This is a genomic window from Fulvivirga ulvae (assembly GCF_021389975.1).
GTDB lineage: Bacteria > Bacteroidota > Bacteroidia > Cytophagales > Cyclobacteriaceae > Fulvivirga > Fulvivirga ulvae.
Genome location: NZ_CP089981.1, coordinates 1868186 through 1983528, shown reverse-complemented (window position 1 = coordinate 1983528; position 115343 = coordinate 1868186). Strand labels below are relative to the sequence as shown.

Below are 115343 nucleotides of genomic sequence, written 5' to 3'. Positions count from 1 at the left end.
ACCGCTGAGTAAGGCCATGGAAATAATGAACTGAAACACAATGAGCATCTTTCTGAATCCGGCTCCTTTGGGTTTGAGCCTTCCAACACCTTTCAAGCTTACCACCGGGTTCATGGAAGAAAGAAAGAGTGAAGGGTACAATGCAGCTACAAGACCTGTTATAATCGTACCTCCAACCAAAATGAGTATTAACTCCGGGTTTTGGAGGTAGTTTATCCTTAATGATTTATGGGTAATAACATTAAAGAATGGCAGGCATACTTCTGCTAAAAGGCCGGTAACGAGCATGGCGAAGATAGCAGTGAGCAGCGACTCGCCTAAAAACTGCAGGCTTACCTGGGATTTATAAGCACCTAAAGATTTTCTGATCCCAATCTCCCGTGCCCTTTCGGTAGAACGAGCTGTAGTCAGGTTCATGAAGTTTATGCAGGCAATGACCAGGATCAGCAGGGCTGCCGCCGACATGATATAGACATACTCTTTGTTACCATTTGCTTCCAGTTCCCAGCGGATCCGGGAACCAAGATGGATATCTGTCAGCCTTTGGAGTTTAAAATGCATGCCGTTCTGCATGGCCATTTGCATTTCCTCTTCGGGTACGTCCACATATTTCATGGCCCACTGCATCAATTGGCTTTCCAGCTTATCAGGATCACTTCCCGGTTTCAGCCGGATATAATTGTAGTGCCCAAAATCGGCCCAGGTGTAGTAAGGACTATCCCGCCCCTCTAATGCTTTCATAGTTACATATGATATTAAAGCATCAAAATGAAAATGCGAGTTTTGAGGCACATCTTTAAAAACACCCTCAACCATGAGCAAGGTACGGTCATCGTTAATTGCCAATTCTTTTCCGACCGGGTCTTCATCGCCAAAATACTTCCTGGCACGGGTTTCTGAGAGTAAAATACCGCCTACATTTCGCAGTACTTCCTGTTTATTCCCTTTCAATAATTCAAATGAAAACACCTCAAAAAAGGTACTGTCTACAGATAGAATGCCTTTTTCATCATGGGTGATATCCTTCTCGGGATTGCGGACGGAAAATGTCTGTTTGGTAAGTCCGGCACCCCATAGGGGAGACAATGACGTGGCAGCCTCCACCTCCGGAAAGTCCTTTACAAGCGCCAGGGCCATCGGGTGCGGTGTCCGTGTTTGCGGATTATTGGAAAACCATGCTATCCGGTAAATATCATCGGCATGTTTGTGAAATTTATCGTAACTGAGCTCATCCTTTACATAAACTACGATGAGCAACACACAAGCCATACCGAAGGACAGGCCAAAAATGTTGATCACAGAGTAAACCTTCTGCTTTAATAAATTTCTAAGGGCAATTTTAAAGTAGTTCCTGAGCATTGTGAGTTAAATTAGTGAAAATTCTCACATATTGGCATACCCAAGAATGTGCCATGAGGGCAGAACGCTGATTTTGGACAAATTACATAGAAACCATTCTGTTGTGTGTTCCGATACGAAACATTTTATTGTTCCGTATCGGAACATTTATGTAAACAAGCGCTCCATAATATCGTTTCTGTACAGCTTCCCGATAGGCACATAGGTGCTATTGCTTAACTGAATCTGATTACCGTAGATGGACTTTACCTTAGCCTTATTTACAATATATGATTTATGTATGCGGATGAAATTGCCTGAAGGCAGTATATCTTCCAGTCTTTTTAACGATTCCAGGGTTATAAGCTTCTCACCGTCAAGGTGGAACCGGACATATTCTTTCAGGCCCTCAATGTATTGAATATCAGCTACACTGACCCTATGTATCCTATGGTCAGCCTTTACACTGATCACCTGTTCCATAACTGTTGAAGTACCTTTTTGTTCGAGCTTAAGAAGGTCGCAGGCTTTGTTAACTGCCTGTAAAAAGCGTTCGAATTTAATAGGTTTAAGCAAGTAGTCCACTACATCCAGGTCATAGCCCTGTAAAGCATAGTTCTGATAAGCTGTTGTAAAAATTACTTTCGGGCGTTTCGGCATCGACTTTAGAAATTCTATGCCACTCAACTCCGGCATTTGGATATCCAGCAAGATAATGTCCACCTGCCGGGTGTTCATGAAAGCTATGGCTTCAATAGGATTACTAAAAACACCGGCAAGTTTGAGCTGAGGCATCTTGCTTACATAATCCTCCAGCAGCACCCGGGCGGGGTGTTCATCATCAACAATAATACATGAGGCGTTCATAGGATAACTATTAATTTAACAGTAAAAGAATCCCGGTTTTCTTCAACAGTGAGGTCGTGCTTTTCGGGATATAGCAGCCGAAGCCTCTTTTCAACATTCTCAAGGCCAATCCCTGCGGTATTATCTTTGGTAAATTCTGTTACAGGCTTACTATTGCTAACTTCAAAAAGCACACTGGCCTTCCCAAAAGTGGTGAGGTTAATGCTAACCCAGCCGTCCGGGTGATCAATATTGCTGTGCTTAAAGCTGTTTTCAATAAAAGGGATCAACAACATAGGCTCAATGAGCAGTTCCGGGTTATGGATATCGATATGAATGTTGATGTTGGCCTTATTATCAGTCTTTAGCCTTTGGAAATCAATGTAGTTGTTGATGTAAGCTATTTCTTTATCCAAGGTAACTTTCGACTCATTGGTTTCATAAAGTACGTAACGCAGCATTTCCGATAACTTCATAACCATGTCGGGCGCCATCTTTTGATTTCGGTAGCTAAGGGAGTAAATATTATTTAAAGCATTGAATAGAAAATGGGGGTTTATCTGTGACTTCAGAAGCTTTAGTTCTGTATCAAGGTTTTCACTTTTAAGCGTCATTTCCATCTGTTCACGCTTCTGCGCCTGTTTGGTGACCCAGTAGGTGGTACTTATAAAGAGAATAGCAATGGAAGACAGTATATCCATGAGTAATGGTGGATTAAAGCGAATAGCGGCACGTGTAAATCCAGTATCTCCAAATGACTTAATAAAAAGTCCTGGTACGGGACGTGTTTGACTTCCTATAAACGGAGGCTCTGTCTTACTCATAATGAGACTATCTGTAAAGGGCCATGTTCGTACGGCACTATCTGCAAACATCCCCTTTTCCAATTGATAGGCAGGATAAGGCCTTTCAAAAATATCCCTTATAAAAGCAAAACGGTCTATAGGTTCAAAAAAGGCAAAGAGTTCTCTCACGAAATAAAGAAAGACCAGCACCAGTATGATTGAAAAAGAATAAGCCATGTACTTGTTCTTCTCCATTAGCCTTGGCAACAGAAAGTACACATTGAGGTAAAAAGCCAGGGCATGCAAAGTCAGTATCCGAAGATCGAACCAGAGGCTGTGGTTATAATCTCCGCGAAATGATGATATCAAATTGAAAATTATAAACCCATAAGTCAGCCAGGCAAGCAAATGGATACCAATGGTCTTATAGTTAATTTTATTCATTTCCGAAATCTAACGAAATAGTGCCTCAGCATATTTTATTTTCAACGAACGTCAGGAATAAATCGACGAAGGTCAGTCAAATTAGCCACTAAAGCCCCATGAATTGTCTTTTACTCTAAAACCACTGCGCTCATTTCATTGAAGATTCCCAACGGTTGGTTGAAAAAAATTTACACACCCGATCCATTCTATCAGCTTTGTAAATAAAAACATCAATACCCATGAAAGCACTTGTTGTTAAAATCGCCTGGCTATATGGCAGCCTTTTGTGTTCACCGGGTCAAACAGTGGCTGACCCTCACCCTGATAATAAATTAGCGCATAATTCTATGGTTGTCAGATATTATGAATCAAGAGTAATCCCAGTCATTATTACAGCCCGGCAAGCCTTCGATAACGAATTGTCTGAGGATGAGAAAAAAACGATACGGGATGCCCAGGTGTATTTGAAACAACTAATGGAAAAGGAGCAGGTTGAGCTACAGAGTGACAAACTGATCACAAGATCACTGGTTGACCAGCTAAGAGGTATATTAAATGGTCATAAAAAACGCCTGGACGAGATACAGGGACAACTTGCTCCCGAATGCAAACAGTGGAAGGATGATATCCGGGAGATCGTAGCATCATCAGCACCTGATAAAGGGCCGTCGTATTCCACCGCAATTTCTCCGGTGCACTTCCTCCTTTTAAATTCTAATGACTTGCTCAGATCATATTTTATTGGACAATAATGCCTATGAAAACCGATCCTGTTCTGCAAACCCTGACCCTGATCCTGCTGCTGGTAGTCATCATTGTAGTGGTCGTAAACGTCTAGCCGGACTGTAGGTATAGATTTTAGGAACATTCATTGATCGAAGTGCTCCCTTGGTTGAATATTTTTTTGTCTCAGAAGCGCAATGCACATCTTCGGGGTCATGAAAAAGATTGAGGCCAACCGGATTTTATTGCTTTTACTCCTCGGTTGCAGCATGATAAGCTGCAATGACGAAGACTTTACCACTGGAGCACAGTTTTTCAATGATGTTTCATTTGAACTGGCTACATGGGATTCCCTGACCATGAAGCTTTCAACGGTTAAATTTGACAGTTCAATAACTTCTTCACCCGAAGGCCTGGTTGTCGGACGGACGTCCAACACCTATTTTGGGAAAGTAAATGCCGCGGCCTACCTACAGCTCACCCCCGATTCTTCCGCATACCAGCTCGATGAAAAGGAAGTAAGATATGACTCTATCACCCTCGTGCTAGAGTATAACAATTATTTTCTAAACGATACGACCAAGAGCTTTACGCTGATCGTTGACGAGCTCTATGAAGAAATAGAGCTTAACAGTGAAACCGGCAACCTGTATAATACAAGCCGCTTTTATACCCAAAGGGACATTTATGGTGACACCGCGATGCTGGGACAAAAAACTGTATCTCCCAGACCTCATACCGGGAGCTCAATCGAAATCAGGCTATCAGATACTTTGGGGCTAAAGTTATTTGAAGAAACTTTCGACAGCGACAACCTGTATTCCTATCCGGCAGATTTTCTTGATTTCTTTAAGGGTATAAAAATTAGTGCTACAGAAGATGCAGAAGCAGTTATAGGTTTTGCTGTATCACCAGTAGTTAAGATCTACTACACTGATAATTCCACTATACCCTCAGAGCAAAAATACCTGGCTCTAACCAATCAAAGCTCCGGAGAAGTATACTTCAATAGCTTTGAAGCCGACTATACAGGCACTGCCCTGGAGAATATCACTTCCGACGATGAGGGGTTAGCGTCATCATTAACTGGTGAAACTGCCTATATGCAATCTGGCGCAGGTATCGCCATAAGGATAGAACTTCCATATTTGAAAAAGATCATAGAAGACAATCCCGACCTGCTTTTGAATAATGCCGAAATACGGCTAAGACCCATCAGAGATCAATATGCATCGGAGCAATTGCTGCCTCAAACTCTGACGATGTATTATGTAAATAACAAAAACACCAGTATCAGTTCAACTTCATATACTCTGGAACTAACACTAGACGACGAGTATGACCTTGATACCTATTACAGTGCAGATATCACAGAATTTGTAACCTACCAGCTTTCTCTGACTGAAAATAATGAAAACGCTTTGTTGATCACTTCAACCGAGTCCGGCTTTAGCAGCAGCCTGGATTATATCGTACTCGGTGACCAGCAAAATGAAGACTATAAAGCTCAAATTAATTTAAACTTAATACGATTGAAAAATGATTAAATACATTCGAATTCTGGCTTTTTTAAGCTTGGGACTGGCAGTAGCCGGTTGTGCAGATGATGATGACGATGATGATACCGTGGAAGACGGCAATTGGGTAAAAAGAAGCTCTTTTGAAGGTGTAGCACGGTCCGGAGCCGTAGCTTTTGTAGCCGGAAGCAAAGCCTATGTGGGCCTTGGGTACGATGGTGATGACTACCTTACCGATTTCTGGTCGTACGACCCGGAGCAAAATTTCTGGCAGCGAGTGGCCGATTTTCCCGGGGCAGGACGTACCGGGGCAGTAGCATTCTCCATTGGCAATACGGGATACGTGGGCACAGGCTATGATGGTACTGATGAGCTCAGGGATTTTTGGAAATACGATGCAGAATCTAACGAATGGGTGCAGATCGAAGACTTTGCAGGGTCAGCACGGATCAGGGCTATCGCTTTCACTGCCAATGCAAAAGGCTATGTGGGCACAGGCTTTGACGGTAACTACCTGAAAGACATCTGGGAATACGATCCTGCTACTGCTGCCTGGCAACAGGTAGTGAGTGTGAAGGGGGAAAAACGCGAAAGCGCTGTCAGCCTAATGATAGAAGACCGTGTGTTTGTGGGCACAGGTTTGAATAATGGGATATACCAAACGGACTTTTGGGAGTTTGACGCAGCCAATGTCGACTGGACCTCCAAAGAAATTTTAACTGAAGATGATGATTATACCATTATAAGGGCATCTGCAGTGGCCTTTTCCATAGGAGAATTCGGATACATAACTACCGGAATTGCCAGCTCCAACATTAACACTACCTGGGAGTATGACCCTATACTGGATGTATGGACAGAAAAAACGTCATTTGAAGGGTCTGCAAGGCAAGGTGCTGTGGCTTTCACAGTAAACGGCAGAGGCTATGTGGCTTTGGGACAAAACAGCAGTTCCCGATTTGATGACCTTTGGGAATTTAAACCTTTGGAAGAATACGATGAAGATGACTGATTTCAAATTGAATGTAGTGGTGGCTATACTTATGGGTGTAACCACCTCTTCTCTGGCTCAAAATAAGGCAGGCTCTGCCTACTCCATGTTCGGGCTGGGAGAGCTACAAAACAAAGCCACTATCCAAAACCAGGGAATGGGCTTTACATCTATAGGCCTTAACAGCCCATACTGGGCTAATAGCATAAACCCGGCAGCCAATACGGAGGTTGGCGGATATTATACCCATATGTTTGACTTTGGCATCTATTATAACCAAACCACCTACACCACATCGGAATCAAGTGAAAAACTGTCCGATGGCGGTTTATCGCAAATGAGCTATTGGTTCAGGTTTAACAACAAATGGACAGGCATAGTGGGTATTGCTCCCTTCAGTAAAGTAGGGTATAGTATCCAAAAAAATAATGTAGTCAGCTCGCAGGGAAATCTCTATAATGTAAAATATTCAGGATCGGGAGGCCTTAATGAGATCTATTTCGGTCAAGGTTATGAGGTATTGCCTAATTTCACGTTGGGGGCTAACCTTAGGTTTATTACCGGCAGCATCCTTCACCAGGAAGGGGCAGTTAGCACAGGTTCGCAAGAGTCTTTCCTGGTATCGCAAAGAACTTACCTGCATAAATTAAACCTTGACTTTAGTTTAAATTACAAGATTCGAAGAGAAAAATTCGCCATAAACATTGGTGCCATTTACGATGATAAAACCAGTCTTAATGGCAACGCCACCACCGAACTTTCTGATATTGACGAAGAAACCATTTACGAGGAGATTGATCAGAATAATGATTACACACTGCCTCAGAAAGCAGGCTTGGGTATTTCATTGGTGAGCAACAAGTTTATGCTGGCAGCAGATGTGGAGTTTAATGAATGGAGCAATGTTGAAATGAGCGATGTTGACAAACTTAATGACACCTGGAGGTATGCGTTCGGGTTTGAGTTTACACCAAACCGGCAAGGTTTGTTATATGCTTCTAATATAAGCTACCGCCTGGGTTATTATATCGAAAATTCATATCTCGATATTGATGATACGTCATTCGACAAATGGGGCATCACCGCCGGACTGGGCCTGCCGTTGAAAACCCATGGGGCCATCAATATTTCGTATCATCGAAAATTTAACGGCACCACAAGCAACAGCCTCATCTATGAAACTACCAACGAGATTAACCTGGGCATCTCCATCAGGGACTTGTGGTTTGCCAGGAAGAAAATAAAATAACAACCGGTTTCTGTTCCAGAATGAAACACCTATATTAGATTTTTTTAAACAGGTGTTTTATGAATAAAGTAGCTGCCAATATTCTGGTTATTGATGATGACCCGGATGTACTGCACACGGCCAGAATAGTTTTGAAACCGCACTTTACCAATATTACCGTAGAGAGCAACCCTGAGCAAATTAACTTTCTGATCAACCATAACCGGTATGAAGTAATACTGCTGGACATGAACTATACTGCAGGCGTTACCAGCGGCAAAGAAGGGCTTTTTTGGTTAAAGAATATCATGACTAAAAACCCCACCCAGCAGGTGATTATGATGACTGCGTATGGAGACATCAAACTGGCTGTGGAGTCCATGAAAATAGGCGCTGCCGACTTTGTAGTAAAGCCGTGGGAAAATGAGAAGCTTCAGGCTACGGTTCTTGCTGCTTATAACCATAGCCAGTCCAAATTGGAGGTAGAAGAGTTGAAGAGCAGAAACAGTAGCCTTAACCGGTTGCTAACCTCCTCGGAAGAAGCCATTATAGGACACGCTGAACCTATGAGAAAGATTTTCTCCACGGTAGACAAAGTGGCCGCCACAGATGCCAATGTGCTGATATTGGGAGACAATGGAACAGGCAAAGAGATGATAGCCAGGTCAATTCACAATAAGTCCGACCGCAGTACCAGCGTCTTCATCAAGGTGGATCTGGGAGCTGTTTCCGAAAACCTGTTTGAGTCCGAGCTGTTTGGCCATGTAAAAGGCGCTTTTACTGATGCCCGGGAGGAAAGGACGGGCAGGTTTGAACTGGCGCATGGAGGCACCTTATTCCTTGATGAAATCGGCAACCTGTCGCTTCCTATGCAGGCTAAGTTGTTGACGGCTATCCAGCATAAGGAAATTGTAAAAGTTGGAGGCAATGCGCCCATACCGGTAGACTGTCGTATAGTAGCCGCTACCAACAGCAACCTGCTCCGGATGGTAGCTGAGGGCAAATTTCGGGAAGACCTGCTGTACCGCATCAACACGGTTGAGGTACACGTGCCCAGATTAAGCGACAGAGTTGAAGACATACCTTTATTGGCAGAACATTTTCTAAATGTTTATGCACAGAAATACAGGAAAACCAGTCTTTCTATCAACAAAAGAGCTATGGAGTACCTCTGCTATCACTCGTGGCCCGGCAACATTCGCGAACTGCAGCATGCCATAGAAAGGGCCGTGATCATGGCCGATGACAATGTGCTCAGTCAGGACAGTTTTCTGCTGACCGACCAGAGAGCAAGTACTACTTCCATCGACAGCATCAATATGGATGAGGTGGAAAAGAGTACTATTGAAAAGGCTATTGCAAAAAACAAAGGCAACATCAGCAAAGCCGCCAAAGAACTAGGCCTCGGCCGCACCACCATCTACCGGAAAATGGATAAGTATGGAATCAGATATTAGCCTTGAACGCAATTATTGATTATGCCGAATACGTACACCCAAATATACATTCACATCATTTTTGCCGTAGAAGGAAGGGCACGTCTGATTCCAAAAGCTCATAAAAAAGAACTCCACAAGTTTATCAGTGGCATTATTTCCAAGAGAGGTCAAAAACTATTGGCAATTCATTGTATGCCAGACCATACACATATTCTGGTTGGACTAAAACCAACAATTGCGCTTTCTGATCTTGTAAGGGATATTAAGGCAGGATCATCAAACTTTATAAGTGCCAAAAATTGGGTTAAAGGAAAATTTCAATGGCAAACTGGTTTCGGTGCTTTTTCTTATGCACATTCTCAGTTAGGTGTTGTCATAAACTATATCAATAATCAGGACGAACGCCATAAACGAACATCATTCAAAGAAGAATATGTATCTTTTCTAAATAAATTCAATGTTGACTACAACGAAAAATATTTGTTTGAATGGATCGAATAAGGACAGAACGCACCTATGGTGCTGGTGTTTACAATAATATTTTCTATAGACAGGTCGCCCGTACCGGGCTAAATTCATGTCCTAAATTGAATTGAATAGTCCAAAATATATAGGGTCCGTGCTCACCGCTTAGTGTGTATCAAATTGGACAAAATATAGAATAAGCCCGGTACGGGCGACCTGTTTATAGCCTATCTTTCTCACAGAAAATCAGCTCCGTACGTAGGAGCGACCTGAAATATGAACCTCAAAAACTTTAGACTAAATATCATCATCCGGGTGCTGCTGATCATGGTACTGTCGCTGATGCTGGCTTTTGTGTTGATCAAAACCGAATGGCTTTTCACTCCTATTGTTATCGGTATTTTGCTTATTTCCGTGGCTACCAGCCTCACGTGGTATGTAGAAAAGACAAACAGCGACCTCACCCAATTTCTCCTGTCCATCAAGCAAGGCAGCTTCACCAATATTTTTAAGGGTACAGGCAAAGGATCAAACCAGGCACAGTTAAGTCAGGCTTTTAATGCCGTCATTGAAGAATTTCAGAAGATCAGCATTGAAAAGGAGTCTCAGTATCAATACCTCCGCACTTTAAATGAGAATATTGGAATATCCATCATCAGTTACACCGGTGATGGGGAAATAGAGCTGATAAATCCGGCAGCCAAAAACCTGCTGAAAAAACCGTATCTCAAAAACATCAAGGATATTGAAGCCATAGACCCTGCATTACACAAAGCCATTGTCACCTTACACTCCGGTGAGCGACAGGTGATCAAAGCGTATATAAAAGATGAAATCATACAGCTTTCACTCCATGTCAAAGATTTTATCCTTCAAAACAAGAGTTTCAGACTCGTGCTCCTGCAAAACATCCACATCGAACTGGAGCAAAAAGAGGTGGAAGCATGGCAAAAGCTGATCAGTGTATTGACCCATGAAATTATGAATTCGGTCACCCCGATTGTGTCATTAAGCAGTGCCATCAACCAGATGCTACATAATGAAGACCTTTCGAAGCTCCCTGCCGATGACCAGGAGGATATCATAACAAGCCTTCAAACAATAGAAAACAGAAGCAAAGGTTTGTTAAAATTTGTCAATGCCTATAAGGATTTCTCCAAAACCCCTGAGCTAAAGATCACTGATGTCAATATTGTGAGCATGATAGAGCGGTTAACTTCACTATTGAAACCCGATCTTGAAAAATCGAACATCAGACTAACACTGGATATAAAAGCCAGCGAGTTAAAAGTAAAGGCCGATCATGAGCTGTTGGAGCAGGTTTTGATCAACCTGCTAAAAAATGCTATTGAAGCTCTGGATGGAGCAGAAAACGGAGAAATTTCAATAGCCGTAAGGAGAGCCGGGGCAAGAAAAATAGCCATGACGATTGAAGACAACGGCCCGGGCATGTCGAAAGAAACCATAGACCGGATATTTACACCGTTTTATACCACAAAAAAGAAAGGCACAGGTATAGGGTTAAGCTTTGCACGGCAGATCATGAAGCTCCACAATGGCAGTATCACGGTGCAGTCAGAGCTAAAAAAAGGCACTGTATTCCATCTTGAATTCTGATTTTCCAGACTTGTGTTGCGAAATGTGGATAATCGTGTGATTATCACTGAAAATATGTGTATAACCACCTGCTTTTAGGGGTCAAAACCGGTGGGAAAGTTGTGGGAAACAAACCTTCCGATTTTTTTGCCCGCAAAGATATTGTTACGACCTTAGATAAACCAAGTGAGAGATAATCACGGCAGACACAAAAGAGTGTCAGGTAAGTAGTGGTGATACGAGAAATACGCTATTCAGGAGTTAAGGCCATTCGGCTGATAATTTGAAATGACTAAAGTCACAGCAAAGCGGTTTCATAAAACGGTCTGGTCGGCACCCTCAAACTAGTTTTGAGAACCTGATACCGGATTTGAAAAAGTATACTGAAGGGGTCACAACGACTGGTTGGCGATCTGAAATGGCAAAGCTGCAGAAAGTAACTTTTTTGAGTATGATAAAATCGTATCGTTTGAGTACTATCATGAAAGCCAGATCCTGAACTTTGCTTAGGCAAAGCGCCGGTGAAGCTGGATAACTGTAACTTGGCATACGTTGCAATTAAGGTTGCAATGCTATGAAATGGGGGTTTTTCTTCAAGAAAAGTCCCCATTTTTGTTTTAGTACCACTGGGTGTTTAATAGCAATAGGCGCGTTTATTGTTTATATTATACGAGTTTGTCTACTGCTATTAACAACTGTCTGTCAGCAAAGAGGTGAAAAATAGGGTCTCCCCAGAAATTCCATTTGATCCACCATAACCTTATTAACTTCTGGCCCCGCACCATATGTATACGCCTATTAAACTGGTAATTTTAAAGAAAACCACCCTGAAAGACAGCAGATTTCACCTTACTTAAAAACTGTTTGTCAATTTTAAATGTTACCTGTCAAATCACTAATTTTGCACCATATCAAAAACTGATCGGCTATCAAAAAATTCGACATTCCTGAATATTACAGATCTTCCATTACCGGCAGGATCAAAGAGGCGAGGAGGATTACTGACCCACGTAAAAGAGACTTTACACCGACGGAGCTGAATTTCGGTCCGGTAAAATTTTACATTGCCAGACATTTCGGATTCTGCTATGGCGTTGAAAATGCCATTGAGATCAGCTATAAGGCGCTTGAGGAAAATCCTGATAAAAGGGTCTTCCTTTTAAGCCAGATGATCCACAACCAGGAGGTTAACAATGACCTTCAAGGTAAGGGCATTAAATTCATCATGGATACGGACGGCACCCAGTTCATCGGTTGGGACGAGCTTAAAAAGGAAGACATTGTGATCATTCCTGCCTTTGGTACCACACTCGAAATAGAAAAAAAACTTGATGAAATCGGTATTGAAGTACAGAAATACAATACCACCTGTCCCTTTGTCGAAAAAGTCTGGAAAAGATCTGAAAAACTTGGTGAGGACAATCACACTATTATTATTCATGGGAAACACAACCATGAGGAGACACGTGCTACATTTTCCCATAGTTCGAAAACAGCTCCTTCGGTTATTGTAAAGGACATCGCCCAGACCAGGACGCTTGGTGAGGTGATCAAGGGCAACATTTCCAGGGAGGAATTTTATAAACTGTTCAAGGGAATGTACACCGAAGGCTTCGACCCTGATGTGCACTTTGATAAAGCAGGCGTAGTAAACCAAACCACCATGCTGGCTACCGAAACTCAGGAGATAGCGGATTACATCAAACAGGTGATGATCGAAGTCCATGGTCAGGAAAATTATCGTGAGCACTTTGCCGATACCAGGGACACCCTCTGCTATGCTACCAATGATAACCAGGATGCTACATATGGTCTCCTTGAGCAAACCGCCGATCTGGCTATCGTAGTTGGAGGCTACAACAGTTCGAACACCTCTCACATTGTTGAGCTTTGCGAACGCAAATTTCCAACCTATTTTATCAACTCCGAAAAGGAGATCAAATCAGCAGAAGAGATCCATCACTTCAACTACCCTGAAAAGAAGATGGAAGTTACTGACGACTGGCTGCCAAAAGGCCGTGAAACACGCATAATATTAACCAGTGGTGCTTCATGTCCCGACACTTTGGTTGACAGGGTTATGCTTAAAATCCTAAGCTTCTTTCCTGAAGCTACCAGCGTGGAAGACCTTGTGGAGGAGATAGTTTCGACCCGATAGCCCCAAAACAACTGGCAGTATAACCTGTTAGTATTTTACGCCCGCCGTTATTGCGACAGGGCTTGGTTCAGTAAGAAATGTTTATTTTTACACATGCTCACTGCGTATAGAAGGTTAAAAACAGAACTTGAAAAACACTCCAATGAATACTTGCTTTTTGTATTCTCACTGATCATTCCCGGGATTGTTTGTCTGTTTGCCCTCAATGCGTTTTTAGAGATCACCGAAAGATTGCAGGCTGATGAACTTATAAAATTCGATGACATGATCACGGAATTTGTTCACAGCTTCCGAAGTGACACGTTCACGCAGGTAGTAACTTTTATCACCGATCTGGGCGATGTAACGGCCTATGTTATTATAATTCCTGTAATTGCAACGCTGCTTTATTACCACGGACACCACCGATGGAAGCTTTCTTTACAGGCAACAATAGTACTCGTTTCTGCTTTTTTACTGAATATAGCTATTAAGCAGCTGATCAGCAGACCCAGGCCGCTGGAAGAGTTAAGGCTAGTGGTAGCACACTCCTACAGTTTCCCTAGCGGGCATAGCATGAGTGCCATCGCCTTTTATGGGTTTCTCATTTACCTGACGTATAAGCATACTGGCAATTTGTTACTTAAGGTTTTGCTTATTCTGGTGCAGGCTTTGTTGATTCTAAGCATTGGGTTAAGTCGTGTCTATCTCGGGGTTCACTTCCCTACTGATGTACTGGCAGGATTCATAGCAGGACTGATATGGCTCATTATCTGTATCATTGTTTTCAATTTTGTCAATTTATACAGGAAACGACAGGTTCGCAAAAAAGGCTTAAACTCTCACACCGATCATTAGTATGTCATCAGTTTGTTCATTATTACCTTGCCATCGGTTAATTTCTTCTTCAATAGCCTCGACCTGCATTGCCATAGGGTCAGTGGCTATTTTCCGCAATAGTTCTCTGAACCGGGGATACATATATTTCTTATTTTCCTGACCCCCAAACTGATCCACTATACCATCAGTAAACAAATAAATGCTGTCGGACTCCTGCAAAACAAGTTCATGTTGGTGATATACCCGATGCTCGTCATATAGTATTCCCCCCACGGGATAATGATCTCCCTTGAGTACGTTAAGCTGATGATTGTGGTAATAATAGAGCGGTCGCTTGGCACCTGCAAAAGCCAATTTTCTATTCACCCTGTTAAACAGACATATACCTATGTCCATACCATCATTAGACTTGCTTCGCACGTTGTCGTACTTCAGGTTTTTAAACACCCTGATGTTGAGTTCTCTTAATATTTCAGCCGGCTCAATAATTTTCTCTTCATTAACAATCTGGTTTAGCAGAGAATTGCCCATCACATTTAAAAACGCCGCAGGTATACCATGGCCAGTACAGTCAACTGCCGCAATAACCACGTAGTTGCCTTCTTCTGCAAACCAATAAAAATCACCGTTTACAATGTCGCGAGGCTTGGTGAGAACAAAGGCATCCTTAAAAACAGCCTTAAGCCTGTCGTTTTCGGCAAGTATTGCTTCCTGTATATTCTTGGCATACAGGATACTGTCCATTATATTTTGGTTCTTGACAATGATCTCCTGATTTTTTTGTCTCAGAATTTTATTTGTCCGGGTTCTGTAAACATTTTTTCTATACTGTAGCACGACAATAAAGACAACCAGTACAAGCATCCCTATCAGCCAGTAAAAGGCCATTTGATCATTATAAATTTTAAGATCCTTGATCTCAGCTTCCTTTCGGAGGAGCTCGATTTCACTTTGCTTGGTTTGTAAATGGTAGTTGGTTTCAATCTCAGCTATTTTTGATGATTGATCTGAATTAAAAATTTCACGATTGACCTGGCTATACATCTTATGGAACTGCAGTGCTTTCCTATAGTCACCAAGCTTTGAATAAATATCTGACAGCCCTTCGTAGTTATTTTTCAGCAGCAGTTTAATATCCGCTTTTTTAGCCATCTCTATGCTCAGGTTGTGTTTTTCTATGGCCCTGTCATATTGGCCAAGGGCAGTATTAAGCAGGCCATATTCATATAGAAATTCTGCCTTAACGTATCGGTCATCTGTTTTATCAAAGAGCATTACCGCATCATTGTAATAAAGTTGTGCCGAATCCAGATGACCGAGCTTAAAATGGTTTAAACCAATATTTGCAAGTGAAACAAAAATACCGTAGTCATCTTTGTTCCTTCTGTCAATGACCAATGCTTTGTTGTGACATTCCGCAGCACGTTTATAGTCATTCAAACCTTCCTGATATACCATACCCAAATTATTGTATGAAGATGACAGCGTCAGCGTATCCGATGTTTGGAGTTTTAGCTCAACGGACCTTTCAAGGTAGTCGATACTCTTCCCAAATCGTCCAAGTTCTTTAAACAAAAGACCAAGGTTGTTATAAATACGAGACATGCCCATCAAGTCGTTTCTGGATTCCTGGAAGGCCTGCACTTTTAAAAAACATTCGAGGGTTTGCTCGTAGTCGCCAATACCATAATAGATAATACCGAGAGAGTTCACTGCCTCGGTTTTTAATGATTCATGCCCATTGGCATCTGCAAGATCAATGGCCTTGTTGACATATTCAATGGCCATAGCCACATCATGATCGCTCATCAGTACACCCAGCTGCCTGAGTGACTCAATCTTCACAGTATCAGGTTCAGCCTGAGTTGCTGCATTTTTCAGGCTATCAATAACTCTGGTTTGAGCAAATACCTGACTGATCAGGCAACTTAAAACCAAAACAACCGTAAGAGGTATGTATTGCAAAATAATGTTGTTAAAACGTTGTTTTTATCTCTATTGAACTAATATAAAGCATTTACCGCAAAAGCGGATCAAATTTTCAAGCCTATGAAGTTAATATCGGTTCTCGATCGCTAAGAAAATGAACTTCGGAAGTTCATATTTCTAAGCACTTCTTTAATTTTTTTATTTCCTTTAAAACCGATATTCATGCGTTCAATATTACAATCTATATATAAGATCTTTTCTACTATTGGCTCCGCCGTAAGCGGTTCTGAGAAAAACTTCACCAGTGGTAGTATTAATCGTGCCATATTTATGCTTTCCGTGCCTATGATCATTGAAATGATCATGGAGTCGCTGTTTGCTGTTATTGATATTTATTTCGTGGGCAAGGTAAGTGTAAATGCTATTGCCACGGTGGCACTGACTGAGTCGGTGATCATGATTGTGTATGCAATTTCCATTGGCTTTAGCATGGCCGCAACAGCAATGGTAGCACGTCGTGTTGGCGAAAACAAGCCGGAAGAGGCCAATAATGTAGCTGTACAGGCGGTTTTTATCACTATTTTGACATCGCTGATATTTAGTGCTGCAGGAATGTTTTTCGCCAAAGATATACTAACCCTGATGGGCGGTGAAAAAGACCTGGTGGAAGAAGGGTATGGCTACACCATGATCATGCTGGCAGGAAATGTAACTATCATGCTGCTTTTCCTGATCAACGCTATTTTCAGAGGAGCCGGCGATGCATCCATTGCCATGCGCGTACTTATAGTTTCCAACTGCCTTAACATTGTGCTTGACCCTATATTAATATTTGGTTTGGGCCCGATTCCGGCATTTGGTATAGAAGGTGCTGCTATAGCTACCACTATTGGCCGTGGTATAGGTGTGCTTTATCAATTAGCAGTATTAACCGGAGCAAAGGGCATAGTACAAGTAAAGCTAAAGCACCTGAAAATCCATTGGGCCACAGTCTGGAAAATAGTAAAGGTTTCTTTTGGAGGCATAGGGCAGTATATGATTGGTACTTTAAGCTGGTTATTCCTGGTAAGGATAAGTGCTGTTTTTGGAGCAGAGGTATTGGCAGGTTATGCAGTCGCATTCAGGATAATAATGTTTACAATCCTGCCTTCGTGGGGCCTGAGTAATGCAGCCGCTACGCTGGTAGGCCAAAACCTGGGTGCAGGCCAGCCCGACCGGGCAGAAAGGTCGGTATGGAAATGCGCATTTTACAACATGATCTTTCTGGGCCTGATTTCCATAGTATTTATCTCCTGGGCGGAAGAGTTTGTAAGGATATTCTCCTCCGAGGCAGAGGTTGTAAAATATGGTGCCCTAGCTTTAAGGGTAATCTCCTGCGGGTACATTTTCTTTGCCTATGGTATGGTAATAGGACAGGCCTTTAACGGTGCCGGTGATACTAAAACACCAACTGTTATAAACCTGTTTTGCTTCTGGCTTTTTGAGCTGCCTATGGCATATGCCATGGCCGTTTATTTCGGACTTGGCCCTATTGGTATATTTTTAGCGATTGCCATTGCTTCTACTGCATTGGCAGTAGCCAGCATCGTCATTTTTAAGAAAGGGCGCTGGAAACTGGTAGAAATATAATCTGGCAGAGGCATCATGGCTTTATCTCTCAGGTTATGATGCCTCTATCCACCCTCTGAAATTAGGAGCATTCTCTTTACTTACATGTACTTCTTCACGAGTAGGCGGCAGCAGGTGAAGCGCTATTTTGCCGTTTTCCGATTTAAATTTTTCAATCGCATCGATATGTACAAGATATTTTCTGTTTACCCTGAAAAAATAATCAGTATCCAACTCGTCATTAAGCTCTGTTAAAGTCTTATCTACAATGTACTTGTCACCATCCCGGCTAACGAGAAATACCAGCTTATGCTCGGTAAAAAAGTAGGCTATGTTTTTTGCAGAAACAGACACAAAGTCCACTCCACGCTTTACTAAAAAACGCTTCTTAGCCTTATTGCCGCCGAATCCTTCTTCAAAGAGTTTATTGAACCGGTGTTGCAGGAAGTGTGATTCGAGTCTTTTTACCTTATCCAGGGCTTTTGCCAACCGCTCCTTCTGAAGGGGTTTTAGTAAATAATCAATGGAGTGATGTTCCAGTGCCTCCAAAATGTATTCATCATAAGCCGTAGCAAAAATGACGGGAAACTTCACCTCTACTTTCTTGAATATTTCGAATGAAATGTCATCGGCCAACTGTACATCCACAAATGCCAGATCCGGGGCAGGATTTTCACGGAGCCAGTTAATGGCCTCTTCAACACTTTGGATGACATTGACTACCTCGAGCTGCGCATCTAACTTCATCAGCATGTTTATTAGCTTCTGTGCTGCTGTAGGCTCGTCTTCAATAATTAATACTCTCATAGCTCAATTAGATATTTTTAACATGGGTAGTTGTATCTTAAACCGGCCATCACTTATATGGGTACTAACCCCTTTCCCTACAATTATCCTAAAGCGCTCCTCAAGATTGGCCAGACCTATTTTTGATGAATGATGAAGGACTTTCTTTACTACTATTTTATTCTCAATATGCAAACTTTCTTCTTTCAGGGATACATTAACGTTCATGGGACTTCGCTTCGATATTTCATTGTGCTTCACTACATTCTCTATAACAATAAAAATAGAAATGGGAGGTATAAGGTATTCGTTTTTACTTTTCTCGTCAATTTCAAAGTTTACCTGCAAAGCATCATCAAAACGCAGCGATAGCAAAGACAGGTATTTCTGTAAAAACAGGAGTTCATCCTGTAGAATAACCAGGCGCCTGTCTTTATTGGAAAGTATGTACCTGTAAACCTCTGCAAGGCTCTCAGTAAACTCCTTCGCCTTAGCCGGGTCATACTCTATCAGGTAAGAAAGACTGTTTAAAGAGTTAAACATAAAGTGCGGATCAATTTGGTTCTTAAGTGCTTCCAATTCCGCCTGAACCCGGGCTTTTTCCAGCTTCTCAGTCTTTACTTTATCCGATTCCCGCTCCTTGATAAGGAATACGGTTTCATAGGTATGTGTTATAAATATTACACATACCACACATACACCCGCCGTGATTTTTATAACCTCCCAGTCTGCCACTTGCCCTACCCCCTGGTACCAGATTAGCAGCATTACCACCACAAGCATACTTGTATAAAACATGTTTGCCCCTAAGATCATAATCAATTTCTGGGCCGGGTTAATAAACCAGTTATACCGCTCTTCCAGCCTGAACAGTAGCCACCGGTTGCCTTGCCAGATCAAAAACGAGATCAGGATAAAATATCCGTAGGTCAGCATAAGGTAAGTAACTGACCTGTCATTGCTGCTGACCAATCCTGTGGCATTAGGAATTATAATGCCAAAAAACTGGACACCAATAATCCTAACGAGTTTATCGTTGATGTCAATTTTATTTTCCAAAGGGTTTTAACTCAAAAGTTTTCCTTTCCACTCCCCGGTTTTTCCGCTTCGGTTTTTCCGGCCGGTTTGCCATGTTTAAAAATACTACTTTCAATAATCAGTTCGCACTGAAAGGTCTAATTGGAGTCAATTTCTGATCATTTAACAAAATACTAAAATGGGACGAATAATACATTTTGAAATACCCTCGGCAGATCCGGAGGTTTCAATCAGTTTTTACAAAAACGTGTTTAACTGGGAAGTGAGCAGATGGGGCGATGAAGAATACTGGCTTGTGAAAACAGGTGAAGATGATGAGCCCGGCATTAACGGAGCTATAATGAGGCGACGTGATCCGGAACAGCCGGTGGTAAACACCATAGAAGTGGCCAACCTGGAGAAAGCTATTGAGGCAATTAAGAAAAATAAGGGGCAAATAGTAGTACCCAAGATGGCTGTACCTACAGTGGGTTGGCTGGCTTATTTCAAAGACCCCAGTGGCTACATCAGTGGGGTTATGCAACCTGACGCTAATGCGAAATAATATGGGCACAACACTAAGGATCAATCACGTAGCAGTTTGGGTGGCCGCATTGTTGGCACAGGCAGTAGCACCGTTAATTTACTCCGAAGTATTCTTTGGTATCCGCTGGGTAGAGCTCAATGAGCTCACAGAAGCAGATTTTTCAAAGGTAGATATGGGAATAGGTCTAAGCCTATCCTTCATCTCATCGCTGGCAGAAGCGTACATGCTGGCCTGGTTGTTTAAACGAATGCATGTAACATCGGCGGTTGAAGGCTTAAAAATATCACTGCTTGTATGGCTTGCATTTATCTTTTTGGAGATAACCACCCAAAATTATTTTTCTGTACGATCATTCGAGCTCACCCTTATTGATGAAAGTGTGGTGCTGGTTAAATATGAAATAGCCGGTATCCTGCTTGGCAGTTGGAAAAAATATTCGGAACAATAACTATAAAACAATGGAAGAAGTATCAATTAACTGGCTGGCCGTAGTAGTGGCCACCTTATCAACATTCTTTATCGGTGCCATATGGTACGGCCCCATATTTGGCAAAAGCTGGATGAAAGAAAATGGTTTTACGGAAGAAGACCTGAAAAACGCCAACATGGGGAAAATCTACGGGACCGCTTTTGTCCTGGAGCTCATCATGTCTATCAACCTGGCATTCTTTTTAGGAGGCTTAAGTATAAGCGAAGGGGCACTTTATGGATTTTTGACCGGCTTTGGGTGGGTAGCTATGGCCATGGGTGTAAATTACCTTTTTTCAAGAGCAACCCTTAAGCTTTGGTTTATCGATAGCTTTTATTTTGTTGTAAGCTTCACACTCATGGGCGTGATACTTACTGCCTGGAAATAGCCATTTCAATCCTGATTAAGCATCTCAGACATACCTGATTCAACCGATCAGGCCTGGGATGCTCAAATTTTTGCCCTTCTTTATAAAAACCTGTATTTATAATCATTAATTGGACGTTTGTCTGCGCATTCCTCATATTAAAAAGAAAGGGGAAAAACACCCCTTCTGTTCCTACAGGTTACTAAACAACTAATTTTCATATAAAATAATATTCTCTTTTATTATATTCAAGCCGAATTGCGATGAAAAAAATAATACCGTTGGCTTTAAAACGACTCCTTCTGGGCTTACTGTTCGCTACTACTTTGGCTAATACCGAGTCTATAGGACAAAGAATTTACTGGACTCAGGGAAACAATATCAGAAGTGCAAACCTTGACGGGTCCTTGTTACAGACTCATTTTACGCATCCTGATCAACCTCATAAAATCTCTGTTGACCACTCCAGCAACATAGCATTTTTTCTCACTTTACCCGGTCAGGGCGATTTGTACAGAATCCCGCTTTCAAGTTTTACCACTCCTACACTCATTTATAGCTGGCCCGCCATGACCGCCGGTTTTAATATGGATCATCACCCTGGGGATGCGACGATCTATATTAATGCGTTTGTTGACAGCGACCCCGGGTCAATCGAGTATAGTAACTATACAGATCAGGATTGTTGTCAAAACCCGTCCACACTCAATATAGGGTCATACAGCGGCGACATTTTTCATGATATCAATGTGGACACTGATGGAGAGTACGTCTATGTATCCAATGAATTTGACGGGGTCATTTACCGAACAGGAACTTTCGGCGGGACTTTGGCAACTATTATTCCTTCCGGAGCAGGTGAATCATTTGATTTTGATTTCGGTGCACGAGAAATCATCTACGAGAACCCCACAACTGACAGGATCATGGCTGCGGATATGGACAATGGTAGCGGCACCTATACTAAAATAAGTTCCGGATTAACCGACATTAAGGCTATAGCTGTACACCCGGATGGCCGACTTATTATACTGGATGGTACAACCTTGAAGACAGCCAATAGTGATGGTTCAAACCTTTTTACTATTCTGGCAGGCCTAACAGGCGCTACCGACATTTCGCTAAGCGGCTGCTCAGACCCGACTATCCAGGCATCATCACCTGTAGCTGTTAGTAATAGCTCCTCATCCATAGACCTCTCCTGGACCAATGGAAATGGAAATGAGGTATTGGTAGTCGCCAAGCAGGGCAGTGCAGTAAATAGTGCGCCTAAAGACGGTATTTTACACCCGGCCAGCACTACTTTCGGCTCAGGAGACCCACTGGGACTTGGCAATTTCGTAGTTTATCGAGGTACCGGTAATGCAGTAACTATCACGAATCTTGTTCCATCCACCAGTTACCATTTTGCGATCTATAGCCTCAACACTTTCGGGGCATGCTACCGCACTCCCGGTATTACTGCGTCCACAAACACGCTGGCTCCACCATCCGTACAAGATGTGACCTCAGCATTAACTGACGGAAGTTATCCGTTAGGAACCACAATGACTGTCGAAGTAAGTTTTGATCAGAATGTAAATGTTACAGGTTCCCCCAGGATACTACTGGAAACAGGAGCTACAGATCGGTATGCCACCTATAGTGGAGGTTCGGGTACAACAACACTTCAGTTCCAATATACCGTACAAGCAGGTGACATTAGCAGTGATTTGGAGTACACCAGCGCCACAGCCTTAGAACTAAACGGAGGAACAATCAATGCTGCGGCAGACAATGCTATTGCCATATTGACTCTTCCCTCACCAGGCTCCACCGGCTCTTTGGGTACAAATAAAAATATTGCAGTTGACGGGATACTGCCATTGGTTACGAGTGTAAGCCCTTCTGTAACCCTTATTACTGATGCTGAAACGGGAACATCCGGCTTCACGCTGACAGTAAGGTTTAATGAAGCCATGAATACATCAGTTAACCCTCTCGTAAGTTTCCCAATCGAAGATCCAGCCGCAACGCTGACGTTCAACAATGGCAGCTGGTTAGACAATACCACCTACGATGCGACCTATGACGTACAGGACGTAAATCAAGAATTAGTTGATATAGATGTAGCAGTATCATTAGCAGAAGACCTGGCCGGTAATGTCATTGTTCCTGCCAGCCTAGCCAACATTTTCTCCATAAACATGTGCTCTCCACCAGCTATTGGTCTTCAACCTGTTAGCAAAGTTACCTGCTCCAACGTGCCTGTGGATTTTGTAGTTACTGCAACAGGAACGACAGTCACCTACCAGTGGCAAAAAGATGATGGCGCCGGCGGACCTTTTAACAATGTTACCAATGGCTCTCAGTTTTCAGGCACCACAACTAATCAATTAAATGTAAACAACCCCGGCGGATTGGACGGACACCGCTTTCGGTGTGTTGTCACTGAAAGTGGAAATTGCTCCGTGGTATCCAGCATTGTAAACTTAACGGTCGATCCTTTTCCTTCTTCATCCAATGCAGGCAGCCCGGGTTCCGTATGTGGCACCAGCTACACGCTCAACGCCAACGCCCCTATTATTGGCTCCGGCACCTGGTCAGTAGTGAGTATGCCGTCAGGTTCTGCAGGTATATCTTTTAGCGATGTTAATTCACATGCATCAAACGTAACTCTTAATAGTCCTGAAGTATATGGCACTTATGAGTTGCAATGGGAAATCTCCTCTGGCATTTGTTCATCGAATATCAGTACTGTACAGATCACTTTTGGTGAAGCCGCGACCGCAGATGCAGGGACCAACTTTTCGGTGTGCGCCAATCGCAACTTTGACGTTACCGGCGTGATCGGGGGTGCTGCCACTTCAGGACACTGGAGAGTATCCGGCGGAGCTGGTTCATTTACGAGCAGCAATGGTACTACAGGGTCTTCCTTCCCAGGTCCTTCCATTACCGATACTTACCAACCCGGCCCGGGAGATGCAGGGTCCACTGTCTCCCTTGAGCTGGTAGCTGAAGACCCTGATGGCGCTGGAGCCTGTACTTTAGTTACAAGCACTGTAACTGTTAACATGGTAGCTCCACCAACTGTTGCTTCTACATCTGCCAGCATATGCAGCAATGCTCCAACGGGAATAACCCTTAGCGCAACTCCTGGTCCTGTTAGCACTTACAGCATTAAAGCCATCAGAGTGCCGTCTGGCTTAACTGCCAATGCAGGAAATGCAACAGTTGCCTCGGGTTATAATAATGCTGCTATTTCCAGCGACAGCTATATCAACACCACATCAACGCCTTTAAATGTTGAGTATGACATCACTGCAGTTGGTTCGGGCTTAAACTGTGAAGGGCCAGTTACAACTATTATGGTTCTCGTCAATCCTCTACCTCAGACTTTTACGGTTTCAGGGGGAGGGAATATTTGTTCGGGCGAGAGTGCAGGTATGGGCTTAAGCAGTTCTCAAACTGGTTTTAACTATATATTGCTACGCAATGGATCAACAACCGTGCAGACATTAGCTGGTAATGGTTCCGTTCTCAGCTTTACACCGCAATCAATTGCAGGCACATACACTATTGAAGCGGTGCACCCGGTGACTAACTGTACCGGAACCATGAACGGCTCTGCCGTGATAAGTGTAAATACACCTCCATCTTCTGCAGCCCTGACCGGAGGCTCAACCATTTGCGCAGGAAGTAGTGCTCAGCTTACTTTGAATATATCAGGGGGAACACCTCCCTACGTGGTAGATATTCAGAATGTTGGAACCATAAGCTTTAGCGGCAACCCCATTTTGGTAACCCCTGCAAGCACCACGATGTATACTATCAATTCTGTTGTGGATGCAAATAGCTGCGCCTCACAAAGTATAAATAACACACCTGTCACCATACAGGTTGATCAACAACCAACACAAGCACAGGCTGGTAGCAATGCTGAGATATGCGATAGTCAGTTTACCAACCTGGGAGGAAACGCTCCCGCAGTGGGTACCGGGCAATGGACACTTATCAGTGGTTCGGGTATTATTACGAATCCTGCTAACCCACAATCAAGTGTTACAGGTTTGCAGTTTGGTGAGAACTTTTTCCAATGGACTATTTCCAATGGAGGTTGCCCGGCTTCAAGTGCAACAATTGCTATTACTAGAACTGCCATACCAACGGGAGTGGGCATTATTGAGTCATCATCGGGCCGTAACAGTTTCTGTCAAAATGATCAGAGTGTAACCTTCACAGTATCTCGCATAATTAACGCTAATTCATACATATGGAGCTTACCTGAAGGGTTTGAGCCTGTATCCGGGTCGGTGGAAACCACGGAGCCGTCGATAACAGTAAACCTTGTTAATGCTCAGGACGGGGCTGTTCAGGTGCTTGGCAAGAACATTTGTGGAAGCAGCCCCATCTCAAATGTCCTGAATGTAAGCGTACAACCCGTTCCAGAGGCCAATATTATTACAGAATCTAAAATAGTAAGTAATCGCACCACGCAGTTTAGTCTTCAGAGCACATCGGATATTACCGAGCTTCTATGGAATTTTGGTGATGGTGAAACATCCGCTGAAAATGATCCAAGCCACATTTATACTTCACCCGGTACGGTTACCGTAAGCCTTGAAATGACGAGTAGCAATGGGTGCAAGGGCATAAGTGAAATTGATATAACTGTTACCGGGCTTGAACCAATAAGCGTTGGTGACATTAAAAATGCCATTACACCTAATGGTGATGGTGCAAATGATATTTTATACATCGAGAACATTGAAAACTTCCCCAACAATGTCGTGACATTACTGGACAGGTATGGTGTTGAGGTGATAAAACTCGAAGGTTACAAGAACGACTGGGACCTGAACATTCAGGGAAGCACTATCCCAGCGGGTAACTATCTGTGCATAGTCCAAATACAAGATGGGGATAACGCCGAAAGTAAAGTGGTAACCCGAACAGTAACTGTAGTAAAAGGAAAAACTGAATAATTTGTTGAGACGTCTACTTTATCTCTTTTTATTTATTCAACTGAGCTTTTGTTTCACGGCAAATGCACAGGATCTGCCGTTGTATAGCCAGAAACTGACCAATTCACTCTTATACAATCCTGCGGCTGCGGGTAGCGAATTTGGTTCGCTCACACTATCTCACCGGAAATTCTGGTCGGGTATTGATGATGCACCTACAACTAACATGCTTAGCTTTCACACTCCTTTTGCTTATCATAAATTTGGTGTTGGCGCCACGGTTTTTAGCGAAAAGATCGGCATTTATGATCGACTTGCTGTAACCGGAGCTTTTGCCTACCATCTCAATTTTACTGATGAAACTACACTGTCGATGGGAGTTTCTGCTGAGTATAACAACCTAAAGGTAAGCACTGCAAGGTTAGATGTGATCAATACTTCTGATCAATTACTATTTGGCAATGATTTTAACAAAAGCAGCCTGGATTTTTCTTTTGGGCTTAACTTAAAAACAAAATATTTTGTGTTCGGTGGCGCTGCCAACCGCATAAGTACGGGTCTCGGTCTATCTGATGAATCTAATCAGCTATCCCCATTTTACAGCAGTTATATTAATTTCAAGCTTCCCGTTGCAGGAGCTCGTGACCTGCTGGAACCTATCATCACTTTCCGTCAGCTTTCAACGGAGTCTAATCAGTATGATATAGGTCTTTATTACACCTTTAACAATATGATCACCTTAGGTGGGGGCTACCGCTCAAGCCTGGTTTCGAACACCGCTCCACAGCTCAACGCCACTGCAGCATTAAGAATCAAAAAACGTATAGTTATTGGGTATACATATGAGACATTCAGTAACCAGTACAGGTCCAACCTCGGGAGCAGCAGCGAGATAACCCTGAGAATTGACTTCAGAGACCAAAACTATCACCGCAACCAGAAGAACTCACGGGAAATAATGAATAGCTCCCTTGCCTTTAGACGAAAGACCCTGACCAGAACGTCTTCACTCGCCAGAAATAAGGCCAATACCTCCTCAAAAAAGCTTAAAAAGAGGCTGAGGAAAAACTACCTCAAAGCGCCCAATTACCGCATGAATAGTAGCAAAAAGCTACACACAAAGAAAGTAAAGAAGGTTAAAGCTAACCGTAAGAAAAACAAACACCGCTATAAAAAACGCAGAGGCAACAGATAGGCGTGACCGTGAGCCGCGCGATAAGGCCCTCACAACCACTGAGGTAATAATAATGCTTGTTTGACGCCAGACCTACCCTCTCTCTATCAGGAAAGTTATGTACCAGAAATAAGCAATCAGAAAGAAGAAACCCTCCCACCGGCTGATCACCGGCCTTTTACCCACTACAACTGCCAAAATCAGCGCTGTACTTGATGCTATAATCATAAATACATCCGAATTACTAATAACATCATAAGGAATGGGTTTAATTGCTGCACTTAAACCAAGTATCCAAAGCAGGTTAAATATATTTGAGCCCACCACATTTCCTACTGCAATATCGGTATCTTTTTTAAAGGCTGCCACTGCTGAAGTTACCAATTCTGGTAAAGAGGTTCCTACAGCTATTATGGTCAGTCCGATAAAGGCCTCGCTCATTCCAAAACCCCTTGCAAGCTCTATCGCACCATCAACAACCCAACGACCACCAAAGAACAGACCTGCCATACCTACAACAATCAGCCCCACGGATTTACCCAGTGCCATTTCCTTAAACTCTTCCGTAGAGAACTCTGACTTCTTCTGCTTGGATACGATATAAACATAGCCCATGAACAACACAAAGAAAAATAACAGAATAACGCCGTCGTACTGGCTGATCACATAATCATTAGACTTCCCAAATAGTGAGGCATTAGCAAGAAAGCCCACCAGCAGTGTAGCGGTAAGCGAAAAAGGGACTTCAATAAAATAAGTGTTTTTTGTAATAGGTAGCGGGTTAATTAATGCAGAAATCCCCAAGATAAGCAGAATGTTAGCAATATTACTTCCAAGCACGTTCCCAACACCTATATCGGGAGTATCTCTGTAGCTCGCTATCAGGTTAACCAACAATTCGGGCAGCGAAGTACCAAACGATACGATAGTCAAGCCTATTACTATACTGGAGACATTGAATTTCTTACCTATTGAGGATGCACCCTCTACGAGAAGGTCTGCTCCTTTTATTAAGAAAATAAAGCCAACAACAAATAAGATATAAACCAACATATGGACTCTTTAGAATTGAATTTTCTAAAATAGCACATTTTTCAAAGCTCAAAGGCAATATTTCAACATTTTTAAAAATTTTTGGTCTTAATAAAGTATTGGAAAACAGCATACGTAGAAGATAATGGAATGTGGAGCTTAATAATCCGCTTAAGCCCCACATCACATCCGACTTTCTAACTTGCCTCCGAAGTCGTTCGGGAATTTAGCTCATACCAATTAATATGCCTTGAAAGATACATTAAAGCTGCCAGCGCTCCGAAAAGCCCCAGGCTTCCCACCAGTAAGGCAAAATCCTGCAATTGAAGTATAACAAAGATGAAGAAGTAAATGACTGTTAAAAGTAATGTAACCAGGATAGTAAGCATTCGGGTTTTGAACACTGCAGCTACATATACTGTAATAAGGCCAATCACCAGAATGCTTGATACCAGATAGGCAAGGTTAAAGCCCATGTGCTCTGTAAAGGATATCAGCAAACTATAAAATAACACAATAGCCAACCCAACCATTACATATTGGAAGGGATGGAACCTTTTCTTATTAAGGATTTCGATCAGAAAGAATATAATAAATGAAAGTGCAATTACCAGAATAGCATATTTCGCAGATCGCATGTTTTTCTGATACTCATCCACGGGCAGGAGCAAACCTACACCAAAAGCAGCCTCATGTATATGTTGGGTATTGCCAAGCCATTGTTGAGGATAATTCCGGTTAAGATCCAGCACCTCCCATTCGGCGGTAAAGCCCCCTTCCCCCACCTCGCGATCATCCGGAAGGAATTCACCGTTAAAGCTAGGGTCTGGCCATGGAGATACCAGTTTTACCAATGTTCGCTTACCAGCGGGTACAAAGCTCAGTTGCTTGCTGCCATTAAGGTCTACAGTAAACTCAAAATTGCTGACCTGCTGCTGCCCTAGAACTACTCTGCTGATCAGGCCGGAATTAATGACCTCCTTTTCCGGTAAACCGGATTCTACCACATGGTTTTTACCATTCCATTTCAAGGTCAGGTCTTTCTGGATGCCGGACATGTCAGGAATACCTATAGAAACATACGCTTCGTCCCAATGAATATTTTGTGGATCAATACCCCATATATTAAAATCGGGTTTTTCAAACGTACCTGAAAATTGAAGCTTGGTGTTATAAAGTACTATTTCATAGATACCACGCTTCCGCCGGTCCGCATCGACTTTGCCATCAATAGTCAATGTTTTAGGGAGGAAATGGGCGTAATGTACTGTATACCTTAACTCTCCATCCTTATTTTCATGGTATTCCCGGTAAGGAATGTTTAGTATAGGCCCTGCAAGTACCTGCTCCTTGCCCCATTTATCGCTTACTTCCTGGATAGCCGTGTCACGGTTCAGTTGTCGCTCATATATTAATGACTCTATGCTGGAGGCAGGTATGAGCAAAAGTAGGCCTATTACAGCTACGGCTATCAGTTTGACCATAATGGAATTCTTTATTCCGTCACTGATCTTGCTAATTGTGTTTTTTTCTGGTTCTTCCATAATTTTTAATTAAAAGTACTTTGTATCTCAAAGTATTGAGGTAAAAAATTTTATTTAGACTGATGTTGTTCCTTTATTAATTGTTCAAGTGCATTGATGTGGGTCTCAAATGCACTTCGTCCAGATTTGGTAATATGATATCTGGTGTTTGGCTTTCGCCCTATGAATGTCTTTTCCATACCTACATATTCCTCCTTTTCAAGGGCTTTTAAATGGCTGGCCAGATTACCGTCCGTTACATTTAAAAGCTCTTTCAGGGTATTAAAATCCATATAATCGTTAGCCGTCAAAGCAGACATAATGCCCAGCCTTACACGGTTTTCAAAAGCTTTGTTAAGATGATTGAGATACTGCTTCACTTTTCGTATTTAAAATACATAACCGTACCATAGATAATATGAAGCAGACCAAAGCCAATGGCCCAGAACAGAAGGCCGAACCCAATATAAAAACTACTCAACAAGCCTAGTATAATTTCACAAAAGCCAAGGTACCGGATATCCGTATAGGTGTATTTGCTTGCATTGATCAGGGCAAGGCCGTAAAAAATCAATGTACATGGTGCAATAAGACCAATTAGCCCTTTGCTAAACATAATCAACACGAAGATACCACCTGTAACTAAAGGAATGGCCAAATTAATGATCATTCTCTTGGCAGTTGCATCCCACACTTTATAATTATGTTTTTTTGCCTTGGTGTGAGAAAACCATATTCCCGTGCCTATTGCCAGGATCAAAACACCAAGTGCCAATAGTATAAGGTTCAGTGCTTTACCGGAAATGTCGCCCCTGGAAATGCTTCTGTAGAGTATCTCATCAGAAAAATAAAACAGCCTGTAGGCAAGAAAAGCACCTATTAGTGCGTAAATGCCGGCCATCACCCCGGAAAGCCCACTGAGGGACATAAATCTTGAAGAACGCTCCATAATATTTCTGATCTCAGAAATATCTTTGAGGTAGTCAGGTTCTTTATTCATTACAATCTTATATTAATGGTAAATTGAAAACCCATAATAATTGCTTTCTTTGCAATAGAATACAACAATACTAAAAGTACTTTGCATTACAAAGCAAAATGTGATTTTATGTGTCTCAACAGTTGCATTTTGCTTCTTGTTAAATAACAGATTGATTTTATTTGAGTATGGAAATATTTAATTCATATACTGCTGTGATCATCTTTTCATTAATTGTGATCATATCCTACTTTTTCAATATTATTTCTGAAAAGACCAACATACCTAGTGTTTTACTTCTCATTGTATCGGGTATACTCATTAAGCTGGGCCTCAATTATTTTGGTATCGCCACTGGCGGAGCACTGTTCAATGTGCTAGAGATACTTGGGATTGTAGGTCTGATCATGATTGTACTTGAAGCTTCTCTGGACCTGGAACTATCAAGAGAGAAATGGCCCCTTATATGGAAATCCTTTATGGTTGCTTTTCTGGGGTTAATGGTCTGCTCCTTCGCCATTGCATTTCTACTAAACCTGGTGATGATAGATAATTACATCATTGCACTGATCTACGCCATACCGTTATCAGTTATGAGCAGTGCAATTGTAATACCTTCCGTAGGAGAATTAATGGATGACAAAAAGGAGTTTATGGTATACGAAAGTACCTTTTCGGATATACTTGGTATCATGTACTTCTATTTTCTTATCGGTAATGTGGACAACGATAAGGTACATTCCGTAGTTTGGGACGTGTTTTCAAACATTTTCATTACCATAGTGCTGTCTGTTATCATCAGCTATGCACTCGTGTTTATTTTTCAAAAAGTCAGAACACATGTCAAGTTATTCCTGCTGATAGCCGTGTTGTTGCTTTTATATTCTATCGGCAAAATGTTCCACCTCTCTTCTCTCCTTATCATCTTGATCTTCGGATTGGTACTTAATAATCATAAGGTGTTTTTTCAGGGCAAATTAAAAAAGCTGATTCATGTACCTTCTGTAAATAGTATTTTGAACAACTTCCATCTCGTTACTATAGAGTCAGCTTTCGTCGTGAGGACTTTCTTCTTTGTCATTTTCGGGATCACCCTTGACCTTACGACGCTGCTCGACTGGAATGTTTTGTTTATCAGTATACTTGTTATCATCCTCTTGTTTGGTATCCGGGCTATTTTTCTCCGGCTTTTCCAGGGCAAAAAAATCACTCCTGAGATACTCATAGCTCCTCGTGGTTTGGTAACCATACTCCTTTTCTTTGCTATTCCTCAGGAGTTGCAAGTTGATACTTTTAATGCCGGCATCCTTCTTTACACCGTTCTGATCTCAAGCATAATAATGGCCATGGCCCTGATAGCCAGCGGCAAACACATTGAGCCAGTTGAAGCCGTACAGATGGCCTACTGGAATGAGATTGATAAGGAAATAGAATCGATACCTGAGTCAGAGAAAAACAAGCCGAAAGAAGAAAAAGAGAAAGAAGAAAAGGAAAATCAAACCAAAGCAAATGGACAAGAGAAGGTTAATAATTAGGGTATTGGCAGTAATCCTGCTTATACTTTTTCTGGCGTGGCTTTTTGGGTGGTCAGTGGGGTATTTTTAGCCATGGAGGCAAGTTGCTCTTTAGCGAGATCGACAATTGTACTCTTCTTTTCATCAATCAACCAACCTGTTGATCATTATGCCGTTCAACTTTGCCATCATGTATCTTACCATCGAATAAAACAGAACGTTAAAGTTAAACTTAGTGCGGACTCTTGAACAATTAAAAGACTTCTCCTTTTATTGGATATAAAACGCTCTAAAAAAAGGACTGATATCAACTACCAGTCCCTTTTTGTCCATCAATACAATGAACGTTTAAGCTTCATTCAATTTCTTCGCTTTGTCAATTTTAGCCTGCAGTCCTTCCGTGTCTGCATAAAAGTCTTTTTCTTTAGTCAGCAACATGCTTTTTACATAATTGTTGATGGCCTGATCATATAGTTTGTTAAGCATATAGTAATCGCCGGCAACTTCAAGACCCAACGCACTTTCTTTAATAGACAGTGAGTTATCCAACCACTCTTTAGCCTCTGTAAGATTCACTTTCTTTTTAATACACATATCCGCAGCCTTGGCAAGTGTTTCCCAATCATCAGGCGCAGCATTACTCACGGCTTCCCTCGCTTTCTCAGTGACTTTATCACCAGAAGCAGCCATCACATTTGACATCGTTAATACAAGGCCCAGCATACAGGCCAGCGAAACTTTCATTAAGTTTTTCATGACATTTAAGTTTTTGAGTTTTTGAAAAAGTTTGTTGTTATTTACCTACATGCCATACACGTGCCACTCTTGCAAATGTTGCAAAATGCTGAAATACGGATGTTTTTGGAGGTAAGCGGCAATAATTAATGAGCATAAACCGTACAGCTGGCGTACGAAATCGCGCATTTAAAATAACAAACAGGAAAAGCTGCCCTACGACTACAGGAGTCGCTTGCTCAGGGTCTCTATTATAAGGTCGGCATGCACTCGGGAGTTTTCAATAAACCACTTATTGGTTTTGAGCCCGCCACATACCACCCCCGCTAAAAATATTCCTTCCACATTGGTCTCATTGGTGTCTTCATTATAATGAGGTGTATGCATTTCATCATCCCTGAAGGCTATGCCCAGTGACTCCATAAATCCAAAGTTTGGCTTATAGCCTGTCATAGCCATTACAAAGTCATTTTCCAGTGTAAAGGTTCCCTCAGGCGTGGCAATATCAACCTCATGCTCTCGAATTGCTGTTATTTGTGAGTTAAAATATGATTTGATTGATCCCTCTTTTATACGATTTTCTATATCAGGCTTAACCCAGTATTTGACCGAGTCAAGCAAAGTTGGTTCCCTGATAACCATAGTTACATCGGCACCCTTTCTATAAGTCTCCAAAGCTACATCTACTGCTGAATTTGCCGCTCCCACTACGATAAGCTTTTGATTAAAATATGGATGGGGCTCGTCATAGTAATGCTTTACCTTTGCAAGGTTCTCGCCGGGCACTCCCATCATAAACGGGATATCGTAAAAACCAGTGGCCAGTACAACGGACTTCGTCTGATATTTTGCCCTTGTTGTACTAACATTAAAAATTACATCTTCCTTTTTTACTTCTGTTACAGATTCATATAGCTTAATTTGCAGCTCCCAACTCATTGCTACCCGTCTGTAGTATTCCAGAGCTTCAAAACGGTTGGGTTTATTGCCATGAGAAATAAATGGTACGCCACCGATTTCCAGGCGCTCAGACGTGGAAAAAAAGGTCATGTTGAGGGGGTAGTTATAAATAGAGTTCACCAGGCAGCCTTTGTCTACGATTATATATTTCAAACCCGCTTTTTTTGCCTCAATACCGCAAGCCAATCCTATAGGACCTGCGCCTATGATCAGAACATCATACATAGCTGTAACTATTTACTTTTTACGAAGTATTTCTGTCTGACAATTATAGGTTAAAAGGTTCAGAAATTCAGATTAAATGAGAATGGTTAAGTTTTGAAAGCGACTTTTCGGTCGCTTTTTTCTTTTTTAGATGTTATATTTATATATATATGATAACCGTAAGACCTGCTAAATATAAAGAACGTAAAATTATAGTTGATTTCCAGAAGAGAATGGCTCGCGAAACTGAAGAGCTGGAACTCGATGAAAAACAACTAAAAAAAGGGGTGGAGGCTGTTTTCGAGGACTTCAACAAGGGCATATATTATGTTGCCGAAGACAATGAAGAGGTAGTAGCGTGCCTGCTGACTACTCCTGAATGGAGTGAATGGAGAAACGGGACAGTTGTATGGCTACAATCAGTTTATGTGCGCGAGGATTATAGAGGTAGAGGGATCTTTAAAAGCATGTACAACTTTATCAAAAATATGGTAGAACAGGAGGATGATTTAAAAGGAATCCGTCTGTACGTTGAAAAAACAAATCAAAGCGCACAAAATGTCTATCAGGCAATTGGTATGAACGGTGATCATTATCAATTTTTTGAGTGGATGAAAACTTTCTGATATCAAGACCTACAATTTATCAAAATGCATATTATACTAACCCTGCTACTTTCGTTCTCCTTTCTAACCATACACGGACAACAGTTTGAAAGGGACGTTATTAATACGTCTGACGGTCCTCTTACCATCACATTTATCGGGCATGGTTCATTGATGATGGAATTTAAAGAGAGCATAATTCACATAGATGCTTCATCGAGGGAAGCAGACTATGGCAAGCTACCTGACGCTGACCTGATATTGATCACTCACCATCATGGTGACCACTGTGATCCTGCCGCAGTTGAAAAGATCAAAAAGGAAAGTACCACCACGGTACTTACCGCTCTGGCGGAGGAAAAGTTAGGTTTTGGTAAGGTAATTAACAATAATGAAACCTTCAATTATCAGTCTGTCCAAATCGAAGCTATCCCTGCTTACAACCTGGTTCACAAAAGGGACAATGGCGATTTTTTCCATCCTAAAGGCTGTTGTAACAGCTATATCTTGAATATTGGAGATAAAAGGATTTTTATTGGTGGAGATACTGAAAATACTCCTGAAATGAAGGCCTTGTCAAACATAGATATTGCCTTTTTACCCATGAATCTACCCTACACCATGACACCTGAAATGGTAGCAGACGCAGCAAAGGCTTTCCGGCCAAAAATTCTGTATCCATATCACTATGGCACTACCGATACCTCTATCATACAAAACTTACTGAAAAATGAAAAGGACATAGAAGTTAGAATCAGAAAAATGCCGTGAGCGCCAGCACACTATTTCACTTCTACTATCATCTCTATTTCTACGGCGATGTTGAAAGGCAATGACACCATACCAACTGCCGCTCGGGCATGCTTTCCCTTCTCACCGAAAACCTCCACCAGCAGATCTGAGCAGCCATTGATGACTTTTGACTGATCATAAAAATCCGGGGTGCAATTGACCATCCCTGTAACTTTTACTATTCGTTTTACCCTACTGAGATCTCCAATTTCAGCTTTCAGCGTTGATAAAAGCGAGATGGCAGCAATGCGCGCGGCTTCCTGACCTTCCTCAAGGGTAAGGTCAGATCCGAGCTTACCTTTAATGCTGGTGCCATCTCCTTTAGATGGTCCGTGTCCTGAGAGAAATACTAGGTTGCCACTTTGAACAGCTTTGGTATAATTAGCTACAGGCTTAGTTGGCTTGATAAGTTCTATACCTAACTTTTCCAACATTTGCTCCGGAGTCTGAGCATTCAGCATTTTAATAGCGGACAGCAAAACTATGCCTGTCAGCAGGGTCTTGATTGTTTTCATTAATAAAAGGATTTATTGGTATTCAATTACCTCAAATAATTAATCAATTACAATAGGTTACTGTTATGAACGAACCTTCCGTTTAAATATTTCAGCTTCCCAAACCCTCCGGTTTATTATAACGTAAAGTCTCAAACACCAAAACAAAAAAAAATGAAAACACGCTGCGGATGGGCTGAAGGCCAGTTTGATGAATACGTAAAATACCATGATGAAGAATGGGGGCTGCCAGTTCACGATGATAAAGTCCATTTTGAGTTTCTCATTCTCGAAGGGGCCCAGGCAGGATTGAGTTGGGCCACTATACTTAAAAAAAGAGACGGTTACAGAACTGCGTTTTCTAATTTCGATCCGGCCAGGGTAGCTCAGTACGATGAAAAGAAAATACTTGAACTAATTGACTACCCTGGTATAGTAAGAAATAAACTAAAGATCCGCGGAGCTGTTAATAATGCAAAGCGCTTTTTAGAGATTCAAAAGGAGTTCGGTAGTTTTGATAATTACATATGGAGGTTTGTAGGAGGCTCACCAATCAACGGCCACCGGAAGAACATGTCAGAAGTGCCGGCAACTACCGCAGAATCAGATGCGCTTAGTAAGGATTTAAAGAAAAGAGGGTTCAAGTTTGTGGGAAGTACGGTTATTTATGCCCACATGCAAGCATGCGGATTGGTAAATGACCATGCTGTAGACTGCTTCAGGCATAAGGAGGTTATGTAAATTCAACCCTCTTAATTGTTCATTAAAAAATACTGCTGATGAAAAATTTGATCTTACTACTGCTGGTTGGTTTTGCGCTCGCCTGTGATCATAATGAACAGGCAAGCGACTGTATTGATGAGTCACAGATAGACCCTGAGGGAATCTGCACAAAGCAGTACGACCCCGTGTGCGGCTGTGATGGAAAGACTTATGGCAACCCTTGCGAAGCAGAAAAAGCCGGGGTTACTTCCTGGACAGAGGGTGAGTGTGACGCAAGCGAGCAATCCTGATCCTGCCTGGTCAGAGGGCTAACACCACCTTTTTTATAGGGATGCTGATAAACCAGACTCCCTGTAAATTTGCTGTATCTTTTGCCGGATAAGAGTACAGTATGGTGTCTTCCAGTTTCTGTACATTATCCTGCAAATCTGCCTGCGGTGAATATAAATATGCCTCAAAAAGGTCATTTTGTTCTTGTGAAAGTGAAGGCGACAAAGTATCGGCAAACAAGATAGCAACTCCGTTGACCTTAGACAGAGAGTCCTTATTATCTATAGCAAGATGCTCTGCATAATCTCTTCCCATTTCTAGGGCCTTTTCAAATATCTGATCATCTGAAACACGTTTGATTTCCCTCGTTTTCATTTCCTTTTTTAAAGCCCTTCGTTGTTCATCAGATAATGAACCCCCGCAGCTCATAATAGTTAAAAACAAGCCAAAAAGTAAGATTCCTCTCATTTTGTGGGATTTGATTAATATTCTGCAAAGCTACAATTAAATCCTCCCTATTTGTTAATTTTGTTGAAATAATAGGAAATTCATATGATTCAAAAACTTGAGGAAATAAAGCATAGGTTTGAAGAAGTAGGACAGCTGATCGTGCAGCCCGACGCGATGGCTGATATGAAAAAGTACTCACAACTGAGCAAAGAATATAAGGACCTCCAGAAGATCGTTGAAAAATACGACGAGTATAAAGATGTCCTATCCAATATAGATAATGCTAAGCAGGTAATTAAAACCGAAAAAGATGAAGAGTTCCGCGAAATGGCGAAGATGGAACTTGACGAACTTGACCCAAAAAAGGAAGAGCTTGAAGACGAGCTGAAGCAGATGCTCATACCTAAAGACCCCAATGATGATAAAGATGCAATCCTTGAGATCCGTGCAGGTACAGGTGGAGATGAAGCCGCAATTTTTGCTGGCGATCTTTTCAGAATGTATCAGAGGTTCTGCGAACGTATAGGCCTAAAGCTTACCGTACTTGACCTGACGGAGGGAACCAGCGGTGGCTATAAGGAAATTGTCAGCACCGTTTCCGGTGACAATGCCTATGGCACTTTAAAGTTTGAATCTGGTGTACACCGCGTACAAAGGGTACCTCAAACGGAAACCCAGGGCCGGGTACATACCTCTGCTGCCACTGTAGCCGTATTACCTGAAATGGACGACGTTGAGGTAGATATAGACATGAACGATGTTCGTAAAGACACTTTCTGTTCATCAGGTCCGGGTGGTCAGTCTGTTAACACCACGTATTCTGCCGTCAGGCTTACCCACATACCGAGTGGTATCGTTGTGTCCTGCCAGGATCAGAAATCGCAGTTAAAGAACTTTGATAAGGCATTAAAAGTATTGCGCTCACGTCTTTATGAAATAGAGCTTGCAAAGCATAATGAAGCCGTTGGGGCCCAAAGGAAATCCATGGTAGGCAGTGGCGACCGTTCAGATAAGATCAGGACTTACAATTACCCGCAAAGCCGTGTTACAGATCACAGGATCAATTACAGCCAGCACAACCTGCCAGCCGTAATGGATGGGGAAATAGATGAGTTTATCGAACAACTGCACATGGCGGAAAGTGCAATGAAGATGAAAGAAGGAGAATAAAATTTATTCTCCTTTGTAGCGTTAAAGAAGTTATCGTGAAGAGTATCTTACCTGTAATATTTTTACTGCTGGCATTTATGGCCTGCAAGCCCGAAGAAGAAAAGCTGACCTTCGATAGCAGCGCCAGTCTCAGGTTTTCTACCGATACCATCTTTTTTGATACCGTATTTACCAAAGTCAGTAGTGAGATCAGGAATATCACAAAGCGGCTGAAAGTATATAATGACAGCGACAATGCTGTTGAGATAGCCAGCATATCCCTAAAAAAGTCCACTTCTCCATACACCATTTATGTAAACGGACGGCCATCTTCAAGCTTTGAAAATACAAGGCTGCTGGGCAATGACAGCCTTCTGGTATTGGTTGAGGTCACTATTGATCCTGCTGATGAAAACCTGCCGTTTATTGTATCCGATGAGATCAGCTTCCTGACCAATAGCAACAAACAGAATGTTCAACTAGTAGCATGGGGTCAGGATGCCAATTTTTTGAGGGATTCCGTACTGGCTTGTAATGTTACCTGGACCAATGAGCGGCCTTATGTCATTTACAATTCAGTACTTATTGATTCTTTGTGCTCACTGACTATTGAGCCTGGTACGCAAATATATTCGCATAACGGATCGTACATTTTTGTAAAGGGCACCATCGACGCACAGGGTGAGGCAGAAAAGAGGGTATTATTCAGAAATGACCGGCTTGATTTTAAGGAGGTACCCGGCCAGTGGGGAGGTATAATTTTCCTGCCCGGCAGCAAAAACAATAACATAAACCATACTGACATTCGCAATGCAGAAGTGGGTATATACCTTGGCACACCCGATGATGACACCGAGCCGGATCTGATCATTGGCAACAGTACTATTGAAAATATCGGTGGAAACACCAAACTACCCATAAACGGTGGGCTTGTTTTACCCGGATATGGCATTCTGGCAATTACTTCCGACATGTACGTCTACAATACCGTGATAAACAACTGTGCAATAAATACCCTTGGAAACTATGCGGGTGGCAGCTACCGGTATGAGCATTGCACCTTTGCCAACTACTCTTTCGATTTTTTCAGAGAAGATCCTTCCGTGGTTTTTTCAGACAACCTGGTGATCGGTGAAGATGCGCTGTTAGTTGATGATCTAGAAGTTGAACTGGCTAACTCAATTATCTGGGGCTCTCTCAAAGATGAAATTATTATCAGCAACAGCGGACAAGCCAGTTTCAGTCTAAGTATGTCCAATAACCTGCTCAAAACATCAAATGAAGACTTTAATGTTAACGGCAATATCCTAAATGAAGACCCCAATTTTGTGTATCCGAGGGATCATGATTACAAATTGGATACACTTTCTCCAGCCAAGGACAAAGGCATAGTACTTGGCCTGGGTACAGACCACGATGGTAAACCCCGTGACGACAACCCTGATCTTGGGGCTTTTGAAAGAATAGAAAACTAGCTTTATGAAAGTTTTTCAAAAAGAGATATCCGTTCCATCTCAGCCACGAGGCTTCCACCTCATCACATCGATTGTGGAGAATGCGCTTCCTGAGCTTCGGGAAATACAAGCCGGCCTGCTACAGGTTTTTATCAAGCATACTTCTGCCGGTTTGACTATCAATGAAAATGCTGATCCAACCGTGCGGCAGGATTTTGAAAGTCACTTCAACAAAATGGTTCCTGAAAATGCTCCCTACTACAAGCATACCCTTGAAGGGTCCGATGATATGCCGGCGCACATCAAATCTTCACTACTGGGGAGCTCAGTATCCATTCCAATAACCAAAGGACGTCTTAACCTGGGCACATGGCAAGGCATATACCTTTGTGAACATCGCAACCATGGTGGAAGCCGCAGGTTGGTGATCACTGCCTTTGGCAATTAAAATTTGTTTAAAAAATTAATGCATAAAACTGTTGTGCGGCTATGAAAAATGTCATAGCCTGGTTTACCAATGACCAAGGCAGAGCCAAAAATTCATCATAGAAAACCAAAGCCTTACTTATGACCCCGATGGAAAGTATGTGGACCTATGGCTCAATGATCAGTAAACCCTTGTGAGCCTGTAATAGTCGGAAACAGTAATTCGAAAGGCCTCGCGTTCTCTCGGGTCATCAAGTAAAGGCAGCTCTTCTCCTTCAAGTTTCAGGGTAAAGCGGGCTTTCTTTTGCAGAGCCTCATAAACCTGGGAGACAAACTCAAGCATACCCTCACGATTGTAATTTTCCAAAAGTATGGTTCCGCCGGTTTCAGCTTCTCCACTCCATATTACTTCCAGACGATCCTGATCCCGTAGCGATTCGTCCGGCTCGAGCAGCAAGTAAGCTTCATCCTGCAAATAATTAATGACGATGGCCAGGTTCAGCAGCTGATGATCCGCCTCCTGAACTCTGTCTTTGTACCTGAAAATATTGAATTTTGCCACACTATTCTCCTCAAGGTCATAGTACGACTGCCTCATATTTTTGAAAAACAGCTCGGTGTCGTCCCCTGTCTTAAAACTGAATTTTGCCCGGTCTACTTTTTTGTCGTGGTCGATTTTGCAGGAATAAAGCAGGACAGCGACTGCTACAAAAAGCATATTTTTCATTATTTGGGGAGACATAGGTTGCTTGTATTAAAGGGTAAACTTAACATTCGACATCATGAAAACATTGCATATTGTACTAATTGTTATAGGCGTAATTCTATTAGTCGCATTTATTGAGTATTTGCGGGAAGTGGGGTTTATTATAAGGCCCGTAGTACGTAGTACTACTAGAAGCTGTCGATAAAGAGGGGGCTGATGTATAGGCAACTTACCAGCGAAGGGCTGATTTAATCCCTAACCTTGTAAATACTATAAAAAGTACAACAGAAGTAGAGGAGCGCATATTAACCAAAGTAACACAGACTCGTGCGGGTATTGCCAATGCTAAGATACCGGAAGACCTTGAGCTAGCAGGTCACGAAATCAATACTGCCATTAACCTGGCTTTTAAAGCTTACCCTCAGATAAGATTGTTATTTAATTTTCTGATTTGCAAGTCCAACTTGTAGACATTGAAAACAAGATAAATTTTGCTCGTCAAAGGTACATGAGGCCATATCAGAGGCTTTTTTAGAAGGTTTTGGCTGAATACGTTAGCCTATGAGGGTGAATTTCCTAAAAAAGAGGGCTTCCAATCCAAACAAGGCGCGGACGAAGTTTCGGGAGTAAAGTTTTAATTTAGCAGAACAGACCTCCATGGCTTCAAAAATCTGGAGGTGTTTTTAATGGCTTTTGCAGCACTTCTAAGCATAGAAGTATTTAGTATGAGGTACACTGCCCGAGTAGTCTGCGGATGTGACCACTATAAATGAAGTAAGTAAATACTTTTAGGCTAAGAATGGCGGAATTTATGTATTGAACATTTCTTAAATTAAAAAGTCCCTCCGCAAGAGGGACCCTATTTTAACTCGCTTTTAAAAGTTTATCCTGTTTTAATTTGTACGTCCTGATTTCTTTCTTTTCCATGTCAAACCAGGCACACTCTACTAAGTAAGAGCTTTTGTTTTTGATGTACTTTAAGACCTCCATCACTTTTCCATCTCCGCTGTTTCTTACCCGCTCTCCTTTCTTAAAAAGTCTTTTCATAGGCAATACAATACTAAATTAAGTTAAAGATCTTTTTCTTTTACTACTATAATTATACGTAATTTTTATAACTATAGATGCGTTATTAAAAAAAATAACGCCCAAATAATATGGGCGTTATCTCTGCTTAATCTTATGACAAGCCCAAGCCATAGTAATATGTTCCAGGTATGTCTTCATAAACTCCTTCGATGAGAATACCTCCTTCTTTTTTTTCAAGAAGTTTTACTACTTCATCTTTGGATTTTACCGGTTGGCCGTCAATTTTAGTAATAATAAAGCCAGGTCTCATATCTGTTGACTTTCTGATTTTACCCGGAGTGAGTGATTTTACCTTTACCCCGGAGCTGATATTAAGCCTTTTCAAGGTAGCCTTATCAATATTTTCAAGTTCGGCACCTAAGACCGTAAGAATTTCTTCACGTTCCTTTTTAACTACTTCAGTATTTCCTTCCCTGTTTTTCAGAGTTACATTATAGGTGATTTCCTTTCCGCTACGGTTGACCGTTACGTTTATTTTATCACCTGGTCTTTTGCTTCCGATATAACCGATTAGCTGGGTTGTATTGTTTATGTCCCTGCCATCAATAGATACTATTACATCGCCTTCTTCGATACCCGCTTCTTTAGCTCCGCTTTTTGGATCAATACGGTCAATATATGCTCCTGAAATTACATTTAGGTCTTGTTCTCTGGCAAATTGGCTGTTAATGTTTCTGATCTGTACACCTAACCATCCTCTTTGAACAGTGCCATAAGCCATAAGGTCTTCCACAACTTTGCTCACAATATTGGATGGTACGGCAAATGAATAACCAGAATAAGAGCCTGTAGGGCTGGCAATTGCAGTATTGATACCAATCAAATTACCACCTAAATCAACTAAAGCCCCGCCGCTATTACCAGGATTAACTGCTGCATCGGTTTGAATAAAAGCTTCTATTGCACTGTTTACACTATCCTGGGCATTGTTGTCACCTATTATGCCGATACTTCGGCCTTTGGCGCTAACTATGCCGGCAGTTACTGTAGAATTAAGATTAAAAGGGTTGCCGACTGCCAGTACCCACTCTCCAACATGCACATCGTCCGAGTTCACAAACGACAGGCTACTTAACTTATCTGCCTCAATCTTTATCAGGGCAATATCTGTTGTCGGGTCGGCACCAATTACCTTGGCTTTGTAACTTCTATTATCATTTAGAGTTACCTCCAGATCATCGGCATTGGCGATCACGTGGTTGTTGGTTACAATATAACCTTTAGGGTTAATGATTACACCGCTACCACTACCCATTCTTGGCATAGGTTGCCCTCCACGTTCATCAAGAAATGGCCCAAAGAAATCCCTGAAGGGTTCCGGTATTTGCTGTCTGTTTTGAGTTGAATAGTTACCTGTTTGAGTAGACCTGATGTGGACTACGGCGGGCATTACTTTTTCTGCTGCGCCGGTAAAGTCAAGCGGTACTAAGTCCCCATCCTTATTTACTGAATAGGCAGTTTTTACTGCCGGCGTACCATCTACGTGTTCAATTTTTAGTACTCTGCCCTGATCGTCCACGTTAAAAAGATATACCGAACCTAGAGTCAAAGCACTACCCAAAATGGCTGCCATAATTAAAGCACTAAATTTTTTCATCCTTTTTTCTGTTAATTTTTTAAAAAATAGTTGTTTTAGATCAACAACTGAAGATTGTAAGTAAGACCAAAGCAAAATCCTTAAGCCTGGGGTCGAATATATAGGCAGGGATAACTTCGGTTGAAATAGAATTAATCAAAAGCCTTGCCATAACTATACGGACAAGGCTTTTGATGTGTTTCATTTATGAAATCTGTATTTGTCTGGAAGCACGTTTTTTAGCTTCCTCTTTTTTAGGAATAGTAAGTTTTAAGATGCCATCAGTATACTTGGCGTTAATCTTATCACTTTCTACAGTGTTTGGTAAAGTAAATGACCTTTGAAATGAGCGATAGTTAAATTCGCGTCTTGCATACTGACCTTTTTCTCCTTTTTCCTCATGTTGCTCTTCTTTTTCACACGATATAGTCAGCAAGTTATTATCCAGTTCAATTTTAAAGTCATTTTTACTCATACCAGGAGCTGCCAGCTCAACTTCAAAGTTGTCTTCATTTTCCTTTAGATTGACTGCGGGCATTGTTGAGCCTGCGGCCTGGCCACTATTAAACCAGTCACTTCCAAAAAAATTATCTAAAAGGCTGGGAAACAAATCATTTGATCTTTTCATGAGTGTCATAGTTACCTCCTTTTTTTGGTTATTGGTTAATTCTTTCATATATGAAATAAACAACTCTCATGCCATCCCGGATATAACACCAATGATATGGATAAGTTGACAGGGTAATATGAGTTAAATCGATCAAAATATGTCATTTTGACTTGATTTGGCAGTTTTTCTGAAATAGGGGCTTGCTATTTCGGGTATTATTTCTTCACGAGTTCACCATTTTCATACTCATATTCAATAGTTACATTGCCTTCCTGGTCGTACCATTTTGCCAAACCATGGCGCTTGCCATTTAGATATAAGCTTTCTTCCAGAATACTGCCATTGTCGTAATAGGTTTTAACCACGCCATTTAAATCTCCATTTTTATATATGCGCTCCTCTTTTACCCGGGCATGCTTGTACTCCCTGTAAACTCCGTGAAGCTGATCATGGTGGTAGTAGGCCTTCTTTGTTAACCTGCCGGTGTTGTCTATTTCAATGTGAGCGCCTTGCTTTAAGCCATTTAAATAGCCTGAGACAGATTTCACTACGCCATTCGGATGAAATTCAGTCCAGCTCCCAACTTTCTTTCCGTTCAAATAATCACCTTCTGCGGAAATATTGCCATCAGCATAGCTTAGAGTTACCTTTACTATGTCCGAATCATCTTCATAAGGCTCACTCTGAGCATTTGTTGGTAAGTCTTTCAGGTTCTCCCCATCCTTAGGGCTATCTGTAGACTGGCTACAAGCGGACACAACCAGTGTACAAGCAAATAAAATTGCAACTGCTTTTCTCATGTTACTTTTAAGTTTTTGTAAAATTTGAAAATGACTTTTCAATATTATAAATACAGGCCCTATTGTAAAAATGCCTCACCACTTTTTTGATAAGGAGCAGTTTCATAACTTATAATATATTAAAGTCATATGCCAAAAGAAATACTATACCAGCGCCTGGCTCCTTTACCTGACTTGGCCGATTTTGTTGAATGCCTATGGGTAGTGGAAGCCATGCACCAAAGCGAAGTACAGGTGGATAAGATCATACCTGACGGATATGTGGAGATAATATTTCATTATGGAGACCACTATGAGATCAAAACAAATAAGCTTTGGGAAAAACAGGCTTTAAATCTGTTGGCAGGTCAAATAGACAAACACTTCTTTTTGCGCAATACCCAAAGAATTGGCATGCTTGGAATTAAATTTAAGCCATTGGCACTTACGGAGCTTTTTGGCATCAACATGCAGTTTTACGTTAATCGTGTGGTAGATCTTTCTGAGCAGGATGTGGGACCTTTAAAAGAAATAGTAACGGCGATAAACAGTATGTACAGCTATGAGGAAATGATGGAGGTTGTTCAGTACCACCTGCTTCATCGGATAAACCAGGCAGATCCTCAGAAGAAGCTGAGAAGGGCGATAGAGCTAATAATGCAGTGCAAAGGGACCATTAAAATAGGACAGTTGGCACAAGAAATAGACCTGAGTGAAAGGCAGACTGAAAGGCTTTTTGCAAGGTATGTTGGCCTAACGCCAAAGTGCTATGCCAGAATATTGCAATTCAATAACATCTTTGACCTGATGAAGACAGGTGATCCTTCGTGGAGCGACATAGTTCATGATTCAGGTTATTTTGATCAGTCACATTTCATTAAGGCCTTTAAATATTTTACTGGTGTTGATCCATCCCGGTACATATTTGAGCAACCGGGGATGGCCAATTTCTTTTTAGAAAAGTAATTATTCAGGTGTCGGCTTTTTACAATACATAACCCATCACCGGTTATAATTTTGCAATTAAAAAGTTATGAAAAGATTCTATAGTTTATTGCTTTTGCTTGTAATAGCATACTCATATGGCTATACCCAATCAACTGGCTCAGAGAAGTTAAACCAACTATCCTGGCTCATTGGTAAGTGGGAAAGGCAAAATGTGAAGCCCGGCAAAACCTCCCATGAATATTGGGAGCCTGTTTCTGACAACATTATGTTGGGGTGGGGGGTAACCCTGGCGGGTACTGACACAATATTTGTCGAGAAGCTGCAAATAATAAATAATGAAGAGGGACTTTTTTATGTAGCGGATGTGGTTGAAAACGCAGAGCCTGTTTACTTCAAAATCGTAGCACTAAGTGAGCAAGGGTTTGTCTGTGAAAATCCTGAGCATGATTTTCCGAAAAGAATTGCCTATGTACTCAGTGGAGACCAGTTGAAGGCCACTATTTCGGGAGATGGTAAGGAAATAGACTTCCTGTTCAGTAAGGAGACTCAATAAAAAAAGTTGGCTCATCTTGAGCCAACTAAAGACATCAGGTTAGTTTACTTTTTTTGCTTGATCTTTACATCAAGGTCTTTGGCCATATTTGCCGTGGCTATATTGATAAAGTCCATGGCATTAGGAGTGCCTTTCTCTCCGTTTCCACCTATGTAGGTAGTCGGTACAAGTTGGGTACCAGCGATTGCCTGTGCATAAGCCGAGTGTACCTTTTCAAAAGTCTGAAGTTTCATTTCAAGAGCACCATCGGCCTCCATGACTTTCTTCTTTTTATAAGCCTCAGCATCTGCCAGCACTTTTACTTCCTGTGCTTTCAATCGGGCAGACTGTAATTCCAGCTTATGCTTTTCAACATTTACCTGCTCTCTCTTCTTTTCAGTTTCCATAGTTATCAAAGCTGTAATTTGCTCCTTTTCCATGTTCACTTTGATGCTTGCTTTGGCAGCCTCTCCTTCAGCTATAATTCGCTGCTTCTCATATTCTGCCTGCTTGGCTCTTTCTTTTTCAATAGAGGCCTGAGCAGCTGCATCCCTTTGCTTACCCAGCAATTCTTTAAACCGTTGCTCGGGATTGACATCTTCAACGGTTGCCTGCGAAACCACAATACCATATTCAGCAATGGGGTGTTTTTTTCGCATGATGGTACCGTCGCTGTTCGTCCGCTTTTTCACGTTATATCGTACCAACGTTCTGTTTTCTATAGTCCTGCTGTCATCTATTGATTTAATGGAGTCAGTACCGTTTGGCTTCATCTCTTCTGCATCCAGTATGTACATGCCGTGAGCCAGTTGATCCAGTACAGCATTTTCAAGCTCGCCACCTCGTCCGGCTATGTATTCCTGTGCAGAGATTAACCGGGCCGAATTTTTGGCAATTTCCATACATGAAGGTATCAAAGAACCATTTACCAGGTTGTCCTGATGTCTGAATTCAAGAGCCATTTTCAAGAACAAGTCCGGGTTTTCGGGCAGTCGGAATCTCGCTGATAATGCCAGTTCCGCTTTTACTGCATCATTAAAACGAACAGGTATGGTTACTCTATTGCCACTGTACTGCTGCCCGTCCTGCTCCTTTTCTTCATTAGAAACGAACTTTACGGTTACTACTTTTTTCCAGGGCACCACTTCTCCCCACCATTTCAGATGGTATCCGGGTCGGAGCTCTGCTATTTGCTTACCGGTAGGATATTGAACCAGATAGCTATAGCCTGCTTCGGAGTAAAAAAAAAGTCCGTTAACAAACATCAGAGCTATACCCGATATGATTAGGATGGCCGAATTTCTAACTTTCCAACTTTTAATGAACTCGGAATTTATATCTGATTTTTTCAGCACCAGTGCAGCAATCGCCCCGATGATCATTAAAAGACCGATAATAATGGTTAATGCTTTCATAGTTTAAAATTTAAGGTTAATAATAAAAATGCATGAGCATTTTGGCTCATCATTGAGCAGGGTAAACCTTTAACCAAGGTATTGGCGAGATATCTACTTTTATTATTGCCAACAGAGGGCACCAAAAACCACAAGTTCCCAACGGGGCCTCATTGAATTCAGTTATTGTCTTGTTAGCTATTGGTCAACATGGGTGCCTGACCAGATAGGGGAGAAGAAAAATAACATGTCTGAGAAAATGCATCACAACCCATGACTGATTGCAATTCTCGTTTTCTCAATGAGTTAAAACGGTCAGTAACTGACATTTCAATTACTTTCTGCATCAACTTACTGGAATATACGGAGTTGTAATATTCGAGGTTGCGAATATTCATAAATATTTCAATTTATATTATTTGTATAATCGTTTATACAAATATTTATCAATGAAAATAAAGGGCGGATTTGGGAGAGATGGCCTTTTTGTTGGTCTTCTAAAACAAAAAATGTTGGCTCTCAGTGGAGCCAACATTAATGCTATAAAGTAAAAAGATAGTCTGACAAAGAGGTTAAAGTACATGGTCCGATTAGTTCAACACGAATTTGACCGGGATTATTTGTCTTACTTTAACAGGAACGCCACGTTGCTTACCCGGATTCCACTTTGGAGGATTTTCAAATATCCTCAGTACTTCTTCGTCACATCCAGCACCAATGCCTTTCGCGATTTGGATGTCGACCATATTTCCTTTTTCGTCCACAACAAAACTCATATACACTGTTCCTTCAATTCCCATTCTTCGTGCCTGAGCAGGGTATTTGAGGTTTTTATTGATGAACTTGTATAAGGCTTCCAATCCTCCTTCTGGAGATGGCATTTTTTCTACAATCAAAAAGGGACTGTTGTCTACTTTTTCATCTTTTGGGCTTTCATCTATCGGGTCAGGAATAACTTCGGGTATTTCGATAGGGTCAATAATGACATTGTCAGGAACAGGCTCAGGGTCTGGTTCTGTTGTTTCAATTGGGTTGACTACCCTTGGTTTTGGTGGTGGCGGCGGAGGGTCAATGATGGTGATTGGGACGTTTTCATTTTCAATAACATTCCCTTCTGTGATATCAACAGGATCAACCACTTTCTCCGTCCTGTACTCAAAGGCACTTACAGCCAGCATCATCGCGGCCAGCAGACCGATATGAAAGAAAAGTCCTGATTGTTTTCTCAAGTCCTTTTCAGGATTCTTACGCTTTTCCATGATTTTTGGTGTTTAATGAAACATTTATTAATACACCCGGCCGGGATGTTTTATATACTTTTGCCTGGGTCTCTCCTTTCGGAGTATCATTTTGAGGCTTATCTATTTCGCGCAAAGCAAAATACCCCAGCATAATCAGTCCCATAAAAATGATAATGTAGATAACGATCCTCAACAGCCTCTTTCCAATACTTGAGCGCTCATGTCTTTTGAGAAGATCATAGTAGTCCTTGTGGCTTTCGATCCTTCTCGAAGTCATCTTCTTTCTGCGCAATCTGATCTCGTGTCTTCCCATTATTCAGTCCAATTGACTTTAAAGTGTTCTTTTAATTTTTCAACCGCTCTATAAAGACGCATTTTAGCACCACTTTCGCCAATATTCAATATAAATGCTATTTCCTTAAAACTTCTTTCCTCAAAAAACCTCAATTCCAGCACCTCCATAGTCTCAGTCGGAAGCTCCTTCAATGTACTTATTAAAAGCTGGATCTGCTCCTGGCTAAACTCCTTTTCGTCATTTTCAAAAAGCTCAAAAACACGCTCTTCCTCGACACTGAATACCCTGTTTTTCTTTTTCTTGTTAAAAAACTTGTTTACCTCATTACTTGCAATGCGGTAAAGCCATGCAGAAAAAGGTAATCCTCTGAATTCATACTTTTTTAAATTTTGCAGAGCTTTCAAAAAAGTTTGAGAGCAGAGGTCGGCCGTCAGCTCCTCATCATCCGTTCTGCGGTAAACAAAATGGAATATACCTTCATAATACCGGTCATATATTTTACCGAAAACCCGGGGATCTTTCTTAGAAGCCTCGATTATCCGTTGCTCATCAGCAATCTCATCTTCGGTCATATGTTTGGCCGTATTCAAGTGTCGAATTCCGATAGTTTTGAACATATAACCGCAGTTTTTTAAAAGGTCACAGAAAAATTAATTTTTTTCTGTGGAGTGAAAAGGCCTTTAGTGTTTTACCCACTTCAATAGGAATATAGCAAATAATATTTACAGCCATACCCGAACGTGTAATAACCATTGCGTGCCTTTATAAATATTAATATTTTTAAACAGTATCAATCCTTGTATAATGAACAAGCTATATCTCTGTATCGCCCTGCTCTTTATAGGATGCACGGCAACGTCTAATTCCACAACATCATCAGGAAAATCTGCTTCGTATAGTTCTGGTATAGCCGGCAAAACGGCCGGCATGGATAAGTACGAGGGATACTTCGAGTTCTATTACGATCCCAAAACGGATAAGATCCTGCTGGTGGTAGATAAATTTAATCAGGAGTTTCTATATGTAAATTCCCTTTCGGCTGGAGTAGGCTCCAATGATATTGGCCTGGACCGTAACCAATTGGGCAATAGCCGTGTAGTAAAGTTTGAAAGAAGAGGCCCTAAAATCCTGCTCGTTGAGCCTAACTATACTTACCGTGCAGGGAGTGATAATATTGATGAACAAAAAGCTGTTGAAGATGCTTTTGCCCAGTCAGTATTGTGGGGTGGCACATTGATTACTGAGGAAGGTAGCAAAGTACTTATTGATGTATCTGATTTTCTTTTAAGCGATGCCCATGATGTGAGTGGAACTTTGAAAAATGCCAAACAAGGGAGTTATGCACTGGATAAGTCACGTTCGGCTTTTTACTTGCCACGAACCAAAAACTTTCCCGGTAATTCTGAATTTGAAGCTACACTTACTTTTACGGGAACTCCTTCCGGGCATTACATAAAAAGTGTAACTCCAACCGCTTCCAGTATTACAGTGCGTCAACACCATTCGTTTATAGAGCTGCCAGACGATAAATATGAACCTCGTGAATTTGATCCCAGGGCGGGTTTTTTTGAAATGACTTACTATGACTATGCTACACCTATTGGAGAAAGTATTGAGAAGCGCTTTATAACCCGTCATCGGCTGAAAAAGAAGAACCCCGAGGCTGTACTAAGTGAGGCAGTTAAACCTATTGTCTATTACCTTGATCGGGGCACTCCGGAACCCATCAGGTCTGCATTGCTGGATGGAGCCCGGTGGTGGAATCAAGCATTTGAAGCCGCAGGTTATAAAAATGCTTTTAGCGTAGAAATGCTCCCTGAAGGTGCTGATCCCATGGATGTTCGTTACAATGTGATCAACTGGGTACACCGCTCTACCAGAGGCTGGTCTTATGGATCTTCAGTCACTGATCCGAGAACAGGTGAGATTATTAAAGGTCATGTTTTACTGGGGTCTTTAAGGGTGCGACAGGATTACTTGATAGCAGAAGGATTACTTGCGCCGTATGAAGAAGGAACAGAGATACCCAACGCTATGGAGGAAATGGCACTTGCCCGGCTCAGGCAGCTTGCTGCACATGAAGTAGGGCATACTCTTGGTCTCGCACATAGCTACACATCGAGTGGAGAAGGACTCGCATCAGTTATGGATTACCCACACCCGGTCGTAAAGGTTGAAGCCGGGCAAATTAGCCTGAGCAATGCCTACGATGATAAAATTGGGGCATGGGACAAGATAGCTATCCAATATGGCTACCAGGATTTTGCGGATCATGTAGACGAAAAGAAAGGTTTAAATAACATTATACAAGGCGCACTCAGCCAAGACTTAAGCTTTTTATCAGACCAGGATGCCAGGCCTCAGGGCGGTGCACACCCATATGCTCATTTATGGGATAATGGAGCCAGTGCTTCCGATGAGCTTTTAAGGGTACTTGAAGTGCGTAAAATAGCGCTGAACAACTTTGGTGAAAACAATATCAGAATGCATCAACCTTATGCGAAGCTGGAAGAGGTGCTAGTTCCTGTTTATTTTTTTCACAGGTACCAGACTGAGGCTACGGTTAAATTGGTTGCAGGACTTAATTATCGGTACGCATTGAGGGGCGACGGGCAATTGGTCACTAAAATGATAGCTCCTGAGCTACAGAAGAAAGCACTGGATGCGCTCATAGAAACACTCAAGCCCGAGCATCTTGCTCTGCCGGAACCATTGTTAAGTATAATACCTCCGCGACCCATGGGCTATGATAGGGGCAGGGAAGTGCTAACTCTAAGAACCGGCCTTACATTTGACCCCCTGGGAGCGGCGGAAAGCGCAGCTAATATTACTTTGAGTCTGCTTTTCAACCGGTCAAGAGCTCAGCGACTAATTGAATACCACGCCCACAACCAGGATCAGCCGTCACTAACTTCTGTAATTGATAAAGTATTGAACTCTACCTGGGAGGCCTCTCATCCTGAAGGTTATCAGGGCGAAATACAGCGAGTGGTTGATAATGTGGCGCTGGCAAATTTAATGGCACTGGCAGCGGACAAAGATGCCAGTGATCAGGTAAGGGCTATCTGTTATCTCAAACTTACTGAGCTAAAGGGCTGGCTTGAGGCAGTTTCAAGAACAACAAAGGACGAATCTCAAAAGGCCCATTACCTTTCAGCAATAAGAAAAATTTCTCTTTTTGAAAAAGAACCTGTGAAATTTGAAAAACCGGAACTATTAGATCCGCCGCCTGGATCACCGATTGGTATGATGTGCGACCGATAGCTCGTTAAGTTTTCTAATTATGTTATTGTAATGGAACTTAAATTTTCACTGCTGGTCGATTATGGTTACAAAGTGACTTCCTTAGGGATTTACACTGAAATGTATAGGTTTGGCGCAATGTTTGCCGAACCCTTGAAGTAGAGAAGCATGGTATTTGCTTCTGATATTTTATCATCAAAACCGATCATTATGAATAAGTTAAAACAACCAGGTGCTTTATTATTGGCTTTAATATTTATGTTCGCGACATGTACTTCCGATGAAGAGGTAAATCCCGGAACACCACCAGAGCTTCCGCCTGCAAGCTCTATGGAGATGGATTTTTCTCAATTCGACAACAGTGATAATAGTGGAGGGCGGGAAATGGCCACCAATTGGGAGACCGCCGCTACTTATGTGGGGGTGTGGAATGTAGTGTTGGCTGTAGGCATGGCAGTGCCTGTAGCTTCATTTAAAGCTGCTATTTCCCAGAAGGCCAGCTATGATTCAGATCGAGGACTTTGGGTCTGGAATTTTGATCACAAAGTAGTGGGGAGAACCTATAGTTTCGAACTTACTGGTGAAGTTACCGATGCCGGAGTCGAGTGGAATATGTATGCCTCAGAGCAAAATGGGTTTCAAAATGTGCTTTGGTATTCCGGCGTAATGGCTGCAGATGGAGGTAGCGGATATTGGGAGCTTAATAAAGATGGAGACAACCCAACGCCATACCTGAGAATAGACTGGGAAGTGGAGGATGAAGAAGCTGCTTATATCAAATACAAAAATATCGAAACCGGAACGACTGGTTTTGGATCATATATTGAATATGGAAAAACTACAGAAGTGGATTTCAACCGTTATTACAACATTGTAGGAGGCGGTGGAGCGAGCGTTGAAGTAGAATGGAACCATGAAACGGGCGCTGGTCATTATAAGGTTAATGGTGGTGCCTATTTATGTTGGGATACTTCATTTGAGAATGTAGCTTGTTAATTACAAACTGTCTTTAACTAAAAATGCCCGGAATTAATAGTTCCGGGCATTTTTGTTTATGATGATCATTGATGCCAAACTAACTTATAGCAACATTGAAATAATCATTCAATGGCTTGATCTGTTCAAAAACGGCTATGCATTTATCAGCATCTGACCAGTCGGCTATTTCCTTATCCATTACCTTGTGCAGTACGACGAAGCTTTTCAGCTTAAGCAGGTCAATATTCGGATGATCCTCCTGATATCCCTTTGGTGCGCGTTTTAGTGACTCACCCTGTAGTGAACCAAAAAGGCTCTTGAATTTCTTCTGGTCTACAATCTTTTTAAGTTCGGCAGCATTGTAATCAATTTCCTGACGGACTTTGGCAAGATTATCAGGATCAGGAGCATAGATGCCCCCGGCTATGAATGAGTTATCGCCTGGCTCGAGGTGAAAGTAATAACCTGCTTTACCGGACTTTTTACCACCTTCTGAAAGGAACATCCCAAAGTTAATTTTATAGGGACTCTTGTCTTTACTAAACCTGATATCCCGGTTGATCCTGAAAATGCTTTGTTTCGGCTCCAGGCCCAGCAAGCCGGTATCTATGGGTGTCATTTTCAAAATGACCTCGTGCACAAAGTCTATAAACTCAGTACGTGCGGCCTGATATGCCGGCTTATTGGCATGCATCCAGTCTTTATTGTTATTGAGCCTTAGATCCTTTAAAAAGGCTAATGATTTGGTTAGTGCCATTACTTCTTGATATATTCATCAAACGTGTTGTGCTCTTTGGAGTACAACTCTTCATCGGATAAAGTCTTGAAATAATCGTAAGTGATCTTCAACCCTTCTGCCCTGTTTACTTTTGGCTCCCATTTCAGTATTTCCCGTGCTTTGTCAATATTTGGCTGACGCTGCATCGGATCATCTTTTGGAAGTGGTTTGTAAGTCACCTTTTGATCTGTGCCTGTAAGCTTGATGATCTCTTCAGCAAATTCTTTGATTGTGATTTCATCAGGATTACCAATGTTTACCGGGTATGGATAATCGCTAAATAGTAAGCGGTAGATACCTTCAACGAGGTCATCTACATAGCAAAACGACCTGGTTTGAGAGCCTTCACCGAATACGGTAAGGTCCTCGCCGCGAAGAGCCTGTCCGATAAAAGCAGGCAGTACACGGCCATCATTCAGACGCATTCTTGGCCCATAGGTATTAAATATTCTTACAATGCGCGTCTCCAGTCCATGATAGGTGTGGTAAGCCATAGTCATGGCCTCCTGGAAACGCTTGGCCTCATCATATACACCTCTTGGACCGATGGGATTTACATTGCCATAGTACTCTTCGGTTTGCGGATGAACCAAAGGGTCTCCGTAAACTTCTGAGGTGGATGCTATCAGCATTCGTGCATTTTTAGCCTTGGCCAGACCAAGGAGGTTATGCGTGCCCAGAGAACCTACTTTTAAGGTTTGGATTGGGATCTTCAAATAATCGATTGGGCTCGCAGGAGAGGCAAAGTGCAAGATATAATCAAGCTTGCCCGAAACGTGAACAAAATTGGAAACATCGTGATGGTAGAATTCAAAATCCTTTAACTTAAAAAGATGTTCTATATTTTTAAGATTACCGGTGATGAGATTGTCCATACCGATAACTTTAAAACCCTCACTGATGAAACGGTCGCAAAGATGTGAGCCGAGGAATCCCGCGGCTCCTGTTATTAAAACTACTTTCTTATCCATTGATTGTCTCTCTACCTATACTTACATATGTGAACCCAAGTTCTTTCATTTCTTCCAAAGAATAAAGGTTTCTACCGTCGAAAATCACTTTATTTTTCAATAATGTTGAAAGCTTGTCGAAGTCTGGGGTTCTGAATACCGGCCATTCTGTAGCTACCAACAGTGCATCAGCATTATTCACAGCAGAGTAAGCATCATGGCAGAAGGTGATCTTCTCACCGATCTGGTTTCTCACATTTTCCATGGCTTCCGGGTCATAGGCTTTTATTTCCGCACCTGCGGCCAGGAGTTGTTCTATATTATAAAGTGCAGGGGCTTCGCGAATGTCATCAGTATATGGTTTGAAAGATAAGCCCCAGATAGCGATGGTCTTGCCGGTAAGGTCACCACCAAAGTACTCTTTAATACGTGGGATGAGCTTAGTCTTTTGATCTTCGTTAACGTCCATTACAGATTTTAATATGCGAAAATCATAATTTACCTGCTCTGCGGATTTGGCCAAAGCCTGCACGTCTTTAGGGAAGCAGCTTCCTCCGTATCCGATACCTGCAAATAAAAACCTCTTTCCAATTCTGCTGTCTGTACCTACACCTTTTCTTACTGCGTCTACATCTGCCCCCAGTAACTCACACATATTGGCAATCTCGTTCATGAAGGTGATCTTGGTAGCAAGAAAAGAATTAGCAGCGTATTTTGTAAGCTCGGCAGATTTCTCATCCATAAAGATCACGGGATTTCCCTGTCTTACTAGCGGAGCATATAATGTTTCCATCAGCTTTCGGGCCTTCTCAGAGTTAGTTCCAATCACTACCCTGTCAGGTTTCATGAAATCGTCAACAGCAACTCCTTCTCTTAAAAATTCAGGATTGGAAACCACATCAAAATCTACTTTTGCATTCTGGGCAATTTTGGCTCTCACTTTTTCTGCAGTTCCTACTGGAACAGTACTTTTATCTACTATCACTGCATAATCTTTCAAAAGAGGGCCGAGATCCTCTGCAACTTTCAATACATACTGCAAATCAGCAGAGCCATCTTCACCGGGAGGTGTGGGCAGGGCAAGGAAAATAATTTTAGCTCCTTCAATACCTTCTTTAAGGTCTGTAGTGAAACTTAGTCTTCCCTGAGACAGGTTGCGTTCGAAGATTACTTCCAGTCCAGGTTCGTAAATGGTTATCTTCCCATTCTTCAGGCTATTAACTTTTTTCTCATCAATGTCTATGCATGATACGGTATTTCCGGTCTCGGCAAAACATGTGCCAGTTACGAGACCCACATAACCTGTTCCGACTACTGCTATTTTCATTTTTTTCTAATTTTCAGTGTTTTAGGTTTTCAGTTGCTACGAATGAAGCGTCAAAAATAGTTGATAATTACTTTAAATCCTTATCAACATGGAAGTTTCATAAATTGTTAAAAAAAGGTTACCAAACTAACATTCGTTTGGTTGACAAATTTTAATAACTATCTTTGTTTAGAAATCGTTTGAAATCCATTTATTAAGAGAAAATATGCAAGCTGTATCTGAAGAAAAACCTACCATGGGCTTTGAAGAAAGTGAAAATCAAAGGATGATTGCCCAGATGATCCGTGACTTTGGCGATAAGGAAATTCGTCCTAAAATGATGGAATGGGATGAAACCCAGGAGTTTCCCGTAGAGCTGTTTAAAAAACTGGGAAGTTTGGGCCTGATGGGAGTTTTAGTTCCTCAGGAGTACGGGGGTTCTGGCTTCGGTTATCATGAGTATGTAACGGCTATCTCCGAACTTTCCAGAATAGACGGATCCATTGGTTTGTCTATGGCTGCCCATAACTCACTGTGTACAGGGCATATCCTGCAGTTTGGAAGCGAAGAGCAAAAGCGAAAATATCTTCCTAAATTGGCTACTGCCGAATGGATAGGTGCATGGGGTCTTACAGAACCGAATACAGGCTCAGATGCAGGTAACATGAGAACCGTTGCCGAAAAGGATGGTGACCACTTTGTAATCAATGGCGCCAAAAATTTTATTACACATGGCAAGTCTGGTAATGTAGCAGTTGTAATAGTAAGGACAGGAGAGGTGGGAGACTCTCATGGAATGACGGCATTTATAATAGAAAAGGGAACACAAGGCTTTTCTGCCGGACGAAAAGAAAATAAACTAGGTATGCGGGCTTCTGAAACTACTGAGCTCATTTTTGACAACTGCCGGGTGCATAAGGATAATATAATAGGAGAAGTTGGAGAAGGGTTTATTCAGGCCATGAAGGTGCTGGACGGAGGAAGAATCAGTATTGCGGCTTTAAGCCTTGGTATTGCGCAGGGGGCGTTGGATGTTGCTTTGCAATATTCTAAAGAGAGGCATCAGTTTAATCAACCCATTTCAAAGTTTCAGGGTATAGCCTTTAAGTTGGCTGATATGGCAACAAAAGTGGAAGCTGCCAAATTACTGACCCATCAGGCAGCTGACCTTAAGAACAAAGGCAAATCGGTAAATAAGGAATCGGCAATGGCTAAGTATTACGCCTCCGAGGTAGCTGTAGAAAACTCTACGGATGCAGTGCAGATATTTGGAGGATATGGTTATACCAAGGACTATCCTGCTGAGAAGTTTTATCGTGATTCCAAACTTTGCACAATCGGAGAGGGCACATCGGAAATTCAGAAACTTGTAATTTCAAGATCTCTTTTAAAATAGAGTTTATAGTTCAAGTTAAGTTGTAAGAAGGCCTCCTCTTGGAGGCTTTTTTATTGGCTTATTTTTATAGTTATACATGTTGATAACAAGAAAATTCTGACTCTTAATAATCAAAATTTACTTTTATCATTTATTTATTTTAATTTAATGGTAGAAAAAGAATAAACTAAAACACTATGAACATTAAAAATTTACAAAAACTGTTTGTCCTGTTTTGCCTGGCTCTTGTAGCCGTATCATGTGGTGATAAGGATGACCCCGAACCTTCTTTAGAAGAAGTAGAGCTTGCAGTATTCAGCGAAGAAAACAAAATATCTATTCCTGAAGGCTTAAAGAATTCAACTAGTGCTGAAGCTCAGGCTGTAAGTAGCATGATTGAAAGCATGACCTCAAGCATTGGAGCTTACAGCTCTCTTTTTACCATACCGGATGGAGCTACAAAATTGGGTAATCCAATTGAACCGGCAAACGGACGGGTGAATGCTAATATGGTGACCTATGAGTGGTCATATCAGGGAGGGTCTATAGCTTATCAAATTACCGAATTGGACAACTCCTATTTCTTTGAGATCTTTTTCAGAGAGACCGGCGGGCCATATTACAAGTGGTTTGAAGGAACACAGGCTAAAGATGGTAAATCTGGCTCATTTGTAATGCTGGATTTTTCTGTTGATACACGTGTGGAGATATTTACGTATGAGTATGAGATCAGAAACGACGGAAGCATTTATGGCGAATATAATTATCCTTCGTGGGGTTATTACTTCATATTTGAAGTAAGAGCGGATGGATCAGGTTATATGGAGAGCTATGACAATGACATTATTCAGATAGAATATATTTGGAGTGCTGACGGCAGCGGAAGCTGGACTTACTATGATGGAACAGGCGCAGTGAGCAGTACAGGTAGCTGGACTGCAGGTTGATCCTGATACATTTGTTAATAAACTTTTTTTTCTTAATTTTGCAGTTCATTTGAAAGGAGGTGTATAAAAATGATCGTAGTTAACGTAAAAGAAAACGAGTCAATAGAGAAAGCTCTAAAGAGATTCAAAAAGAAGTTTGAGAAAACTGGTGTATTAAAAGAACTCAGAGGTAGAACTTTCTATGAAAAGCCTTCCGTTCAAAGAAGAAACGAAATAATTAAGGCAAAATATAGACAGAAAAAATACGCTGAAGAAAATTATTAATCAGCTATTTATTCCCGTTTGAATTTATTAAATTAGTACTACTCAGGTTCAATTGAGTAGTACTATTTTTTTATGCGGGAAACCTTCCTTAAATACCTTCAGTACGAAAAGCGCTACAGTAAACATACGATCACCTCGTATGAAAATGACTTAAGCCAATTCGAAGAATTCATTCAAAACAATTTTCCTGAAATTGATGCTGCTACAGCCAATCACGGCGTTGTACGTGGCTGGATTGTAAGCCTGGTTGATGGAGGAATGGATGCCCGCTCCGTAAATCGTAAAATAGCATGTTTGAGATCTTTTTATAAATTCCTTTTAAGAAGAGAGCATATTGTAAAAGATCCTATGCTTAAGATCAGAGTGCTTAAGACCAACAAGCAGTTGCCACAGTTTGTGCAGGAGAATGATATTACCAGATTATTGGATCAGTGCGAGTTCAGCCAGGATTTCGGTGGCAGCCGTGATAGGCTGATATTGGAACTTCTATACGGGACCGGCATACGATTATCGGAACTGATTTCGTTAAAGACTATAGATATAAATTTTACTAACAGAACGCTCAAGGTTTTGGGCAAGAGGAACAAGGAAAGAATGATCCCTTTTTCTGTTAGTCTGGAGCATGTGATAGAACAGTACCTGGCAGCAAAAAATAGTCAGGGTTTGCAAAACGAAGGTGGTGAGTTGCTCGTTACAGAAAATGGAGAAGCTTGCTATCCTATGGTGATTTACAGAACAGTAAAAAAATACTTAAATCTATTTACGACAATTGAAAAGCGTAGTCCCCACGTATTGCGCCATACGTTTGCTACGCACCTCCTGAACAAGGGAGCCGAGCTCAATGCCGTTAAGGATCTGTTGGGGCATACAAGCCTGGCCGCAACACAAGTCTACACGCATAATTCGCTCGATAAACTGAAGAAGGTCTTCGACCAAGCGCACCCTAAGGCTTAACATTTTCTAATCTTTTAAACTTTACTACTATGAAGTTACAAATGCATTCAATTCACTTCGATGCTGATCAGAAGCTTATCGATTTCATCCAGAAAAAAGTAGATAAACTGGAAACCTTCTATGACCGTGTAGTTGATGGAGAAGTGTTTTTAAGATTGAATAATTCCGGAATTGAAAATAAAACAGTAGAGATTAAATTAAATATACCCGGGAGTCAACTTTTTGCTAAAGAGGAAGCAAAATCATTTGAAGAGGCTACCGACCTGGCTACTGAAGCGCTGCGAAGACAGCTAAGAAAGTTTAAGGTTAAGCAAATGGCACATTAATTTTAGTCTAATTGATATATAATAAAAAAGGGCTTGAATTTCAAGCCCTTTTTTATTCCTTAGATTGTTTATTTGATACCAAATTTTTCTTTCACCTGAACTACATAATCAAGCTTTTCCCAAGGGAACAATTCTACTTCCATTTCCACTTCCTGTCCGCTTGGTGATACAAACTTTTTAGTGACTTTTTCGCATGGCCTTCCCATATGACCATAGGCCGCTGTTTCTGAATAGATCGGGTTTCTAAGCTTTAATCTTTGCTCAATGGAATAAGGTCTCATATCAAAGATCTCCTGCACTTTTTTGGCTATTTCGCCATCCTTCATATCTACTTTGGCTGAGCCGTAAGTATTAATAAATATGCCCATTGGCTCAACTACACCAATGGCGTAGGACACCTGCACCAATATTTCATCAGCTACACCAGCAGCTACGAGGTTTTTGGCAATATGCCTGGTAGCATAAGCCGCAGAGCGGTCAACCTTTGAAGGGTCCTTACCTGAAAAAGCTCCGCCGCCATGAGCTCCTTTACCTCCGTAGGTATCAACAATGATCTTTCTTCCTGTAAGTCCGGTATCACCATGAGGGCCACCAATCACAAACTTACCGGTAGGGTTGATGTGGTATTTGATGTCATCATTGAAAAGCTTCTGGATTTCCGGCTTCAACTGAGCTTTAACGCGAGGGATAAGTATGTTGATGATGTCCGCCTTTATCTTCTTTAGCATTTCTTCCTCAGTGCCGAATTCATCATGCTGAGTGGAAACCACAATGGCATCAATTCTCTGTGGGATATTGTCGTCAGAGTATTCTATTGTAACCTGCGATTTGGCATCAGGGCGAAGGTAAGTAATCTCTTTGTTCTCTTTTCTAAGCCTGGAAAGCTCTATCAGGAGCTTATGACTAAGGTCAAGGGCCAATGGCATGTAGTCATCTGTTTCGCTTGTAGCGTAACCAAACATCATTCCCTGGTCTCCTGCACCTTGCTCTTCCGGGTTGCTGCGATCCACACCCTGATTGATATCAGGAGATTGCTCATGGATAGCAGATATTACACCACAAGAGTTACCGTCAAACATGTATTCTCCTTTGGTATAACCAATTCTGTTGATCACGTTCCTGGCGATCTGCTGTACATCAAGATATGCCTCAGATTTAACCTCGCCACTAAGTACTGTAAGACCGGTAGTTACCAAAGTTTCACAAGCTACCTTTGAGTTTTTGTCAAATGCCAGAAAGTTATCAATTAAAGCATCAGAAATCTGATCTGCAATTTTGTCCGGGTGTCCTTCAGACACGGACTCGGAGGTAAATAGATAAGGCATGTATTATTTTATTTTAAATGAATATCGTAAGCGTTTTAAAGCGCACAAATTTAGGTCAAATGTGCTTAAAATAAAATCCGCCCAAAAATAATAACATTAAAATGTTATTGCGCGACATGCAGTAAAAACACAGTGGGCACTTTGTGAAGTTCGACTTGTATTGATTTCCAGTCTTTTACCTTTGCCGTTTTAATATATTCTTCATCCCCTGAAATATCCCTGGCCACACATAGCGACGTTTCCTGATGGCAGGTTTTAATCAGGTTTTCCAACAGTTGATTGTTGCGGTAAGGGGCTTCTATAAATATCTGTGTCTGGTTATTTTTTCGCGACTCATTTTCTAATTGCCTGATGGTGCCCTCCAGGGCTTTTTTATCTATGGGAAGATAGCCGTGAAAGGTAAAATTCTGACCGTTAAAACCTGAGGCCATAAGTGACAGGAATATGGATGAAGGCCCGACTAATGGCACCACTTTAATGTTATGGGCATGTGCATATTTAACTGCCGCCGACCCCGGGTCTGCTATTCCCGGGCAACCGGACTCTGAGAGTACCCCTATATTTCTTCCCTCAAATACGGGTTTCATCAACCTCTCAACCTCGATTACCGGGGTATTTTTATCCAGTAGTTCAAAATGTAGTTCTTCTATGTTCAAACCGAGTTTCAGGCTACTGATAAAGCGCCTGGCGGTTCTAAGGTTTTCTACCAGAAAGTAGTCCGTGTGCTTTACCACCTGCCTTACCTGCTCGGGGATTACGTCTGTTTGCTTTTCAGAAATTACTGTAGGAATGAGATAGAGCTGACCTTTCGACATGTTTTTTAATTTGAAAATGTAAAGGTAAGGAAAGGAGTAAACTTATAACTTGTTTTTGATTTTTGCTCATGGGTGAAGGCTTCGGTTAAGCCATCAGGTCTTTTAAGGCCGCCTTAATATTCTCAAAGTGAAATTTATAACCTTCGTTAAGTAGCCTTTCTGGAATTACCTTCCGGCTTTTTAGGATTAGCTCGGTTTCAGTGCCTATAAGCCATGCTCCTAATTCAAGTACCAGCTTAGTCAATGGGATTCCTAATGGCATACCAACTGCATCTCTCAGCACCCTCATTAATTGCGTATTGGTAATCACTGAAGGTGAGGTGACATTATAAATGCCGCATGACGTTCTGTTATTGATCAGGAAATCGACAATATGGACAAAATCATTTTCATGCAGCCAACTGAAATATTGCTTACCAGAGCCTTGCTTTCCTCCTATTCCCATTTTAGTGAGATTCTGTAGAGGAAGCAAAGGGCCTCCGTTTCTGCCTAAAACTATTCCTGTTCTCAAGGTTATTTTCCGGGTCATAGGCAAATTGAAGCGATTAAACGCGGCCTCCCATTTTTTACAGACATCTACAGAGAAGCCCGTTCCAAATTCACCATTGGTTTCCGTCATGTTCTTATCTAAGGAGTGTCGGTAGATAGTTGCAGAAGCGGCATTTAGCCATACTTTTGGAGGCTGCTTACAGTGGACTATGGCATTGCCTATGGCTAGAGTGGCATCAATCCGTGTATCATAGATCAGTTGCTTGTTCTTTTCAGTATATCGGCAGTCTACGGATTTTCCATTCAGATTAATAATAGCATCTGCACCTTCTAACGCTTCTGTCCAGAGCCCCGGATTTTTTGCATCCCACTTATAATAAGCAATGTTATCATGGTCTATAGTATGTCTTCTGGATAATATGCTTATCTCATACCCTTTCCTGGAATAAAAGCTGGCCAGGCATGTGCCCAGAAAGCCTGAGCCTCCTGCAATTATTATTTTTTTCATATAGATACTGTCGCTAGCATGATACCAAGTACTAAAAGCCTGTATAAAACCCAGGTAGCAGTGAGAAGGTGTGGAAGGCCAAGCAGTTTAATCCTTCTTATATGTTCGACTAACATATAAGTTACTACTATGGAGAAGTACCCGACAAAAACGTAAGGTTCGTCTGTAAGGTGGTTGAGCAGGAACGCAGGAGTTAACAGCAATGCACCCAGCAACGAAACAGTCATCATATGCCCAAAATAATTAATGTACTCCTTTGTGCTTAGTACGCCCAAGGTCCGCAGTGCTATGGCTTGAAATGCAATCTGCCCCGCGCAAATTATAAACTCTCTGTTTAGCTGTGACTTTGCTATAAGCGGAACAAGCAGCTCCGAGTACAATGAAAGCACAAGTGATGTTATAAACCAGGCAAATGCTATGTAGACCCACCTGTATTTAAAATTAAAATCCGGAATGCACTTATTTTCTGCGCTGCCTGGGGCTATCACTTTACGATTGTAAGAAACAAAGCAATAAATTTTCTGGCAGATAGCTCTAAAATGTTTTTGATCAAATAAGATACTAAGCATTGGAAAGCTATGCCCTATCACGGTAAACAGGCTGTCGATTCCATAAATGACGGAGTTATCTTGTCTGTTGACCAGCGCTATTTCGTTACAGGCTCTTTTGTGATCCAGGTCGGTGGAATGTGAAAGTGCGCTGAAGGGTTTTCTGCCATCGGCGTCGAGCATGCCGCTGCGAATGAATGCCCCGGTGTAAATTTTACACATGGGACATTCATCGTCATAAATCAGAGTGTGATCTTTTAAGGTTTTCATGATCATCTAGGTAGTTGCAGTCTGAGCTTTTTTACGAAGCTTGAAGAATATGAAAAGGTTAAAGAAATGCATGGCTCCAAGTATGAGTATGATGGTGCCCAGCTTAACACTCAGCTTTTCTATCATTTCCTGGGTAGAATCGATGGAGCCAAATATTTTCAAAGTGTACACTGCATAACCGATGTTGATCAGGTAGAAGCCGGCTACCAGTAGTTTGTTGACGCTGTCTGCAAGCAAGTCATTGCCATGGAAGATGTCTACCAGAAATACCCTGCCGTTGGTAAATAGTGTTTTGGCTACCCATACGGTCAGAATAATAGTGAGAGGCATATAAAATGCATAAGTGAGAATAGTGTAGTTCATGATACAAATGTTTTAGTGGATAATTGTTTTCAAAACTTTCAATAAAAAATGAAACTTATATTTAAATTTTTTTAGAGCGTAATTTTTGATAGAAGTTTGTAGAACCAGTTTTGCTTTGAATTAATAAACAGGTTTAAGGTAGACTCGGCCTGTCCGGCGAAATCGGAAATATTTTTTGTTACCTCTTTAAACTCCTTTACCTCTTTCGAGTCTCCATCCACATCCTGTAACTGGTTCAGGACTTTGAGCATAGGCTCCAGCTCTCTTTTCTTTCTTTCTTTGGCCACTTGTTTTGCCAGCTCCCAAATATCTTTTCCAGCCATAAAGTATTCTCGTCTTTCGCCGGCTTTCAGCTCCTTTTCCACAAGGCCCCAGTCCATGAGAGCCCTGATATTTTGGTTGGCGTTACCCCTTGAAATTTGAAGTTCTTCCATAATATCTTCGGTTGACAAAGGTGAGGTCGATATGAGTAAAAGCGCATGTATCTGTGCCATGGTTCTGCTTACGCCCCAACTGGAACCCAAACTTCCCCAAGCCAAAATAAACTTATCCTTTGCTTCCTGATATTTCATACGTCAAAGGTAAATCAATGTTTCGAAACTTTCAATAATAAATGAAAATTAAATATTGGCCTGATAGATAACAGATCAGATCTTAGGTGTAGTTAAGGATTAGACTGAAAACCTGTAGAGCAGGATTGAACGTGAATTTTGCCTCTGAGAATCAGTAAACTGCGATAGCTATTTTATCCTGATTTACCAAGTACCTTTGCTAACGGGCATTTTAAGTGTCTTGTCAAACACGGAGCTGAAAAGTTAGTGTCTCCCCAGAATTCAGATCCGAAGTTATCCTTGTACAATTTTTTTCAATTCACTGCGATATTCCGAAGGGCTTTTGCCAGTAAATAGTTTGAATTGCTTGTTGAAGTGGGAGAAATTGTTGAAGCCACATTCGAAACATATGTCTGTAATACTCGAGGCGCTTTCTGATAATAGTTTTGACGCATGCACCAATCGGTATTCGTTGACAAATTTGGTAAAGGTTTTTCCGGATATCTTTTTAAAATACCTGCAAAAGGCCGGTTCCGTCATACTGACCTTATCAGCTATTTCGTCCAGACTGATCAGCTTTTGAAAATTTTCGCGTACGTATTTATATACCGTGTTAATACGGTCATTATCCTGAGGTTCTATTTCAAGGGCAAAGCCATCTACATTTAATATAGTGTACTCCTCCGACAAAGCCAGTTGCTTTAGTATAGCCAGTGTTTTAAGAAGCCGGTCGTACGGGTCTTTATCTATGAGTTTCTCAATTTTTGCTCCCACTGCCTTTTTAGTCTTGCCATGAAATGCAATACCTCTTTTGGCACGTTCCATCAATTTTTTAACTGGAGCCATTTCGGGTATGGAAAAAAAGCTCTCTCCAAGAAAATCCTCCCGCATTTGCAAAATAGTTTCGGATCGGTTGGCCGTTAGCCGGTCAGTAAAGCCAAAATGGGGCAGGTTAGCACCAATGAATATAAGGTCTCCATTATTAAAATACGAAAGTTGATTGCCTATATGCCTCTTGCCACTGCCGCCATTTACATACACTAGCTCCATCTCAGGGTGAATATGCCAATAGGGTAATTTGTTACGACAAGGGTCGCGATATTGCCGGATGGTTATAGAGCTACCAAAAGCCGGATTGATCTTTTCAAATCTGGGTTTCTTAATAATCATAAGGCAAAGTAAAATGATAAGTCTGAGACCAAGATATGTAAAATTAACCAGTTTATATGCAAAATTAACCCGATATGTTTGTATGGGTTATAATCGGGTTAAAATACAACATAAAGTGGCCAATTCCGCTGTAGTAAGGCTTAGCAGATCCCGCTAAGTTTGTATCATAAGTTTTTGCAAATCAAAACACAACGGATATGAAAACATTAAAAACATCCATGGCAACGGTTCTATTATTGACCACGTTATTTGTAAGCGCTTACGGCACTACCCCGTATATTAAGGTGACTAGTTATGATCAGAAAAAGTTTTTCTTAATTATAAAAAATACTGATTCCTCAACGGTAAATGTAGTCCTGAAAGACGTTGATAATTTCAGACTTTACAAAGAAACAAACATTCAAAACGGTGAGTACCTAAAAGGTTTTGACATGCAGTCGCTACCTGATGGTGAGTATACCCTGGAGATTGAAAATAATCAGCGAATTGAAATGTTTGCGCTGTCTATTATCAATGACAAGCTTTCGATCAACAGGGATAGTCGCCTTGTAATACACAAGCCAAGTATAAACCAAAATGGTAATAAAGTTGACGTCGCTCTGCAAAAGATGCATGAGAAACCTTTAAAACTCTCCATTCTGGACAATACTAATGATATCATTTTTGAAGATACATTGGCTGACAATGGTAATCTGACCAAAAGATATGACATGTCAAGACTTGGGCCTGGTTCATACACTATGCGAATTGATATTGCAGGGAAATATTTTAGCCAGTCTATCAGAATTCAATAAAAACATTCAAAATCTTCATAGGAGAGGGTGAGGGTCGTCAGGTAAGGGGGCGGCCCTCTTTATTTTTTAGTGTTTAACGTCGATTCAATTTTTTTGATAAGTCCGGAAGTGCGACTTGACGTTCTGATTCTTTCTGGTGAATTTTGCCATATGGGTAAAGCGCTGATCATTATCGGACTAATTATTATAATTGCAGGAATATTCTTGCATTTCGGTCCCAGAATCCCATATCTGGGCAAACTCCCCGGAGATATAAGTGTTAAGAAGGATGGGTTTCAATTTTACTTCCCATTAATGACCAGCATTATCCTGAGCATCCTCATTTCACTAATCATTTATTTTATACAGAAGCTAAAAGGCTAGCACTCCCGAAAGCCGAACTCCATAGCCTTTACAATTGCAAAGGTATTCTCAGGAAACCTCAAGAAACTCCCTTATAATTTCCAGAAGTGCCTCTGGCTGTTCGGCATGTACCCAATGTCCTGCGTTCTTGACAGTTTTTACCTCAGAGTTAGGAAAAAGTTGAACGATAAGGATATTATCTTTATCCTGTATGTAATCTGAATTTTCGCCTCTGATGAAAAGCACATCTTTTTCTATGGCGAGTTGTTGCTGAATGCCTTCGCCCATAGCTTCTATGTTCTTATCAATAACCGGCAGGTTTATTTTCCATTCAAAACCGCCCTCAGATTTTCTGGCCAGATTTTTTAGCAGGAATTGACGAGTCCCTAAATCTCGGACATATTCTGCCAATTGTTTATCAGCTTCTCCTCTTGACTTAAGGTTGTCTACATCAATAGACTTCAGTCCTTTTAATATGGTATCGTGGTGAACGGGGTATGCTCTTGGAGCGATGTCAACTACAATAAGCTTGTCCCATTTATCAGCATGGTTAATAGCAAAATTCATGGCTGTTTTTCCACCCATGGAATGTCCTAATATTGATGGGTTCTCTATTCTGTGCTCTTCTATAAACTCGCTAAGGTCGCTTGCCATAGCAGCATAGTTAAACTCATCGCTATGTGGGGACTGGCCATGGTTGCGCTGGTCAATCAGGTACATTTTGAAATGGCCTTCCAGTTCCTTGGCTACTGACATCCAGTTGTCAGACGACCCGAAAAGACCATGTAATATTATTAACGGCTTTCCTTCGCCTATTTCTCTGTAATTTAGCTTCATGCTTTTGCTATTCTTATGTTGTTCAAAGGTAAATGTTTTGTCCTAATCAGACAGACATTTACCTCATAACAAATTCGCCGCACTATGTTATTTGATTACAATCGGAAAATCATGACCTCTGGAGAACGTGTAGGGGAATTGCATCTTACCTTTGAACTTTCTGGAGTATTCAGGCACCTGATCATCCAGGTAAGACTTTAATTCGTAAATGGTTATTTTTCCATCCTGAGGCAATCCATCGGCTTTTCCAGAAAGTGCTTCTAGTAAAACATAAGTAAACAGGCCATGCCCCAACTCCTTGAACTCAACTGCGAACTGCTCACTCCCTGCTGAAGCTAGAACATGAATACCAGTACTTCTGGATAATTGCGCCAGGGCTTTTTCTTCTGCTGCCCCGCGTTGTGCCAGCAACTCTACGCTGCCCCCGGACTGACAAGCATCTATGATTACCAACTGCTTCAATGCAGCAGTTTTTGCAAGCTTCTCTTGCAGGTCTCCTGCGTAGATGGCGTTTTTCTTAAGTTTGTCTTCACTGTAAAGTCTTATATTATCAGATGGAATAAAGTAGAAATCATTGTCTATCATACTCCCATGTCCGGCATAGTAGAAAAATAATACGTCTTGAGGTTTTACTACTTTTGAAAGAGCCTCCATTTTATTTAGTATACTTTCTCGTGTAGCCTCTTCATTGTAGAGTGGTATAATCTCCACACGGTCAAAAAGCTTTTTGGAGTTTTCACCAACCACTTTCACAAAGCCTTCCGCATCTTCTGCGGCGTAATTCAGGTTGAGAGCTTCATTTTTATACTTATTGATACCGACAGCAACCACATACAAAGTCGAATTTACTTTACCTTCCAAACTTACCTTCACGCTTTTGCGATCAGCTTCTATTCGCCCTTCACTAAATGCTGAGGCTTCAATGGTATTGTTACCGGGTACCAAACTGATCTTTTGGGTTACCACTATAGATTTGCCGGCCGGAACTTCAGGGGTTTGAGTACTTACTATTTTTCCGTTTTGAATAATATTTATCTCTGCTACTCCTCCTCCCTGATCGGTTACTTTAATCATGACCTCAGCTTCTTCACTACGAAACCCCTCTCCATTGTGAGGGGCTATTATTTCTATAGATGGAGGAGGTGATTTTTCAATTTTTTCAAGCATGTTCATGCCTTGGTCCTTAGACTTGAATGTTTTGTCCAGCAAATCGGGTTGATAGAATTGCTCGAAAAACTGGTCAGCACTAAAGCTCTGCATTCCGCGAACAAATGCTATTTTATTGAAAGCACCACTTGAAGCATTAAAATATCCCTCTGCATTGATGGCCATCCAATCGTTATTTTCGAGGATTACATAGGTGATCAGTTCCTTGCCCTGTACTACATCCCATATTTTGATCATGCCGTCCTCACTGGCGCTAATCAAAAGGTTGTTGTCAGGAGAAAATTCAATGTTAGTTATAGCTGCCTGGTGTCCATGCAGGCTGTTAATCAGGTTGCCATTTTCTGAATTCATTATCCTGATCACCCTGTCGGCACCTCCCAATGCCAGGGTTTTTCCTTCTTTGTCATACCTTGCGGCGTACAACGGCTCATCGCTGGAGTATTTCCATTGCTGCAAGCCCGTGGCGATGCTCCATGACTTCAATTTACCATCCCACGAAACAGAGACCAATTTTTCTCCGGAAGGGTGAATATCAAAAGCCTGAATAATATCCGTGTGGCCGATAAATTGTCTTACTTCTTTTTTAGAATCAAGCTCAAACATTTTAAGGGACTTATCAAGCCCGGCAATAAGTGCATAGATATTATTTTGATATAGACCAGCCTGATAAGGCGAGCTGTTTTCAAACACCAGGGTTTGCAGCAATTCACCGGATGAGGCATCCCATACTCTGGCCGTACCATCCCAGCTTCCTGTTATTATCGTTTTTTCATCTTTACTAAAACCTACGGAGAATATTACTTCCCGGTGGCCTTTTAGGGTTACCAGTTCTACACCTGAAGCTGCATCCCAGATCTTTGCAGTATTGTCCGCGCTACCCGTTACCAGCTTCTGACCGTCTTTGCTGAAAGTCATGCAAAGAATGGCTTTTTCATGACCATGAAACTCTTGGGCAATTACCCCTGATTTGATCTCCCACATACGTGCAATAGCACCGATTTTTCCTTTTACCAGATATTTACCATCAGGGCTTATAGCAACATCGTTTTTAAGGTCCGTATACTTTTTAATGTAATAGTCCCACCTGGAGTTAGGGTCATAGTCCAGTCCGCCTTTATCCCGGGTAACCAGATAACCGCCCAGGGTTTTGACTACTTTGCCGGATTCAACATCATAAAGGTTAATTTTTTGATCGTCGCTAACCACGGCTATGGTTTTGCTGTCGGGGCTGAAAGCCGCATCTGTAGCAGGCATGGAATGATCAACTTTGACAGAGAATTTTTGCTGTCCGCTGGCTGTGCTGAAAACCTTTAAAGAATCCTCTGTAAGCATCATGGCCAGTTTGCCGTCAGTGCTTAAATCAACAGCTTCATAAGACTCCTCTCTCACAAAAGTTTTTACGACCTCTCCACTTCGGCTATTTCTAAGCACAAAGTCTCCTTTGTTGCTCGCCGTAATGAGCCACTGCCCGTCTTCAGAGTAGTCTATAAAAGTAGCGCAACCGCCGCACCAGCCTTCTTCCGGCTTTATCTCCTGCACCAATTTGCCCGATCCTGCATCATAAATTACTGTGGTCCGGTTGTCGCTGCCAAATGCAATCATACTTCCATCCGGGCTGAAACTGGCATTGATGCCATAGCCTAAGCCTTTATCCGGGTTCATTTTGAAAGTTCGCAGAGTATCGCCACTGGCCATACTCCACAACATACTTACCCAGTCGTATCCTGCCGTGATCAGTTTTGTGCCATCGGGGCTGAGGTCAACGGTAGTCATCACATCTTTGTGCCCCACAAAATCCCGGATCATCTTACCGGTTGAAATCTCCCATAGCTTTGCAGTTTTATCAGCACTGCTGCTTACGAAATACTTGCCATCATCTGTTACGTCTATATCATTGATTGTGGCTTTGTGGCCCAAAAATGACCTGAGTTCGCGGCCAGAGGCAACATCCCACAATTTAATAGACTTATCACGGCTGCCGGTAAGTATGTATTTGCCGTCGGGCGTAAAAGCTACTGCCTTTATAGCAGCGTAGTGCCCGCGCTGTATTACTGTTTCAAGCTTCTGCGTAAAGGCACTTAAAGCTGAAAATAAGCATGTTAGGGTAATTATAAACGTCTTCACCGAATACTGATTTTTGATGTTGAATTTATGAATTTGATTTGGAAACATTTTTGCTCTAAATCATTATATTTAGAATGCGTAAACCTAAACAGAATATTATGTCTTCCATCATTCGGGCGAGCTTTTTTTCTCTGATTTGTATAATTAATATAACTAATGCTATTTCACAAGACAAAATTAGAAAGCTTCCCTCTAACATAAATCGCCCTTCAATTAACCTTTATGCGCCTTTTATCAGTGGTGATGGACAGACCTTACTGTATTTATCAGATTATACGGATGACGGGCACCATGGCATGCGATGGGCAACCAAAAAAACAGTCTCAACATGGAATGACGGGCTGGAGGTTAATAAGCTTATTAATAGACCAACGCTGAATTACAGGGGTGGTTATAGCCTCAATTTTGACGGTAGCGTAATGCTGTTTACATCCCGGAAATCCGGTTTAGGTGGGTTTGATCTATGGTCCAGTAACCGCAGGGGCAATGACTGGGAGGCTCCTGGTAATCTGGGCAGTCCGGTAAATTCCAGCGAAAACGAAGGGGCAGGTATGATGTCGCCCGATGGGGAGTACCTGTACTTTATGCGCTGCGAAAAAATGAGTGAATATGGTGGGGCTAGTGGGTGCAGGCTGATGGTTTCCAAAAAAACATATAACGGATGGGACACACCCAAAGAACTTCCGGCCAACATTAACACGGGCAACTCGCAAACGCCAAGGATACTTGCCGATGGTGAGACTTTAATATTTGCTTCTGATCAGTTTGGAGGCAAAGGCGGACTTGACCTGTATATCACGACAAAGTCGGGGGAAACCTGGTCAGACCCAATACCTCTTGATTTCGTCAATACCGATAAAAATGATCAGTTTATAAGTATACCTGCCAAGGGGAGGTACCTGTTTGCTGATGTACAAGGTGACCGGGACAGGGAGCTGGTCCAGATATTGATCCCTGATGAGTTCCAACCTAAAAAAGTGATGCGCATACAAGGTACCGTTACGGATGCGGCTACCGGTGAACCTTTGGATGCCAACCTTACTGTGTTCAATGTTGGCAACAGGGATCGTTTATGGAATGAGAAAGTGGGCAGAAAAGGTGAGTTTGCCATAGTATTAAAAGAAGGTTCGGTTTATGATGTAGCAATAGATATGGATGACCCAACTTACCTGTACTTTTCAAAGGTGTATGATTTTACAGAAGAGGTTGGCGTCAGGGATAAGGAGAACTTACAGGTGACACTTTCAAAAATAGCTCCGGGGGCGACCTATAATCCTGATGTGGTTTTTGAGAAGCACTCTTCGGAAATAAGTGACAACTCAACATTTGAGTTACGGAGAATAGCCGAAGTACTTAGGAAGAACCCTAACATGAAGATCGAAATTCTTGTTGCTCAGAATAATTTTAAAAAAGACTCGGTACAATCTGATCCGGACCTTACGGAAATTCAATCTGATACCGTTATAACCAAAGTAAAAAGACCTTTAATTACAGAACAGGTTGAAAAAGAAGTTGAGGAAGATTCATTGGGGGAGGGTGCGACTGAATGGGACAACGAAGATTTTGATGAAGACTCTGAGGATATTGCGGATGCCGGCTACGAGGTTATAGAGGAGGAACAAATAAAGAAAACATATCACAACGACCGTACAAAAGAACAGGCCGAAGCAATAAAAGCTTACCTTATAGGCCGGGGCGTGAACGAGAACAGGATACAGGTAGTAACTTCACGCAAGGAAAGAATGGAAAGCGATAGTCAGGAGTCTGGTGTGGCTGACATAAAAGTGGAAGTAAAAATCCTGAATCTTTAGTTGTTCACTACATACATAGGAACCACTATCAGGGTATGGTCCCACATTAGGATCATTTCAATTTCCTGGCCCATTTGTTCAAAAGTAATGGTAAATTGCTCAAAAAGGTCAGGGGTCTTGATTGTAGCTACATCAATGGTCAGAGCGTCTTGTTGTGGATCTCTGTTAGCTTCACCTGAAAACGGAGCTATACCCCATTGGCCAACTTCGTTATTGAAGATAACTGTCCAGTTATTGCTTCGGGGAATGGAAAATAATGAATAGGAACCAGCCTTAAGAAGTTTATTTCCAATCATTAAATCCTTATCGGTAGTAAAAGTGGTCGCTTCATTGGCGCCGGTTCTCCACACCTCGTTATAAGGTACTAGATCTCCGAATATTTCACGCTCTTTTTTAAAAGGGCGGCTATATGATACTGCAATTTTCACATTTTCTTCCTCGAAAATGGCTTTATCCTGCGGGCTGAATGACTTAGTGTAGAACCTGAGTCCTACCATACTTATAATTATAACAGCTACTATTATTCCACCTGCTACTATTAGTTTTCTCATTTATGCGATGTTTTGTATGCTTATACTGAAATGCGTTATTAAAAGTTACTTTTCAGTATAATCTTCTGATTCCCTAAGTCCGCCACTTTTGTAGTAATAATACCAAGTGCCTGTTTTTTCTCCATTTTCAAAATCTCCCTCGGCTTCTTTCCTTTTATTGTCATAGTAGTATATCCAACGTCCTTGTCTGAGGCCGTTTTTGAATTGACCTATCTCGGCTACGCTGCCATCCTTTTCATAATACGTCCAAGAACCATGAGGAACTCCATTTTCGAATTGGCACTCAATTTCCTTTTTACCATCAATATAGTAGTTGATTTTTAGTCCGTTACCGTTTTTCAGGTCTCCGGCGGAGAGCGTATCACCATAAATGGTATAATAAGGGCTGGTGGTCATAAGTTTGCCTTTGTCCCAGGTTTCTTCTTGCATGAGAAGGCCGGTAGTATGAAAAATACCCCAAAGACCATCTTCCAGGCCATAATAAAAACTGCCGACTGACCTTAGCTGTCCTCTGTCATAATAAGTGAACCATTGTCCGTGTTGCTCATCGTTCTTGTACTTTCCTTCCTCAATCACAAAACCATCTTCATTGAAATATCTCCAGTTCCCCTCTCTTACCCCGTTGGAGTAGAACCCCTGTGTTGCCAGGTTTCTATTGTCAAAGTATGTCAGGTAAACACTGTCCTGCCATCCGTTATTATAAAATTTCAATTCCCGCAGCTCGCCATCTTTGTAAAAAGATTGCCATTTGTTTTTAGGTAGTCCCTTGTCGTAATGTTTTATACTTTTAGGTTTTCCATTTTCATGATACTCCATCCAGGTACTGTCAGGCAATCCGGCTTCATATTTTTGAATTTCCATTATTTTCCCAAAGTCATAATATGATTTCCATATACCTTCCATTATACCTTCATTATACCTACCTTCCAAAATTAGTCTGCCAAACTGATTATATTCTTTCCACTGACCATGTGTGGTATCAGCCATATAACTTCCCTCTGCCAACAACTCCCCATACGGGCCATAGTAATAAAAGGGGCCTTGCTGTACTCCATTTTGATAAGTTTTGACATACATGGGCTGCCCGTCAGCATAGTAGGTAACCCATTCGCCATGCTTCTTGCCATGCTCATATTTTCCTGCCTGTTCGATTATACCGCCGGGAGAAAGGCCTATATAATCAGTAGGGAGATCCTCTACATACATTACTTTAGCTTTTACACCGCCAGAGGGGTAGAAAAAGCGCCATACTCCCTGTCTCTGGTTATTTTCAAACTTCCCTTCTTCCAGTTTTATATCCTGTGTATTATAGAATCTCCATAGACCTGTTTTTTCTCCATTAACAATATCGCCGATAGCATAGGCTGAACTATCAGTGGTAAAGAGTTTTGTTTCCTGGGCCTGGATATCTGGTAGCAGGATAATGGAAAGTATTGTTATTAAGTAAAGTGTGTGTTTCATGGCCATACTGGAGCAAATATTGTGCAAGGTAAATTATAAAATATTTTAATATTACAGGTGCCTTACTATCTTTGCACAAAAGATAAAAACATTATATATATGGGTTATTTAGCGTTGGTACTTGTTCTTGTATTGTTTGTTTTGGCTATCATTTCTCCGATGATATTTCCTAACAAAATGATCAGCGATAATAAACATGATATAGACGGCTCTACTGAACAATAGCAGTAGCCTCTATCTCCAACAAATATTCCGGGCTGATCAATCGGCTTACTTCTATCATTGAGGTAGCGGGTTTTATATCTCCAAAAACTTCGCCATGAGCTTTTCCTATCATTTGCCATTGGCCAATGTCGGTTACAAATATTCTGGTGCGAACTACATCGGATAACTGAGCTCCGGCTTTCTGAATGCTGTCATCTATAATTTGCAAAATACATCTGGTCTGCTCGTAGGGGTTATCCTGACCTACCAGTTTTCCATCTCTCACGGCTACAGTGCCTGATACTTCGATAGTGTTTCCAATACGTACGGCCCTTGAATAACCGACTATATCTTCCCAGGGAGCCCCGGTAGATATGTTCAACCTTTTCTTCATGGATGCTTTTTATTAGTTTTACTTTTCAATACCTTAAAAATATGAAGAATATCTGTGTCTTTTGTGGTTCAAGCCACGGTAATGAACCTATCTACGATGCCGAAGCGCAAACACTGGGCAAATGGATGGCAAAAAATAACAAAAGCCTGATTTATGGTGGAGGTAAGGTAGGCTTGATGGGTACTATAGCAGATGCTGTAATGAATAATTGCGGAAGTGTGACAGGTGTTATACCTGATTTCCTGATGAGAAAGGAGGTTGGACACCTTGGGTTGACTGAGCTGCTGGTTGTGAAGTCGATGCATGAGAGAAAACAAAAAATGGCTGAGCTGGCTGATGCTTTTATTGCCATGCCCGGTGGTTTTGGTACGCTCGAAGAGCTTGGTGAGATCCTTACATGGGTGCAATTAGGTATAATTAAAAAGCCTGTTGGACTACTTAATGTCGGTGGCTTTTACGACCATCTTTTGCTTCAAATGGATCATATGGTGAAGCAGGGATTTCTGAAGCCACAGAATCGTAAGCTTATTCTTAACATATCCACGGCGGAGGAGGTCATCCCCCGCTTAGAGTCGCATACTTTCGATAACTATTCCATCTGGGACGATTTGAGCAAGACGTGATTTAGTAGAAAAGTGTTCATTTATGTACAACTATAATGTATGAGGTTGAACATATTTTTAATTTTAGCTTGCCCTGCTGCCTTTAAAAGCGGTTAATATTATGGTATATTTCTTGAATTACAATATTTCAAATGTTTTGGAATCATTGTATCATATCGCTTCGAAAGCTCCGGCAGCACGTGCTGTTTTATATAGTGAGTATTGCTGTATCGGCAATAGGATATGCATGCCTTATCAGCAGCTTTGCTTTATTTAAGGCATATGGCAGGGTTTCTGTAATTATGGTCAGTGTGGCAATAATAATATTCGCTGCCAACAGTATCAATAATATTAGTTACAAGTATTTGGTTAAAGAGGTTAGCATAAGAAAATTGCTTGGTGCCGGGCCCCTGGCTATTTACAAATTAATCCTTACAGAATCGCTGATACTATCGGTTCTGGCAATACTCTTCAGTCTTATTGCTCTTGATGTTGCTCCATTGGGTGAGATTTTAAACCTCAGCCTAAGGTATAAGATAACCAGTTTCGGAGATCTGGCCTTTGTATTTGGCTGCGTTTTGGTAGTGGGTACTATTACAGGTTTATTTCCTGGATACAGGCTAATTAAGGCAGATATTTCCTATCATCTTAAGAAAAACTAAAATCCCCCATATTGGGTTATTTTAATGAAAGGAAATGAAATTATGTTCGCTATCTGATAAATCTGTCGCGCAAAATTCTTAAATTTTAAGAATACGAGTTACGCCTGAAGTGTATGAGAAAAATTTTAATTGGCTTTACTTTTTGCTCTTTTTTATTCTTGTTTTTTTCGAAATCCAGTGGCCAGACTTTGGGTTTTGAACTTAATGATGCCAAGCGGGTAAACATTCCATTTGAAATCTATAATAACCTTATCGTTGTACCGGTAGTACTCAATAATCAGTTGCCTCTGAAGTTTATTCTGGATACCGGCGTTCGCACAACTATTCTTACTGAAAAGTCTTTCAGCGATATCCTGAACCTTCATTATTCGCGGAAATATACCATTTCAGGGCTGGGAGGAGAAAGACTGGTAGATGCATATATTACCAACAATGTATCCCTTTCTCTACCGGGTGTAACAGGGAAGGGGCATGCCATGTTAGTACTTGCAGAAGACTACCTCGAACTGCGTAACTATTTGGGAACGGAAGTACATGGTATTTTGGGTTATGAGATCTTCAGCCGGTTTATTGTCACCATAAACTATGATAAAAAGATTTTAACCCTCACTACTCCCGAATACTTTAAAAAACGCAGGAGGTTTCATGAAGTCCCCATAAAGGTGGAAGATACTAAGCCTTACGTAACGGGTCGTATAGTATACAACACGGGCGACTATCTGGATGTAAAGCTGCTGGTAGATACAGGTGCGAGCCATGGACTGTTGTTAGATAAGTCGTCGGACCCGCAGATCATATTGCCAGAGAAACATATCTCAACCTCTTTAGGTAGGGGATTAGGCGGCCTGCTGGAAGGTGAAATGGCACGACTTAATTATTTCCATCTGGGAGAAGCCTGCTGGCCGGATATTCTTGCCACGTTTCCCGAAACAAATTCATTTCTGGATAGTCTTAAAAATATCGGAACATTCCGGAATGGCTCCATAGGCGGTGAGATCCTCAGCCGTTTTACTGTAGTTATAAATTTTCCCGAAGAAAAATTATACCTAAAAAAGGGGAAAAGCTACAAAAAAGACTTTACCTATAACCTAAGTGGATTAGTTGTTAAGGCTATAGGGAGCAGGCTCAATACCTATGAAATCACTGAGGTTAGAAATCACTCTGCCGGAGAAAAGGCAGGCTTTAAAAAAGGCGACATTCTTGTTTCGATTAACAGTATCGATGCCAGCAGGTTGCGTCTGAACAACATCATCAGCTTCCTAAACGCCAAAGAAAATAAAAAGCTAAGATTAACCGTCTTACGGGACGGAGTTAAGATTACACAAACTTTCCGCCTAAAAAGCCAGATCTAATTGTTGCTTAAAAAGTTTAGAAATTGTGATTGACGTTTTTTGTATGATGTATACAAATACTTGTGCATGTTTCTCAAGCGAATAGAGTTTAATATTGATTTTGAAAGCGCTTCAGATGTGATGCCATCCTTTAATATGAATTCCTGAGCCCCTATCAGATAAGACTGACCATTGTTTGAATTCTTTAGAATGGCTATGGGAATATCACGTGTCTTAGACCATGAAGAAAGCTTGTTGAGCAGGCTTTTTAAGTAAGACCTTTCCAGGTTATCATCTATAAGAATGCAGCTCGGGTGAAACTTCATTATTTTTTTATAAACGCCCTTAAGGTCAAAGCCTATTTCTGCATTATAAGTTTTATTTTTGATTGCTTTTAGCTTTTCATAAATATTGCTGAGTTCAATCGGGTTGTTTCCGATTAAAAACACATTAATAGAATCACTGCCAGCTTTGTTTGTAGATATAGTGTTCATAGGCCAACTTGTTTTTGTAAATTAAACGCTTTTTTCCGTAAGAAGTTTGAACTTTATGTTCAATTTTTTAAAAAATTATTCACATTTAACATTAATGCCCTGGTTGTGAGAAAGGTAATCATCGTAGGAGGTGGGCTTGCCGGATTGGTGAGTGCCATTGTACTTCGCAAAGCTGGCTTGCCGGTGACCCTGATAGAGAAAAAGAAATATCCGTTTCACCGGGTGTGTGGTGAATATATTTCAAATGAGGTACGCGGGTTTCTGGAGCGACTGGAGATATTTCCGGCTAAAATGGAACCTTCTCTTATTAAGCGGCTTCAGTTGACCTCAACAAATGGTAATTCCGCATTTCTGGCGTTAGGCATGGGCGGGTTTGGAATAAGTCGATATGAATTGGATAACTTCCTGTATCAAAGAGCTGCTGATATGGATGTGGAATTTATCTTACAGAAGCAAGTCGGGTCGGTAAAGTACAATGGTAACAGTTTCTCGGTAGAGATTGAAGGCTCTCCCGCCATGGAGGCTCATGTGGTAGTGGGAGCATTTGGAAAGAGATCAAGGCTAGATAAGAAAATGGGGAGGAAGTTTCTGGAAAAAAAATCGCCCTATATTGGAGTAAAATATCATATCCGCTACGATGACCATCCTGATGACCTGATAGCACTGCATAACTTTAAAGACGGGTACTGCGGTATCAATAAAATTGAGGGTAATAAATATAACCTGTGCTATTTGTCTGCCAGATCCAACTTATCAGAGTCGTCAGGCATTTCTGACATGGAGGCCCGAGTCTTGAGCCAAAACCCTTACCTTAAGAAAATATTCACAGATGCAAAATTCCTTTTTAAAAAGCCTGAGGTCATTAATGAGATTTCATTTGAAACCAAGGAGCCTGTAGAGCAACATGTGCTGATGTGCGGAGATGCAGCAGGAATGATTACCCCTCTATGCGGTAATGGTATGGCAATGGCTATTCATTCGGCTAAAATTTTATCAGAGGAGGTTATCGATTATTTTAATAATCATGGCTCCAGGGAGAAGCTTGAATACAATTATTCGCGAAGATGGAGAATGCTTTTTGAAAAAAAACTCTGGACTGGCAGGCAAATACAGAAGCTCTTCGGCTCGGAGCTCGCCTCTAATTTTGCTGTGCTCATAGCTAAAAGATCAAAGTTAATAGCCGATTTCCTGATCAGGCAAACACATGGAGAGTCCTTTTAATAACCAGCTTTAATGGCCTGAAGCACCTGGCTGCTGTCCAGAAAGAAATAAATGAAGAAAATATTCAGGCACAACGCTGATATCATGTTCAACCTCATGGTATGACTAAAATCTGCTTTGCTCATATCGATATGCACTTTTAAGAACCAATAGCCAAAATATAATACTACCGGTAACATGCTTAGTACAAACAGCAGGGCATACTTATCCTTGTGATATTCCATAAAATAAAAAACAAATGCGCCGACGGCTATGGAAAATGTAACTGCTGTAAAATAGAAAGTGCCTTTAATTCCCAGTTTATAGCTTAAGGTGTGGTCACCTCTTTTAGAGTCTTCTTCGTGTTGATAGATCTGTGTCATAGGGTAAGAGCCCCATAGCATCAGTGAAGTCAATATACCGGGTAGCCAAAGGTGAGCTTGCTCCCAAACATGAAAGCCATATTGGTTAAGACCCATATAGGCCATCATAAAGGTGAATGCTCCTTGAAAAAAACCGGCAATAAACCAACTTAGAAATGCATATTTTTTAATCCTGATCCCTGGGTGGCTGTAGGCCTTAGAAACCAGGCCATATATAAAAAGCATAAGTGAAAACTGCCAGCTGATAATCAAAGCCATGCCAATAGCAACCATATCAAATACCAAAGCCGTATAGTACAGGCCCTTAACCACCTTCGGAGGATTCCTTAAGCCGCCTATACTTTTTTCGTCTTTATCAAAATAACTGTTATAGCCGTTGCTTGCGGGATACAGAAAAAAATGAAGCGCTATGAAAACAATGATGATCCGACTTTCATTAATATTTGGGGATACCGCCAGGGCAAATAAAAACACGGGCAAAAGAAAAAATGAAAAGGGAATACGCAGATGCAGCCATGTGGATTTTTTAAACATACATTGTTTTCTTTTATACCAAGATATCAATTTTTAAGTATTATTGATTAATGAATGCATACATCACTTCTATCGCAACGGCAAACCCCAGGTATAAAATTAAACAACAGCGTGTTCTTGATTTTATGATTCGGGCTCACCGTCTGGAGGGGGTTGAAGCTGATAAATTAAGAGTGCTTTATCGTGCCACAGGGATATCTTCAAGATATTCAGTCATAGAAGATTACAGTTCTTCACTCGTTCGAAATTTCTTTCCGGATAATGATAGTCTTGAGCCTTTCCCGTCAACTCATGATCGCCTGGGCTTATTTCAGCGGGAAGCGGTAGGGCTCTGTATGGAAGCAGCTAAAAAGGCTCTTGATAATACTCCACGTGATCAAATCACGCATCTGATAACGGTTAGCTGCACAGGCATGTATGCTCCCGGTTTAGATATAGAACTTGTAGACGGGTTAGGTCTAAACTCTCATGTAGAAAGAACAGGTATTAACTTTATGGGATGCTATGCGGCTTTTAATGCTTTGAAAGTGGCAGACGCAATATGCTCGGCCAATAAAGATGCACGCGTGCTTGTTGTATGTGTAGAGCTATGCAGTATTCACTTTCAAAAGGAATCACTTGAAGACTTCATGCTGGCCAATGCTTTGTTTGGTGATGGTGCTGCTGCGTTGGTGATGGCCGGAAGCCCGGATGAAGGTATAAACTTCAGAACCACTTCTTTTTTCAATGAACTATTTAGAAATGGACACGAGCACATGGCTTGGAAAATAGGTGATTTTGGCTTTGAAATGCGCCTTTCGGCTTATGTGCCTGATGTTATCCAATCAGGGATAAAACAGTTGCTACAAAAGCTGGTTAATAAAAGCGGTGTCGATAAATTTGATTATTTTGCTGTACACCCGGGAGGGAAAAGGATTTTGCGGGTCATTGAAAAGGAACTGAACATCAGCAAAAAAGAGAACCAGGCTGCTCATGATGTATTAGCCGCATATGGTAATATGTCTTCACCAACCATTTTATTTGTATTAAAACGAATAATGGATCAGCTGAAAGCAGATGATGATAACAAAAGCTTGTTGGGGCTTGCATTCGGACCTGGGCTTACACTTGAAAGTATGCTTTTAACTATAGAGATACATTAATGGCATCAAAATTTGCAAAGCGTAGTAATGAGATAGAACTGATGGATGACCTTGAAAGCTCCGGAGAGGTTATTGACCAGACTCTAAGAGAGTTGGAGACGATCAATAAATGGCTGGGAGGGAACCATGTAACCGTAAATGGGCTGGACTTACTGATGATCAAAATCAAAGTATCTCGTGATTTAACCATTGTAGATCTTGGGTGTGGGGGCGGCGATATGCTGATGATGATTGCTGATTGGGCAAGAAAACGAAGCCAGCCTATAAACCTCATAGGAATAGATGCGAATCCGAATATCATAGATTTTGCCCAAAAGAATACCCGGAACTATCCCGAAATAGTTTATAAATCCATAAATATTTTCTCTGAGGAATTTAAGGCGCTGCAATATGACATTGCAACTTCTACACTTTTCACGCATCACTTTAACGATCAGGAGCTCACAGACCTGTTTGCCCTTATTAAATCTCAGGCTTCCATTGGCATGGTTATTAATGACCTGCATCGCCATTGGTTTGCTTATCACTCCATTAAATGGCTCACAGCTGCTTTTTCGAAGTCAGTCATGGTTCGAAACGATGCAGCCGTTTCCGTATTGAGATCATTTCACAAAAATGAAATAGAAGAAATATTGAAAGCATCAGGTGTTTCTAACTATTCAATCCAGTGGATGTGGGCTTTTCGCTGGCAGCTGGTAGCCTGGTTTTAAGGATTTCAGGTACCACGGCCGGAACCGCCTGGGAGCTGGTCAGGCTGCGGGTTCCAGCATGGTTTCGCTTAGCTCTCTCTTGAATGAATAGCCAAAACTGGGTAGATTAAGCAGGTTTACATGGCGGTTGAGTATTTTCAATACAGTGATCACTGCACTTAGTGCATCTACTTCCTTATGAAATACCCTATGGCCACTTTTATGATCAAGAGCCAAAACCTCTTCGGTAAATTCATCCAAATGTTTAATGGTTATTTTCTTTTCCTTCGGTGTCCAGTCCGTTACATACATTACCTTAAGGTATTCAGGCAGTCTGCTTATAAACTCGGCAGATTCAGTATAAGATAAACTCCGGCGTATCGTATGCAGTATTCTGCAAATAATTTCACCGGCCTTTTTAGAGTCAGGGATAACTAATGCACGCTTTATTTCCAGAATAAGCCCGCTATCTCTTTTAGCAAGCCTGTCATAGTTGATTTCAAATGTGTGTTCCATCGTACGTATCAGTATTTCTCTATAATGTGACTAACAGTTTTTTAAAGGCAGAAGAGAATAACCGTGCCAATAGAATATTTAATTTTATATCATTGATTATCAAATATTTATAATGAATAGCGCCTGCTAATCCAGGCGCCTTTGTGGAAGTATTTCACCGCAACATTGTGGTGGATATACCTTAACGGGTAACCCATTTCACCTTATCTTCCACGGGATTGCGCTTGCCTGCGGGCCACTTTTCACTCTTTGGCATTCCTATGTAAAGAAAGCCCAGCAGCAGGTCATTTTCACCCAGCCCGAAAAATGGCTTGGCTTCCTCATAAAAAGTAACACCACCGGTACTCCAGTAGCAGCCGACCCTATGTGCTGAGGCCGTGAGCCACATATTCTGCACGGCGCATGCCGTGGCGCAGACTTCTTCCACCTCAGGCACACTTTGCTGTTCATCTCTATGCATTCCTATCGCTATAACGTGCGAACATTCCAGAGGCTTGTTCTTTAATTTTAAATACGTTTCCTCATTGAAAGAGTCCTTATAGCGTTGTTTATAGAGGTCTCCCTGAAAGTCGCCCAGCTTATTCAACCCGTCTTCTTTAAATACAATAAACCTCCATGGCTCGGTAAGTCTGTGTGTCGGGGCCCAGTTGGCATTGTCCAGCATTTTTTCAATAATCTTGTCGTCAACCTGCTCTCCGGAAAACATATTAGTGTATATTGACCGGCGAGTAGCTATGATTTCATTTACCGCTTCTATAAAATTCATTTCTACTTGTTTTTAATTAAGTAATTTAACCCTCACAAAAGTATATTGGTTAAGCCCTTGGGCGCTTTAAAATGATTAAATATAGAGAATGAAAAACACAATCCTTCTTTTCTTCCTTTTCTTTTCGGGCCAGATCTTTGCCCAGCAACAAATAGAAACCGGGTTCGAGCAAAATGGTGGCACTTCGCCTTATCATGAAGTGATCAGCTATTATAACACCCTGTCTAAACTACATGCGGAGGTTGATATCAGGGAAATGGGTGAAACGGATAGCGGCAAACCGCTGCACATGGTTATTGTGGACACTGACAAGGATTTTGACCTTAAAAGATCGAGGGAAAGGGGAAAGACCATAATAATGATTAATAACGGGATACACCCCGGGGAACCGGATGGTATCGAGGCCTCTCAAATGCTGGTGCGTGATTACATGGTTAATGCGAAAAGGAAGAAAGCTTTGAAAGACATAGTGCTTGTGATCATTCCTATTTATAACATTGGAGGTGCACTAAACCGCAATACCTATAGCCGTGTAAACCAAAACGGTCCGGAGGAATACGGCTTTAGGGGAAATGCCAGAAATTACGACCTTAACAGGGACTTTATTAAGGCCGACACCCGGAATACGCTTGCTTTCTATGAAATTTACCATTTAGCACAGCCTGATATTTTTATTGACACCCATGTGAGCAATGGAGCTGATTATCAGTACAGCATAACACATTTAGCAACACAACACAATAAAATTGGAGGCGCCATGGGCAAGTACATAGAAAGTGGCTTTATTCCTCAATTAGAGAAACTAATAGCTGATAAAGGTAGCGAGATCGTTCCTTACGTTAATGTATTTAACCAAACCCCTGACTCAGAAGGGATAACCCAGTTTATGGATTACCCGAGGTACTCAACAGGGTATACTACTTTGTTTAATACGTTGGGTTTTATGATTGAAACACACATGCTGAAGCCTTTTGATGTAAGGGTGAAAGCCACCTATGATTTCATAGAAAGTGTGGTGGAAATTGCTGGTGAGGATGGTGCAAAAATACAGATGATGCATCGAGGAAACTTATTGAAGCCCGGTGACCTCTACCCGGTGACCTGGAAGCTTGATGATACAGCATCAAAGAGCATTGATTTTAAAGGGTACGAAGGAGAAATGGTGGAAAGTAAAGTTACCGGGCAGCAGCGTATTTTTTATAACCGGGATAAGCCGTTTGATAAGAAAATATCCTACTATAATACCTACACTCCTACTAAAGAAGTTATAATACCCAAGGCATATATAGTACCGCAGGGGTGGTATGAGATTATAGACAGGTTGAAGCGTAATGGGCTAAATTACAGTAGGTTAAATAATGATACTATACTCAACGTAGAGAGTTACACAATAACTAATTTCAAAACCTTGCCTTCAGCCTATGAGGGACACTATCCGCACAACAGTGTTGAAGTAAACAAGTCTAAAACATCAATAGACTTCAGGGCAGGAGATTACGTCTTTCATATCAGCCAGCCAGGTGGACGATATCTGGTAGAAACCCTGGAGCCTGAGGCAACGGATTCTTTTTTTAACTGGAATTTTTTTGATACTATTTTGCAGCAGAAGGAGCATTTCTCGCCATATGTGTTTGAAGACATTGCCTGGTTGCTTCTGGAGGAGAACTCAGAGTTAGAGAAAGCCTTTGAGAAAAAGAAGAATGAAGATAAGGAGTTTGCGGATAACTGGTATGCACAGCTAAACTTCATTTATATGCATTCGCCTTATTATGAAAAGGCATATATGCAATATCCGGTGTATCGTCTTGTAGATTAAAAAAGAGTGTAATGATCACCTTTAAATAAGGGATCTATTTTATAATTTAGTGACAGGCTTGGAGTCAGTATTAAAAGCTGATAGCGCGGCTGCACTGGCCAGAAAGGGAACTAAACAAATAAAAACATACCGATGAAAAAGCATTTCAGGGATTTGTTTCAACATAATGCATGGGCAAACCAAAGGATACTAATCACACTTGAAAAAAGTGAGGTTAAGAACGACAAAATACTGCTGCTTTTCAGCCACCTTTTATCAGCCCAAATCATATGGTTAAACCGCATTAAAGATATACCGACCTCTCCGTTTCCTCTATGGGAGCAATATAAACTGAGGGAGTTGCGCAGTATGACGGAGGAAAGCTCAGTAAACTGGCTAAGCTATCTTGACGGGCACAAGTTTGACACGTTTGAAGAGATGATCTTTTACAAAAATACCAGTGGGAGAAAATTTGAAAATACCATAAGAGAAGTTATAAGTCAGGTATTAAGCCATAGCTCTTACCATAGAGGGCAGATTGCTATGCTTTTACGAGACGAGGGTATAGAGCCGCCGGTAACAGATTATATTGCCTATGCGAGACAGAAGTAAACAAAACATTTTATGGGCTTGTTAAGGAAATAGCCTTAAACCTTAACAGCCATGAAAAATTTTATCCTTTCTATTGCATTGTTATTTTCTGCAGATCTTTTAATTGCCCAGTCTGACATTACTATGTGTCATACTCCGGCAACAGAGAGCTTTGCCATGTTTGCATCGAACATGGAATTTAATGCTGAGCATCCCGAACCAGAGCCATATACCCACCACAGTGAAATTGGCAAAATGATCAAAATAAATACGCCTGATGGCAAAACAGCCAATGCATATTTGCTGGAAGCCCAGGTGGATTCTGATGATTATTTATTTGTTATCCATGAATGGTGGGGCTTGAATGGGCACATCAAAAAGATGGCTGAGAAATACTATAGTGACCTGGGGACTGTAAATGTGTTGGCGCTGGACTTGTATGACGGAAAGATAGCAGAGACCCGTGAAAAAGCATCGGAATACATGGGGCAGGTGGATGACAAAAGAGCGCGGGCTATTATAAAAGGAGCACTTGACCATGCGGGTAACAGCTCTGAGATAGCTACTATCGGTTGGTGCTTTGGCGGTGGCTGGGCCTTGCAGGCCGCTATGATGGCCGGAGGTGAAGCTCAAGGGGCTGTAATGTACTATGGTATGCCCGAAAAGGATGTAGATAAAATTAAAGCGAAAATAAATTTCCCTGTTTTGGGCATATTTGCCAAGAAAGATGAGTGGATCACACCGGAAGTGGTGTCAAAATTTCAAAAGGATATGAAAGAGGCTCAGAAAGAGCTCAACGTTCATTTTTACGAGGCCACCCATGCTTTTGCCAACCCAAGCAACCCCAACCATGATGAGGAGGCAACCGAAGATGCTTATCGAAAATCTCTGGCATTCTTAAAAAGAGTTCTGGATTAACTTGCTATTCCAGCCTTATGTACCTTTTGCGGTGTTTTTGCTTAGGATATATAATATTTAGCAGCTAGCTTGCACGATGGTAAACTAAAACCAATCGTAAAATGTCTATGGCTGAAGTACTTAGCGCAAGTAAGCTTGCTGCTTTCCTAACCTTTGTTCTGGTAATTTTGATAGGTATACCGGCAGTTTCTCATCCCAAAGTACAGCGCGGACGTCTTGACCTTACTCATACGGATTTTAACAGTGCCATGCCGATATCTCTGGATGGAGAATGGGAATTTTACTGGAAGTATGTGCTTTTTCCGGCTGATTTTACCAGTAAAAACAAACCTGAGGCACAGTACATAAAGCTGCCGGCTGTCTGGAATGGCCTTAAAACAGGGCAGACCGAATTAACAGGTGAAGGTTATGCAACATACCGATTGGTTATAAAAAAGCATGAAAAACCTGATCTGCTCAGCCTTGATATTCCAAATGTCTATACTAACTATGCCTTATGGGTTAACGGAACAATGCTGGCTTCAAATGGCATAGTTTCAGTGGACGCTTCTCGTGCAAAACCTGAGTGGCAGCCGCATGTAAAAATCTTCGAAGCACCGGGAGAGACTATTGAGATTATACTCCAGGTTTCAAACTTTCATCACAACCGCGGCGGTGTACATAAATCAATAAAGCTGGGCACTCCAGAAGTTATTAACAGGCAACATGAGTCCATTATTGTATCCAATGTTTTTCTTGTGGGGGGGCTACTCATATTAGGAGCCTTTTTTATAGGATTTTTCCTGATAAGAAAAGGGCAAAGCGCTACATTATATTTTGGCCTCCTATGTTTTTTCTGGGGTATACGCTCCCTTTTCTCCAATATTTATCTTATCACATCTTTCTTTGACAGCATAAGCTGGCAAGTTGCCATTAAGGTAGAGTACCTCTCACTGTATTTAAGCATGTTGGTAGGCATGCTATTTATCAGCCAGGTATTTTTGAACGACAAAAAGTCTATTTACAAGTATATTATTATCATGATCAATTATTGCATCATCGCCTTAACGATCGTTTTACCACCGGTATTTTTCACGCAGTTGCTCCCTGCTTACCAGTTTTTTATAGCTGTCAATTTTCTGTTTGCCATAACAGTTATTGTCAGAGCTATATTTAAAAATCAACATGAGGCCTGGTTCAGCGCTATGAGCATCATTATAGGGATTGCACTTTTTGCCTACGAACTTACGGCCTATGCGCTGGTGGTTAAGGTTAACTTTATATTCCTTAATCTTGGGTATCTTGCTATTTTCTTCCTGAATTCTCTTGTGCTGGCATATCACTTTGTAGGAGCCTACAAGCAGATCAATATTTTGGAAGAGGAAAAAACCCGCAGCCTTGAAGGAAGGTTAAGGGGCATTTAACCCCTGTTTCTTTTTAAGCGCAGATTTTTAAATCGTTTTCTGAGAAGAAAAATGACAAGTAGAATCACCAGAGCCACCGGCCATATATAGATAAGGCCTATGATAATTTCTTGCAAAAGATACCATCCACCACTGAATCCATCCCCGATCTTTAGCCAAAATCCCTTCGAAGGAGCCTGGCTGGCGTGGTATATATCCTGAAACGCAGTAAGATGAATAGTCGACATCCTTACCTGGCTATTTAAGTATTTAAGCCTTCCCTCTTTTGATTCTATTTCTTCACGGATCATGCGAAGTTCATTTTCAACCTTAAGGATATCCTCCACCTTGTTGGCCTTTTGCAGTAACTTTCGGTATTGCTCCTCCACGGCCCTTTTATTTTTCAGCCTGATCTCAAGGTCTATAAACTCCTCGGTCACATCCTGGGCATTGATGTTATTGGCGTAGACGAATGAGGCTTGTGTCAGTATTTTTTTTAGTATTTCATCCAACTGATCCTGCTGTACACGGATCGTCATGTCGAGAGACAACTTGTAGGTATCATTGGTGCGGTTATCTGTGCTTACGTAAGCATTGTACAGCTTAATGATCTGGTCAATATTTGCTTTTGCGGAATCCAGATTTTCCACCTGCATATTAACATTAGCTGTTTTGATTACTTTCCGTTCAACAGGCTCGGTTTGGCTGGCGAACCTGACACCCGGAGGTGGAGCCTGTTCGGTTGCAGGTATTTCAAGAGCGTCTTCGACCATTTCATAATCAGCCTCTTCTGAATAGCCAAGTTCACTTTTCATATTTTGTTCGCCCTGGCATGCAGATATTCCCATGGCTACAAATAGTAGGAGGTAAGTTGTACGTATTTTCATAGTTATCTATTTTACATTTTTATTATAGATGTTACAAACTAGCTAATTCCATAACTTTGATAGTTGAAAAAGTCACTTTTATTTTTTTATCATCTATAATTTCAATTGCATACCTTTACGAGCATGAGCAAACCCGAAAAAAAGTTATTTCTTCTTGACGCCTACGCACTTATATACAGAGCCCATTTTGCATTCAGTAAAACCCCCAGGATCAGTTCAAAGGGTGTAAACACCGGCGTAATGTTCGGTTTTATAAATACTCTTCTGGAAGTACTGCAAAAGCAGAAACCTACCCATATCGCTGTAGTTTTTGATACCTCAGCACCTACTTTCAGGCATGAGCAATTTGCAGAATACAAGGCACATCGTGAAGAAACGCCTGAAGATATAAAAGTAGGGATACCGGTAGTGAAGGATATCGTTAGGGCATTTAACATTCCTGTACTCGAAATGGATGGCTATGAAGCGGATGATATCATTGGTACGCTGGCCAAGAAGGCGGGTAAAGCAGATTATGAGGTGTTTATGATGACCCCAGACAAAGATTTTGGGCAGTTGGTAGAGGAGCATGTATACCTGTACAAGCCGGCTTACATGGGCAATGCCGTGGATGTACTGGGCGTGCCTGAGGTGCTGGCAAAGTGGGATATAGAACGTGTCGATCAGGTAACGGATATGCTCGGCTTGCAGGGTGATACGGCTGATAACATTCCCGGGATTCCGGGCATCGGACCCAAGACTGCGTCAAAACTCATTAAGGAGTTTGGTTCTGTTGAAGAGCTGGTGGCTAACGTGGATAAGCTCAAAGGCAAGCAAAAGGAAAATGTGGAGGCCTATGGCCAGCAAGGTATACTTTCTAAAGAGCTGGCAACAATTAATACCGAGGTGCCTATTGAGTTTAATGAAAAGGATCTGATATATGAAGGACCTGATGAGGAAAAACTAAAGCCGATATGCGAAGAGCTTGAGTTCAGGACCATAATGAAGCGGATATTTGGTGAAGAATTAACAGGAAAAACCACGACATCTGCATCAGGGCAACTTTCCATGTTCAGTGATGAGAGTAAAGTAGCCATAGAAGTTACAGAAACTGTAACGGTTGAAAAGACGAGTATCAAAACGGTGGAACATGACTACCACCTGGTGACGTCAGCAGAGAAACGAAACGAACTGATAAAATTCCTTCAAATGCAAGATGAGTTCTGTTTCGATACGGAAACCACAAATATTGATGCTGTGGAGGCGGAGATTGTGGGTCTGGCGTTTTCGTATGTGAAAGGGGAAGCCTACTATGTGGCACTTCCGGCAGACTTTGAGGAGGCGAAGCAAGTACTCTTGGAGTTTAAACCGGTGATGGAAAATGAGAAAATCACTAAAATAGGTCAGAACGTTAAATACGACATCCTTGCCCTGAAAAAGTATGGTGTCCATGTAAAGGGTAAAATATTTGACACCATGCTGGCGCACTATGTGATTGAGCCTGAAATGCCACATAACATGGATGCCATAGCAGAGCAATATTTGAATTATAAGTGTGTGCCGATTACTTCTGTTTTAGGTGTTAAAGGTAAGCGGCAGAGAAACATGAGAGACATAGCCCCGGAAGATGTAGTGGAATATGCCGGAGAAGATGCCGATATTACACTGCAATTAAAACAGGTGCTGTCAGACCAGATCAAAAAGGAGAAAAAGCTTGACAGCTTGCTTGAAGAGGTTGAGCACCCATTAGTTTATGTGCTCTCCGACATGGAGCACGAAGGTGTAAGAATAGATGAAGAGGCATTGAAACAAATGTCTGCGGAACTACAGCAAGCCAGCCTGCAGGCCCAGGAGGAAATTTATAAAATAGCCGGTTGTGAGTTTAATATAGCCTCACCTAAGCAATTGGGCGAGATCCTGTTCGACCGGCTCAAGCTAATTGAAAAGCCTAAGAAAACGAAATCCGGTCAGTATGCTACAGGTGAAGAGATACTGGGAAGGCTGGCGGCAGAGCATGATATAGCCAGGAAAATACTGGAGTTCCGGGAATATCAAAAACTAAAATCCACCTATGTGGATGCATTGCCAAAGATGATTAGTGTCAGCGACGGGCGGGTACATACCGATTACGGACAGGCCGTGGCAGCTACCGGCAGGTTGAGTTCTAATAATCCGAACCTTCAAAATATTCCGATAAGAACGGAAAAAGGCAGGGAGATCAGGAAAGCGTTTGTGCCAAGGGATGAAAACCATGTGCTGGTGTCAGCGGATTATTCGCAGATCGAACTTCGTATAGCCGCATCTTTTGCCAAGGATAAGGACATGATCGAGGCCTTCAAAAACGGGCGGGATATCCATGCCACTACTGCTGCCAAAGTTTTTAACGTATCCCTTGAGGATGTAGACCCGAATATGAGGAGGAAGGCCAAAGAGGTAAATTTTGGGATTATCTACGGAATATCTGCCTTTGGTCTCTCGCAAAACCTGAACATCCCGCGGGCTGAGGCCAATGATATTATCAAGGCGTATTTTAAAGAGTTTTCTTCCATCAAAAACTATATGGACGAGTCCATCAACAAAGCCAAGGAGCAGGGGTATGTAGAAACTATCCAGGGAAGAAGACGATACCTCAGAGACATCAACTCCAGAAATGCTACTATGAGGGGCTATGCCGAACGAAATGCGATCAACGCCCCGATCCAGGGTAGTGCGGCAGATATCATTAAGATCGCCATGGTTAACATTCACCGGTGGTTGAAAGAAGAAGGTCTTGGAACAAAAATGATCTTACAGGTGCATGATGAATTGATTTTTGATGTACCCAAAGATGAGGTAGAAAAGGTCAAAGAAAATGTGATCAGGTTGATGATGTCGGCAGTAAGCCTGGAAGTGCCTTTGGAAGTAGAGGCTGGGGTGGGCGAGAACTGGTTGAAAGCACATTAAAATTTACTCAATATACGTATGTCAAAAGTACCGGACCAGGAATCCATTATGGCAGCCCATGAGAGAGTTGCCCCATTTATACACCGCACGCCTGTCTATACCAGCGAAAGCCTGAATAAAATAGCGGGAGCGAATCTTTTTTTTAAATGTGAAAACTTTCAGAAAGTAGGAGCATTTAAAGCACGGGGAGGGATGAATGCCGTTCTTTCGTTGTCTGCCAAAGACAGAAAAGCTGGTGTAGCTACTCACTCATCGGGCAATCACGCTCAGGCTGTGGCAATGGCCGCGAGGGAGAACGGAGTAAAGGCTTATATTGTGATGCCCTCCAATTCTGCTTCGGTAAAGAAAGCGGCCGTGCTAGGTTATGGTGCTGAGCTGATAGAATGTGAGCCAACTTTACAGGCACGGGAAGATACCTTGCAGAAGGTTATTGAGGAAACCGGAGCCATATTAATCCACCCTTACGACGATTACCGCATTATAGAAGGGCAGGGTACTGCGGCGAAAGAGCTGATTGAAGATATTAACGAGAGACTGGATTATATCCTAACACCTGTCGGTGGAGGGGGTATGCTTAGTGGCACATCACTGTCAGCCCATTATTTTTCAAAAGGAACCAAAGTAATCGGCTGCGAACCTTCGGGTGCAGATGACGCTTACCGATCGTTTACATCTATGAAACTGGTGCCTCAGACCAATCCGCAAACCATCTGCGACGGATTGAGAACCTCGCTGGGCGGAAAGCCTTTTGAGATCATATTGAAGCACGTTGAGGATATCTTACTGGCTGACGACGCTGAAATTGTGGCTGCCATGCAGTTGATCTGGGAAAGAATGAAGATTGTCGTTGAAAGCTCCTCAGCAGTACCATTGGCGGCTTTGCTCAGAAACAAAGAGAGGTTCGCCGGCAAAAATGTAGGTATAGTGATCAGTGGAGGAAATGTGGATTTGAAGGCGTTGCCTTTTTGACTATGTGTATAATATATTTTAAGTCTATCCAATGCTTTTCGAAATAGTAGTTTATTCCATTGAGGCTGCCCTTAAAGCGCAGGAAGGGGGAGCAGATCGCATAGAGCTATGTGATAACCCGGGAGAGGGAGGGACTACACCCTCCTACGGTGTAATTGAAGTAGTGAGACAGCATTTGTCTATTGACGTTTACATCATGATCAGGCCTCGGGGGGGTGATTTTTTATATTCCAGTTATGAGTTTCATGCGATGAAAAGGGACATCAGCCAGTGCCAGCGACTGAGTGTGGACGGGGTGGTATTTGGTATGTTGAACGCGGACGGAACCATAGATAAAAAACGCTGCAAGGAGCTGATCGATAAAGCAAGGCCATTGAAAGTGACCTGCCACCGCGCATTTGATATGGCCAGGGATCCCTTTGAAGCATTGGAGGATTGCATCGAAGTCGGGTTTGACCGAATTCTAACCTCTGGCGGACAGTCGAGGGCGATCGAAGGCGTGGATTTAATTGCAGAACTTCGGAAGCGGGCAGCCGGGAGGATTATTATTATGCCGGGATCAGGCGTAAATGAGGAAACAGTGGCCGAAATAGTTAGTAAAACCGAAGTAAATGAAATTCACTTCTCGGCTATGAGCCATCGTGACGGAGGCATGGTCTATCGTAATGAGCAAATAGCTGGCATGGGCTCTGAGCAGGGCGCTGAATTCAAGTTGCGTATTGCTGACCCAGAGAAGATCAGAAAAATGAGGGAGTTGGTTGGCTAGAGGCTATGGCAAAGCCAACCATGGATATTTTAAGAAACTTGTATTCATTTTTCCTTTTGCACCCTTTTACCTGTTAAATCTAGTTGCTGTTTCACCTGGAGCCAAAATACATTCGTGTAGTTATAATTTTGCGGTTTTGCAGTGGCAGCAAACTGGCCGTTCCATGTCAGGCTGATGGATACATCTTTATTCATCTGAGCTGTTGGGCTTACAATAAACCTGTTTTGGTCAAAAACATTGTGAACAACATTGCGACCTGCATTGATGAAGATCTCATCACCTATATTAAGTATGAATGTTCTTTCAGGGCGTTTTGAGGATAATTGAAATAGTGGAATGCTTGCCATACAAGAATATCTCAGTCGAAAATTAAAAGAATTTGGCGTCTGAATTTCACCATCGGCAACTTGATAAAAGAAACGCTCCTCTATTCTATACCTGTGGCTCAGGCCCACTTTATTTAATTTGTTTTTGATGATGAGCTCCTGGTACGGTCGAAACTCCACTTTATTGATCTTACCCAAAGAATAGAAACCAAGGTGGGCCAATCCGGTTGAAACCCTGACATGGTCGGATATGGAATATCCAACCCCAGTTCGTGCAATATATTGCGTGCTTTCTTCAAAGCCATTTTTCCACCTGTATCCAACATCAGTGAGTAACACCCATTTACCAGCCAGCTTTATTTGGTTATAGTATTGTAGCCATTGCTGGTTCTGCGTTGTAGTATTTTTTTTCTGAGCGAATAGGGAACTGGCGGTAAATGTAATTAAAAATACTGTTGAGAAAGCTTTCTTTCTTAGCCCAGAGCTTCTTGTTGTCTTCTTAAAGGATGCCTGCATTTTACTTTTTTTTGCTCTGTGGCGATACTCCAAAGGGAGATTATAAAAGTACGAAAAAATACAAGTTAGATGAGAGATGGAGCTTTTTAATATGCGAAAGGAAGCCTTAGTACAGGTAGGCGTATAAAAAGTAAGGCCGTCAATTCTTTGACGGCCTTACCCGGTTGTATCAGCTTATTAATTTGCTTTCTGCTTAAACTTGTCAAACTTTGAAGCAGCTTCCCTTGGAGGGAACGTGTTATCATCAGGGTTGGTGTCAGCAGTTTCTTCATTCGGATCGAATTTGATGCTTGTGACTTCTTTTTCAAAGGCAAATACCTTGGTCACTTCCTTTTCATTCATTCTCCAGATCTCGGCAGGAATTTTCTCCGTTGTTTTGCTGCCATCGGTAAAGGTGAATTCAATGATCAATGGAGTTACCAGGCCGCCTTTATTAGAAAATTTTACCTGGTAAAGGTTTTTGTCTTCAAACTTTTGCATGATAGCCTTGTCATCTACCCGGTTCATGAATTCCCCGTAATATCGTGGATCTGTTTCCACCAAAGAAAATTCTTCGGGGCCATTGCTGAAGTCCATCGTTTTATTATCACCTCCCTTAGCAGTAAGATCACCCTTCTTTACTTTTTTACCCTTGTTCTCTATATCAGCACTTTCGGTGCGCATGCGGAGCCACTTCACCTCTTCAATGCCTACATCCACATGGTCAACTGTGTAGAACCAGCCTTTCCAGAACCAATCAAGGTCAACAGCAGAGGCATCTTCCATAGATCTGAAAAAGTCTGCAGGCTTGGGGTGCTTAAATTTCCACCTGTTGGCATATTCCTTAAAAGCAGCATCAAATAGTTCTGGGCCCATTACTGTCTCGCGTAATACAGTAAGCGCTGCGGAAGGCTTTCCATAGGCATTGTAACCAAACTGCACTACCTGCTCAGAGTTGGTCATGATAGGTCTGATATTGTTTTTGTCACCTTTCATGTAGGGAACAATGCCTTTTGGGGTGCCCCATTCCAGATCCAGGTCAGGGTAACGCTCCCGTTTGGTTTCTTTTTCCAGGAAAGTATTTAGCCCTTCGTCCATCCAGGTCCATTGTCTTTCATCGGAGTTAACAATCATAGGGAAATAGTTGTGGCCTACCTCATGTACTATAACGCTCACCATGCCATCCAGCAATCTTTCTGAGATCACTCCGTTTCTTGGCCTGCCGAAGTTGAAACAGATCATGGGGTACTCCATACCCTGATTTGCAGCATTTACTGAAATGGCTACAGGATATGGGTAATCAAAGGTTCTTTCGGAGTAAACTTCAAGAGTGTTTTTAACAGCTTTTGTTGATTCATCGGCCCAAAGCGGGTTGCCTTCTTTAGGGTAAAAAGACATAGCCAGGGGAGTATTGGTAGCCAGTTTTACAGCCTGCGCATCCCAGATATATTTTCTGGATGATGCAAAGGCAAAATCTCTTACATTTTTAGCAGCAAATTTCCAGGTCTTGGTTTTTGTTGCTCTACTTTTTTCATTGGCAATGGCTTCTTCCTCAGTTACAATGAAAACAGGCTTGTCAAAAGTTTTCTTTGCCTGTTCAAGTCGCTCAAACTGAGTTTTTGTGAGTATATCTTTGGCATTGGTAAGTTCACCGGTTGCCGCTACAATATGATCTGCCGGTACAGTAATATTTACCTCATAGTCGCCAAAAGCAAGTGCAAACTCACCTCTTCCAATAAACTGTTTGTTTTGCCATCCTTCATAATCATCGTAAACGGCCATGCGAGGAAACCATTGTGCGCAGGTGTAGGCATAGTTGTCATCGGCGGGGAAGTACTCGTAACCTCCGCGGCCATCAATTACCATGCGGTCGTAGATGTTATATGACCAGTCAATTGAAAAAGTAAATGTATCCCCCTTTTTCATAGGTTGAGGCAGGTCCACACGCATCATGGTGCGGTTGATGATATGTTTTAGAGGCTTGCCTGCGGCATCCTTTACAGCCTTAATTTTGTACCCTCCCTCATAATCAGCTGAAGCCATTTGTGATTGGAATGATTTCGCAGAGGTAGAGTCTTTAACAGGCCCCGTTTTTGTTTGGGCATCCAGGTTTTCTTTGGCCCTTACGTTCTGATCTAGCTGTACCCATAGATAGGTAAGTACATCAGGTGAATTATTGTAATACTTAATGGTTTCAGAGCCGGTCAACACCTGCTTTTTGTCATCTATGGCAACGTCTATTTTATAGTCAGCCTGTTGCTGCCAATAGTTGACGCCGGGAGCTCCCGAGCCTGTTCTGTATGAATTTGGTGTTGGCAACTCTTGCCCCAACTGCTCAAACTTCTGCCCCCACTCTTCCTGTCCAAATGTGGTGCTGGAAATTAAAAAAGTAAGAAGCAGCAAAAAAATGCATTGGTTCTTCATCTTGTTGATATTAGGTTTTTTGGAATAACACGCTAATCTAATCATTTAGACCAACGGTTAGTTCCTAATCCATGCTAATTATGTTTAAAAGTTATATAAATGGTTTCTAAATGTGCCGAAAACAAAAAAAGCTCCTAAGTTCAGGAGCTTTTTGTTGTGTTTGAAGTTGATTTTATTTTCCCTTCTTATTCTTAAATTCATCGAACTTCGAGGGCACTTCCGCTTTTGGAAAGATATTATCCTCTACGTCAGTATCTGCTGTTTCTTCATTAGGATCTAGCACAATGTTTATCACCTCTTTTTCGAAGGCAAATACCTTTGTCACTTCTTCTTCATTCATCCTCCAGATCTCTGCGGGTATTTTCTCCACAGTTTTTGTGCCGTCAGCAAAAGTAAACTCAATAATCAGGGGCATAACAAGGCCACCCTCATTTTTAAAAGTTACCTGGTAAATGTTTTTGTCTTCAAATTTTTGAATGATGGCTTTATCATCAATACGATTCATGAACTCACCATAATACCTTGGATCGGTTTCTACCAAAGAAAATTCTTCAGGGCCTTTACTGAAATCCTTTGCTTTTCCTTCTCCTTCATTAGCAGTAAGGTCTCCTTTCTTTACCTTTTTACCTTTGTTTTCTATATCAGACTCTTCAGTTCTCAGCTTAAACCACTTCACTTCATCTACTGCTATATCTACGTGGTCAACTGTATAGAACCAGCCTTTCCAGAACCAATCGAGGTCAACGGCTGAGGCATCTTCCATAGTCCTGAAGAAGTCGGCAGGTTTGGGGTGTTTGAAAGCCCACCGCTGAGCATATTCTTTGAAAGCAGCATCGAATAGCTCGGGTCCCATCACTGTTTCCCGGAGGATGCTAAGGGCAGTTGCCGGCTTGGCGTAAGCATTATTACCAAACTGCACGATCTGCTCGGAGTTCGTCATTATAGGGCGGATAAAAGCTTTGTCGCCTTTCATATAATCTACGATACCTTTTGCAGGCCCTCTTCTGGAAGGAAAATCGTCGTACTGCTCCTGCTCGGTTCTGTACTGAACGAATGTGTTTAATCCTTCATCCATCCATGTCCATTGTCTCTCATCAGAGTTGATGATCATTGGGAAGAAGTTATGGCCTACTTCATGGATGATTACGCCGATCATTCTGTATTTAGTGATATCTGAGTAAGTACCATCCTCGTTAGGGCGGCCAAAGTTGAAGCAGATCATCGGGTACTCCATACCTATCGATGCAGCATGTACTGAGATCGCCTTAGGGTAAGGGTATTCTATGGTATACTTAGAGTAAGTTTCCAATGTGTTTTTTACTGCCTTTGTTGACTCCTGCTCCCAAAGCGGGTTGCCTTCCTTAGGGTAATAAGACATGGCCATTGGCGTTTTTGTATCCAGTTTAACAGCCTGCGCATCCCAAATGAATTTTCTTGAGGTAGCGAAAGCAAAGTCTCTTACGTTATCGGCATGGAAAACCCACGTTGATTTTTTATCCGACCTGGTTTTTTCTCTTTCAATAGCTTCCGCTTCAGTAGCTATGATCACGGGCTTGTCAAATGATTTTTTGGCTTGTTCCAACCTTTCCATCTGCTGCTTGGTTAGCACATCCTTAGGGTTTTGCAGCGTACCTGTAGAAGCTACGATATGATCAGAAGGAACCGTGATCTTTACTTTGTAATCTCCAAACGGCAGGGCAAATTCACCACGGCCGAGGAATTGTTTGTTTTGCCATCCTTCATAGTCGTCATAAACAGCCATTCTTGGGAAGAACTGCGCAATGGTGTAAAGGTAATTGCCATCTTTCGGGAAGTACTCCAAACCACTTCTTCCTCCAAGTTCCATTCTGTCGTTGATGTTATAGCTCCATTCTATTCCGAATGTAAAAGACTCACCGGATTTCAAAGGTTGAGGAATGTCCACACGCATCATGGTTTTGTTGATGATATATGGCAGGTCTTTTCCATTTACATCCTTTACAGACTTGATCTTAAAACCACCGTCATAATCAGATATCCCTAATCCCTGGGCCGCAAACTTTGCTGGGATCGAATCTATAACGGCAACTTCCTGTATCTTCAGGGTGTTGGTACCTTGCTCTCGTACATTCTGATCTAGCTGTACCCACAAATACCTTAATACATCCGGAGAATTGTTGATATAAGTTATTTTCTCCTTACCGGTTACACTTTGGTTTTTATCATTAAGCTCAACCTCAATTTCATAATTGGCCTGCTGCTGCCAATACTCGTTTCCAGGGGCTCCCGATCCTGTTCTATATTCATTGGGAGTGGGAAGTTCTGTGCCTAACTGCTCAAATTTGCCTTCCCATTGTTTTTCCTGTGCTACGGAAAATTGAAAAGGCAGCAAAATTGCGAGGCTTAAAATTACTCTCTTCATCAGATTAAAATTTAATTCAAAAATTTCGTTTCTACTATCAACATCAAAGCGATACCAGCGGTGGCTGAAGAAATGATCATACGCCAGTCTCTTCTTTTAACACCAAAAATATCGACCAATATAAAACTAATTATAAGGAAAACTGCAACGATTATTATTTGGCCCACTTCCAGACCTATGTTAAAGGCTAATAGCGGGGATACAATGGATTTTTCCTTACCTAATATACTTCTCAGAAAATTGGAGAATCCCAAACCGTGGATCAAACCAAAAAATAATGCCAGAAGATAATTGGTCTGTATTTTGCTGGCCTGCACAGTACGCTCCTTTTTTAACAGATTAAAGAATGCTGTTAAAAAAATAGTCACCGGAATGAGGAATTCTATCAGGTCACTATCAAAATTGACAATGCGCAGAGTGGCTAGTGCAAGCGTAATAGAATGGCCAATAGTGAAGGCGGTAACCAAAATAAGTACGCGTTTCCAGTCCTGAAGTACATAAATGGCACAAAGAGCTATAACAAAAAGGATGTGATCATATCCGTTAACGTCAAGGATGTGATCAATCCCCAGCTCAAAATATAATCCGAATTCTGACATAAACGATTGATTGTTTTAGGACCCAAGTTTAATCTATATTTGTGAGACTTGTCAAATTATTTATACCAATGCGTAAGTATTTCATGTTAGTGGTGGTGATTTTTTTATCTTCTTTTATGCATCCAATCCATGTGAGTGTGTGCGATATAGAGTTTGATCGGGAGAGAAATGCTCTTGAAATTGTTCAGCGAATATTCCTGGATGACCTTGAGCTGGCTATCAGGAACCATAATAACAACCAACGAATCGATCTGCTGGAACCAAATGGCACTACGACCGATGAACTGGTAAAAGCATACCTTAAAGCCAATTTCAAAATCTCTGTTAATGGCAAAGCCGAAGTCCACAACTACCTCGGCCATGAAATTGAAGGCGACGCCCTTTATGCTTATATGGAAATAGAAAAGGTAAAGAAATTAAACTCTATTCAGGTGCATAGTGAAATACTGATCAGCGAATATGACGATCAGGTCAATCTGGTACATGTGGAGGTTGATAAGGAGATCAGGAGTATGAAACTGACTCCTAAAAATAAAACGGAGGAATTAGAATATAAATAATCTCTTAAATAAGAGGTGGTGTGCGGTTGCACATCCCCATACAACTACTATTTGTCTTTAATCTCTTCTTTATCTATTTGTCTAAAAATCAAAACTTTACTGGCGGATGTCAAGGGATATAATTTTTTCCCTTTTGCATATTTTGTTATTTTGTTTACTCATCACATAACAAACTTTTAAACCGTGCAGTATCGTTTTTCTTACACTCGACCATTTGATATATTAATATTAGGAGGAATCAGCTTTATAATTTTCATATGCGCAGGGCGGCAGCCTCTTCATGCCCAAAAACAACCTTTGGCAGAAGAGGTTTTCCAGCAGGCACAGCAAAGCCAGGATAGCGCTATTTTTTATTATCATAAAGCCTACGAACTGGCTAAAACCAATGGTGATACATTGCTTTGGCTCAAATCATTAAATATGTGGGGCCAGCAGAAGCTTCGGCAGCAGGATTTTAAAGAAGTAAAGGCTCTGCTTGGGTCACAACTCGAAGGTATAGCCTATGGGCAAAGTTTTGGTGTAGCATATTTTGACCTTTTAAAGACGTATAATAATTCATTACGTGCACTTAACGCTTATCAGCAGATATTAAAAGTAGTTGATGAGTTGATTGAACTGAGCCCAAAGGTTCATGGGAAAGATAATGAGGAGATGGTAGACTTACTGATGACTAAAGGCTTGATGCTGGGTAACCTGGGTATTCGTGACCAAGCCAGGGAAAATCTCACTATGGCATTGAACTTAAGTATCAAACTCTATGGAGAAAGCAGCATGGAGACGGCTGAAATTTATAACAATATAGGTTTAGTTTTCAGGTCAATTAACGATTATGATGCGGCCATGCTTTACTATTCCAAGACCTATGATATTGTTTATGGACTAGAACCGGAGAACTACTATGTATTATCCATAATAAAAAATAATATTAGTCGGATATACGATCAGAAAGGCGAGTCTGAAAAGGCACTTGAATTGGTTAATGAAGCAATCGCCTTAAACGAACGGTCAGGCCAAAGTAACCCAAGCCTGTTTAATAATCGCGGTTTAATACTGGTGAGTCTGAAGGACTATGAGAGGGCCTTGGAGAATTATGATAAAGCGTTGTCCATTCGTAAAAGCTTTACGCCCCAAAACCATCTGCAGATAGCTTATTCTCATTCATTAATAGGTGAAGCAAACCTGAAGTCCGGAAACATTGAAATAGCGGAGGAGAATTTTTTGGAAGCTCTTGAGATCCTGAAGTCACGTGAGATACAATCCTGGGACCGGTACTTTATCTATATGGGGTTGGGAGATGTGGCTATGAAGAAAAGCGCTCCCAGTAGAGCTATTGAATATTACAATCAAGCCATAGGTTACTTTTTCCCGGAGTTTCACCCCATAGAGGCCTGGGAAAATCCGGATATTCAATTTGCCCCTTATAATTATGGAGGTATCGTTATTTCTGAGGCGCTGATTAAAAAAGGTGATGCACTTCTCGCTATGCAGGATGAAGATTCCGATGTTGTTGCTGCAGAAAAAGCTTTGGCCTGTTACATGTCGGCATTAGAAGCTTTTAAAAAACAGATTAATGCGGCTACTTCAGAGGATATAAAGTTTTCGCTTTCCGAAACAGGTCAGAAAATTTATGCCAGTGCCCTTAAAGTAGCACAACGGCTATATCAACTCACCGGTGACAAAAAATATGCTAGTAAAGGGTTTGAAATAATGGAGGCCAATAAGGCCTATGTGCTTTACCAGAACCTTAAGTCTATGCCTGCCGGGAAGAAGTTACTGCCAAATGATTTGAGGAACCAATATGCAATACTGTCTAAAAAAACAGATAACTATAAAAAGAGCTATCTTGATTTGAAAAAAGAAGGTGAAAAAACGGATGATATTAGAGATTCAATAATTGCAACGGAGAAGCAACTGGATGAGCTAAACGCCAGGGTAAGAAAAGAGTTTCCGCGTTATTTTGATTATTGGGTAAGTGTTACGCAACCAGAGCTATCTAAGTTCCAGTCTGTTTTGGGCGATAATGCCTTGGCTTTGCTCTATTATGAATGGGAGCAGGGCTACTTTGTATTGGCCATTTCAAAGCATAAAACAGTTTTTAAATATATCGATAATACTTCTCCGGATCAGCTTCAATTAGAGACGGCAAACCTTGAAGATTATAAAGTAGAGGGATATTCAGCATACAACCAATTGATTAAGCCATTTGTCCGGGAATTTCCCGAAGTTGACCACTTAACTATTATACCAGATGGTAAATTAAATGAGGTTCCTTTTGAGGCATTGCTTATAGAAGAGGCAGATGAAGCAGCCACATTTTCATCCCTTCCATACCTGCTTAGAAAATATACTGTCAGCTACAATTTTTCAGCGAGCTTAATAGTAATGAATTTCCTGAATGACACGAAGAGAATGGAAGGCAATATGCTTGCTTATGCTCCTTCCTTCAGCAAGAGTTCCGGGCCTCTTCTTGCAACGCGAAGTGCCGCTGACAGTGCTTTGGTAAAGAACCTGCCTCTGCTTCCCATGGCAGAAAAAGAAGCGAGGCATGTGGCATTACTTTATAATACTGAGGCTCTTGTAGGAAGTGATGCAACTGAGGCGGATTTTAAAAAAAGAGCGCCCTTGGCCCACATTATACACTTGGCATCCCATGCCATTGTAGACCATGAAAATCCTCTTTATTCAAAGCTGGTATTTTCTCCGGGCAAAGATACGGTTGAAGATGGCCTGCTTCATACTTATGAATTATATAATATGACGCTTAATGCCGACCTGGTGAGTCTGAGTGCCTGCAATACGGGTATAGGCAAGTATTACGCGGGTGAAGGGCCAATGAGCCTGGCGCGTGGTTTTATGTATGCGGGTACGCCCAATGTAATGATGAGTCTCTGGTCTGTACCCGATCAATCTACTTCCACGATCATGCAAAGCTTTTATGGCTATTTGAAAGAAGGTATGTCAAAACCTGAGGCTCTCCGAAAAGCTAAGCTGGACTATCTCTCTACCGCTGATGCCAATACCGCTGCCCCATATTTTTGGAGTGGGTTTGTGTTCATTGGAAAACCCGAAGTAGGACTATCTCAAAATGACAGCTACATTTACGCAGGAGCCGGAGGCATTTTATTGCTTATTGGCGCTGCTTACTTCTACTCCCGGCGAAGAAACGGAAGATCATAGTTTATCGGCTATCTCAGCAGCTTCATCAGCATAGCTGCTTCCTGAGCCGGCTATTTGTTCGAACTGTGTTTTTGCCTCATCCATTTGCCTTGTTTTCAATAAGCTTAAGCCATGATACCATGCCGCCGGGTCGTAAAGCCGGGAAGCGGGTCCTATGTTTTTAAAATAGGGAATAGCCTGATCCGCATTACCGATTGCCAGTAGCGATTGACCCATATAAAAATTCAGAACATCATTCTGCGGGTCAGACTGAAGTTGCTTAGTAAGCTTTTCAATAGCCTTTTGGTAGTTCTCTTGTTCATAGTCAGCCAGGGCATCAGACCGTACTCCTTCGTCAGACCTGTTTACCGGGCTTACTATGTTGGGGTATGGTAAATAATACTGACTGTAAATATCGCTACTACCCCTGTTGGCAAAGTTAAAAATGACATATCCGAGGCCAACCAATATAAAAAATGATGCCGCGACTTTCCATCCCCAACTTTTAGCAGGCTTATTTTGATACTTTTTTTCCTCGGCCTGTAACAGGGATTTAAGGTGCCAGCTTCCATGTAGCTCGATCCCTTTTTGAATATCCTGCGCCAGTTCCAATTCATCTTTAAGGGCAGGGTTGCTCTTTACCTGCTCAAGAAAGCTTTCTTTCTCCGATGAAGACATCTCGCCCTCAAGATATCTGTTGATAATATCGGTATAACCTTTATCCTCCATACTATATATCTTCAGAATTGAACCGGTCGCTGATCATCTTCTTCAATTGATTAAAACACCGTAGTTTTTGCGATTTTGCTACATGTTCATTTTTGTAGCCTAGCCTGGACGCAATGGCATCCATAGTAAACTTATCGAAATAAAACATCTGTAAGATGGACTTGCATGGATCTCCCATACTATCCAACATTCCGGCGATCACCTTTTGCCGTTCGGTGGCTTCAAAAGGGTCTTCATGATCAAAACCGGGGTTAGACTCAACGGCTTCATTGCTTACAACCATTCTTGAACTTTGGCTCACCCTTTTTAAGGCCAGGTTTTTTCCAATGCCAAACAGGTAGGTTTTTAACGAGCTTGATAACTGCTCCAGCTTGCCTTGCCGGATATTTTTATAAATAATGATCACGGCGTCCTGAAAAACATCGGCACATTCCTGCTCTGTCAGGCTGTAGTTATTATAGCCCCAATGGAGAAACTCCTTTCTGTAGCTATCATATAAGGTCATAACAGCCTTATCATCGCCCCTTTTGATTCTATCAACTATCTCCTGATCTGTCCGCTCCAACCTTCTGTGTTTATTAATGTTCCGAAAAATTGAATTGTAAACATCTTATTTAAATCCCGAAGATAAACATACCCGACCGCAGCACAAAAACATAATTTTTTTTACATAAAAGTTTACAATTCCATATGCCGCTGAATAAAGGCCGCGAATCAAATTATTTGAAATTAAAAACGAGGAAATATGAAACGAAGTAAAATCAATCTTTTAACCTTTTTTAACATGTTTTCGCTGGCTTTGCTGCTTACTTTAGTGAGTTGTGGGGATGATGACGGCGGAGACCCCACACCAACGGGAACGCTAACGGCAGATGCCGGGCCGGACCAGCTTGTATCTGTTGGGGATGCCGTGGTATTAGATGGCAGTGGTTCTTCTGACTCTGAGGGGAATGCATTTACCTTTCAATGGGCGATAACCAACTCCCCTGCCGGTAGTACTGTGACGTTAAATAACCCTACTATCGCTGCTCCAGGTTTTACGCCTGATGTAGCCGGCAGTTATACTATTGAGCTGACCATTTCCAATGAGAACGGACAAAGCTCTGATGAAGTGAGCATAACAGCCGAAGAGGCTATAGCACCGGAAGAAATAGGAGGTACGCATAATAGCGACCTCACACTTGTCAACCGTGTGTCTAATCCGGCCAAACCTGATTACATCGCTTCCAGCAATGTGAATATGAGGGCAGACCTGATCATTGAGCCGGGCGTAAAGATCGTCTTCGAAAGCAATGTGGCTCTGAATATCGAGTCCTCCGGAGCGATACTGGCAGGAGGGAGTGCCAGCGAACCTATTGTAATGACCGGAACAACAGAAAGTAATGGATTTTGGAAAGGCGTTGGTGTATTCTCCAGCGATGTTAGAAATGTGATGGATTTTGTAGAGGTTTATTATGGAGGAAGCGCTGAATATGGTGGTGGACTGTATGCGAAATTCAATGTAGGTATTGAAAATGGTGATAAGATGAAGGTAACCAACTGTACGATCGCTCAAAGTGGTGACTATGGGTTATATGTAGAAAAAGGTGGTTCACTAACCGGTTTTGCTAATAATACCTTTAAAAATAATACAGGTATGCCTTTGGCCATAGATGCCAATAATATGACACATATGGATGCCAGCTCTTCATTTACCGATAATGGTCACCAATATGTAGAGCTGTTTGGATCAACCTTGAGTATGGGTACAGAGTCTATCTGGACGGCCTTTGCTGATGGCACACCATACTGGGTAACAGGAGACATCCATGTGGAGAGTGGACTGAAAATCAATGAAGGTGTTGTTATGGAGTTCGGTTCAGATCTGGACATGTCCATTCAGGGTACGGGTTACATCATTGCCAAAGGAACTGCTACCAACAGGGTTAGCTTTTTAGGCAAGGCAGGCACGGCAGGTTCCTGGAGAGGCATCCATATTTTCACCAACGACACTAAAAATGAGTTTGATTATGTGGAGATAGCTCATGGGGGAAGCAATGAGCCCGGTGGTGGCCTTTATGTACTGGCTAATCTTGGAATTGAAAATGGGGACAGAGCTAAAGTCACCAATTGTATCATTCGTGATAGCAATGGTTACGGCCTGTATGTAGAAAAAGGTGGAGCACTGGAAGCCTTTGCCAATAATGAGTTCAAGAACAATGTGGGTACAGCCATGGCACTGGATGCTAATCAAGTACATCAATTGGACGAGGCCTCTACTTTTAACACGGGTAATGGAGACAATAGTGTCGAAATTATAAGTTCTACATTAGAACAGGGTGCAACCGGAGTAACCTGGGTAGCTTTGTCTAATCAAACCCCTTACTTCTTTTCTGGCAATGTGGCTATTGAGTCCGGGTTGGTCATCAATGCAGGAGCCAACTTTGAAGCAGGTACAGATATTCGCGTTACTGTAGGTGGAGATGGTTACTTAAGTGTTGAGGGTACAGCAGCTAAAAAGGTAAACTTCACCGGTAAAACAAAGTCTCCCGGTGCCTGGAGAGGCATAGGCTTCTTTACCAATGATGTGAGGAACCTGATTGATCATGCAGTGATAAAACACGGCGGAAGTGCAGACCTGGGCGGAGGCCTCTATGCCAAATTTAATGTTGGTGTTGAAAACAATGACCAGTTGGTAGTGACCAACTCAACCATCTCCGACAGTGCAGGGTACGGTATATTTGCTGAAAGTGGTTCGACACTTACAGCCTCGGGCAATACCTTCAGCAATAATGCTTCCGGTAATACCAACTAATATTAAAGTAAAATTGATCTTCCTGAATGAGGCTGTCCCTGAAACACGGGGCAGCCTTATTTTTTTAGAGGAAACTCACGATAAACATCCCAGTTTTTGCCATTATGCTTTAGCAGTGCGATTTTGTCTGCCGTGAAAGAGGCATTAAATTCCTTACTTTCAAATTCCTTCCAGGCATCAAAAAAGGCGGGTTTTTTAAGATCACGGAAGGCGAGGGTCATGTGTGGGTTAAAGCCTCTGTCTTTATAATCCGCATTAAAAATATTCAGCGAAATTTTCATCTCCTTTTTGAGGTCGTCGTGTAAGTCTTCCAGAGCGGGTTGCCTGTGAAGGTCAACGTAGATCACCCTTGGTTTGAAGGCGCCAAAGTTTTCGAGAGAGAGAGCAAAAGCCTGTCGGTTGCCGGTCAGGTTTTCAAGGGTGCAGAATATCTTTTCTTCTTTCTCCTCGTCCCACCGGAAGGGCATATGCAGGGTTATGTGTGGAGGGGAATTAAGGGCAGCTTTAGAATTATATTGTTTGGCCATGTGAGCCTTGAATTCAGCTATCTGGCTATAGATTGGCTCGGGAGGAACAATGGCAATGAAATAAAGCTGCTTTGGTTCTTTCATTATTCTGGAAAAAATAAGGGGCCAACCGTATACCGGTGTGGCCCCTTGCTTATTATAAATTCTCCAACACCCAGTCAGTCATTAAAGTAAATAAATGTATACGTGCGTTGTCTTTATAAACAGCGTGCGCCCTGTCAGGGTAGTAGAAAGAATCAAATTGTTTCCCTTTTGCAATCAATGCATTTTGAAGCGCTACGGCATTTTGAAAATGTACGTTATCATCTCCAGTACCGTGTATAAGCAGGTAATTGCCTTTCAGCTTCTCAACATGGCTTGTGGGTGAATTATCGTCATATCCGGAAGGGTTGTTCTGAGGAGTGTCCATATACCGTTCGGTATATATCGTGTCGTAGAACCTCCAGTTGGTCACGGGAGCAACGGCCACTGCCGCTTTGAAGACATCAGCGCCTTTGAACAGCGCCAGTGATGACATGTATCCTCCATAGCTCCAGCCCCAGATACCAATCCGGTCTTCATTAACATAAGGCAGGTTTGCCAGGTATTTGGCTCCTTCTATATGATCTTCCACTTCGTATTTGCCCAATTGCTTATAGGTGATCTTCTTAAACGCCGCACCTCGGCCGCCGGTTCCTCGTGTGTCGATCACAGCTATAATATAGCCTTTTTGCGTGAGCAGCTGGTGCCAGTAGTAATGGCTGCCGCCCCATGAGTTAAGTACGTTCTGAGACCCCGGGCCACTGTACTGGTAAATAAGTACAGGGTATTGCTTGTTGGCGTCAAAATTTTCGGGCTTGAGCATATATCCGTTAAGGATAGATCCGTCAACAGTTTTAAACGTAAAGAATTCCTTGGGTTGTAATCCATATTCGCCGGCAACAGACTCCAGTTGTTTGTTATCTTCCAGCAATTTGATTTTCTTGTTGCCATCTGTTTGGTAAAGAGAAACATTCAACGGTTGTGTGGCACTTGAATAGTAATCGATATAATATTTTTGATCACCACTCATATCTATGGCATGAGTACCTTCTTCTCCTCTTAAAAGTACCTTGTTTTTCCCTTTAAGGTCAATGGAGTAGAAATTTCTTTCCATGGCGGACTTTTCTGTGGAGGTGTAGTAAACCGTAGCCTTCTTTCCTTTCTCATTTACACCTTCAAGAGACCTTACCTCCCAGTTTCCACTGGTGATCTGGTTTTTCAACTGGCCGTCAATAGTATAAAGGTACAGGTGCTTAAAGCCGCTTTTTTCACTGGCATGGATAAAATGTTTGCCATCTTTCAAATAGGTAAGTTCATCCACAAAGTCAACATCTACATAGGTGTCGTATTTTTCAGAAAGTATTTCCTTTACTTCACCGGTATTGGTGTTAAGGTGCAGGATGTCCAGCTTGTTTTGCAAGCGGTTGAGCCTGACGAGGGAAAGCGTGGAAGCGCTTTCTGTTCTCTTGATCCGGGCGATATAGAATTCCTTTTCGCTGCTAAGCTTAACAGACTGTTTTTTGTTGTTTTCCAGGGAATAGACCGTCCCACTCACTACAGAGTTATCTTCGCCGGCTTTGGGGTATTTGAAACGATAGTCTTCAGGGTAAAGCTGACCATTGTGCCATACCTGCATGTTGTATTCTCTGACACCGCTTTCATCAAAAGTCAGATAAAAAAGATTTTTACCGTCACCTGACCATTCAAAGGCCCTGGTGAAAGAAAGCTCTTCCTCATACACCCAATCCGTGCTACCATGGATAAGGTGGTTAAATTTACCATCTTCAGTTACCTGTACTTCTTTCATATCGCTAAGGTCTACGTAGAAAAGGTTATTCTCTCTCACAAAGGCCACTTTGGAACCATCCGGAGAAAATGTAGCATAAGACTGAGGGCCACCCTTCGAGAGCTTGCTTAATTTTTTACTGCCGAGATCATACACATAAAACTGTGCTTTGTATGATCTCCTGTAAATGCTCTCACGGTCGGTCATTAACAGCACTTTGCTTTCATCTGCGCTAAAGCTGTAACTGTTAAAGGTGATTGTTGGGGTGAGCTGGTCACCGTCCAGAATGGTTTCAACCTTTTCACCGGTTGTTACATCAAATTTCACGATATCATTGCTTTCCTGGGCACTGTAGTAACGGCCATCATTCATCCAGTTGATGCCGTAGACACTCTTTTGACTAAACGTGCCTTTCTGGTACAGGTCAGCAACTGTGATGTCCTTCTTGTCCTGGGCAGAGGCAAGACTTATGGTCCCAACTGTAAAAAGCAGGAATAAAAAGTTTCTCATAAATACTGAAGTTTGTTTAAGGCAGTAAATTTAATGATTGAAACGGTCATTACCAGTACCGCTCAAATAAGAGGCAAAATCTCATTGATATAAGTTAAAATGCTTCAGGGTATGGATGATGCACTATTTAATCCGGTGTAACAGATATAGGGATCTCCAGCTTCATTTTAACCGGCTTTCCAGCTTTTTCGGCCGGGCTCCATTTCATGTCTGTATCTTTTATGGCCTGTTCAGCAGCTTTTTCAATGGCTTTTACTACGTTGCTATTTTTATGATAATAGGTATGATGCACTGCCTTAACCTGGGCTACATTACCACTTTCATCAACCACAAATTCTACAAATACCGTAGCTTCTGGCGTATTTTTGTCAGCTCCCTCAGGGTATTCAAAGTTTTGATCCAATATTTCATAGTAAGCCTCATACCCCTTCGAAGGTGCTGCAGGCTTATCAATTCCTTCATTATAAGCTTCACGGTTTCGCTCCCTGCTTTCATAGAGTTTCTCCATCCATCTGGCAAATTTCTCCAGGTCGGCAGGGCCGTCAACACCGTCTATCTCAACCTGATAGTTGCCTTTTACGGTAGTTACCCTGCCTTCATCAGTCAACAAATAAGCATACTGCATTTCCGGGTATTTGCGCGTAAACTCATAAATGACTGAATCTTCAATGCCCCTTTCGTCACTTTCGAAATGGTCAGTAGTGCGTTTTGAGCTTACTTCAGTGGAATCAAATTCAGCCCTATCCGTATCTTCTTTTTCAGCAGGACCGCACGCGTATATAAACAAAAGAAATGCAAAGTATACTCTTAATATATTGTTAGTATATACCATAGCAAAGAATGATTGATTCACATTAGCTAAGTAAAAAGATCATACCATAATCCAGATGTGTGGTTAATTCATTAGCAGTGCGGGTCTTACTAATTCGGAAGAGGAAAAATGTGGAGATAATTGCTCAGGAGAAACGTGTAATGGTACTCATGGCCTGCTGATAGTAACCGCCGCCAAATAAATTTACATGTACCAAAAGAGGGTATACGTTATATATATCAAACCTTTCTTCATAGCCTGGCTCCATAGGGAGTATGTTTTGATAAGACTCGTAAAACTCTCTGTCAAAGCCACCAAATAGCCGGGTAAAGGCCAGCTCTGTCTCCCGGTGTACAAAGGCTACTGCAGGGTCGATCAATACAGGATTTCCGTTGGGGCCGGTCATCAGGTTTCCACTCCAGAGGTCGCCATGTGAGAGTGCAGGTTTTTCTTCATTCAAAAGGCCCGGCAGGGCCCTTTCAAACCGGCTGTATTTTTCCATATCGGAGCGGTTGAACCTGCCATGCTCCAGGGCCAGCTTTACCTGGGGCAGCAGCCTGTTGTTGATAAAGAAATCGGCCCAGCGGTCTTCGTTATGGTTATACTGGTGCAGTGAACCGATGTAGTTGTGGTAGTCCAGGCCATATTTGCTGCGAGAGGTTTTGTGCAGGCAAGCCAAAGCCTCGGCCAGATCATTCCAGTAAGTTTTTGCTCTGGGGCCGGTTGCGATATGCTCCATGACTATGCAGGAATACTGACTACCCTCATATACTTCGAGCACGTCGGGTACCTGTATACACTGGGGCTCTGCCAGTAGTTTAAGTCCCATAGACTCGGCAGTGAACATTTTAGGAAAAGTTGTGGAGGCATTCCATTTCATAAAGAATTCTCCCTTTTCTGTTTCTATCCTGCCACCGTTATTGATACAGCCTCCGGATGCAGGCCTGAAAGACTGTAGCCCACCGAAGGCTGATTCGCAAAAGCTTAATATTTCCTGAGGTATACTGTTAATCATGGTTTAGTGCCCTGTCCAGATCGCTGATCAGGTCATTGGCATCTTCAATACCGACAGATAAGCGCAGCAAGTAATCAGAAATCCCCACCTTTACCCTTTCTTCTGCCGATATCTTTGAGTGGGAAGTCTGCCGTGGAGAGGTAATCGTGCTTTCAATGCCACCGAGGCTCATAGCCGGCTTGATCATTTGAAGTGCCTTCACAAACTTGTCAGGGTCTGTTTTTACTTCAAAGGAAAGCATTCCCCCAAAACCGCTCATCTGCGATTTTGCCAGTTCATGACCTTCATGGTTTGTTAACCCCGGATAATAGACTTTGTTTACTTTATTATGTGAATCCAGAAACTCACTGATGGCTTGGGCGTTGCTGTTCTGCTGCCTTACCCTTAAGGCAAGTGTCTTAAGGCTTCTTTCCAGAAGATAGCACATTTGAGAATTCAGGCTACCACCAAAATGTATGGCAGATTCCCAGATCTGCTGGCCGAGCTCATTGGAAGTTACTGCTATACCACAGCAGATATCGCTGTGCCCGCCCAGGTACTTTGTGCCGCTATGTACCACTACATCAATACCCAGATCTACCGGGTTTTGGTTGATCGGGGAGGCAAAAGTATTGTCAATCACCGATACTATATTATTGGTCTTGGCCAAATCGGCTATGGCTTTGATATCTATGATCTTTAATAACGGGTTGGATGGCGTTTCTATGTAAAGCAGTCTGGTATTTGGCTTTATCGCTTTTTCATAATCCGAAATCTCCATGCCATCAACAAGGGTATACTCAATGCCGTACTTCTCCATCTCTTTGGTAATGGCGTGATGGGTACCTCCATAGAGATCATTCTGGAATACTGCATGGTCACCCTGCCTGAGCAACGCAAATAAAGTTGTTGAAATAGCTGCCATGCCTGAGCCGAATGTAATGGCCCGCTCTCCGTTTTCCAGGGCTGCCAGTTTTTCCGATACTACCCGCTGGTTAGGCGTATTAAAATATCGTGGATAAGCATGAATGTCAACATCTATGTAGTCATAGGCTGTTGAAGTGTAGATAGGAGTTACCGCTCCTCGTGTTACAGGGTCTATTATTGAGCCACTATGTACACATTGTGTTGCTTTGTTATTACTTTTCATTATTTCCATTTAATGACTGCACCATGTTTTTGAACATTGATATAATCCGGGATTGAGTCCAGTATTTCTTTATGTAAGGCTTCCACCAGTTTTCTTTTCAGATAGCTCTTATGCATAACCAGGCTTACCTCCCTTACAGGTTTGGGGTCTTCAAAAGGCCGCAGCTTGGCTTTGGCTGCTTTATCAAAATCCAGCGTGGCAAGCTCTGGCAGCAAAGTCATGCCCCCATGCTTATCCACTATTTTCTTCAGTGCTTCCAGTGAGCCGCTTTCATATTTAAACTGAGAATCACGGTCTTTGTAAGTATGGCAAAGGCTTAGCACCTGGTCGCGGAAGCAATGCCCTTCGTTGAGCAGCCATATTTCATTAGCCGGTATGTTGTTTATAGAAAGTTTTTCCTCCTTATAAAAAGGGCTCCGATAGTTGACATAGGCATAAAACTCCTCATAAAACACAGGCTTGGTTACCAAATTTGTGTCTTCGTAAGGAGTAACGATAATGCCGATGTCCAGCAATTCATGCTTAAGCTTGCTTACCACCTGCTCAGTGATAAGCTCCTCAACCTTAATCTTGATCTTTGGATATTTCTCAATAAAGTTGTTAATAAAAAGAGGTAATAAGTAAGGTGATAAAGTAGGGATGATCCCAATTCTGAGCTCACCAGCCATTTCGCCCTTTTCTTCATCCACTATCTGTTGAATCTTTTTCGACTCAGCCAAAATTACCCGGGCCTGCTCTATGATACGCTTACCAATATCCGTAGGGCTCACCGGTGATTTGCTTCTGTCGAACAGCAGTATGCCAAGCTGTTCTTCAAGCTTATGCACTTGCATGCTTAAGGTAGGTTGAGTGACAAAACAGGCCTCGGCAGCCTTACCAAAATGCCTGTAATTGTCAACCGCTATTACATATTCGAGTTGAATGAGGGTCATTGCTAAAAGTTTGGCTGAAAATTACATAAATATACCAGAAAGGATGAGCCTGCTCAATGTTGATTTACGATTGAAGTATAAAA

Annotated in this window: 106 protein-coding genes and 1 pseudogene (1 of these 107 cut by a window edge); 52 read left to right on the top strand and 55 right to left on the bottom strand. The window is 41.8% G+C overall.

Going from position 1 to position 115343, the window contains the following annotated elements; genetic code table 11:
* The 3 genes from LVD17_RS08135 to LVD17_RS08125 form a co-directional block, all read right to left on the bottom strand.
* Positions 1–1359, bottom strand: the 5' portion of a protein-coding gene (locus LVD17_RS08135; protein WP_233766009.1) for an ABC transporter permease. Its footprint begins 1068 nt before the window's first position; 1359 of the gene's 2427 nt are visible here — the first part of the coding sequence; its start codon is at positions 1357–1359; the stop codon falls past the left edge of the window.
* 147 nt (positions 1360–1506) lie between these two features.
* On the bottom strand, positions 1507–2205 hold the full coding sequence (locus tag LVD17_RS08130) for a LytR/AlgR family response regulator transcription factor (RefSeq protein ID WP_233766008.1): 699 nt from the start codon (positions 2203–2205) through the stop codon (positions 1507–1509).
* Positions 2202–3413 carry a sensor histidine kinase gene (locus LVD17_RS08125; protein WP_233766007.1) on the bottom strand — a complete coding sequence of 404 codons (1212 nt, stop codon included), beginning with the start codon at positions 3411–3413 and terminating at the stop codon, positions 2202–2204. The genes LVD17_RS08130 and LVD17_RS08125 overlap by 4 nt, the downstream gene beginning before the upstream one ends.
* 221 nt (positions 3414–3634) lie before the next feature.
* Between LVD17_RS08125 and LVD17_RS08120 the strand changes: the two genes are divergently transcribed.
* The 9 genes from LVD17_RS08120 (at position 3635) to LVD17_RS08080 (ending at position 14349) form a co-directional block, all read left to right on the top strand.
* A complete protein-coding gene (locus tag LVD17_RS08120; protein ID WP_233766006.1) occupies positions 3635–4147 on the top strand; it encodes a hypothetical protein in 513 nt (170 codons plus the stop codon).
* A gap of 186 nt (positions 4148–4333) precedes the next feature.
* Complete coding sequence (locus LVD17_RS08115) at positions 4334–5665, top strand: DUF4270 family protein (RefSeq protein WP_233766005.1); 1332 nt, start codon at positions 4334–4336, stop codon at positions 5663–5665.
* Positions 5658–6647: a Kelch repeat-containing protein gene (locus LVD17_RS08110; protein ID WP_233766004.1), complete on the top strand. Its 990-nt coding sequence runs from the start codon at positions 5658–5660 to the stop codon at positions 6645–6647. The genes LVD17_RS08115 and LVD17_RS08110 overlap by 8 nt, the downstream gene beginning before the upstream one ends.
* Positions 6640–7875 carry a BamG family beta-barrel-assembly machinery protein gene (gene bamG, locus LVD17_RS08105; RefSeq protein ID WP_233766003.1) on the top strand — a complete coding sequence of 412 codons (1236 nt, stop codon included), beginning with the start codon at positions 6640–6642 and terminating at the stop codon, positions 7873–7875. The genes LVD17_RS08110 and bamG overlap by 8 nt, the downstream gene beginning before the upstream one ends.
* A gap of 59 nt (positions 7876–7934) precedes the next feature.
* Entirely contained in the window at positions 7935–9311 is a 1377-nt protein-coding gene (locus LVD17_RS08100) for a sigma-54-dependent transcriptional regulator (protein ID WP_233766002.1), read from the top strand.
* A gap of 21 nt (positions 9312–9332) precedes the next feature.
* Positions 9333–9794: an IS200/IS605 family transposase gene (tnpA, locus tag LVD17_RS08095; protein WP_233766001.1), complete on the top strand. Its 462-nt coding sequence runs from the start codon at positions 9333–9335 to the stop codon at positions 9792–9794.
* A gap of 240 nt (positions 9795–10034) precedes the next feature.
* The gene (locus LVD17_RS08090) at positions 10035–11375 is read left to right on the top strand and encodes a sensor histidine kinase (RefSeq protein WP_233765999.1); all 1341 of its coding nucleotides are present in this window, start codon (positions 10035–10037) and stop codon (positions 11373–11375) included.
* Positions 11376–12282: 907 nt separating this feature from the next.
* A complete protein-coding gene (locus tag LVD17_RS08085) occupies positions 12283–13512 on the top strand; it encodes a 4-hydroxy-3-methylbut-2-enyl diphosphate reductase (RefSeq protein ID WP_233767940.1) in 1230 nt (409 codons plus the stop codon).
* Positions 13513–13605: 93 nt separating this feature from the next.
* Positions 13606–14349 carry a phosphatase PAP2 family protein gene (locus LVD17_RS08080; protein WP_233765998.1) on the top strand — a complete coding sequence of 248 codons (744 nt, stop codon included), beginning with the start codon at positions 13606–13608 and terminating at the stop codon, positions 14347–14349.
* On the opposite strand, the gene LVD17_RS08075 is transcribed toward LVD17_RS08080, so the two are convergent.
* Positions 14326–16296 (bottom strand): tetratricopeptide repeat protein, encoded by a 1971-nt coding sequence (locus LVD17_RS08075; protein ID WP_233765997.1) that lies wholly within the window; start codon positions 16294–16296, stop codon positions 14326–14328. The genes LVD17_RS08080 and LVD17_RS08075 overlap by 24 nt on opposite strands.
* 186 nt (positions 16297–16482) lie before the next feature.
* On the opposite strand from LVD17_RS08075, the gene LVD17_RS08070 reads away from it, so the two are divergent.
* Positions 16483–17889 carry an MATE family efflux transporter gene (locus LVD17_RS08070; RefSeq protein ID WP_233765996.1) on the top strand — a complete coding sequence of 469 codons (1407 nt, stop codon included), beginning with the start codon at positions 16483–16485 and terminating at the stop codon, positions 17887–17889.
* A 33-nt stretch (positions 17890–17922) separates the two neighbouring features.
* Here LVD17_RS08070 and LVD17_RS08065 read toward each other — a convergent pair whose 3' ends face one another.
* Together LVD17_RS08065 and LVD17_RS08060 are read right to left on the bottom strand one after the other, a co-directional pair.
* Positions 17923–18675, bottom strand: coding sequence for a LytR/AlgR family response regulator transcription factor (locus LVD17_RS08065; RefSeq protein WP_233765995.1), 753 nt, complete (start codon positions 18673–18675; stop codon positions 17923–17925).
* A gap of 3 nt (positions 18676–18678) precedes the next feature.
* Positions 18679–19713 carry a sensor histidine kinase gene (locus tag LVD17_RS08060; RefSeq protein ID WP_233765994.1) on the bottom strand — a complete coding sequence of 345 codons (1035 nt, stop codon included), beginning with the start codon at positions 19711–19713 and terminating at the stop codon, positions 18679–18681.
* Positions 19714–19870: 157 nt separating this feature from the next.
* Here LVD17_RS08060 and LVD17_RS08055 point away from each other — a divergent pair, with 157 nt between their 5' ends.
* The 5 genes from LVD17_RS08055 to LVD17_RS08035 all read left to right on the top strand — a co-directional run bounded on the left by LVD17_RS08055 (position 19871) and on the right by LVD17_RS08035 (position 27192).
* Positions 19871–20236 carry a VOC family protein gene (locus LVD17_RS08055; protein ID WP_233765993.1) on the top strand — a complete coding sequence of 122 codons (366 nt, stop codon included), beginning with the start codon at positions 19871–19873 and terminating at the stop codon, positions 20234–20236.
* Position 20237: 1 nt separating this feature from the next.
* Positions 20238–20666, top strand: coding sequence for a DUF1761 domain-containing protein (locus LVD17_RS08050; RefSeq protein ID WP_233765992.1), 429 nt, complete (start codon positions 20238–20240; stop codon positions 20664–20666).
* Positions 20667–20676: 10 nt separating this feature from the next.
* Positions 20677–21075, top strand: coding sequence for a DUF1761 domain-containing protein (locus LVD17_RS08045; RefSeq protein ID WP_233765991.1), 399 nt, complete (start codon positions 20677–20679; stop codon positions 21073–21075).
* Positions 21076–21317: 242 nt separating this feature from the next.
* The gene (locus LVD17_RS08040) at positions 21318–26018 is read left to right on the top strand and encodes a T9SS type B sorting domain-containing protein (RefSeq protein WP_233765990.1); all 4701 of its coding nucleotides are present in this window, start codon (positions 21318–21320) and stop codon (positions 26016–26018) included.
* Positions 26019–26022: 4 nt separating this feature from the next.
* Positions 26023–27192 (top strand): PorP/SprF family type IX secretion system membrane protein, encoded by a 1170-nt coding sequence (locus LVD17_RS08035; RefSeq protein WP_233765989.1) that lies wholly within the window; start codon positions 26023–26025, stop codon positions 27190–27192.
* 72 nt (positions 27193–27264) lie between these two features.
* On the opposite strand, the gene LVD17_RS08030 is transcribed toward LVD17_RS08035, so the two are convergent.
* The 4 genes from LVD17_RS08030 to LVD17_RS08015 form a co-directional block, all read right to left on the bottom strand.
* Positions 27265–28224 (bottom strand): calcium/sodium antiporter, encoded by a 960-nt coding sequence (locus tag LVD17_RS08030; protein ID WP_233765988.1) that lies wholly within the window; start codon positions 28222–28224, stop codon positions 27265–27267.
* A 176-nt stretch (positions 28225–28400) separates the two neighbouring features.
* Complete coding sequence (gene creD, locus LVD17_RS08025) at positions 28401–29747, bottom strand: cell envelope integrity protein CreD (protein WP_233765987.1); 1347 nt, start codon at positions 29745–29747, stop codon at positions 28401–28403.
* A 50-nt stretch (positions 29748–29797) separates the two neighbouring features.
* On the bottom strand, positions 29798–30106 hold the full coding sequence (locus LVD17_RS08020) for a winged helix-turn-helix domain-containing protein (protein WP_233765986.1): 309 nt from the start codon (positions 30104–30106) through the stop codon (positions 29798–29800).
* Positions 30103–30726 carry a hypothetical protein gene (locus LVD17_RS08015; RefSeq protein WP_233765985.1) on the bottom strand — a complete coding sequence of 208 codons (624 nt, stop codon included), beginning with the start codon at positions 30724–30726 and terminating at the stop codon, positions 30103–30105. The genes LVD17_RS08020 and LVD17_RS08015 overlap by 4 nt, the downstream gene beginning before the upstream one ends.
* A 167-nt stretch (positions 30727–30893) precedes the next feature.
* Between LVD17_RS08015 and LVD17_RS08010 the strand changes: the two genes are divergently transcribed.
* A complete protein-coding gene (locus LVD17_RS08010; protein WP_233765984.1) occupies positions 30894–32240 on the top strand; it encodes a cation:proton antiporter domain-containing protein in 1347 nt (448 codons plus the stop codon).
* Between the two features lie 327 nt (positions 32241–32567).
* Here the strand turns inward: LVD17_RS08010 and LVD17_RS08005 are convergent, their stop codons facing one another.
* Both LVD17_RS08005 and LVD17_RS08000 read right to left on the bottom strand, forming a co-directional pair.
* Complete coding sequence (locus tag LVD17_RS08005; RefSeq protein ID WP_233765983.1) at positions 32568–32975, bottom strand: hypothetical protein; 408 nt, start codon at positions 32973–32975, stop codon at positions 32568–32570.
* 201 nt (positions 32976–33176) lie between these two features.
* Positions 33177–34139, bottom strand: coding sequence for a YpdA family putative bacillithiol disulfide reductase (locus LVD17_RS08000; protein WP_233765981.1), 963 nt, complete (start codon positions 34137–34139; stop codon positions 33177–33179).
* 149 nt (positions 34140–34288) lie between these two features.
* Here LVD17_RS08000 and LVD17_RS07995 point away from each other — a divergent pair, with 149 nt between their 5' ends.
* Both LVD17_RS07995 and LVD17_RS07990 read left to right on the top strand, forming a co-directional pair.
* Positions 34289–34744 (top strand): GNAT family N-acetyltransferase, encoded by a 456-nt coding sequence (locus LVD17_RS07995; protein WP_233765979.1) that lies wholly within the window; start codon positions 34289–34291, stop codon positions 34742–34744.
* A gap of 24 nt (positions 34745–34768) precedes the next feature.
* Positions 34769–35494: an MBL fold metallo-hydrolase gene (locus LVD17_RS07990; protein ID WP_233765977.1), complete on the top strand. Its 726-nt coding sequence runs from the start codon at positions 34769–34771 to the stop codon at positions 35492–35494.
* An 11-nt stretch (positions 35495–35505) separates the two neighbouring features.
* Here the strand turns inward: LVD17_RS07990 and LVD17_RS07985 are convergent, their stop codons facing one another.
* Positions 35506–36030, bottom strand: a complete 525-nt coding sequence (locus LVD17_RS07985) for a RidA family protein (protein ID WP_370688796.1) — start codon at positions 36028–36030, stop codon at positions 35506–35508.
* 153 nt (positions 36031–36183) lie between these two features.
* Between LVD17_RS07985 and LVD17_RS07980 the strand changes: the two genes are divergently transcribed.
* Both LVD17_RS07980 and LVD17_RS07975 read left to right on the top strand, forming a co-directional pair.
* Positions 36184–36750, top strand: coding sequence for a DNA-3-methyladenine glycosylase I (locus LVD17_RS07980; protein ID WP_233765975.1), 567 nt, complete (start codon positions 36184–36186; stop codon positions 36748–36750).
* A gap of 38 nt (positions 36751–36788) precedes the next feature.
* Positions 36789–37022, top strand: a complete 234-nt coding sequence (locus LVD17_RS07975) for a Kazal-type serine protease inhibitor family protein (protein WP_233765973.1) — start codon at positions 36789–36791, stop codon at positions 37020–37022.
* Between the two features lie 10 nt (positions 37023–37032).
* Here the strand turns inward: LVD17_RS07975 and LVD17_RS07970 are convergent, their stop codons facing one another.
* The gene (locus LVD17_RS07970; RefSeq protein WP_233765972.1) at positions 37033–37470 is read right to left on the bottom strand and encodes a hypothetical protein; all 438 of its coding nucleotides are present in this window, start codon (positions 37468–37470) and stop codon (positions 37033–37035) included.
* An 84-nt stretch (positions 37471–37554) separates the two neighbouring features.
* On the opposite strand from LVD17_RS07970, the gene prfA reads away from it, so the two are divergent.
* The 3 genes from prfA to LVD17_RS07955 are packed head-to-tail and all read left to right on the top strand — an operon-like array spanning position 37555 to position 40503.
* Positions 37555–38622 (top strand): peptide chain release factor 1, encoded by a 1068-nt coding sequence (prfA, locus tag LVD17_RS07965; RefSeq protein ID WP_233765970.1) that lies wholly within the window; start codon positions 37555–37557, stop codon positions 38620–38622.
* Between the two features lie 35 nt (positions 38623–38657).
* Complete coding sequence (locus LVD17_RS07960) at positions 38658–40076, top strand: beta-helix domain-containing protein (RefSeq protein ID WP_233765968.1); 1419 nt, start codon at positions 38658–38660, stop codon at positions 40074–40076.
* A 4-nt stretch (positions 40077–40080) separates the two neighbouring features.
* The gene (locus tag LVD17_RS07955; protein ID WP_233765966.1) at positions 40081–40503 is read left to right on the top strand and encodes a secondary thiamine-phosphate synthase enzyme YjbQ; all 423 of its coding nucleotides are present in this window, start codon (positions 40081–40083) and stop codon (positions 40501–40503) included.
* Positions 40504–40662: 159 nt separating this feature from the next.
* Here the strand turns inward: LVD17_RS07955 and LVD17_RS07950 are convergent, their stop codons facing one another.
* Positions 40663–41223 carry a hypothetical protein gene (locus LVD17_RS07950; protein ID WP_233765965.1) on the bottom strand — a complete coding sequence of 187 codons (561 nt, stop codon included), beginning with the start codon at positions 41221–41223 and terminating at the stop codon, positions 40663–40665.
* Positions 41224–41426: 203 nt separating this feature from the next.
* On the opposite strand from LVD17_RS07950, the pseudogene LVD17_RS28680 reads away from it, so the two are divergent.
* A pseudogene (locus tag LVD17_RS28680) lies at positions 41427–41657 on the top strand (LemA family protein); the annotation flags it as partial.
* A 394-nt stretch (positions 41658–42051) separates the two neighbouring features.
* On the opposite strand, the gene LVD17_RS07945 reads toward LVD17_RS28680, so the two are convergent.
* The 4 genes from LVD17_RS07945 to LVD17_RS07930 form a co-directional block, all read right to left on the bottom strand.
* Positions 42052–42234, bottom strand: a complete 183-nt coding sequence (locus LVD17_RS07945) for a hypothetical protein (protein ID WP_233765963.1) — start codon at positions 42232–42234, stop codon at positions 42052–42054.
* A gap of 133 nt (positions 42235–42367) precedes the next feature.
* Positions 42368–43873 carry a Do family serine endopeptidase gene (locus LVD17_RS07940; RefSeq protein WP_233765961.1) on the bottom strand — a complete coding sequence of 502 codons (1506 nt, stop codon included), beginning with the start codon at positions 43871–43873 and terminating at the stop codon, positions 42368–42370.
* A 184-nt stretch (positions 43874–44057) separates the two neighbouring features.
* Positions 44058–44480: an Hsp20/alpha crystallin family protein gene (locus LVD17_RS07935; RefSeq protein WP_306415994.1), complete on the bottom strand. Its 423-nt coding sequence runs from the start codon at positions 44478–44480 to the stop codon at positions 44058–44060.
* Between the two features lie 197 nt (positions 44481–44677).
* Positions 44678–45262: a toxin-antitoxin system YwqK family antitoxin gene (locus LVD17_RS07930; RefSeq protein ID WP_233765959.1), complete on the bottom strand. Its 585-nt coding sequence runs from the start codon at positions 45260–45262 to the stop codon at positions 44678–44680.
* A gap of 129 nt (positions 45263–45391) precedes the next feature.
* Between LVD17_RS07930 and LVD17_RS07925 the strand changes: the two genes are divergently transcribed.
* Both LVD17_RS07925 and LVD17_RS07920 read left to right on the top strand, forming a co-directional pair.
* On the top strand, positions 45392–46207 hold the full coding sequence (locus tag LVD17_RS07925) for a helix-turn-helix domain-containing protein (RefSeq protein ID WP_233765957.1): 816 nt from the start codon (positions 45392–45394) through the stop codon (positions 46205–46207).
* A 67-nt stretch (positions 46208–46274) separates the two neighbouring features.
* Positions 46275–46742 carry a DUF6265 family protein gene (locus LVD17_RS07920; protein WP_233765956.1) on the top strand — a complete coding sequence of 156 codons (468 nt, stop codon included), beginning with the start codon at positions 46275–46277 and terminating at the stop codon, positions 46740–46742.
* A 44-nt stretch (positions 46743–46786) separates the two neighbouring features.
* Here the strand turns inward: LVD17_RS07920 and LVD17_RS07915 are convergent, their stop codons facing one another.
* The 4 genes from LVD17_RS07915 to LVD17_RS07900 form a co-directional block, all read right to left on the bottom strand.
* Positions 46787–48136: an SPFH domain-containing protein gene (locus LVD17_RS07915; protein ID WP_233765955.1), complete on the bottom strand. Its 1350-nt coding sequence runs from the start codon at positions 48134–48136 to the stop codon at positions 46787–46789.
* 569 nt (positions 48137–48705) lie between these two features.
* On the bottom strand, positions 48706–49374 hold the full coding sequence (locus LVD17_RS07910; protein ID WP_233765953.1) for an energy transducer TonB: 669 nt from the start codon (positions 49372–49374) through the stop codon (positions 48706–48708).
* On the bottom strand, positions 49361–49669 hold the full coding sequence (locus LVD17_RS07905) for a hypothetical protein (RefSeq protein WP_233765951.1): 309 nt from the start codon (positions 49667–49669) through the stop codon (positions 49361–49363). Before LVD17_RS07905 ends, LVD17_RS07910 begins: the two co-directional genes overlap by 14 nt.
* Positions 49669–50268 (bottom strand): RNA polymerase sigma factor, encoded by a 600-nt coding sequence (locus LVD17_RS07900; protein ID WP_233765949.1) that lies wholly within the window; start codon positions 50266–50268, stop codon positions 49669–49671. The genes LVD17_RS07905 and LVD17_RS07900 overlap by 1 nt, the downstream gene beginning before the upstream one ends.
* Positions 50269–50455: 187 nt before the next feature.
* On the opposite strand from LVD17_RS07900, the gene LVD17_RS07895 reads away from it, so the two are divergent.
* Both LVD17_RS07895 and LVD17_RS07890 read left to right on the top strand, forming a co-directional pair.
* A complete protein-coding gene (locus tag LVD17_RS07895; RefSeq protein ID WP_233765947.1) occupies positions 50456–52915 on the top strand; it encodes a zinc-dependent metalloprotease in 2460 nt (819 codons plus the stop codon).
* A gap of 189 nt (positions 52916–53104) precedes the next feature.
* Complete coding sequence (locus LVD17_RS07890; RefSeq protein ID WP_233765945.1) at positions 53105–53890, top strand: hypothetical protein; 786 nt, start codon at positions 53105–53107, stop codon at positions 53888–53890.
* A 79-nt stretch (positions 53891–53969) separates the two neighbouring features.
* Here the strand turns inward: LVD17_RS07890 and LVD17_RS07885 are convergent, their stop codons facing one another.
* The 3 genes from LVD17_RS07885 to LVD17_RS07875 are packed head-to-tail and all read right to left on the bottom strand — an operon-like array spanning position 53970 to position 56927.
* On the bottom strand, positions 53970–54629 hold the full coding sequence (locus tag LVD17_RS07885; RefSeq protein ID WP_233765943.1) for a DUF2461 domain-containing protein: 660 nt from the start codon (positions 54627–54629) through the stop codon (positions 53970–53972).
* Positions 54629–55621 (bottom strand): UDP-glucuronic acid decarboxylase family protein, encoded by a 993-nt coding sequence (locus LVD17_RS07880; protein WP_233765941.1) that lies wholly within the window; start codon positions 55619–55621, stop codon positions 54629–54631. Before LVD17_RS07880 ends, LVD17_RS07885 begins: the two co-directional genes overlap by 1 nt.
* Entirely contained in the window at positions 55614–56927 is a 1314-nt protein-coding gene (locus LVD17_RS07875) for a UDP-glucose dehydrogenase family protein (protein ID WP_233765939.1), read from the bottom strand. The genes LVD17_RS07880 and LVD17_RS07875 overlap by 8 nt, the downstream gene beginning before the upstream one ends.
* A gap of 235 nt (positions 56928–57162) precedes the next feature.
* On the opposite strand from LVD17_RS07875, the gene LVD17_RS07870 reads away from it, so the two are divergent.
* From LVD17_RS07870 to hpf, 5 genes are all read left to right on the top strand, one after another.
* Complete coding sequence (locus LVD17_RS07870) at positions 57163–58302, top strand: acyl-CoA dehydrogenase (RefSeq protein ID WP_233767937.1); 1140 nt, start codon at positions 57163–57165, stop codon at positions 58300–58302.
* Positions 58303–58478: 176 nt separating this feature from the next.
* Positions 58479–59228: a hypothetical protein gene (locus LVD17_RS07865; RefSeq protein WP_233765937.1), complete on the top strand. Its 750-nt coding sequence runs from the start codon at positions 58479–58481 to the stop codon at positions 59226–59228.
* 69 nt (positions 59229–59297) lie between these two features.
* Complete coding sequence (rpsU, locus tag LVD17_RS07860; RefSeq protein ID WP_233765935.1) at positions 59298–59492, top strand: 30S ribosomal protein S21; 195 nt, start codon at positions 59298–59300, stop codon at positions 59490–59492.
* A gap of 72 nt (positions 59493–59564) precedes the next feature.
* Positions 59565–60446 (top strand): tyrosine-type recombinase/integrase, encoded by an 882-nt coding sequence (locus LVD17_RS07855; protein ID WP_233765933.1) that lies wholly within the window; start codon positions 59565–59567, stop codon positions 60444–60446.
* A gap of 29 nt (positions 60447–60475) precedes the next feature.
* Entirely contained in the window at positions 60476–60772 is a 297-nt protein-coding gene (gene hpf, locus LVD17_RS07850; RefSeq protein WP_202855804.1) for a ribosome hibernation-promoting factor, HPF/YfiA family, read from the top strand.
* 68 nt (positions 60773–60840) lie between these two features.
* Here hpf and metK read toward each other — a convergent pair whose 3' ends face one another.
* The 7 genes from metK to LVD17_RS07815 all read right to left on the bottom strand — a co-directional run bounded on the left by metK (position 60841) and on the right by LVD17_RS07815 (position 66811).
* Positions 60841–62097, bottom strand: a complete 1257-nt coding sequence (gene metK, locus LVD17_RS07845) for a methionine adenosyltransferase (protein WP_233765932.1) — start codon at positions 62095–62097, stop codon at positions 60841–60843.
* 104 nt (positions 62098–62201) lie between these two features.
* Positions 62202–62912, bottom strand: a complete 711-nt coding sequence (locus LVD17_RS07840) for an SAM-dependent methyltransferase (protein WP_233765931.1) — start codon at positions 62910–62912, stop codon at positions 62202–62204.
* 85 nt (positions 62913–62997) lie between these two features.
* The gene (locus LVD17_RS07835; RefSeq protein WP_233765930.1) at positions 62998–63909 is read right to left on the bottom strand and encodes a TIGR01777 family oxidoreductase; all 912 of its coding nucleotides are present in this window, start codon (positions 63907–63909) and stop codon (positions 62998–63000) included.
* Positions 63906–64727, bottom strand: coding sequence for a hypothetical protein (locus tag LVD17_RS07830; RefSeq protein WP_233765929.1), 822 nt, complete (start codon positions 64725–64727; stop codon positions 63906–63908). Before LVD17_RS07830 ends, LVD17_RS07835 begins: the two co-directional genes overlap by 4 nt.
* Positions 64728–64733: 6 nt before the next feature.
* Positions 64734–65090 carry a hypothetical protein gene (locus LVD17_RS07825; protein WP_233765928.1) on the bottom strand — a complete coding sequence of 119 codons (357 nt, stop codon included), beginning with the start codon at positions 65088–65090 and terminating at the stop codon, positions 64734–64736.
* A 71-nt stretch (positions 65091–65161) separates the two neighbouring features.
* Positions 65162–65662 (bottom strand): GbsR/MarR family transcriptional regulator, encoded by a 501-nt coding sequence (locus tag LVD17_RS07820; protein WP_233765927.1) that lies wholly within the window; start codon positions 65660–65662, stop codon positions 65162–65164.
* 273 nt (positions 65663–65935) lie between these two features.
* Positions 65936–66811: an AraC family transcriptional regulator gene (locus LVD17_RS07815; RefSeq protein WP_233765926.1), complete on the bottom strand. Its 876-nt coding sequence runs from the start codon at positions 66809–66811 to the stop codon at positions 65936–65938.
* Positions 66812–67008: 197 nt separating this feature from the next.
* Here LVD17_RS07815 and LVD17_RS07810 point away from each other — a divergent pair, with 197 nt between their 5' ends.
* Both LVD17_RS07810 and LVD17_RS07805 read left to right on the top strand, forming a co-directional pair.
* On the top strand, positions 67009–67605 hold the full coding sequence (locus tag LVD17_RS07810) for a hypothetical protein (RefSeq protein ID WP_233765925.1): 597 nt from the start codon (positions 67009–67011) through the stop codon (positions 67603–67605).
* 150 nt (positions 67606–67755) lie between these two features.
* On the top strand, positions 67756–67968 hold the full coding sequence (locus tag LVD17_RS07805) for a DUF2905 domain-containing protein (RefSeq protein WP_233765924.1): 213 nt from the start codon (positions 67756–67758) through the stop codon (positions 67966–67968).
* Between the two features lie 48 nt (positions 67969–68016).
* On the opposite strand, the gene LVD17_RS07800 is transcribed toward LVD17_RS07805, so the two are convergent.
* Entirely contained in the window at positions 68017–68784 is a 768-nt protein-coding gene (locus LVD17_RS07800) for an alpha/beta fold hydrolase (protein WP_233765922.1), read from the bottom strand.
* 87 nt (positions 68785–68871) lie between these two features.
* Positions 68872–72075 (bottom strand): WD40 domain-containing protein, encoded by a 3204-nt coding sequence (locus LVD17_RS07795; protein ID WP_233765920.1) that lies wholly within the window; start codon positions 72073–72075, stop codon positions 68872–68874.
* Between the two features lie 98 nt (positions 72076–72173).
* Between LVD17_RS07795 and LVD17_RS07790 the strand changes: the two genes are divergently transcribed.
* A complete protein-coding gene (locus LVD17_RS07790) occupies positions 72174–73886 on the top strand; it encodes a hypothetical protein (RefSeq protein WP_233765918.1) in 1713 nt (570 codons plus the stop codon).
* Here LVD17_RS07790 and LVD17_RS07785 read toward each other — a convergent pair.
* The 3 genes from LVD17_RS07785 to LVD17_RS07775 form a co-directional block, all read right to left on the bottom strand.
* On the bottom strand, positions 73883–74437 hold the full coding sequence (locus LVD17_RS07785; RefSeq protein ID WP_233765917.1) for a DUF2911 domain-containing protein: 555 nt from the start codon (positions 74435–74437) through the stop codon (positions 73883–73885). The genes LVD17_RS07790 and LVD17_RS07785 overlap by 4 nt on opposite strands.
* Positions 74438–74482: 45 nt before the next feature.
* Positions 74483–75898, bottom strand: coding sequence for a toxin-antitoxin system YwqK family antitoxin (locus tag LVD17_RS07780; protein WP_233765915.1), 1416 nt, complete (start codon positions 75896–75898; stop codon positions 74483–74485).
* 211 nt (positions 75899–76109) lie between these two features.
* Positions 76110–76496, bottom strand: coding sequence for a RidA family protein (locus LVD17_RS07775; RefSeq protein ID WP_233765913.1), 387 nt, complete (start codon positions 76494–76496; stop codon positions 76110–76112).
* 41 nt (positions 76497–76537) lie between these two features.
* On the opposite strand from LVD17_RS07775, the gene LVD17_RS07770 reads away from it, so the two are divergent.
* The 3 genes from LVD17_RS07770 to LVD17_RS07760 all read left to right on the top strand — a co-directional run bounded on the left by LVD17_RS07770 (position 76538) and on the right by LVD17_RS07760 (position 79112).
* The gene (locus tag LVD17_RS07770) at positions 76538–77119 is read left to right on the top strand and encodes an LOG family protein (protein ID WP_233765912.1); all 582 of its coding nucleotides are present in this window, start codon (positions 76538–76540) and stop codon (positions 77117–77119) included.
* A 131-nt stretch (positions 77120–77250) separates the two neighbouring features.
* The gene (locus tag LVD17_RS07765; protein WP_233765910.1) at positions 77251–77760 is read left to right on the top strand and encodes an ABC transporter permease; all 510 of its coding nucleotides are present in this window, start codon (positions 77251–77253) and stop codon (positions 77758–77760) included.
* A 113-nt stretch (positions 77761–77873) separates the two neighbouring features.
* Positions 77874–79112 (top strand): aspartyl protease family protein, encoded by a 1239-nt coding sequence (locus LVD17_RS07760; RefSeq protein WP_233765908.1) that lies wholly within the window; start codon positions 77874–77876, stop codon positions 79110–79112.
* Here the strand turns inward: LVD17_RS07760 and LVD17_RS07755 are convergent.
* A complete protein-coding gene (locus LVD17_RS07755; RefSeq protein ID WP_233765907.1) occupies positions 79109–79585 on the bottom strand; it encodes a hypothetical protein in 477 nt (158 codons plus the stop codon). The genes LVD17_RS07760 and LVD17_RS07755 overlap by 4 nt on opposite strands.
* A gap of 105 nt (positions 79586–79690) precedes the next feature.
* Here LVD17_RS07755 and LVD17_RS07750 point away from each other — a divergent pair, with 105 nt between their 5' ends.
* A complete protein-coding gene (locus LVD17_RS07750; protein WP_233765906.1) occupies positions 79691–80806 on the top strand; it encodes an NAD(P)/FAD-dependent oxidoreductase in 1116 nt (371 codons plus the stop codon).
* Here the strand turns inward: LVD17_RS07750 and LVD17_RS07745 are convergent.
* Complete coding sequence (locus tag LVD17_RS07745) at positions 80803–81702, bottom strand: UbiA family prenyltransferase (protein WP_233765905.1); 900 nt, start codon at positions 81700–81702, stop codon at positions 80803–80805. The two genes, LVD17_RS07750 and LVD17_RS07745, sit on opposite strands and share 4 nt — an antisense overlap.
* A 50-nt stretch (positions 81703–81752) precedes the next feature.
* On the opposite strand from LVD17_RS07745, the gene LVD17_RS07740 reads away from it, so the two are divergent.
* Both LVD17_RS07740 and LVD17_RS07735 read left to right on the top strand, forming a co-directional pair.
* A complete protein-coding gene (locus LVD17_RS07740) occupies positions 81753–82844 on the top strand; it encodes a type III polyketide synthase (protein ID WP_233765904.1) in 1092 nt (363 codons plus the stop codon).
* Complete coding sequence (locus tag LVD17_RS07735; protein ID WP_233765903.1) at positions 82844–83554, top strand: methyltransferase domain-containing protein; 711 nt, start codon at positions 82844–82846, stop codon at positions 83552–83554. Before LVD17_RS07740 ends, LVD17_RS07735 begins: the two co-directional genes overlap by 1 nt.
* Before the next feature lie 39 nt (positions 83555–83593).
* Here the strand turns inward: LVD17_RS07735 and LVD17_RS07730 are convergent, their stop codons facing one another.
* Both LVD17_RS07730 and LVD17_RS07725 read right to left on the bottom strand, forming a co-directional pair.
* Entirely contained in the window at positions 83594–84049 is a 456-nt protein-coding gene (locus LVD17_RS07730) for a DUF2267 domain-containing protein (protein WP_233765902.1), read from the bottom strand.
* A gap of 181 nt (positions 84050–84230) precedes the next feature.
* Positions 84231–84815: a nitroreductase family protein gene (locus tag LVD17_RS07725; protein ID WP_233765901.1), complete on the bottom strand. Its 585-nt coding sequence runs from the start codon at positions 84813–84815 to the stop codon at positions 84231–84233.
* An 88-nt stretch (positions 84816–84903) separates the two neighbouring features.
* On the opposite strand from LVD17_RS07725, the gene LVD17_RS07720 reads away from it, so the two are divergent.
* The 4 genes from LVD17_RS07720 to LVD17_RS07705 all read left to right on the top strand — a co-directional run bounded on the left by LVD17_RS07720 (position 84904) and on the right by LVD17_RS07705 (position 89522).
* A complete protein-coding gene (locus LVD17_RS07720) occupies positions 84904–86631 on the top strand; it encodes a M14 family metallopeptidase (RefSeq protein ID WP_233765900.1) in 1728 nt (575 codons plus the stop codon).
* 132 nt (positions 86632–86763) lie between these two features.
* Complete coding sequence (locus tag LVD17_RS07715; protein ID WP_233765899.1) at positions 86764–87222, top strand: DinB family protein; 459 nt, start codon at positions 86764–86766, stop codon at positions 87220–87222.
* A gap of 51 nt (positions 87223–87273) precedes the next feature.
* Entirely contained in the window at positions 87274–88119 is an 846-nt protein-coding gene (locus tag LVD17_RS07710) for a dienelactone hydrolase family protein (protein WP_233765898.1), read from the top strand.
* 101 nt (positions 88120–88220) lie between these two features.
* Positions 88221–89522 carry a 7TM-DISM domain-containing protein gene (locus LVD17_RS07705; protein ID WP_233765897.1) on the top strand — a complete coding sequence of 434 codons (1302 nt, stop codon included), beginning with the start codon at positions 88221–88223 and terminating at the stop codon, positions 89520–89522.
* Here LVD17_RS07705 and LVD17_RS07700 read toward each other — a convergent pair.
* The gene (locus LVD17_RS07700) at positions 89519–90388 is read right to left on the bottom strand and encodes a DUF4349 domain-containing protein (protein ID WP_233765896.1); all 870 of its coding nucleotides are present in this window, start codon (positions 90386–90388) and stop codon (positions 89519–89521) included. The two genes, LVD17_RS07705 and LVD17_RS07700, sit on opposite strands and share 4 nt — an antisense overlap.
* Positions 90389–90511: 123 nt before the next feature.
* On the opposite strand from LVD17_RS07700, the gene polA reads away from it, so the two are divergent.
* From polA to LVD17_RS07685, 3 genes are read left to right on the top strand one after another with little or no spacing between them, the layout of a single operon-like run.
* Positions 90512–93310, top strand: coding sequence for a DNA polymerase I (gene polA, locus LVD17_RS07695; protein ID WP_233765895.1), 2799 nt, complete (start codon positions 90512–90514; stop codon positions 93308–93310).
* Positions 93311–93328: 18 nt separating this feature from the next.
* Positions 93329–94279, top strand: a complete 951-nt coding sequence (locus LVD17_RS07690) for a threonine ammonia-lyase (RefSeq protein WP_233765893.1) — start codon at positions 93329–93331, stop codon at positions 94277–94279.
* Positions 94280–94310: 31 nt separating this feature from the next.
* A complete protein-coding gene (locus LVD17_RS07685; protein WP_233765891.1) occupies positions 94311–95045 on the top strand; it encodes a copper homeostasis protein CutC in 735 nt (244 codons plus the stop codon).
* A gap of 44 nt (positions 95046–95089) precedes the next feature.
* On the opposite strand, the gene LVD17_RS07680 is transcribed toward LVD17_RS07685, so the two are convergent.
* The 4 genes from LVD17_RS07680 to LVD17_RS07665 form a co-directional block, all read right to left on the bottom strand.
* On the bottom strand, positions 95090–95887 hold the full coding sequence (locus tag LVD17_RS07680) for a DUF2490 domain-containing protein (RefSeq protein ID WP_233765890.1): 798 nt from the start codon (positions 95885–95887) through the stop codon (positions 95090–95092).
* A gap of 177 nt (positions 95888–96064) precedes the next feature.
* On the bottom strand, positions 96065–98335 hold the full coding sequence (locus tag LVD17_RS07675; RefSeq protein ID WP_233765889.1) for a M1 family metallopeptidase: 2271 nt from the start codon (positions 98333–98335) through the stop codon (positions 96065–96067).
* A gap of 127 nt (positions 98336–98462) precedes the next feature.
* The gene (locus tag LVD17_RS07670) at positions 98463–100691 is read right to left on the bottom strand and encodes a M1 family metallopeptidase (RefSeq protein ID WP_233765888.1); all 2229 of its coding nucleotides are present in this window, start codon (positions 100689–100691) and stop codon (positions 98463–98465) included.
* An 11-nt stretch (positions 100692–100702) separates the two neighbouring features.
* The gene (locus LVD17_RS07665; protein WP_233765887.1) at positions 100703–101290 is read right to left on the bottom strand and encodes a HupE/UreJ family protein; all 588 of its coding nucleotides are present in this window, start codon (positions 101288–101290) and stop codon (positions 100703–100705) included.
* Positions 101291–101358: 68 nt separating this feature from the next.
* Here LVD17_RS07665 and LVD17_RS07660 point away from each other — a divergent pair, with 68 nt between their 5' ends.
* Entirely contained in the window at positions 101359–101850 is a 492-nt protein-coding gene (locus LVD17_RS07660) for a DUF6702 family protein (protein WP_233765886.1), read from the top strand.
* Between the two features lie 297 nt (positions 101851–102147).
* Entirely contained in the window at positions 102148–105027 is a 2880-nt protein-coding gene (locus LVD17_RS07655) for a CHAT domain-containing protein (protein ID WP_233765885.1), read from the top strand.
* Here LVD17_RS07655 and LVD17_RS07650 read toward each other — a convergent pair.
* Together LVD17_RS07650 and LVD17_RS07645 are read right to left on the bottom strand one after the other, a co-directional pair.
* On the bottom strand, positions 105022–105735 hold the full coding sequence (locus LVD17_RS07650; protein WP_233765883.1) for a tetratricopeptide repeat protein: 714 nt from the start codon (positions 105733–105735) through the stop codon (positions 105022–105024). The genes LVD17_RS07655 and LVD17_RS07650 overlap by 6 nt on opposite strands.
* A 1-nt stretch (position 105736) precedes the next feature.
* Entirely contained in the window at positions 105737–106300 is a 564-nt protein-coding gene (locus LVD17_RS07645) for an RNA polymerase sigma factor (RefSeq protein WP_233765882.1), read from the bottom strand.
* Positions 106301–106480: 180 nt separating this feature from the next.
* Between LVD17_RS07645 and LVD17_RS07640 the strand changes: the two genes are divergently transcribed.
* Entirely contained in the window at positions 106481–108529 is a 2049-nt protein-coding gene (locus LVD17_RS07640) for a PKD domain-containing protein (protein WP_233765881.1), read from the top strand.
* 56 nt (positions 108530–108585) lie between these two features.
* On the opposite strand, the gene thpR is transcribed toward LVD17_RS07640, so the two are convergent.
* The 6 genes from thpR to LVD17_RS07610 all read right to left on the bottom strand — a co-directional run bounded on the left by thpR (position 108586) and on the right by LVD17_RS07610 (position 115260).
* Complete coding sequence (gene thpR, locus LVD17_RS07635; protein ID WP_233765880.1) at positions 108586–109140, bottom strand: RNA 2',3'-cyclic phosphodiesterase; 555 nt, start codon at positions 109138–109140, stop codon at positions 108586–108588.
* A 52-nt stretch (positions 109141–109192) separates the two neighbouring features.
* The gene (locus LVD17_RS07630) at positions 109193–111373 is read right to left on the bottom strand and encodes a S9 family peptidase (RefSeq protein WP_233765879.1); all 2181 of its coding nucleotides are present in this window, start codon (positions 111371–111373) and stop codon (positions 109193–109195) included.
* Positions 111374–111500: 127 nt separating this feature from the next.
* Positions 111501–112205 carry an energy transducer TonB gene (locus tag LVD17_RS07625; protein WP_233765878.1) on the bottom strand — a complete coding sequence of 235 codons (705 nt, stop codon included), beginning with the start codon at positions 112203–112205 and terminating at the stop codon, positions 111501–111503.
* Positions 112206–112329: 124 nt separating this feature from the next.
* The gene (locus LVD17_RS07620) at positions 112330–113199 is read right to left on the bottom strand and encodes a fructosamine kinase family protein (protein ID WP_233765876.1); all 870 of its coding nucleotides are present in this window, start codon (positions 113197–113199) and stop codon (positions 112330–112332) included.
* Complete coding sequence (locus LVD17_RS07615; protein WP_233765874.1) at positions 113192–114328, bottom strand: trans-sulfuration enzyme family protein; 1137 nt, start codon at positions 114326–114328, stop codon at positions 113192–113194. Before LVD17_RS07615 ends, LVD17_RS07620 begins: the two co-directional genes overlap by 8 nt.
* Positions 114328–115260: a hydrogen peroxide-inducible genes activator gene (locus LVD17_RS07610; protein WP_233765872.1), complete on the bottom strand. Its 933-nt coding sequence runs from the start codon at positions 115258–115260 to the stop codon at positions 114328–114330. The genes LVD17_RS07615 and LVD17_RS07610 overlap by 1 nt, the downstream gene beginning before the upstream one ends.
* Positions 115261–115343 lie beyond the last annotated feature (83 nt).

Coding starts and splice junctions, on each gene's coding strand:
- LVD17_RS08130 (WP_233766008.1), bottom strand. CDS start 2,205: ATGAACGCCTCATGTATTATTGTTGATGATGAACACCCCGCCCGGGTG.
- LVD17_RS08125 (WP_233766007.1), bottom strand. CDS start 3,413: ATGAATAAAATTAACTATAAGACCATTGGTATCCATTTGCTTGCCTGG.
- LVD17_RS08120 (WP_233766006.1), top strand. CDS start 3,635: ATGAAAGCACTTGTTGTTAAAATCGCCTGGCTATATGGCAGCCTTTTG.
- LVD17_RS08115 (WP_233766005.1), top strand. CDS start 4,334: ATGAAAAAGATTGAGGCCAACCGGATTTTATTGCTTTTACTCCTCGGT.
- LVD17_RS08110 (WP_233766004.1), top strand. CDS start 5,658: ATGATTAAATACATTCGAATTCTGGCTTTTTTAAGCTTGGGACTGGCA.
- bamG (WP_233766003.1), top strand. CDS start 6,640: ATGACTGATTTCAAATTGAATGTAGTGGTGGCTATACTTATGGGTGTA.
- LVD17_RS08100 (WP_233766002.1), top strand. CDS start 7,935: ATGAATAAAGTAGCTGCCAATATTCTGGTTATTGATGATGACCCGGAT.
- tnpA (WP_233766001.1), top strand. CDS start 9,333: ATGCCGAATACGTACACCCAAATATACATTCACATCATTTTTGCCGTA.
- LVD17_RS08090 (WP_233765999.1), top strand. CDS start 10,035: ATGAACCTCAAAAACTTTAGACTAAATATCATCATCCGGGTGCTGCTG.
- LVD17_RS08080 (WP_233765998.1), top strand. CDS start 13,606: ATGCTCACTGCGTATAGAAGGTTAAAAACAGAACTTGAAAAACACTCC.
- LVD17_RS08070 (WP_233765996.1), top strand. CDS start 16,483: ATGCGTTCAATATTACAATCTATATATAAGATCTTTTCTACTATTGGC.
- LVD17_RS08065 (WP_233765995.1), bottom strand. CDS start 18,675: ATGAGAGTATTAATTATTGAAGACGAGCCTACAGCAGCACAGAAGCTA.
- LVD17_RS08055 (WP_233765993.1), top strand. CDS start 19,871: ATGGGACGAATAATACATTTTGAAATACCCTCGGCAGATCCGGAGGTT.
- LVD17_RS08050 (WP_233765992.1), top strand. CDS start 20,238: ATGGGCACAACACTAAGGATCAATCACGTAGCAGTTTGGGTGGCCGCA.
- LVD17_RS08045 (WP_233765991.1), top strand. CDS start 20,677: ATGGAAGAAGTATCAATTAACTGGCTGGCCGTAGTAGTGGCCACCTTA.
- LVD17_RS08040 (WP_233765990.1), top strand. CDS start 21,318: ATGAAAAAAATAATACCGTTGGCTTTAAAACGACTCCTTCTGGGCTTA.
- LVD17_RS08030 (WP_233765988.1), bottom strand. CDS start 28,224: ATGTTGGTTTATATCTTATTTGTTGTTGGCTTTATTTTCTTAATAAAA.
- creD (WP_233765987.1), bottom strand. CDS start 29,747: ATGGAAGAACCAGAAAAAAACACAATTAGCAAGATCAGTGACGGAATA.
- LVD17_RS08015 (WP_233765985.1), bottom strand. CDS start 30,726: ATGAATAAAGAACCTGACTACCTCAAAGATATTTCTGAGATCAGAAAT.
- LVD17_RS08010 (WP_233765984.1), top strand. CDS start 30,894: ATGGAAATATTTAATTCATATACTGCTGTGATCATCTTTTCATTAATT.
- LVD17_RS08005 (WP_233765983.1), bottom strand. CDS start 32,975: ATGAAAAACTTAATGAAAGTTTCGCTGGCCTGTATGCTGGGCCTTGTA.
- LVD17_RS08000 (WP_233765981.1), bottom strand. CDS start 34,139: ATGTATGATGTTCTGATCATAGGCGCAGGTCCTATAGGATTGGCTTGC.
- LVD17_RS07995 (WP_233765979.1), top strand. CDS start 34,289: ATGATAACCGTAAGACCTGCTAAATATAAAGAACGTAAAATTATAGTT.
- LVD17_RS07990 (WP_233765977.1), top strand. CDS start 34,769: ATGCATATTATACTAACCCTGCTACTTTCGTTCTCCTTTCTAACCATA.
- LVD17_RS07985 (WP_370688796.1), bottom strand. CDS start 36,030: ATGAAAACAATCAAGACCCTGCTGACAGGCATAGTTTTGCTGTCCGCT.
- LVD17_RS07980 (WP_233765975.1), top strand. CDS start 36,184: ATGAAAACACGCTGCGGATGGGCTGAAGGCCAGTTTGATGAATACGTA.
- LVD17_RS07975 (WP_233765973.1), top strand. CDS start 36,789: ATGAAAAATTTGATCTTACTACTGCTGGTTGGTTTTGCGCTCGCCTGT.
- LVD17_RS07970 (WP_233765972.1), bottom strand. CDS start 37,470: ATGAGAGGAATCTTACTTTTTGGCTTGTTTTTAACTATTATGAGCTGC.
- prfA (WP_233765970.1), top strand. CDS start 37,555: ATGATTCAAAAACTTGAGGAAATAAAGCATAGGTTTGAAGAAGTAGGA.
- LVD17_RS07955 (WP_233765966.1), top strand. CDS start 40,081: ATGAAAGTTTTTCAAAAAGAGATATCCGTTCCATCTCAGCCACGAGGC.
- LVD17_RS07950 (WP_233765965.1), bottom strand. CDS start 41,223: ATGTCTCCCCAAATAATGAAAAATATGCTTTTTGTAGCAGTCGCTGTC.
- LVD17_RS07945 (WP_233765963.1), bottom strand. CDS start 42,234: ATGAAAAGACTTTTTAAGAAAGGAGAGCGGGTAAGAAACAGCGGAGAT.
- LVD17_RS07940 (WP_233765961.1), bottom strand. CDS start 43,873: ATGAAAAAATTTAGTGCTTTAATTATGGCAGCCATTTTGGGTAGTGCT.
- LVD17_RS07935 (WP_306415994.1), bottom strand. CDS start 44,480: ATGAAAAGATCAAATGATTTGTTTCCCAGCCTTTTAGATAATTTTTTT.
- LVD17_RS07930 (WP_233765959.1), bottom strand. CDS start 45,262: ATGAGAAAAGCAGTTGCAATTTTATTTGCTTGTACACTGGTTGTGTCC.
- LVD17_RS07925 (WP_233765957.1), top strand. CDS start 45,392: ATGCCAAAAGAAATACTATACCAGCGCCTGGCTCCTTTACCTGACTTG.
- LVD17_RS07920 (WP_233765956.1), top strand. CDS start 46,275: ATGAAAAGATTCTATAGTTTATTGCTTTTGCTTGTAATAGCATACTCA.
- LVD17_RS07915 (WP_233765955.1), bottom strand. CDS start 48,136: ATGAAAGCATTAACCATTATTATCGGTCTTTTAATGATCATCGGGGCG.
- LVD17_RS07910 (WP_233765953.1), bottom strand. CDS start 49,374: ATGGAAAAGCGTAAGAATCCTGAAAAGGACTTGAGAAAACAATCAGGA.
- LVD17_RS07905 (WP_233765951.1), bottom strand. CDS start 49,669: ATGGGAAGACACGAGATCAGATTGCGCAGAAAGAAGATGACTTCGAGA.
- LVD17_RS07900 (WP_233765949.1), bottom strand. CDS start 50,268: ATGTTCAAAACTATCGGAATTCGACACTTGAATACGGCCAAACATATG.
- LVD17_RS07895 (WP_233765947.1), top strand. CDS start 50,456: ATGAACAAGCTATATCTCTGTATCGCCCTGCTCTTTATAGGATGCACG.
- LVD17_RS07890 (WP_233765945.1), top strand. CDS start 53,105: ATGAATAAGTTAAAACAACCAGGTGCTTTATTATTGGCTTTAATATTT.
- LVD17_RS07885 (WP_233765943.1), bottom strand. CDS start 54,629: ATGGCACTAACCAAATCATTAGCCTTTTTAAAGGATCTAAGGCTCAAT.
- LVD17_RS07880 (WP_233765941.1), bottom strand. CDS start 55,621: ATGGATAAGAAAGTAGTTTTAATAACAGGAGCCGCGGGATTCCTCGGC.
- LVD17_RS07875 (WP_233765939.1), bottom strand. CDS start 56,927: ATGAAAATAGCAGTAGTCGGAACAGGTTATGTGGGTCTCGTAACTGGC.
- LVD17_RS07870 (WP_233767937.1), top strand. CDS start 57,163: ATGGGCTTTGAAGAAAGTGAAAATCAAAGGATGATTGCCCAGATGATC.
- LVD17_RS07865 (WP_233765937.1), top strand. CDS start 58,479: ATGAACATTAAAAATTTACAAAAACTGTTTGTCCTGTTTTGCCTGGCT.
- rpsU (WP_233765935.1), top strand. CDS start 59,298: ATGATCGTAGTTAACGTAAAAGAAAACGAGTCAATAGAGAAAGCTCTA.
- LVD17_RS07855 (WP_233765933.1), top strand. CDS start 59,565: ATGCGGGAAACCTTCCTTAAATACCTTCAGTACGAAAAGCGCTACAGT.
- hpf (WP_202855804.1), top strand. CDS start 60,476: ATGAAGTTACAAATGCATTCAATTCACTTCGATGCTGATCAGAAGCTT.
- metK (WP_233765932.1), bottom strand. CDS start 62,097: ATGCCTTATCTATTTACCTCCGAGTCCGTGTCTGAAGGACACCCGGAC.
- LVD17_RS07840 (WP_233765931.1), bottom strand. CDS start 62,912: ATGTCGAAAGGTCAGCTCTATCTCATTCCTACAGTAATTTCTGAAAAG.
- LVD17_RS07835 (WP_233765930.1), bottom strand. CDS start 63,909: ATGAAAAAAATAATAATTGCAGGAGGCTCAGGCTTTCTGGGCACATGC.
- LVD17_RS07830 (WP_233765929.1), bottom strand. CDS start 64,727: ATGAAAACCTTAAAAGATCACACTCTGATTTATGACGATGAATGTCCC.
- LVD17_RS07825 (WP_233765928.1), bottom strand. CDS start 65,090: ATGAACTACACTATTCTCACTTATGCATTTTATATGCCTCTCACTATT.
- LVD17_RS07820 (WP_233765927.1), bottom strand. CDS start 65,662: ATGAAATATCAGGAAGCAAAGGATAAGTTTATTTTGGCTTGGGGAAGT.
- LVD17_RS07815 (WP_233765926.1), bottom strand. CDS start 66,811: ATGATTATTAAGAAACCCAGATTTGAAAAGATCAATCCGGCTTTTGGT.
- LVD17_RS07810 (WP_233765925.1), top strand. CDS start 67,009: ATGAAAACATTAAAAACATCCATGGCAACGGTTCTATTATTGACCACG.
- LVD17_RS07805 (WP_233765924.1), top strand. CDS start 67,756: ATGGGTAAAGCGCTGATCATTATCGGACTAATTATTATAATTGCAGGA.
- LVD17_RS07800 (WP_233765922.1), bottom strand. CDS start 68,784: ATGAAGCTAAATTACAGAGAAATAGGCGAAGGAAAGCCGTTAATAATA.
- LVD17_RS07790 (WP_233765918.1), top strand. CDS start 72,174: ATGTCTTCCATCATTCGGGCGAGCTTTTTTTCTCTGATTTGTATAATT.
- LVD17_RS07785 (WP_233765917.1), bottom strand. CDS start 74,437: ATGAGAAAACTAATAGTAGCAGGTGGAATAATAGTAGCTGTTATAATT.
- LVD17_RS07780 (WP_233765915.1), bottom strand. CDS start 75,898: ATGAAACACACACTTTACTTAATAACAATACTTTCCATTATCCTGCTA.
- LVD17_RS07775 (WP_233765913.1), bottom strand. CDS start 76,496: ATGAAGAAAAGGTTGAACATATCTACCGGGGCTCCCTGGGAAGATATA.
- LVD17_RS07770 (WP_233765912.1), top strand. CDS start 76,538: ATGAAGAATATCTGTGTCTTTTGTGGTTCAAGCCACGGTAATGAACCT.
- LVD17_RS07765 (WP_233765910.1), top strand. CDS start 77,251: ATGTTTTGGAATCATTGTATCATATCGCTTCGAAAGCTCCGGCAGCAC.
- LVD17_RS07760 (WP_233765908.1), top strand. CDS start 77,874: ATGAGAAAAATTTTAATTGGCTTTACTTTTTGCTCTTTTTTATTCTTG.
- LVD17_RS07755 (WP_233765907.1), bottom strand. CDS start 79,585: ATGAACACTATATCTACAAACAAAGCTGGCAGTGATTCTATTAATGTG.
- LVD17_RS07745 (WP_233765905.1), bottom strand. CDS start 81,702: ATGTTTAAAAAATCCACATGGCTGCATCTGCGTATTCCCTTTTCATTT.
- LVD17_RS07740 (WP_233765904.1), top strand. CDS start 81,753: ATGAATGCATACATCACTTCTATCGCAACGGCAAACCCCAGGTATAAA.
- LVD17_RS07735 (WP_233765903.1), top strand. CDS start 82,844: ATGGCATCAAAATTTGCAAAGCGTAGTAATGAGATAGAACTGATGGAT.
- LVD17_RS07730 (WP_233765902.1), bottom strand. CDS start 84,049: ATGGAACACACATTTGAAATCAACTATGACAGGCTTGCTAAAAGAGAT.
- LVD17_RS07725 (WP_233765901.1), bottom strand. CDS start 84,815: ATGAATTTTATAGAAGCGGTAAATGAAATCATAGCTACTCGCCGGTCA.
- LVD17_RS07720 (WP_233765900.1), top strand. CDS start 84,904: ATGAAAAACACAATCCTTCTTTTCTTCCTTTTCTTTTCGGGCCAGATC.
- LVD17_RS07715 (WP_233765899.1), top strand. CDS start 86,764: ATGAAAAAGCATTTCAGGGATTTGTTTCAACATAATGCATGGGCAAAC.
- LVD17_RS07710 (WP_233765898.1), top strand. CDS start 87,274: ATGAAAAATTTTATCCTTTCTATTGCATTGTTATTTTCTGCAGATCTT.
- LVD17_RS07705 (WP_233765897.1), top strand. CDS start 88,221: ATGTCTATGGCTGAAGTACTTAGCGCAAGTAAGCTTGCTGCTTTCCTA.
- LVD17_RS07700 (WP_233765896.1), bottom strand. CDS start 90,388: ATGAAAATACGTACAACTTACCTCCTACTATTTGTAGCCATGGGAATA.
- polA (WP_233765895.1), top strand. CDS start 90,512: ATGAGCAAACCCGAAAAAAAGTTATTTCTTCTTGACGCCTACGCACTT.
- LVD17_RS07690 (WP_233765893.1), top strand. CDS start 93,329: ATGTCAAAAGTACCGGACCAGGAATCCATTATGGCAGCCCATGAGAGA.
- LVD17_RS07685 (WP_233765891.1), top strand. CDS start 94,311: ATGCTTTTCGAAATAGTAGTTTATTCCATTGAGGCTGCCCTTAAAGCG.
- LVD17_RS07680 (WP_233765890.1), bottom strand. CDS start 95,887: ATGCAGGCATCCTTTAAGAAGACAACAAGAAGCTCTGGGCTAAGAAAG.
- LVD17_RS07675 (WP_233765889.1), bottom strand. CDS start 98,335: ATGATTAGATTAGCGTGTTATTCCAAAAAACCTAATATCAACAAGATG.
- LVD17_RS07670 (WP_233765888.1), bottom strand. CDS start 100,691: ATGAAGAGAGTAATTTTAAGCCTCGCAATTTTGCTGCCTTTTCAATTT.
- LVD17_RS07665 (WP_233765887.1), bottom strand. CDS start 101,290: ATGTCAGAATTCGGATTATATTTTGAGCTGGGGATTGATCACATCCTT.
- LVD17_RS07660 (WP_233765886.1), top strand. CDS start 101,359: ATGCGTAAGTATTTCATGTTAGTGGTGGTGATTTTTTTATCTTCTTTT.
- LVD17_RS07650 (WP_233765883.1), bottom strand. CDS start 105,735: ATGGAGGATAAAGGTTATACCGATATTATCAACAGATATCTTGAGGGC.
- LVD17_RS07640 (WP_233765881.1), top strand. CDS start 106,481: ATGAAACGAAGTAAAATCAATCTTTTAACCTTTTTTAACATGTTTTCG.
- thpR (WP_233765880.1), bottom strand. CDS start 109,140: ATGAAAGAACCAAAGCAGCTTTATTTCATTGCCATTGTTCCTCCCGAG.
- LVD17_RS07630 (WP_233765879.1), bottom strand. CDS start 111,373: ATGAGAAACTTTTTATTCCTGCTTTTTACAGTTGGGACCATAAGTCTT.
- LVD17_RS07625 (WP_233765878.1), bottom strand. CDS start 112,205: ATGGTATATACTAACAATATATTAAGAGTATACTTTGCATTTCTTTTG.
- LVD17_RS07620 (WP_233765876.1), bottom strand. CDS start 113,199: ATGATTAACAGTATACCTCAGGAAATATTAAGCTTTTGCGAATCAGCC.
- LVD17_RS07615 (WP_233765874.1), bottom strand. CDS start 114,328: ATGAAAAGTAATAACAAAGCAACACAATGTGTACATAGTGGCTCAATA.
- LVD17_RS07610 (WP_233765872.1), bottom strand. CDS start 115,260: ATGACCCTCATTCAACTCGAATATGTAATAGCGGTTGACAATTACAGG.